Origin of the sequence: Shewanella violacea DSS12 (assembly GCF_000091325.1) — a bacterium.
Classification (GTDB): domain Bacteria; phylum Pseudomonadota; class Gammaproteobacteria; order Enterobacterales; family Shewanellaceae; genus Shewanella; species Shewanella violacea.
Genome location: NC_014012.1, coordinates 2249190 through 2364532, shown reverse-complemented (window position 1 = coordinate 2364532; position 115343 = coordinate 2249190). Strand labels below are relative to the sequence as shown.

General features: G+C 44.6%; 86 protein-coding genes, 1 tRNA gene and 2 pseudogenes (1 of these 89 only partly in view). 30 read left to right on the top strand and 59 right to left on the bottom strand.

Going from position 1 to position 115343, the window contains the following annotated elements:
- Nucleotides 1-403: 403 nt before the first annotated feature.
- The gene (locus SVI_RS09655; RefSeq protein ID WP_013051329.1) at nt 404-2173 is read right to left on the bottom strand and encodes a DUF885 domain-containing protein; all 1770 of its coding nucleotides are present in this window, start codon (nt 2171-2173) and stop codon (nt 404-406) included.
- Nucleotides 2174-2336: 163 nt separating this feature from the next.
- Complete coding sequence (locus SVI_RS09650) at nt 2337-4301, bottom strand: RecQ family ATP-dependent DNA helicase (RefSeq protein WP_013051328.1); 1965 nt, start codon at nt 4299-4301, stop codon at nt 2337-2339.
- 366 nt (nt 4302-4667) lie between these two features.
- Between SVI_RS09650 and SVI_RS09645 the strand changes: the two genes are divergently transcribed.
- Nucleotides 4668-5330, top strand: a complete 663-nt coding sequence (locus SVI_RS09645; protein ID WP_172634434.1) for a substrate-binding periplasmic protein — start codon at nt 4668-4670, stop codon at nt 5328-5330.
- 78 nt (nt 5331-5408) lie between these two features.
- On the opposite strand, the gene SVI_RS09640 is transcribed toward SVI_RS09645, so the two are convergent.
- Nucleotides 5409-6269, bottom strand: coding sequence for an endonuclease/exonuclease/phosphatase family protein (locus SVI_RS09640; RefSeq protein WP_041419846.1), 861 nt, complete (start codon nt 6267-6269; stop codon nt 5409-5411).
- A 221-nt stretch (nt 6270-6490) separates the two neighbouring features.
- On the opposite strand from SVI_RS09640, the gene cls reads away from it, so the two are divergent.
- Complete coding sequence (cls, locus tag SVI_RS09635) at nt 6491-7948, top strand: cardiolipin synthase (RefSeq protein ID WP_013051325.1); 1458 nt, start codon at nt 6491-6493, stop codon at nt 7946-7948.
- Between the two features lie 351 nt (nt 7949-8299).
- Nucleotides 8300-8390: transfer RNA gene (locus SVI_RS09630), tRNA-Ser, on the top strand.
- 295 nt (nt 8391-8685) lie between these two features.
- On the opposite strand, the gene SVI_RS21085 is transcribed toward SVI_RS09630, so the two are convergent.
- From SVI_RS21085 to astE, 8 genes are all read right to left on the bottom strand, one after another.
- Nucleotides 8686-9039 (bottom strand): YkgJ family cysteine cluster protein, encoded by a 354-nt coding sequence (locus tag SVI_RS21085; protein WP_013051324.1) that lies wholly within the window; start codon nt 9037-9039, stop codon nt 8686-8688.
- Nucleotides 9040-9253: 214 nt separating this feature from the next.
- Nucleotides 9254-10063 (bottom strand): RecX family transcriptional regulator, encoded by an 810-nt coding sequence (locus SVI_RS09625; RefSeq protein WP_013051323.1) that lies wholly within the window; start codon nt 10061-10063, stop codon nt 9254-9256.
- A 229-nt stretch (nt 10064-10292) separates the two neighbouring features.
- Entirely contained in the window at nt 10293-12287 is a 1995-nt protein-coding gene (locus tag SVI_RS09620; RefSeq protein WP_013051322.1) for a methyl-accepting chemotaxis protein, read from the bottom strand.
- Between the two features lie 180 nt (nt 12288-12467).
- Nucleotides 12468-13535, bottom strand: coding sequence for a quinolinate synthase NadA (nadA, locus tag SVI_RS09615; RefSeq protein WP_013051321.1), 1068 nt, complete (start codon nt 13533-13535; stop codon nt 12468-12470).
- Nucleotides 13536-13670: 135 nt separating this feature from the next.
- Complete coding sequence (locus SVI_RS09610; RefSeq protein WP_013051320.1) at nt 13671-15278, bottom strand: dihydrolipoyllysine-residue acetyltransferase; 1608 nt, start codon at nt 15276-15278, stop codon at nt 13671-13673.
- Between the two features lie 9 nt (nt 15279-15287).
- Nucleotides 15288-16265: an alpha-ketoacid dehydrogenase subunit beta gene (locus tag SVI_RS09605; RefSeq protein ID WP_013051319.1), complete on the bottom strand. Its 978-nt coding sequence runs from the start codon at nt 16263-16265 to the stop codon at nt 15288-15290.
- A 3-nt stretch (nt 16266-16268) separates the two neighbouring features.
- Entirely contained in the window at nt 16269-17447 is a 1179-nt protein-coding gene (locus SVI_RS09600) for a thiamine pyrophosphate-dependent dehydrogenase E1 component subunit alpha (RefSeq protein WP_041419845.1), read from the bottom strand.
- Between the two features lie 196 nt (nt 17448-17643).
- The gene (gene astE, locus SVI_RS09595) at nt 17644-18678 is read right to left on the bottom strand and encodes a succinylglutamate desuccinylase (RefSeq protein WP_013051317.1); all 1035 of its coding nucleotides are present in this window, start codon (nt 18676-18678) and stop codon (nt 17644-17646) included.
- Between the two features lie 336 nt (nt 18679-19014).
- Here astE and msrA point away from each other — a divergent pair, with 336 nt between their 5' ends.
- On the top strand, nt 19015-19494 hold the full coding sequence (gene msrA, locus SVI_RS09590) for a peptide-methionine (S)-S-oxide reductase MsrA (RefSeq protein WP_013051315.1): 480 nt from the start codon (nt 19015-19017) through the stop codon (nt 19492-19494).
- 65 nt (nt 19495-19559) lie between these two features.
- Here msrA and pgm read toward each other — a convergent pair whose 3' ends face one another.
- The gene (gene pgm / locus SVI_RS09585) at nt 19560-21224 is read right to left on the bottom strand and encodes a phosphoglucomutase (alpha-D-glucose-1,6-bisphosphate-dependent) (protein ID WP_013051314.1); all 1665 of its coding nucleotides are present in this window, start codon (nt 21222-21224) and stop codon (nt 19560-19562) included.
- Between the two features lie 103 nt (nt 21225-21327).
- Nucleotides 21328-21882, bottom strand: coding sequence for a replication initiation negative regulator SeqA (gene seqA / locus SVI_RS09580; protein ID WP_013051313.1), 555 nt, complete (start codon nt 21880-21882; stop codon nt 21328-21330).
- Between the two features lie 288 nt (nt 21883-22170).
- Here seqA and SVI_RS09575 point away from each other — a divergent pair, with 288 nt between their 5' ends.
- From SVI_RS09575 to SVI_RS09535, 9 genes and pseudogenes are all read left to right on the top strand, one after another.
- Nucleotides 22171-22953, top strand: coding sequence for an alpha/beta fold hydrolase (locus SVI_RS09575; RefSeq protein WP_041420297.1), 783 nt, complete (start codon nt 22171-22173; stop codon nt 22951-22953).
- 82 nt (nt 22954-23035) lie between these two features.
- The gene (locus SVI_RS09570) at nt 23036-23251 is read left to right on the top strand and encodes a DUF2788 domain-containing protein (RefSeq protein ID WP_013051311.1); all 216 of its coding nucleotides are present in this window, start codon (nt 23036-23038) and stop codon (nt 23249-23251) included.
- A gap of 10 nt (nt 23252-23261) precedes the next feature.
- The gene (gene ybfE / locus SVI_RS09565) at nt 23262-23534 is read left to right on the top strand and encodes a LexA regulated protein (RefSeq protein WP_013051310.1); all 273 of its coding nucleotides are present in this window, start codon (nt 23262-23264) and stop codon (nt 23532-23534) included.
- Between the two features lie 49 nt (nt 23535-23583).
- Nucleotides 23584-24114, top strand: coding sequence for a flavodoxin FldA (fldA, locus tag SVI_RS09560; protein ID WP_013051309.1), 531 nt, complete (start codon nt 23584-23586; stop codon nt 24112-24114).
- A gap of 323 nt (nt 24115-24437) precedes the next feature.
- Nucleotides 24438-25609: pseudogene (gene earP / locus SVI_RS09555) on the top strand (elongation factor P maturation arginine rhamnosyltransferase EarP).
- Between the two features lie 47 nt (nt 25610-25656).
- A complete protein-coding gene (locus SVI_RS09550) occupies nt 25657-26220 on the top strand; it encodes an elongation factor P (protein ID WP_013051306.1) in 564 nt (187 codons plus the stop codon).
- Between the two features lie 397 nt (nt 26221-26617).
- Entirely contained in the window at nt 26618-27832 is a 1215-nt protein-coding gene (locus tag SVI_RS09545) for a pyridoxal phosphate-dependent aminotransferase (protein WP_013051305.1), read from the top strand.
- 118 nt (nt 27833-27950) lie between these two features.
- Entirely contained in the window at nt 27951-28538 is a 588-nt protein-coding gene (gene yfbR / locus SVI_RS09540; RefSeq protein ID WP_013051304.1) for a 5'-deoxynucleotidase, read from the top strand.
- Nucleotides 28539-28585: 47 nt separating this feature from the next.
- Nucleotides 28586-29920: an anti-phage deoxyguanosine triphosphatase gene (locus tag SVI_RS09535; RefSeq protein WP_013051303.1), complete on the top strand. Its 1335-nt coding sequence runs from the start codon at nt 28586-28588 to the stop codon at nt 29918-29920.
- A gap of 92 nt (nt 29921-30012) precedes the next feature.
- Here SVI_RS09535 and SVI_RS09530 read toward each other — a convergent pair.
- Nucleotides 30013-30642 (bottom strand): annotated as a pseudogene (locus SVI_RS09530) (YchE family NAAT transporter).
- Between the two features lie 339 nt (nt 30643-30981).
- Here SVI_RS09530 and adhE point away from each other — a divergent pair.
- A complete protein-coding gene (gene adhE / locus SVI_RS09525) occupies nt 30982-33582 on the top strand; it encodes a bifunctional acetaldehyde-CoA/alcohol dehydrogenase (protein WP_013051300.1) in 2601 nt (866 codons plus the stop codon).
- A gap of 123 nt (nt 33583-33705) precedes the next feature.
- Here adhE and SVI_RS09520 read toward each other — a convergent pair whose 3' ends face one another.
- Nucleotides 33706-35874, bottom strand: coding sequence for a malate synthase G (locus SVI_RS09520; RefSeq protein WP_013051299.1), 2169 nt, complete (start codon nt 35872-35874; stop codon nt 33706-33708).
- Between the two features lie 187 nt (nt 35875-36061).
- Nucleotides 36062-37006, bottom strand: a complete 945-nt coding sequence (locus tag SVI_RS09515; protein WP_013051298.1) for a LysR family transcriptional regulator — start codon at nt 37004-37006, stop codon at nt 36062-36064.
- Between the two features lie 112 nt (nt 37007-37118).
- On the opposite strand from SVI_RS09515, the gene SVI_RS09510 reads away from it, so the two are divergent.
- Nucleotides 37119-38699 carry an isocitrate lyase gene (locus SVI_RS09510; RefSeq protein WP_013051297.1) on the top strand — a complete coding sequence of 527 codons (1581 nt, stop codon included), beginning with the start codon at nt 37119-37121 and terminating at the stop codon, nt 38697-38699.
- 225 nt (nt 38700-38924) lie between these two features.
- On the opposite strand, the gene SVI_RS09505 is transcribed toward SVI_RS09510, so the two are convergent.
- The 4 genes from SVI_RS09505 to SVI_RS09490 form a co-directional block, all read right to left on the bottom strand.
- On the bottom strand, nt 38925-39473 hold the full coding sequence (locus SVI_RS09505) for a GDYXXLXY domain-containing protein (protein ID WP_013051296.1): 549 nt from the start codon (nt 39471-39473) through the stop codon (nt 38925-38927).
- Nucleotides 39463-40788 (bottom strand): DUF2157 domain-containing protein, encoded by a 1326-nt coding sequence (locus SVI_RS09500; protein WP_013051295.1) that lies wholly within the window; start codon nt 40786-40788, stop codon nt 39463-39465. Before SVI_RS09500 ends, SVI_RS09505 begins: the two co-directional genes overlap by 11 nt.
- A gap of 119 nt (nt 40789-40907) precedes the next feature.
- Nucleotides 40908-42959, bottom strand: a complete 2052-nt coding sequence (locus tag SVI_RS09495) for a dipeptidyl-peptidase 5 (RefSeq protein WP_041419844.1) — start codon at nt 42957-42959, stop codon at nt 40908-40910.
- Between the two features lie 223 nt (nt 42960-43182).
- On the bottom strand, nt 43183-44706 hold the full coding sequence (locus tag SVI_RS09490) for a fumarate hydratase (RefSeq protein ID WP_013051293.1): 1524 nt from the start codon (nt 44704-44706) through the stop codon (nt 43183-43185).
- A gap of 139 nt (nt 44707-44845) precedes the next feature.
- On the opposite strand from SVI_RS09490, the gene pabB reads away from it, so the two are divergent.
- Nucleotides 44846-46240: an aminodeoxychorismate synthase component I gene (pabB, locus tag SVI_RS09485; protein WP_041419843.1), complete on the top strand. Its 1395-nt coding sequence runs from the start codon at nt 44846-44848 to the stop codon at nt 46238-46240.
- Nucleotides 46241-46268: 28 nt separating this feature from the next.
- Nucleotides 46269-46859, top strand: a complete 591-nt coding sequence (locus SVI_RS09480) for a CoA pyrophosphatase (RefSeq protein ID WP_013051291.1) — start codon at nt 46269-46271, stop codon at nt 46857-46859.
- Nucleotides 46860-47234: 375 nt separating this feature from the next.
- Here SVI_RS09480 and SVI_RS09475 read toward each other — a convergent pair whose 3' ends face one another.
- Complete coding sequence (locus tag SVI_RS09475) at nt 47235-47570, bottom strand: hypothetical protein (protein WP_013051290.1); 336 nt, start codon at nt 47568-47570, stop codon at nt 47235-47237.
- A gap of 259 nt (nt 47571-47829) precedes the next feature.
- Between SVI_RS09475 and asnS the strand changes: the two genes are divergently transcribed.
- A complete protein-coding gene (gene asnS, locus SVI_RS09470) occupies nt 47830-49230 on the top strand; it encodes an asparagine--tRNA ligase (RefSeq protein ID WP_013051289.1) in 1401 nt (466 codons plus the stop codon).
- 65 nt (nt 49231-49295) lie between these two features.
- On the opposite strand, the gene SVI_RS09465 is transcribed toward asnS, so the two are convergent.
- From SVI_RS09465 to SVI_RS09390, 16 genes are all read right to left on the bottom strand, one after another.
- A complete protein-coding gene (locus SVI_RS09465; protein ID WP_013051288.1) occupies nt 49296-50327 on the bottom strand; it encodes a tetratricopeptide repeat protein in 1032 nt (343 codons plus the stop codon).
- Between the two features lie 56 nt (nt 50328-50383).
- A complete protein-coding gene (locus SVI_RS09460) occupies nt 50384-51352 on the bottom strand; it encodes a type II secretion system F family protein (RefSeq protein ID WP_013051287.1) in 969 nt (322 codons plus the stop codon).
- Between the two features lie 2 nt (nt 51353-51354).
- Nucleotides 51355-52332: a type II secretion system F family protein gene (locus SVI_RS09455; RefSeq protein ID WP_013051286.1), complete on the bottom strand. Its 978-nt coding sequence runs from the start codon at nt 52330-52332 to the stop codon at nt 51355-51357.
- 8 nt (nt 52333-52340) lie between these two features.
- On the bottom strand, nt 52341-53666 hold the full coding sequence (locus SVI_RS09450; protein WP_041419842.1) for a CpaF family protein: 1326 nt from the start codon (nt 53664-53666) through the stop codon (nt 52341-52343).
- Nucleotides 53663-54949, bottom strand: coding sequence for an AAA family ATPase (locus tag SVI_RS09445; RefSeq protein ID WP_041419841.1), 1287 nt, complete (start codon nt 54947-54949; stop codon nt 53663-53665). The genes SVI_RS09450 and SVI_RS09445 overlap by 4 nt, the downstream gene beginning before the upstream one ends.
- A 67-nt stretch (nt 54950-55016) precedes the next feature.
- The gene (locus SVI_RS09440; protein ID WP_013051283.1) at nt 55017-55475 is read right to left on the bottom strand and encodes a TadE/TadG family type IV pilus assembly protein; all 459 of its coding nucleotides are present in this window, start codon (nt 55473-55475) and stop codon (nt 55017-55019) included.
- Nucleotides 55472-55942 carry a TadE/TadG family type IV pilus assembly protein gene (locus SVI_RS09435; RefSeq protein WP_013051282.1) on the bottom strand — a complete coding sequence of 157 codons (471 nt, stop codon included), beginning with the start codon at nt 55940-55942 and terminating at the stop codon, nt 55472-55474. The genes SVI_RS09440 and SVI_RS09435 overlap by 4 nt, the downstream gene beginning before the upstream one ends.
- Nucleotides 55943-55951: 9 nt before the next feature.
- A complete protein-coding gene (locus SVI_RS09430) occupies nt 55952-57268 on the bottom strand; it encodes a pilus assembly protein TadG-related protein (RefSeq protein ID WP_013051281.1) in 1317 nt (438 codons plus the stop codon).
- A 259-nt stretch (nt 57269-57527) separates the two neighbouring features.
- A complete protein-coding gene (locus tag SVI_RS09425; protein WP_013051280.1) occupies nt 57528-57806 on the bottom strand; it encodes a hypothetical protein in 279 nt (92 codons plus the stop codon).
- Nucleotides 57807-57824: 18 nt separating this feature from the next.
- Nucleotides 57825-59279, bottom strand: coding sequence for a type II and III secretion system protein family protein (locus SVI_RS09420; protein ID WP_013051279.1), 1455 nt, complete (start codon nt 59277-59279; stop codon nt 57825-57827).
- A 39-nt stretch (nt 59280-59318) separates the two neighbouring features.
- Entirely contained in the window at nt 59319-60131 is an 813-nt protein-coding gene (cpaB, locus tag SVI_RS09415) for a Flp pilus assembly protein CpaB (protein WP_013051278.1), read from the bottom strand.
- A gap of 32 nt (nt 60132-60163) precedes the next feature.
- Nucleotides 60164-61489, bottom strand: coding sequence for an ATP-binding protein (locus tag SVI_RS09410; protein ID WP_041419840.1), 1326 nt, complete (start codon nt 61487-61489; stop codon nt 60164-60166).
- Between the two features lie 116 nt (nt 61490-61605).
- Nucleotides 61606-62181 (bottom strand): A24 family peptidase, encoded by a 576-nt coding sequence (locus SVI_RS09405; RefSeq protein WP_041419839.1) that lies wholly within the window; start codon nt 62179-62181, stop codon nt 61606-61608.
- 61 nt (nt 62182-62242) lie between these two features.
- Nucleotides 62243-62437 (bottom strand): Flp family type IVb pilin, encoded by a 195-nt coding sequence (locus SVI_RS09400; protein ID WP_013051275.1) that lies wholly within the window; start codon nt 62435-62437, stop codon nt 62243-62245.
- Between the two features lie 645 nt (nt 62438-63082).
- A complete protein-coding gene (locus SVI_RS09395; protein ID WP_013051274.1) occupies nt 63083-63535 on the bottom strand; it encodes a helix-turn-helix domain-containing protein in 453 nt (150 codons plus the stop codon).
- A gap of 4 nt (nt 63536-63539) precedes the next feature.
- The gene (locus tag SVI_RS09390) at nt 63540-64988 is read right to left on the bottom strand and encodes a L,D-transpeptidase family protein (RefSeq protein ID WP_013051273.1); all 1449 of its coding nucleotides are present in this window, start codon (nt 64986-64988) and stop codon (nt 63540-63542) included.
- A 317-nt stretch (nt 64989-65305) separates the two neighbouring features.
- Between SVI_RS09390 and SVI_RS09385 the strand changes: the two genes are divergently transcribed.
- Together SVI_RS09385 and SVI_RS09380 are read left to right on the top strand one after the other, a co-directional pair.
- Entirely contained in the window at nt 65306-65566 is a 261-nt protein-coding gene (locus SVI_RS09385) for a hypothetical protein (protein WP_013051272.1), read from the top strand.
- Nucleotides 65567-65640: 74 nt separating this feature from the next.
- A complete protein-coding gene (locus SVI_RS09380) occupies nt 65641-67698 on the top strand; it encodes a sulfatase-like hydrolase/transferase (protein ID WP_013051271.1) in 2058 nt (685 codons plus the stop codon).
- 425 nt (nt 67699-68123) lie between these two features.
- Here SVI_RS09380 and SVI_RS09375 read toward each other — a convergent pair whose 3' ends face one another.
- The 5 genes from SVI_RS09375 to SVI_RS09355 form a co-directional block, all read right to left on the bottom strand.
- Nucleotides 68124-68423: a hypothetical protein gene (locus tag SVI_RS09375; protein ID WP_041419838.1), complete on the bottom strand. Its 300-nt coding sequence runs from the start codon at nt 68421-68423 to the stop codon at nt 68124-68126.
- A 126-nt stretch (nt 68424-68549) separates the two neighbouring features.
- The gene (locus SVI_RS09370; protein WP_013051268.1) at nt 68550-69437 is read right to left on the bottom strand and encodes an FAD:protein FMN transferase; all 888 of its coding nucleotides are present in this window, start codon (nt 69435-69437) and stop codon (nt 68550-68552) included.
- Nucleotides 69438-69557: 120 nt separating this feature from the next.
- On the bottom strand, nt 69558-70961 hold the full coding sequence (locus tag SVI_RS09365) for a DUF3570 domain-containing protein (RefSeq protein ID WP_013051267.1): 1404 nt from the start codon (nt 70959-70961) through the stop codon (nt 69558-69560).
- Nucleotides 70948-71187, bottom strand: coding sequence for a DUF4266 domain-containing protein (locus SVI_RS09360; RefSeq protein WP_408005172.1), 240 nt, complete (start codon nt 71185-71187; stop codon nt 70948-70950). The genes SVI_RS09365 and SVI_RS09360 overlap by 14 nt, the downstream gene beginning before the upstream one ends.
- A 50-nt stretch (nt 71188-71237) precedes the next feature.
- Nucleotides 71238-71711 carry a TlpA family protein disulfide reductase gene (locus SVI_RS09355; protein ID WP_013051265.1) on the bottom strand — a complete coding sequence of 158 codons (474 nt, stop codon included), beginning with the start codon at nt 71709-71711 and terminating at the stop codon, nt 71238-71240.
- Nucleotides 71712-72483: 772 nt separating this feature from the next.
- Between SVI_RS09355 and SVI_RS09350 the strand changes: the two genes are divergently transcribed.
- From SVI_RS09350 to SVI_RS09345, 3 genes are all read left to right on the top strand, one after another.
- Nucleotides 72484-72882: a hypothetical protein gene (locus tag SVI_RS09350; RefSeq protein ID WP_013051264.1), complete on the top strand. Its 399-nt coding sequence runs from the start codon at nt 72484-72486 to the stop codon at nt 72880-72882.
- A 528-nt stretch (nt 72883-73410) separates the two neighbouring features.
- Entirely contained in the window at nt 73411-73842 is a 432-nt protein-coding gene (locus SVI_RS21080) for a secondary thiamine-phosphate synthase enzyme YjbQ (protein ID WP_083779896.1), read from the top strand.
- A 152-nt stretch (nt 73843-73994) separates the two neighbouring features.
- Complete coding sequence (locus SVI_RS09345) at nt 73995-74681, top strand: flagellin (RefSeq protein WP_041419837.1); 687 nt, start codon at nt 73995-73997, stop codon at nt 74679-74681.
- A 38-nt stretch (nt 74682-74719) separates the two neighbouring features.
- Here the strand turns inward: SVI_RS09345 and SVI_RS09340 are convergent, their stop codons facing one another.
- Complete coding sequence (locus SVI_RS09340) at nt 74720-77989, bottom strand: DEAD/DEAH box helicase (RefSeq protein WP_231847854.1); 3270 nt, start codon at nt 77987-77989, stop codon at nt 74720-74722.
- Nucleotides 77990-78359: 370 nt separating this feature from the next.
- On the opposite strand from SVI_RS09340, the gene SVI_RS09335 reads away from it, so the two are divergent.
- Entirely contained in the window at nt 78360-79421 is a 1062-nt protein-coding gene (locus SVI_RS09335; protein WP_013051260.1) for a UDP-glucose--hexose-1-phosphate uridylyltransferase, read from the top strand.
- Between the two features lie 127 nt (nt 79422-79548).
- Here the strand turns inward: SVI_RS09335 and SVI_RS09330 are convergent, their stop codons facing one another.
- The 4 genes from SVI_RS09330 to SVI_RS09310 all read right to left on the bottom strand — a co-directional run bounded on the left by SVI_RS09330 (nt 79549) and on the right by SVI_RS09310 (nt 84659).
- A complete protein-coding gene (locus SVI_RS09330; RefSeq protein WP_013051259.1) occupies nt 79549-80289 on the bottom strand; it encodes a cytochrome b/b6 domain-containing protein in 741 nt (246 codons plus the stop codon).
- Nucleotides 80290-80775: 486 nt separating this feature from the next.
- Nucleotides 80776-81990 carry an RsmB/NOP family class I SAM-dependent RNA methyltransferase gene (locus SVI_RS09325; protein ID WP_041419836.1) on the bottom strand — a complete coding sequence of 405 codons (1215 nt, stop codon included), beginning with the start codon at nt 81988-81990 and terminating at the stop codon, nt 80776-80778.
- Between the two features lie 199 nt (nt 81991-82189).
- Entirely contained in the window at nt 82190-83455 is a 1266-nt protein-coding gene (locus tag SVI_RS09320) for a sugar MFS transporter (RefSeq protein ID WP_013051256.1), read from the bottom strand.
- Nucleotides 83456-84272: 817 nt separating this feature from the next.
- Nucleotides 84273-84659 (bottom strand): DUF7694 domain-containing protein, encoded by a 387-nt coding sequence (locus SVI_RS09310; protein ID WP_013051254.1) that lies wholly within the window; start codon nt 84657-84659, stop codon nt 84273-84275.
- 644 nt (nt 84660-85303) lie between these two features.
- Between SVI_RS09310 and SVI_RS09305 the strand changes: the two genes are divergently transcribed.
- The 3 genes from SVI_RS09305 (at nt 85304) to SVI_RS20720 (ending at nt 87519) form a co-directional block, all read left to right on the top strand.
- Nucleotides 85304-85702: a hypothetical protein gene (locus tag SVI_RS09305; protein ID WP_157608674.1), complete on the top strand. Its 399-nt coding sequence runs from the start codon at nt 85304-85306 to the stop codon at nt 85700-85702.
- 64 nt (nt 85703-85766) lie between these two features.
- Entirely contained in the window at nt 85767-87068 is a 1302-nt protein-coding gene (locus SVI_RS09300) for a phosphatase PAP2 family protein (protein ID WP_013051252.1), read from the top strand.
- A 133-nt stretch (nt 87069-87201) separates the two neighbouring features.
- Nucleotides 87202-87519, top strand: a complete 318-nt coding sequence (locus tag SVI_RS20720) for a YecR-like lipofamily protein (RefSeq protein WP_013051251.1) — start codon at nt 87202-87204, stop codon at nt 87517-87519.
- A 102-nt stretch (nt 87520-87621) separates the two neighbouring features.
- Here the strand turns inward: SVI_RS20720 and SVI_RS09290 are convergent, their stop codons facing one another.
- From SVI_RS09290 to SVI_RS09280, 3 genes are all read right to left on the bottom strand, one after another.
- A complete protein-coding gene (locus SVI_RS09290; protein ID WP_013051250.1) occupies nt 87622-88347 on the bottom strand; it encodes a hypothetical protein in 726 nt (241 codons plus the stop codon).
- Between the two features lie 211 nt (nt 88348-88558).
- Nucleotides 88559-89251 (bottom strand): hypothetical protein, encoded by a 693-nt coding sequence (locus tag SVI_RS09285; RefSeq protein WP_013051249.1) that lies wholly within the window; start codon nt 89249-89251, stop codon nt 88559-88561.
- Between the two features lie 699 nt (nt 89252-89950).
- Nucleotides 89951-90439 (bottom strand): hypothetical protein, encoded by a 489-nt coding sequence (locus SVI_RS09280; protein ID WP_041419834.1) that lies wholly within the window; start codon nt 90437-90439, stop codon nt 89951-89953.
- Between the two features lie 333 nt (nt 90440-90772).
- Here SVI_RS09280 and SVI_RS09275 point away from each other — a divergent pair, with 333 nt between their 5' ends.
- Nucleotides 90773-91432 carry a hypothetical protein gene (locus tag SVI_RS09275; protein ID WP_157608673.1) on the top strand — a complete coding sequence of 220 codons (660 nt, stop codon included), beginning with the start codon at nt 90773-90775 and terminating at the stop codon, nt 91430-91432.
- Between the two features lie 264 nt (nt 91433-91696).
- On the opposite strand, the gene SVI_RS09270 is transcribed toward SVI_RS09275, so the two are convergent.
- The 5 genes from SVI_RS09270 to SVI_RS09250 form a co-directional block, all read right to left on the bottom strand.
- A complete protein-coding gene (locus SVI_RS09270) occupies nt 91697-92062 on the bottom strand; it encodes a VOC family protein (protein ID WP_013051244.1) in 366 nt (121 codons plus the stop codon).
- Between the two features lie 190 nt (nt 92063-92252).
- A complete protein-coding gene (locus tag SVI_RS09265; RefSeq protein ID WP_013051243.1) occupies nt 92253-92585 on the bottom strand; it encodes a hypothetical protein in 333 nt (110 codons plus the stop codon).
- Between the two features lie 54 nt (nt 92586-92639).
- On the bottom strand, nt 92640-93386 hold the full coding sequence (locus SVI_RS09260; RefSeq protein ID WP_013051242.1) for a ZIP family metal transporter: 747 nt from the start codon (nt 93384-93386) through the stop codon (nt 92640-92642).
- Nucleotides 93387-94003: 617 nt separating this feature from the next.
- Entirely contained in the window at nt 94004-95209 is a 1206-nt protein-coding gene (locus tag SVI_RS09255) for a C45 family autoproteolytic acyltransferase/hydolase (protein ID WP_013051241.1), read from the bottom strand.
- Between the two features lie 171 nt (nt 95210-95380).
- Nucleotides 95381-96169, bottom strand: coding sequence for a phytochelatin synthase family protein (locus tag SVI_RS09250; RefSeq protein ID WP_013051240.1), 789 nt, complete (start codon nt 96167-96169; stop codon nt 95381-95383).
- A 154-nt stretch (nt 96170-96323) separates the two neighbouring features.
- On the opposite strand from SVI_RS09250, the gene SVI_RS09245 reads away from it, so the two are divergent.
- The gene (locus tag SVI_RS09245; protein WP_041419832.1) at nt 96324-98423 is read left to right on the top strand and encodes a TonB-dependent siderophore receptor; all 2100 of its coding nucleotides are present in this window, start codon (nt 96324-96326) and stop codon (nt 98421-98423) included.
- 78 nt (nt 98424-98501) lie between these two features.
- On the opposite strand, the gene SVI_RS09240 is transcribed toward SVI_RS09245, so the two are convergent.
- Entirely contained in the window at nt 98502-98720 is a 219-nt protein-coding gene (locus tag SVI_RS09240) for a hypothetical protein (RefSeq protein WP_013051238.1), read from the bottom strand.
- Between the two features lie 51 nt (nt 98721-98771).
- Nucleotides 98772-102767 (bottom strand): YadA C-terminal domain-containing protein, encoded by a 3996-nt coding sequence (locus tag SVI_RS09235; protein ID WP_013051237.1) that lies wholly within the window; start codon nt 102765-102767, stop codon nt 98772-98774.
- A gap of 471 nt (nt 102768-103238) precedes the next feature.
- Here SVI_RS09235 and SVI_RS09230 point away from each other — a divergent pair, with 471 nt between their 5' ends.
- Entirely contained in the window at nt 103239-103889 is a 651-nt protein-coding gene (locus SVI_RS09230) for a hypothetical protein (RefSeq protein ID WP_013051236.1), read from the top strand.
- 333 nt (nt 103890-104222) lie between these two features.
- Here SVI_RS09230 and SVI_RS09225 read toward each other — a convergent pair whose 3' ends face one another.
- Together SVI_RS09225 and SVI_RS09220 are read right to left on the bottom strand one after the other, a co-directional pair.
- The gene (locus tag SVI_RS09225) at nt 104223-104873 is read right to left on the bottom strand and encodes a hypothetical protein (protein ID WP_013051235.1); all 651 of its coding nucleotides are present in this window, start codon (nt 104871-104873) and stop codon (nt 104223-104225) included.
- Nucleotides 104874-105353: 480 nt separating this feature from the next.
- Nucleotides 105354-115343: the 3' portion of an Ig-like domain-containing protein gene (locus tag SVI_RS09220; RefSeq protein WP_013051234.1), read on the bottom strand. 2259 nt of this gene lie beyond the right edge of the window; 9990 of the gene's 12249 nt are visible here — the last part of the coding sequence; its start codon lies off the right edge, out of view; its stop codon occupies nt 105354-105356.

Below are 115343 nucleotides of genomic sequence, written 5' to 3'. Positions count from 1 at the left end.
GGAGCTGATCTTTCCTTACAGCCAATAAACCAAATCCATCTAATTTTGGCGTCATGATATCTAGCAGAATAATGTCGGGGAGGTCTATCTCTAATATTGCCAATGCTTTTTTAGCACAGACAATATCGTGTCCTTTGGCCTCTCACACTTCCTAAAGTAATTCCCTAAACACTAGATCATAATCGACCAATAATATTGTACTCATCACACAAACGCCGCCAACGCGAACGATTATCATTAAGGTTACTATAACTATTGGTTTACTTCCAGTTGTTTTTTGTTGAAATGTGAGCTGTGTTAGTTATTTATGCTAAATAATTGTAAACAAGCAGTGACGCAAGGGTGCAAGCCCGATACTTGCCCCATTTATCACCAACATACTTGTTACCCAGATGATTAACGACTATTTCATCATAAGTTCACGTATGTACTTAACTGGAGCGCTGCCGTAACTTAAAAATTGCTCATGGAAACCTTTAAGATCAAACTGCTCGCCCTGTTTTTCTTTTAGCTCTTCACGGAAATCATAGATCTCACGATAACCTGAGTAGTAGCTAGTTAACTGTACTTGACTCAGCGTCGCCCTTCTCCACTTACCTTCGGCTTCGGCTGTTTGCTGAAAAGCTTCTTGGGTCATCAAGTTAAGGGCTTCTTGCTCAGTCATGCCTTTCACCTGAATACTGTAATCTAGGATGGTATTGACTATCACCCGCAGATTCCACTTGTAGTACATCAGCCAGAGCTCAGGCTCGAAGTCACCATAGCCCTCTTCAAGCATCATACGTTCGGTATATACCGCCCAACCTTCGACCATAGCACCATTACTCAATAGGCTCTTTATCATGCTCGGGGATTCATTTGAATAAACTAGCTGAGTGTAGTGTCCAGGAATGGCTTCGTGAATATTGAGCACCTGTAAGATCCAGTGGTTGTATTCACGCAGATAACTTTCCGCCGATTCATCACTCATGCCATCCAGAGGTGTCACGTTATAATAGGTGTTGCTCGACTTCTCATAGGGACCAGGAGCACTGATGGAAGCCCCGGCAAATCCGCGCATATAGGCTGGGGTTTCACGTACAACCAGAGGCTTATTGGCATCTAAGGTCACTAAGTTTTTCTGTTTCACAAATGCGATGAGTTGAGGGATTTGCGCACGAATTTCATCGACAAAATCTTCACGTTTTACATGCTTAGATGACAATTTATCGATCAACTGCTTGGTGGCGGTATTTTTATCTGCTGGCATACCAGTGTTGAAGTACTTAGACCAGAGCTTAGAGGTGATCTTTGCCATCTCCTCCTGTACCCGAGCCTTATCGGCACTGGCCTTCTCATATAAAGCTTTACCACTCATCCCAGCCTGAATATCGAAGGCAAACTTCTGTTCATAGAGAGATTCACCAATTCTGAAGCTGCGCGCACCATCCTGTGTTAATTGTTTTGCTAGCCCGTCGAGCCACTGAATATGCTTATCGATAGCCTTGATTGATGCCGTAAACCGAGTCTCGAACAGAGATTTCTCATCTGCTGTTAAACCTGAGTTTTTCGCCTGAGCCAATAGCTCATCAGTAAAAACTGAGAAAGCGCCCTTATTCTGTAATATTGCTAATTGAGTGTGCTCTAAGGTCGGTGAGTCAATATTATCCCGTGCAGCCTGATAATAAGCTGGCACATTTTCCATTCTGGCCAGAACAGAGCGTAGACGAGTATCTAATGGTGCAAAATCTTCATTTACCAGTTGTGCGAAGCCACCGGCGACATTGTATGAAGAGGGATCCCATTGCCAGGACTTAAACGTATTTATCTCCCAGATATCTCTTTTTAGTAAATTCTCGATCAAGCGATAATCTATCGATTCATTGGTTGATAACTTAGACTGGTCGAAAGACGCTAGCTTACCCAAGGCTTTCTGGTTAAAGGCTAACGAGAGTTCACGATTCTTGGCATTAGGCACCTTGAGCACCCCATCATACTTGTGATAGCCGGTGTAAAGCGCCCAAGTCGGTGATTCTATCCATAAATCGTCGATAAACTGGCTAGAAAATTGTGCAAAGCTCAGTTGTTGGCTGGCGTGAACCTCGGCAGTATCAGAGGTTTCTTCCTGTGTCTGGCATCCGCCTAACCCTGCGAATGATAATGCGATGGCAAGTGGTAATATGGCTTGTTTCATGCTTCTTCCCCGATGTGTTTTAGTTATTGTTTTTTCGTGGGAGGGATCCCACTTTGACGCTAGATGTGCGCAAAACAGTAAAACACGTATGATGGGAAATATCAGCATCGGCGTTGATTTGTAGTTGAAATTTACCATATCAACGCCTGAGACCAGACAAAATTTAGTTCAAATTAGACTCAACCCAGAGTTTGACCTCACCGAAGGGATATTTTTCCAGCGATCCATGACCACTACAGGCTCTCATCTTGAGCCGAGTGAATATGGGCGTGGTTAAACCGCACAAGAAGCGGGACAAGAGTACCGGGCTACACACCTTATCCAGTTTGATGATGGCCGCTGTGGTAAGGGTATTAAAATCTTGCTCACCCAAGGGACGCAGATAGGGTTGCGGCGGTAATACGGCCTGATGGCCCTGACAGACACTACAGGTTCCACAGGGAGCCGTCATATTCTTGTCGGCAAAATACTCGGCAAGCTGCTGGCTGAGACATGAATTAGAGGTAAAAAAGGACACCAGATGGTTAATTCTCTCTATTTCACTGCGCTCTTTTTGGCTAAAGCGATCAAACAGAGAAGACTGCAGCGACTCGGCTGAGAAGCCAGTGTCTAGAATGTCATAAACTTGGGTCATCTGTTTACTCTGTAGCTCGATCATGCCCTTTTCGTCCAGATAATTAATCGCTTTGAGTACGCGCTGACGATCACTGGAATAATCTTGGTGTAGCCTATCGAAATTGATACTAAACCAGATCTTAGCTTTGTCTGAACTGCTAAAAATAGCTTGCACAAAATCACGTCTCTCACCGTTAAATACCGATAAAATCTCCTCTTCGCCTTTCAGTAATTTATATTTATACTCGGCAAAATAACTGTAGGTAGGCTTGATCACATTAAATAGTTCTAGGTATACCAGTAAAGTCTTTAGGGATAATGGTCGAATATTTGATTGCGAAGATAAGCTGTTGAGCACCACTTCCCACTGTCGCCCAGCGTTACCGCTCTGGCTATTTGTTGCCTTAAGGATCTCACCGAGTACGATAGCGATGGCTGAAGCTTCGGGTGTATCGCCGTAAACAAAGTTTTCCAGCGTACTTAAGTTATCGCCATTCGCTAACACCAGACAGTCGGAATCCCCTCCATCACGTCCCGCACGACCTATTTCCTGAGCGTAGTTTTCGATAGACTTGGGCAGATCATAATGCACCACATAGCGAATATCGCTCTTATCTATCCCCATACCAAAGGCTATCGTAGCGACAATGAGCTGCTGCCTGCCGGACATAAAATTTTCTTGGATTTTTGAGCGGACATCTGAATTCATGCCAGCATGATAGGCTGTAGCCGGAATATTTCGACTTCTAAGATGCTCAGCCACCTGCTCGGCAGTCTGTTGCAAGGTCACGTAGATGATGCCAGCCAGCCCTTGTCTAGGCTGTAACCAGTGACACAGGGTATCGAGTTTCACTGAGCTTTTAACGCCTTGTACGGCCAAGTGCAAATTGGCCCGATAGAAACCGGTTAAGCTGACATTATCTTTAGCTATGCCAAACTTATCACCCATATCCTCAATCACCTTAGGGGTCGCCGTGGCAGTTAACAATAAGGTTTGTGGAATATTGAGTTCCTGTCGATAACGGGGCAATTTAAGGTAATCAGGACGGAAATTATGCCCCCACTCAGAGATACAGTGGGCTTCATCGACCACTAATAAAGACAGAGGGATCTCTGAGATAAACTGTCTGAACCTTTCATTGTTGAGCCGCTCGACTGAAATCATCAATATTTTTATCTGGCCACTTCTTATGCCCCGCATGATTTCATTGGCTTGCTCCCGGCTCTGAGTAGAATCTATGCTTGCAGCACTGATCCCTTTCTCCTTAAGAAATGCGAGTTGATCTTGCATCAAGGCCAGTAATGGCGAGACCACCAGAGTCAAGTGTGGCAGTGCGATCGCGGGGAGTTGGTAACAGATAGACTTGCCTGAACCCGTGGGGAAAATAGCCGCGGCGCTCTGCCCGTCCAGAATATTATTAATAACGTCAAGCTGGCCGGGTCTAAACGCTTCAAAGCCAAAATAGGATTGTAACAGACGGTGAGATTCGGAAGTTATAGCATTAGCAGACATGTGATGCGCCTAAATATGGAGAAGAACGGGCTCTTAATGCCCTAGTGTACAAGCTATATCTTGATAAATGTCTGCAATCACGTTTTTTTTGCCGAAAACCAATACAAGGCTTGTTTATTTAGTCTGTGAAACATAGGCAACCCATTTTTTCATCAATTGCGGCGTATCTATTTTGACATCACCTTAGCCTAAACTAGAATTTATACTATGAAGGCACTGAGTGAGAGCATCTTGATACATATACCTCAATCTATACCTGACTCCTATTTATCGCTCTGGTATTGGTTCTGCAAAAAACGGCTGCATATAGGAATGCTCAGGTTTATCACTGGCTCTATGGCTATGCTATTACTCGGGAGTCAGTTTATGACTCAAGCAAACGAGCCAATTACTAAATTATCCATATCAACCAAAGAATGGCCTCCCTACCAGATGGAGTCGAACGGCAAACAGACTGGCTATGCCATAGAGGCATTGGCTTGCGTGATGAACAGGCTTAAACAGGATTATCAGGTCATATTCTTACCCTGGGGAAGAGCACAAAAAGGCGTCGAAATTGGTACCTATGATGGTTTTTTTGCCGCTTCACATAACGACAAGCGAGACGTATATGCAGTCCAATCTAATACTTTTATTGAACAAAACTGGAATTTTTATCTACTAAAAGACAGTAAAATTTCCTCGTCCCTTAGTGAGATTAAAGCCACAGCCGTTTTTGCCAGTCGTCAACATTCAAATACCGCCCATTGGCTCCATGAACACAAGTTTATACTTGCTCATCAAACCGACTCGGTCGATCAACTCATTAAACTACTCGTCCACAAACGTATCGATGCCATCATGGAGAATAGTTTAATCTTCCAGACGGCGGTAGAACGAGCGGGATTGGATATGAACAAATTTAAGAAAATACATAACAAGAGCAAACCTCTGGGTGTGTATTTCGGTAAGGTTTTCTTGGAAAAACACCCAGAATTTATTACCGATTTTAACCAGCAGACCTCAGCATGTTCCTATAACCAGCAATAAACTCAATGATTAACTCAGGTATAAGTTCAGGTATAAATTGGATAAGCAGAGCCAATACCCAGCTTATCCTATGTCTACTCAAGGTAATTCCTTGACCATGAAGTGAGCCGTGATGGGGTTATGATCTGAGCTATCTGTGGCTAATGACTCGGCGCTCTGGAATGTTAATCCACGATAGTAGAGATGATCTAAGGGCAAGCCAAATACACGTCGACGTTTATCGACTCGATAGCTGATTTCGCTCAAGTGATGTTTACTCGCTAAAGCCGCGACAAAATTGAGTCTCTCAGCACGCCAGGTATTCAAATCACCCGCTAAAATGATCGGCCCATGATGCTTATCAAGCTCTAGGGCTATTGCCTCAAATTGCTTAGAAAAATGCGTGAGATCCCACTCAAAATTAATGCCATGTAGATTCACGACCAAGAGGTCCTCGCCGGTAGAAAGTGGGTAATGTGCGACTATCCCAGACTTGGCAAAACGGATAAGGGGCTCAGTCTCGGTAAATGCGCATGCAGATTTTGCCTGGATACGAGCAAGATTCATCACCCCATATGCAGTATTCCACAGCGTGAATGCCTTCGCCATGGAAACCTTAAGTCCAGTATCTCGAATATACTGACTAAGCTCAGGGCTCAGGCCAGCCTCTTGCAGTAGGACCAATTGACTCCCTTGATTTAAGCGTGCCAGCTGTTTATCCCAATTATCCTTTTTCTGTTTATATATATTCCATGTGGATACGCTCAATAACCCCTTGTTATCTAAGTATGCACCTGTATTTTCAACACCTAGGACACATCGAGTATCGAAGGATGGTGTGTCTAAATCAGTCAAAATTCGCGGCTCATTGGTTACCAATAACGCCATAGAGAGCATTATTGAAATAAGAATAAATAATATGAACAAAAAAACTGAACGGGTCAAAGAAGTGAGTTTCATACTTTGAGAACTAAATATAAGAATAAGTCCGCAGTTTATACCATAAGACACCATAGCTAAACATCCGCTATGCAGACAAAATGCCAATACAGTACAAGGATCAAGATCTTAGTCTCAAACACCATTCGCTAAAAAGACTGATCTTTATGCTTATTTAATGCAAAATGTTGGCATTCCCCTTGAAAATATAGAAGGGACGTTATTTAAAGGCAATAAACTCCATGGATCATTTGTACCAGATACTCGCTCTCATCAGCGTGCTCGTTTACTGGATAATTATTGCAGCAGTGACGGCAAGGATCGTAATAAGACGTCGTTCCATCGGCGTATCTTTTGCCTGGATGATGGTCATATATGTCATTCCTGTGGTTGGAATAGTCGCTTACTTACTCATAGGAGAGCAAAATATCGGTCGTACCCGGGCTGTCAGGGCCCAAAAAATGTATAAGCCCTATGGTGAATGGTTTGCTCATCTATTTGAAACTCAACAATATCACACCGGAATTCAGAGTCACCATGCCCAGTCGATTGGTCGCTTATGTAAAAAACGGCTCGGGATCCCGCCACTTGCCGATAATGATTTACAGTTACTGGCATCTCCCGAGCAGATCTTGACCTCTATGATTGAGGATATTGATAAAGCCACACTATCTATACATCTTGAATTCTATATCTGGCACCCTGGAGGCATGGCAGATTCGGTGGCTCAAGCCTTGATACAAGCGGCTCAAAGAGGCATAACAATAAGACTCTTACTCGACGCGGCTGGGAGCCATCAATTTTTTCGAAGTGAGTGGCCCGAAAAAATGCAAGCTTCAGGCATCTCAATCGCCAGAGCACTCAAGGTCAGTCCGCTCAGGATCTTATTTCGCCGAATGGACCTGAGAATGCACAGAAAAATCGTCATCATAGATAACGTCATTGGCTACACAGGCTCAATGAATTTAGTAGACCCCAGTTGTTTTAAAGCTAATTCAGGTGTAGGCGAATGGATAGATGTGATGATCCGCGTCACAGGGACCTGTGTCCCTCTGTTAAACGCCATCCAATCCTGGGACTGGGAAGTAGAAACAGATCAACGTTTCCTACCAGAAAAGCCTATTTGTCAATCTCATCCAGCCCCAGAGCAACTGGACACTGTGCAGGTCATTCCCTCAGGTCCCGGTATGCCCGAAGAGATCATCCATGAAGTCCTGTTACAGAGTCTTTATCAGGCTGAGCGAAAGGTAGTTATTACTACCCCCTACTTTGTACCCAGTGAGAACTTACAGGTGGCACTGATTGCTGCCGCCCACAGAGGCTTATGTGTCAATATTATCATTCCCGACAAGAATGACTCACTCATGGTTGAGTGGGCAAGCCGGTCCTTCTTCGCTGAACTGTTGCAGGCCGGAGTTAATATCCACAGATTTAAGGGTGGTCTCTTGCATACTAAATCTGTAGTAATAGACGAAGCATTCAGTTTAATTGGTAGCGTCAATCTCGATATGCGCAGCCTTTGGTTGAATTTCGAGTTAACCTTGGCCGTCGATGACCTCTCATTTACTCAAGACTTGACCCAATTGCAGCAGGAATATATGGATAACTCCACCTTAGTCGATTACTCGCTCTGGCGGAAAAGACCGGTTCATAAACGCGTGACTGAACAATTTTTCTATCTATTCAGCCCGCTGCTTTAATTACCCTGTACACCAGCATTCATATTCCTAGCACATTTAAAGTGACGCTATTTTAGCGTCACGATTTTGTGTTACTGCGAAACAATCTCCTCATCATAAAATGACACTGGCTCAGCCACCATCTGTAGGCTAAATGGCTCAATGACTCAGTTTTTCTCATAAAACTTGAGCCAATTGCAGTCAAATTGCTTAGCAAACGTGCAAACACTTGAAAGTACACTTTTATCCCTTGACCATTAAACCTGTATTGCGTAAAGTACGGGCTCCGTTAAAGGAGAAAGCAATTAAGCCAGCTTGATGAATCTTTTAACGATATTGGTGGCGTTAAACACTTTAAACATAACGGAATTTGGTGAGTTGGCTGAGTGGCTGAAGGCGCACGCCTGGAAAGTGTGTATGGGTTTATAGCCCATCTAGGGTTCGAACCCCTAACTCACCGCCATATTCTATAACAAAAAAGCAGCCTATTGGCTGCTTTTTTGTTTGGCATCAATTTGGGATCATTACACACTAGATTGACTCCTACATACCGCCATTACTTAAACTAAAAGTAGAAAACCATCCTCAATACATGACTAAACATTCATTTGGTCATGACTATCTTGACCATCCCAGAGTTTGACGCTTCAAAACGAGAAACACTCGGCAAGTGACAACGCCGAGTGTAAAAAATCGTTTTGATAATCTTCTATTAGCTTGGCTTCAATCGACTTGAGTCAAATCAGCTTAGGGCTCAGTTACACTAACACTTGTCGTGTGTTTCTGATGAAGTGATGGATCTGACGTTCCGTTTTCGAGTCAATCATTTCTTTTGGTCGACAACTATTTGGGCAAGGCATATTGGGTGTGGTGCCAAACACTCGGCAGATCAAGGGACGTTCTTCGTACACATTGCAACCATTAGGCCCCAGGTGTACACAGTTATACTCATCTAACGCGGCATCGTGTTCAGCATCTGTTTTTACTGGCAGGCGCGACATCTCTTCCGAGGAAGTGGTTACCGGTCCACAGCAATCGTGACAACCTGGCACACATTCGAAGGTCGGAATACGTTCGCGAAGATACGCGATTATCTCTCTGTTATTGTTCATCAATACCTAACTTTTGTATAGTTCGCGACCATTATAGCCCTATACCTAATCCATTAAAAGTTGACTGTGCCTCAATATTTACACTTACCCTTAGATAAAACATGCCAGCCATTGTTATCAATAACATACAGACTCTGTTTAAATTCAAGAAAGTCCAGTATCTCGAAGCGATAGATAAGGGTGAAGGTAAAAGTTATAAGCCCCTTGCCATCTTCTAGTCATCTTCCGGATTCATTGCCTCTTTTATTTCATCACTGCCAAAGCCTTTACGGGATAAATACGCATAGGCTTTCGATTTTTCTTTATAGTCCGCTAAGTTATAGCGCTTTTTAGCCAGCTGATTTTTACAGCTTTGATAAAAATCCACATCATCTGTTAGGGTTAATTGGTACAAGGTCTCTTCAAAGTCACTCACATCAATCAGTCGCTGTTTTAGCTCCTGCAGGATGAGAGTTTCGCCTTTACCTTTATTAAACAATTTGATTATTTCGGTGGCTAAATCGGCTTTATCTGCTTTGACGGCTAATTTACTGCGCAGTGTTTCACGTTCTGGGTGTTGTGATAACGCGTGATCAATTTCTACGCGAGAAAAACCTTTTGTGGTCATCTGGGCATAGACTTTTTCTTTGTTGGTGCCATAGAAGTTAACAAATCTGCTTAGCAGTCTAGATGTGGCCATCTTAAAGGCATCGACATCTTTGTCGTCCATGACTTGCTCTATGGCAGTATCTATCTCTGTAACCGGTACGCCGCGCCTTTGTAACTTACGTCTTATAGCGCCGGCACCCAGTTCATTACTAAAGGCCACCTCGCAATAGCGCACCGCAAAGTCATAGTCATTTTTTAAATAACCATTTTCTATGAGTTTGGCCAGTACGGTCTCAATCCACTCTTGGTTTTCTGTTTTACGCTCAAGCTTGGTGCGAATTTCATTAATGGTAAAATCTTGCTGACCAAGGTGCCAATAAGCACTATTAAAAACGTTATCTATGGTTTTGGCTTGACGTAGTGGTGGGCGCTGCATAACAAATTGATCTTAAATTGAAAAGTAACCTACAGCAGTGTAGCAGATCCCTGGATTATTGAGTACGCCCTAGGTCCTCAGTGTCAGGAGCGAGGATGCGAGGATGCGCCATATTCTGCAAACAAGCCTACTTGAATAGTAGGCTTGTTTCGTTTCAGATGAGTCACGAATAACGATATCTAGTGGCTAATATCTAGTGGATTAGCTGCTTGACTCTATGTCACTGAGTTTAGCTTAATTTGAATTTGCTAACTTCCTGGGCCATCTTGTTAGCACCTTGGAGTAACGCTTGGTTAAGCTGACTCAGCTCATCGGCAACGGCTTGGGTATTTCGATAAGTTTCGCTTATCTTAAGCGCATTACGATTAACCTCTTCAGACACAGTTGACTGCTCGTGAGTCGCCGCCGCTATCTGCTCATTCATGCTGTCGATAATCTCGACCTCAGTGACTATGCGGTCTAGCTCTTCTCCGGCCTTTCGAGACTCCATAACACTTAGCTCGGCTTGCGCCTTGCCCTTCTCCATCGCAGTGACCGCAAGTTTAGCGCCAGACTCAAGGCGTTCCGTCATGGTGCGGATATCTTCGGTGGAAGCTTGTGCACGTTGTGCCAGGCTTCTCACCTCATCGGCTACTACTGCAAAACCGCGGCCCATCTCTCCGGCTCTGGCGGCTTCAATGGCGGCATTCAATGCGAGTAAGTTAGTTTGATCTGCAATGCCACTAATTACGCTCAATACACTCACGATAGATTCAATGTCATTATCCAGTTTATGAATAGCATTGGAAGCATCACCGATTTCTACCGCGAGTAACTTGATACTGGCCCCGCTCTTGCTGACCTCTAGTCGCCCTTCTTTGGCATCTAAATTAGCGGCAGTGGATGCTTCCGATGCACTGACGGCATTCTGGGCTATCTCCTGTACCGTGGCACTCATTTCGGTCATCGCAGAGGCCACCTGCTCAGACTCGCAATGGCCTATGGCAACGTCACGTTGCATTGAGGTCGCACAGGTATCCATCTTCTGGGATGCTGATAATAAACTCGCGGTATTGTCTCTGACTCTTAAAATAACATGCTCAAAATCCATCATCATCTGGTTGAATGCCTTACCCAGTTGACCCAATTCATCATTAGTGTCGGCTTTAACTCGTAGGCTAAGGTCGAAACTGGTTTGTGCTTGAGTAACCACTGAATGCATCTTGGTCAAATTATGATGCAGATACCTGCCCAGTAAGATAGACATGCCGAACACTAAAGTGCCAGATAATAACATCAGAGTTATGATGCTATACATCAAGGTATTTGATGCCGATAACAGCTTTTCAGTCTGAGCCGTTAAGCCAAAGGCCAGTGATTGCTCGAACTGACTGAGGAGTTCGATACGCCCAGTGGCTAAAGTAAACCATTGCTCTGGACCTTGTGCTGCAATGGCCGCTACATTTTGGCTTAACACGACTTGCCTGAGTGTATTAACATCATCAAAGGCGCTAGAGCTTTGCAAAAGGTGATAATTTTGTTTCGTTTGGGCATCTGCTAATGCCAAGAATCGTCCTTGATTGCTGTTTTGTTTTGCCATTAAGGTGACAAAATTAATAAAGCTCTGGGCCTCGATTTCATCTTGTCCAAACATAGAGCTAAGCACGGCACGTTCGAGTCCAGCAGCTTCCTTCATCTGCAAATAAGCACTAAAAGACGCGGCTTTGATGGCAATTTCCTGGCTCGCCCCCTCATGGGCAGTTTGATCGACGATGTTGAGTAATGTCATATTGAGCTCGGTATAAAACTCTACTTCATCAGAGACTGGAACCGATAAGCTGTCGACGCGATTTCTCAGCCCATGAAGACTTGCTAAGGCCTTATTGACACTGCTGAGTTGATGGTCAAAGGCATTAGGTAAAGGGTTTTGGGCAATAAAAGATTGAAATGTGGTGATCTGTCTGTCGGTCAGCTTTCTCTGTTTGGGCAGTGTAGCCGCAAACGCTTGACCTTTGGCACTCAGAAATCCGGCACTCATGCCGCGCTCTTTTTGTAATTCATGTACTAGTGAACTATTTACACCCGCCAGCTCGCTGAGCAACTGCACCTTAGATAGACTTTGGCTTAACTGGAATTGGCTATAGACAATTGATGAGCCAAAAACAATGCACCCCATGATGGGGGGCATGATAACCATAAGCAGTTTATTTTTTATCGTAAGGTTTTCGATCCATCGAATATTCATAAATGCTCTCCTTGAGCAACAGACTGAAGCGATATGGCCAGAGTCTAGTGCAAATCGTCAGAAAGACTTAGAAAATCCCCACAAAAAAGCCCTCTAATTGAGGGCTTATTAATACAGATCAAACTTATACGTTACTTGGGGGGAACTTATTCATCACCCAAAGCCAACCAAAAGCTTACATCAGGCATTTCCTTTTACCTTCATGTTTAATTCCGCAGCGAAATTAAGCATTCTATCTAAGGGGATTAATGCAGCTTGGCGTAACTCATCATCGACAAAGATCTCATGCTTGCTGGTGTCAATGGCCAACAATGACGCTTCTATCGCCTGCAGACCATTCATGGCCATCCAAGGGCAGTGGGCGCAGCTCCTACAAGTTGCACCATTTCCGCCAGTCGGCGCTTCGATAAGAATTTTGTCAGGTGCTGCCTGTTGCATCTTATAGAAGATGCCTTTATCGGTTGCGACGATGAATTTGTCGTTATCCATCTGCTGGGCAGCTTTAATAAGCTGACTGGTCGAGCCAACGGCATCGGCAAGCTCAACGACACTTGCTGGTGATTCAGGGTGAACCAGTATTGCAGCGGTAGGATGCAGCAGCTTAAGCTCCCGCAGCGCCTTAGCCTTAAACTCATCGTGGACTATACAGTCACCTTGCCACATCAACATCTCAGCGCCAGTCTGTTTAGCGATGTAACCACCTAGATGACGATCGGGCCCCCAAATTATTTTCTTATCTTGGCTATCTAGATGCTCAACAATTTCAAGGGCAATGCTTGAGGTAACAACCCAATCTGCACGGGCTTTAACGGCGGCTGATGTGTTGGCATAAACCACAACGGTATGATCAGGGTGAGCATCACAGAATTCACTGAAGGCCTCAATAGGACAGCCTATATCCAGCGAGCAGGTCGCATCCAAAGTCGGCATGAGTACCGTTTTTTCCGGACTCAAAATCTTCGAGGTCTCCCCCATAAACTTAACCCCAGCGACAATCAGAGTCTTAGCCGGGTGATCGCGACCAAATCTGGCCATCTCCAATGAGTCTGAGACACAGCCACCAGTTTCTTCTGCCAGAGCCTGGATCTCGGGATCGGTATAATAATGAGCCACGAGTACCGCATCTTTCTCAATCAATAACTGCTTGATACGCGACTTATGACTCGCTTTGTCGAGATCGCTTAGTGGAAGTGGTTTAGGCGGAAAAATATATTGAATATCTTCAATTTGTGGGGCTGACTGACTCATCTTAAAACCAAGGAGGATTTATTATTCGCGGGATTATACGTAAATATGATTGAAAAATTAACTAAAAAAGCGCAATAGCCATAAAAAAGAGCGCTTATGCGCCCTTCTCTTCGTACCAGATGCCTATGTGGTGAGCTACTTCATGGCTAATAGCATCTCTTGGGGCTGCTCTAGATAAAGCTTCCACAGATTACAGAATCTGGCTATGGTGCCACCATCTATGACTCTATGATCACCTGACCAACTGATCTGCATTATTTTGCGCGCTTCCACTTCACCATCGGCGTTAAATCTAGGTAAAACCTGCATCCTGCCCAAGGCCACAATCGCCACTTCAGGTTTATTGATGATAGGTGTCGCTACAGTGCCGCCAAGTGCGCCTATATTGGAAATAGACACTGTGCCCTCTTTAAGATCGCTTGGGCTCACACGACCACTACGAGCCGCAATTGTCAGACGAGTGATCTCGGTGGCTATGTCTAAAATCGACTTATCCTGCACATCTTTAACATTGGGCACCAATAGACCCACTTTAGAGTCCACTGCCATGCCTATGTTGTGACGCGAGAGATAGGTCAACTCGGTGCAATCGGCATTTACCCGACTATTGATAATAGGAAATGCGGTGAGTGCCAATGACAGTGACTTCATGAAAAATGGCATCATGGTGAGCTTTAGCTCATCATTTGAATACTTCTTCTTCATACTCTCACGTAGCTTGACCAACTCGGTTAAGTCAATCTCTTCACAATAAGTAAAATGAGGAATGGTCGATACTGACTCAGTCATCATCTTAGCCATCACAGCCTGAACGCCGCGAATAGCCTCTACCCTGTTCTCACTATGAGCCGGTACCTGAGCCGATTTGGCCACTGTGGAGCAAATGTCGACAGATGAAGAGCCAGACTCCATTGTATTTGAAGAGATGCTTACGCCTGACCGATGACGCTGGATATCTTCTTTATAGACCCGGCCATTTTTGCCTGAACCACTGACGGTTGAAATATCAATATCTAAGCTTCTCGCCATGCGCCGAACCGCAGGGCTCGCCAGCGCCTTGCCCTGAGGGACAGGCTCACTCATTTCTTGATTGGGCTGTTCGCCAGACTCTTCGACTGTCGCAGTAACAGCAAGATCAATAATCTCTTCAGACTCAACTTCAACGGCAAACAGAGGTTCATGGACTCGTGCCAATTGGCCTTTACGATAATATAGCTTAACGATTTTACCCGCTTTAATTGCCGGTATTTGTACCAGGGCCTTGTCAGTCATGACATCGGCAATGGGCTGGTCTTCCGCCACGATATCGCCTTCATTGACGAGCCATTCAACTAGCTCACACTCAACAATGCCTTCGCCTATGTCTGGCAGAAGAAATTCTTCTATGTGCACTTTGCTGGCAAGCTTAACGGCATCTGGCAGTGAAATTTCTTCATCGATGTGATGGGAGTTTGGCTCATCTGATGATTTTCCCGCCTCATCACTCACATCATCTTGCTCTGTGCCACTGATATCGACTGAATAAAGTGGTGCATGTACGATTGCTATATCCCCTTTAGCATAGTGAAGTTTTTTGATGACACCACCATGGGGTGCGGGGATCTGCACGAGAGCCTTATCTGTCATCACATCAGCAATCGGTTGATCTTCGATGACAAGATCACCTTCATTCACCAACCATTCGACCAATTCACACTCAACAATCCCTTCTCCAATATCGGGAAGAATAAATTCTTTAATCATGCCAGACTCCTAAAAATTGACCGTTGCTTTAATCGCTTCGAATGTCTTAAGCGCGTCTGGCATATATTCTTTCTCATGGATCAATGGATAAGGCGTATCCAGACCACAGACTCGGGCGATAGGCGATTCTAAGTGCAAAAAACACTCCTCTTGAATCGTCGCAGAGATCTCTCCGGCGAATCCGCCAGTCAGTGGCGCTTCATGGTTAATAAGCAAGCGTCCTGTTTTTTTGACTGAAGCCGCAAGGGTATCAACATCCCAGGGAGACAAGGTTCTTAGATCAACAATCTCACATGAGATCCCTTTCTTAGCCGCCATATCTGCTGCTTTTTCGATGATCTCCACCTGAGCTCCCCAGGCAACTAAGGTAATGTCACTACCTTGTCTGACGACTTCGGCTTTACCCAGCTCTATCTCATAATCTCCATCGGGTACTTCGGCAATATTGGCGCGATAAAGACGCTTAGGCTCGAAGAATATCACCGGGTTAGGATCGCGAATAGACGCCAACAACAGGCCCTTGGCCTGATAGGCGTTACGAGGAACCACTACCTTGAGACCCGCAGTATGGGTAAAATAAGCTTCTGGTGATTGAGAATGGTAATGTCCGCCAGCGATGCCACCGCCATAAGGCGTCCTGAAAGTCACACCACCGACATTAAACTCATTACCACTTCGATATCTGAACTTAGCAGTTTCATTCACTATCTGATCGAAGGCGGGAAAGATATAATCGGCAAACTGAATTTCGGCAATGGCTACCATGCCGTTGGAGGCTAAACCATTGGCAAAACCGGCTATGCCTTGCTCGGTTAAAGGTGTATTGAAGCAACGATCGCGGCCAAATTTATCTTGCAGGCCCGATGTCGCTCTAAATACACCACCAAAATGTCCTACATCTTCACCAAACAGAATCGAGTTTTCATCAGACTCCAGCGCAATGGATAGCGCATCATTGATGGCTTGTAACATGTTAATCTCAGCCACGACTTAGAGTCTCCCTTTACTGTTTGGATAGGAATCTGGGTATTTTTTAAGATGTTTCTTAAGATCTTTTAACTGCTGCTTAAGACGAGGTGGCGGTGTGTCATAGACATCTTCAATGATGGTATCTAGCATAGACATAGGTAGCTTCTCTGCTACTTTTAACTCTGCGAGGATCTCTTTACGATATCTTTCGTACATTTCAGCATCTTGACTCTCAGTCAACCAGCCCTTATTGATCATCCATAACTTAAAGCGCTTAACCGGATCATGCTGTTGCCACTTAGCTTCTTCGTCTTTTGAACGGTATCCCGATGGGTCGTCAGATGATGAGTGAGCGCCCAAGCGATATGTCATGGCTTCGATTAACACGGGAGAATGATTCTCTACCGCATAAGCGCGAGCCTGCTGTGTCGCAGCGAGTACCGCCAACATATCATTACCATCGACCCGAATCGTGTGAATGCCGTAACCTGGCCCGCGGCTGGCTATGCCATTACCACAGTACTGCTCACTTGTCGGCGTCGAAATGGCATAACCATTATTTCGACAGAAGAAAATAGTCGGTGATTTAAGCACTGCTGCCATGTTTAAACCGGCATGGAAGTCACCTTCAGACGCGGCGCCTTCACCAAAGTAACAGATGGCGATGTTACGCTTACCTTGCATCTTAAAGCTGTAGCCTACGCCTGTTGCCTGCGGGATCTGTGTGGCTAAGGGAGAAGAGATGGTTTGATAATTGAGTTCGGCACTGCCGTAATGGATCGGCATCTGCCTGCCCTTACCGAGATCTTTTTCATTACTGAACAATTGGTTCATAAATTGCTCAGTGGTGAATCCACGATAACGGATTGCCGCATGCTCACGGTATTGAGCCAAGATAACATCACCATCATCTAAGGAAGCCGTGCTGCCTATGATAGAGGCTTCTTCACCGGTACATGTCATATAGAAGCTGATACGCCCCTGTCTTTGTGCACCCAACATACGCTCATCTAACACGCGAGTGAAGACACAAGTATCATAGATTCTATGGGCCAATGCTTCATCAATTACAGGCATAACGGCGTTATCATAAACGGTACCGTCGGCTTGTAATATTTTAAGAATAGGGATGTTAACCGACTCCCTGTCGAGAAAACTGACTCTATGGACAGTCTCATTATCGCTTGTTGCGTTGCTCATACTATATCTCTTATCAGCTGAGTGCTTTGTTATGAGTTGAGCCGCTCTTATGGAGCGGATCAGCAATTCTTGTAATACGCGGGAAAGACATTACGTTAACGTAAACTTGCGATCAACCGTTCTAAAGGCTTGAATAAAAACTAACGATCCTCGCGGCGTATGTTTAGCTTTACATGTCATTGAGATGGCACCAGCACTAAGCAATATTCTCTGTACTGGCAGGCTTTAGGCATAACACAGTTCTCTGTCCGACTGGCACCTTAGCATTCGGGAAAACGATGGCCTCGACTTCATGCTCAACCTTGATATCCATGCCCCCCTCTTTGGCTAAGATGTAGCCTTTAGGGAATGCAGTAAAGTTTTCGACATCGTTAGCAAAGGTAAATTCAAAGTCATCGCAGCTTTTATTGATCGCGCGGCAGACCTGATACAGATTCACCTTATCGGCATCAAATTCATCCAGCTCTAGATCTTGATTGGTGATCAAGCGATTCAACATCTCTCTTAATGCGATAAAACGTGTCATATCATTCTGGCCAAAGGGCAAGACCTTACCTAACTCTATGGTAAACGCATCGGCTTCATAGTGCTTAGATGAAAAATAGCTGAAGGTGGTAGTCGGTTCATGATGGAACAAGACAGTATCGATACCGCAGGCTTCGAGATACATGATCTGCTGGGCGCTATACTGGCGACCGGGACGGTATGGATAGATGGCGAACTTTTCATGTTTTGAGCCACGAATAGCCGTATGCAAATCATAATGAATTCTTTGCTCTGTTGCACTCGAGGCCGAGAAGAACTTATCGACATAGAATTCGAGTTTTTTCGCACGGATCCGCTCAGGATTACTCAGACCTTCGCCCACAGAGTGTGCACCATTGAATAAACGATTTAGGTTTTCTTCGATGAAGCGAGTGCCATTGATGATTGCCGGCGGATTGCCAAATAGGAATAAGACCCTGTGCTTGGTGATTATCTTTTGCTGGAGCAGGTCTTTTATCAAGTCATTGCAGAGCTCGATGGGGGCAGTTTCGTTACCATGTACCGCACAAGAGAGGACAATATCTTTCCCCTCACCTTGTTTAGGCTCAAATACGATAACCCCGGTATCCCACACTTCTACTTGTGTGTGTTCGCCTAAAGAAAATGTACCGCTTTCATCTATGTGATGTGGGTTGTCTAACGTAAATTTTAAAAAGTCTTGTGACTCTATTAGCGCCTGTAGCACAAAATTCCCCTTAATTGTTCTTACAAGTAAATCGCAATTGGAAACGGCGTGATTTCATGGAAGAAGCTTTAATTTTATTTCGAAAAATCTATTGCTTAGAATAATAACACTTAACCCATACCTCAGCTATTTATCGAGGCATCAAATAATATCTTTACCAAAATGTTTTTTATCTTGTTGCAAAAGATAGCGATAAAGCACAAGATGTAGACGTCTAGCCATCCAGACGTTCATTTCGAATGAACTCAGTCTACAGGTCTGAATGTATTGCTGGTATCTAATGGCTCTGCAAACGTAAACAGGGTTAATCTACATCGACTTAATTAGAGGTATTGTATGGCAGTAGCGACATTTGGAGCTGGGTGTTTTTGGGGCGTTGAGTTCTTCTTTAATCAGTTGGCAGGCGTTAAGCAGACGACTTGTGGCTATATGGGTGGCGATAACGCGGCTAACAGCTACACCCAAGTTAAAAGTGGCAAAACCGGTCACGCCGAAGTCGTTCAGGTGGAATACGATGACGCTTTAGTCTCTTTTCAGGACTTACTCCAGGTGTTTTGGCAAAACCACAACCCAACCACACTCAACAGACAAGGGGCAGACATAGGCTCTCAATATCGCAGCGCCATTTTTTTCCACGACAATCTGCAAAAAACACTAGCAGAGCAGTCTAAACAAGCTCTGGCCCTTAGTGGCAAGTGGGGAAAAAAACAGATAGTGACAGAAATAGCCCCTGTACTCGAATTTAATCGCGCCGAAGAGTATCACCAGCACTATCTGGAGAAGAATAATCTCCCTAGCTGTCATATCTCTTTCTAATAGGAGTCTCCAGAAACTCGAGCTTAAAGCTTAGGTTCTGGTGACTCGTCTATTAAACCCATATTTTACGCTAAGAGAGTATCGATCATGGCTTGTGCCTCATCGATGACCTGTTGCAGATGAGCTGGGCTAATAAAGCTTTCGCCATAGATCTTAAATAAGGCTTCGGTACCCGATGGACGAGCCGCGAACCAGGCATTCTCGGTGATGACCTTGATGCCACCTATGTCTGCCTGATTTCCGGGGGCCTTGGTCAGCACAGCCAATATCGACTCACCGGCCAGAACCTCAGTGCCTAAGGTCTGGGTATTAACCTCACTCTTCAACACCTGAGCAAACTTGACCTTCTTGTCTGCTTGCACCGGACTGTCGACTCTCTTATAAAACCCCTCTCCGTGTAGCGTCACAAGTTCTTGATATCGTTGGGCCGGTGTCAGCCCTGTTACCGCTAGAATTTCAGCCGCCAATAGTGCGAGAATAAAGCCATCTTTATCGGTACACCAGGTAGTGCCATCGCGTCTCAAGAATGCAGCACCGGCACTCTCCTCTCCCCCGAAGGCAAAACTTGCATCGGCGAGACCATCGACGAACCATTTAAATCCAACAGGCACCTCACACAGCGTCTTACCATGCTGGGCGCAGACTTTATCTATCATGGCACTAGAGACTAAGGTTTTACCTATGATTAAGCTATCAGACCAATCGGGTCTGTGGGTCACCAGATAATCGATAGCCACGGCTAAGAAGTGATTCGGGTTCATCAAACCTGAACCGGGACAAACGATGCCGTGCCTGTCATAGTCTGGGTCATTGCCGACACAGAGATCGAAATTATCTTGCTGCTTTAACAAGCCAGCCATGGCATAGGGTGAAGAACAATCCATGCGGATCTTGCCGTCTTTATCCAGCGGCATGAAACTGAAACTGGGATCGATACGGGTATTAACCAGACTTATGTCTAAGTCGTAACGCTTGGCAATCTTAGCCCAATAGTGAATGCCTGAGCCGCCCAGTGGATCAACGCCTATGCGTATGCCCGCCTTAGAGATGGCCTTCATATCGATAACAGAATCTAAATCATCTACATAGGGTGCGATCAAATCAGCTTCTTTCACTAACGGCGACGTGATGGCCACTGCATAATCGAGACGTTTAACTCCCACCAACTTTTGGGCAAGATACTGATTCGCCTTTTGCTCGATCCACTTAGTGATCTCGCCTTCTGCCGGGCCACCATGTGGCGGGTTATACTTGATGCCACCATCCTGTGGTGGATTGTGTGAAGGCGTAATGATAAGACCGTCGGCTAATGCAGGCTGATGTGCGTCTAGCAGTTTATTGGCTTGAAGGATCGAGTGAGACACCACAGGCGTCGGGGTAAAACCATCATCTTTATGTATGATGACATCGACCAAATTCGCCACCAAAACCTCGATAGCAGTGACAAATGCGGCTTGTGACAAGGCATGAGTATCGATACCCAGATATAAGGGGCCACTTATTTCGGCTCCATTGCGATAATCGACAACAGCTTGGGTGATGGCCAATATATGAGCTTGATTGAAACTGCCTTTCAGTGAGCTACCACGGTGACCGGATGTGCCGAAACTGACTTTCTGCTCATCCAGTTGAATGTCTGGCTGGATGCAGAAATAATGGCTCATCAACTTGGGAATATTCACTAAGTCTTGTTGCTGTGCAACTTGCCCTGCTCGCTCATGAATGCTCAATCTCATATCCTTATTATATTGATTAATAATGAGTAAAAAAAAGCTGAATTCATACTCAGATGATTTCAGCTTACTAACAGCCTATTACATTTATGCTATTAGGCTACAGATTATTGGTAATCGTCTCAATTTGTGCTTCCACCGTGCCGTACTGCTGCAAGACTTCGGTTAGAATGTTACGCTTCTTAGCAGTATTGTTATTGGTGGTCACCCAAAAACCACTCTGGCCAATCTCTTTGGGATTGGCAGACTTACTGGCCTTAAGCAGTGATGCTTTTGAAGTCGCAAAATAGAGCCTATCGCGGCCTTGTATCTTTAACACCTGGGAGAACTGCTCTGGCGCGGCGCGATATACAGCCTCTAATATAAACAGGAACCGACCCACGGCCCCTTTCTGAGCCGCCAGTTCCTCTGTGTCTATGCACTGAGAAAAATCTTTATTCGCTTTCGTCTTAAGACTCGTTTTAGCTTTGACTTGAGGCTTAACTGGAACCGATTCCATTGAGGGATGGCTGATGGTTTCGGGTGTGTCATGATTAACTGACTCTACATCTAACCCAAGCAAGCGGCGCAGGATATCTGAAGCACTCTCACCAATACGCTCTGTCTTACCGGCAATATGGCGATATAGATCTTCATCGACCTCGATATATTTCATGACCTTAATCTTCCTTAAGTGAAATTAGTTAATTTTGCGCCCGCATTGAACATTTTATATTTCTTGTTTGAATCAAGGTTCAAATGTCAGTTGCAAGTGTATGCCAACTCGAGGCTTATAATAAAGTGCCAAAAGACTAAAAATGCCAGAGATCTTCATTAGATCCTAAAAAGATGACGAGTTTGCTCAAAAAGACGGCAAGCACGGGTGAGATATCCGAGTATGATGGTCAAAATATTCCGTTTGCAGCCACAATCTGCACTCATCAACTCATCTATAGGTTCAAGCATGCATCATATCTCTTCAGGCCAAGGTTCAGCTGTGATCTTAATTCATGGCCTTTTTGGTAATCTTGATAATTTAAAAGGCCTCTCCAAGAGCCTGGAAGAGACGCATCAGGTAGTGCGTATCGATGTGCCCAATCACGGACTCAGTCCCCATTGGCAAAAAATGGATTACCCCCTGCTGGCACAAGCCGTTATCGAACTTATGGACAATCTGCAATTAGAACGCGCCCATATCCTTGGCCACTCCATGGGCGGCAAGATAGCCATGGCGACGGCGCTCGCTAATCCAGACCGTGTGACTAGCCTGATTGCTGCGGATATTGCCCCTGTGAGTTATCAGCAGCGACATGATAATGTTTTTGCAGGTCTTGAGAATATCAATCTTGCCAGCTTAAACAGCCGCTCAGATGCCCTAAAACAACTTTTAGCGGCAGGTTTAGATGAAGGCACTGCTCAGTTTTTATTAAAAAATCTCTCCCGCACCGATCAAGGATTTAGCTGGAAAATGAATCTTGCAGGACTAAAATCTTGCTATAAGGACTTGATCGCTTGGCATAATGACATCGAGACCCAAGGTTTTTTGCAATATAAAAAGCCGACCCTATTTATACGTGGCGGCGACTCAGACTATGTCACAGCAGAACATAGACAAGCCATCATAAGTCAGTTCCCTCGGGTTCAGGCTAAAACCATCGAGGGTACAGGTCATTGGCTGCATGCTCAAAAACCCGCCATGTTCAACCGAATAGTGGCTGATTTCCTGAATAAACACGACAGTAAATAATGCGTTTAAGGCACTATCCATATGGCAGGTGCTGCTCAACTATGGTATATTCGCGCCTCTTTTTGGCCTGAAGAATTGATTTATGTTGTCTCAATACATGGTACAGATTGAAGCAATAGGGTTAGACCTATTTTTTGCAGCGATTTTTTTCTTTATCGGCATGGCCATTCATGATGTGCTGAAACAAGGTAAAGTTCCCAAATTTGGCCGCTATATTGTGTGGTCAGTGTTATTTCTCGGCTGTGCCGGATTTATTGCAAAAGGAATGATACAGGTGTTTTGGGAAGGTGTAGGGTAAGATTGAATCAATGGCAAAAGAAACATCAGATAGAACCACTATCGATCTGTTCGCCACAGAAAAACGACGCGGTCGTCCACGTAGTAATCCACTGCCTAGAGATCAGCAGCTTAAAATCAATAAGCGTAATCAGATCCAACGTGACCGAGCGAACGGTTTAAAACGAATAGAGTTAAAGGTGTCACAAGATTTATACGACGCCTTGAATGAGAAAGCTATGGCCAGTAATATCAGCCGCAGCCAATTAATCGAATTAATATTGCAAAAGCAAGTCAACCTCTGACTGCTCTTGTTAACGATCAACATACAGCGAAATAGATAAAGGATAGACAATGGCAACTGTAGGTCTTTTTTTCGGTAGCGATACAGGTAACACTGAAGCCATCGCCAAGATGATCCAGAAAAAACTGGGTAAAAAAATGGTCGATGTCAAAGACATCGCCAAGAGTACCAAGGAGCAGATTCAAGAATTTGATCTTCTGATGTTTGGTATTCCTACCTGGTATTACGGTGAAGCTCAGTGTGATTGGGATGATTTTTTCCCAGATTTAGAACAAGTCAACTTCGAAGATAAACTCGTTGCAATCTTTGGTTGTGGCGATCAGGAAGATTACGCCGAGTACTTCCTCGATGCTATGGGCATGGTCAATGAGATTGTCGAAGGCCGTGGCGGTATCGTCATAGGTCACTGGCCAATCAAAGGTTATGATTTCGAAGCGTCTAAAGGTTTAACAGAAGACGAGAAGCATTTCGTCGGTCTGGGGATCGATGAAGATAGACAACCAGAACTGACCGAAGAGCGAGTCGATGCTTGGGTCAAGCAGATCTACGAAGAGATGTGTCTGGCTGAATTAGAAGATTAATTCTCCATCGTTCTAAAAAAAGCGGCGACTAGAAATAGCGCCGCTTTTTTGTGTCAGGAACACTTATGTCCTTCTTTTATAAAGAGTACAAGGACGGTCGTTAATGTTCCTGACATTATTACGACATTTCCTCCATCCATGGAGGTCATTAAAAACTGACTTTGTGTCAGGAACACTTATGTCAGTTTTACAGGGACGTGTAAAAACTGACCTTGTGTCTAGTGATAGATAAACATTAAAACTGACTATCTCACCGACTATGATCCTGCTTTCATGTAACACTACTCATAGCCACCCATATCAGCCAAGTAAATGAGTACATAATGACTAAGCCGCTCTCCTCTTCCGGCCCTTCCGGGCACTGGGACATCTTCTGTACCGTCATAGATAACTATGGTGACATAGGAGTAACCTGGCGCTTAGCCAAACAACTGGTACATGATTTCGGTATCGACGTCAGACTCTGGGTCGACGATCTTAAGAGTTTCGCCCATATTCTGCCAGGACTCGATGTCAGCCTTCCCCGGCAAGAAGTCATGGGCGTCAGGATATATCATTGGCGCCAGCCTTTACCCGAGCAGTGGCAAGCGGGTGACGTACTCATCGAAGCCTTTGCCTGCACTTGCCAGTATCTGTACTGGAACAGTTAGCCGATATCCACAAGCCACCAAGATGGCTTAATCTGGAATACTTGAGCGCCGAGGACTGGATAGAAAGCTGCCATGGCTTGCCCTCTTTGCAATCCAACGGGATCAGTAAGCATTTTTATTTTCCAGGCTTCACACCAAACAGTGGTGGTCTGCTTTGTGAGCAAGGTTTATTCCAAGATAGAGACCAGTGGCAACGGGACCCTGCTAACCGGGCTCGCTTGCTTAAAGACTTAAATATTGAAGGTGTAAGCAGTGAAGACACACTCGTCAGCATCTTTAGCTATGAGAGTGCTGCACTGCTAGGTCTTTGCCAATCCTGGCGACAAGGTAAAAGTCGAGTTCATGCTCTTATCCCAATGGGTCGTAGCCTAAATAGCATCAGGAGCCTGTTTCCTGATGATCTCAGCCTAGTGCCAGGAGATTCACTGACGTTAGATTCCCTAAGCATACATATCTTACCCATGACAGATCAGCGCGCTTACGATCGCTTACTCTGGAGCTGTGACTTTAATATTGTCCGCGGTGAAGACTCTTTTATTCGAGCCCAATGGGCCGCGAAGCCATTCATTTGGCACATATATGGTCAAGAAGACGATGCACATTTAGATAAATTATCGGCATTTACTTCCCTGTATATTGACTCACTGGACTCTGACACAGGGCAAGTATGGTCAAAGCTCAATCTAGCCTTCAACCAGGAAGACGGCGAGACCACAGTGCAAATGTGGAAAAAGTTACAGCAAGGCCACACTTTGATGGATAAACACGCCGTTAAATGGCCAATGTTGGCATTAAATTACGCAGATTTAGCAACTCGACTAGTGCAATTTGTCAAAAAAGGCTAATATTCTGCGCTGAAACAAATTGTCTGTGAATATTAGGAATTAAATAAATGAAAACAGCTCATGAAATGCGAGTCGGTAATGTGATCATGGTAGGCAAAGACCCTATGGTCATTCTCAAGTCTGAAACTCACAACTCTGGCCGTTCAGCTGCTGTTGTGAAGATGAAGCTTAGAAATCTACTGACGGGTTCAGCCACTGAAACCGCATTTAAAGCCGAAGACAAGTTAGAAGACATCATCCTTGAGCGTTTAAGTTGTACCTATTCTTATTACGCCGACCCTATGTATGTATTTATGGATGAAGATTTTAATCCATACGATGTAGAAACCGAAAATGTAGGCGATGCACTTAACTATATTGTCGATGGCATGGAAGATATCGTTCAAGTGACTTTCTACGAAGGTAAGGCCATCTCGGTTGAACTTCCTACTACAGTGGCCCGTGAAGTCGGTTACACAGAGCCTTCGGCTCGCGGCGATACTTCTGGCAAGGTCATGAAGCCAGCGACATTGGTTGGCACTGAATTCACCTTGACCGTTGCCGACTTCGTCAAAACTGGCGATATGATTGAAATTGATACTCGTACTCATGAGTTCAAGAAGCGCGTATAAGCGTTACTTGCGGCGCCCTCTGTCCTTATATACAGAGGATATATGAGCGCCTATAACCATTAGTGTGACATTATTAAAGCCAGTGAATTATTCACTGGCTTTTTTGTAACCTAAATATGGCTTCTTAATTCCCCACTTGAGTAAGCTCAAACCCCAAACCACCAAAAAGTTACAAACACCAACATATGACTCATTAACAGGATATAACTCCGACAGGGTTCGTGGTGATGTTAACATTTAGTTATTATGACTAAAGGTTTTTTATTGGTTATTTTCCAAGATGAGATTTAAATCACTTCTCAAGGCTCTAGTAATTCGTTATTGTCCAATGACTTTATGCATTATTCGCATACACGGAACACCAAGAAGTGTTTTTGGGAAATTTAGGGGTTAGAGAGTGCGACCAATAATCAAATCGAACAAGCTAGATACAGTCTGTTATGACATCAGAGGCCCGGTACACAAGGAAGCCAGGCGACTCGAAGATGAAGGACACAGAATTTTAAAGCTTAATATTGGTAATCCGGCACCGTTTGGTTTCGAAGCCCCGGAAGAGATAGTTCGCGATGTCATTTTAAATCTGCCTAGTGCCCAAGGCTATTGTGAGTCTAAAGGTCTTTTCTCTGCCAGAAAGGCTATTGTGCAGCATTATCAGTCGCAGGGGATCTTCGGTGTCGACATCGAAGATATCTATATTGGTAATGGCGTATCTGAATTGATTGTCATGGCCATGCAAGGCCTGTTAAATTCCGGCGATGAAGTATTGATCCCCTCTCCGGATTACCCACTTTGGACGGCGGCTGTTCATCTATCTGGCGGTACTGCACGGCACTACCGCTGTGATGAAGAGGCTGACTGGTTTCCCGATCTGCAAGATATCAAGTCTAAGATCACCCCAAGGACCCGGGCCCTGGTATTGATCAACCCCAATAACCCCACAGGTGCAGTGTATTCCAGAGCCTTACTGTTAGAGGCTGTCGAGATCTGTAGACAACACGATCTCATCCTGTTTGCCGATGAAATCTATGACAAGATCCTCTACGATGAGGCTCAGCATATCCCAGCCGCAAGCCTATCTGATGATATCTTGACCGTCACCTTTAATGGTCTGTCAAAATCATACCGAGCGGCTGGTTTTCGCGTCGGTTGGATGATGCTTTCGGGTAATCTTAAGGCGGCTAAGAGTTATATCGAAGGCCTTGAAATGCTGGCTTCCATGCGTCTTTGTTCCAATGTGCCTAACCAGCATGCCATTCAAACGGCACTTGGAGGCTATCAGAGCATTAACGAACTGCTTGTGGGTGATGGCCGCCTCAAGGTGCAGCGTGATCTCTGCGTCGACCTGCTCAATCAAATCCCCGGCATCAGCGTTAAATGTCCCAAGGGTGCCATGTATGCTTTTCCTAAACTTGACGCCAAGAAGTTCAATATTCGCGATGATGAACGTCTGGTGCTGGATCTATTGAAAGAGAAGAAAATATTACTGGTCCATGGCACCGCATTCAACTGGCCCGAGCCCGATCACTTACGTGTCGTCTTCTTACCCCATAAGGAAGATCTCGAAAAGGCGCTAATGGATTTTGGCGAGTTTATGGACGGCTATCGTCAATAAGCAAGTATCTCATCTCTCAACAATGAAACAGCAAGCTTAGGCTTGCTTTTTCTGGTCTAAATGTCTGCTTGTGCTAATGTAAGCGTATGTAGTAATAGCATAAGTTGTAATACACCCTATGAGTCATCTCTTTGCTCACCTTGCTCGCATGAAATTAATTCAACGCTGGCCCTTGATGTATAACATTAGAAGTGAAAACGTACAGGAGCATTCTCTTCAAGTAGCCATGGTCGCGCACAGCCTGGCCATCATAGGCAATAAAAAATTTGGTAAGTCACTCTCCCCTGACAGAGCGACAACGGTTGCCATTTTTCATGATGCCAGTGAGATCATCACAGGGGATCTGCCCACGCCGGTTAAATACTTCAATAAAGAGATAGAGGCTGAATACAAAAAAATTGAAGCCATTGCCGAAAACAGGTTACTGGAGATGGTTCCAGAAGAATTTAAATCAGAGTATGCCAGCTTACTCACCAGCGAGCATGCCGATATTGAATATAAGACCTTGGTCAAATCCGCCGATACGATTTGTGCTTATCTTAAATGCTTAGAAGAGCATAGAGCCGGCAATCATGAGTTTAATACTGCTAAAAAACGGATCGAGAAATCCCTAAAAGATAACCCTGATCCCGCCGTACAATACTTTATCGATTGTTTCATCCCGAGTTTCAAATTAAATTTAGACGATATCAACCAGTTACTCTAATTACTCAGGCTAATAACTTCAAAGATTAACTCAGATTAAGGATCCCTATGACAGAGTCAGTATGGCATGCCAGACGTTTAACAGAAGATAAGAAACGTAGAAATGATCACCGCAGTCCCTATCAGAGAGACAGAGCAAGGATCTTACATTCGGCAGCATTTAGACGCCTGCAAGCTAAGACCCAAGTCTTGGGTGTTGGCATGAATGATTTCTATCGCACTCGACTGACTCATTCTTTGGAAGTGTCACAGATTGGCACAGGCATACGTGCTCAACTCAAACAGAAGCAGCCCCAATTAGACCACTTGTTTGACTCCATGAGTTTAATTGAATCCTTGTGCTTGGCCCATGATATAGGCCATCCGCCCTATGGCCATGGTGGAGAGGTTGCGCTTAATTACATGATGCGAGATCACGGGGGATTCGAGGGAAATGGCCAAACATTCAGGATCCTATCGAGACTAGAGCCTTACACAGAATTTTATGGCATGAACCTGTGCCGCAGAAGCTTATTGGGGATCTTAAAGTACCCAGCCCCATACTCGAGTCTTCATCAAACTTCATCTAGCCAGCCAGTCAACAACATTCGCCAACTCAAACCCTCTGAGTGGCCGCCAGTCAAAGGTATATTCGACGATGATATCGAAATATTAGATTGGGTTTTGTCTCCTCTATCTGACAATGACAGGCAGAAGTTTCTCTCACACCAAGATATCCATGGTCAACAACACAAGCGTACGCGCTATAAATCATTAGACTGCTCTGTCATGGAGCTAGCCGATGATATCGCCTATGCGGTGCACGATCTCGAAGATGCAATTGTCATGGGAATAGTCAACCAGGAGCAATGGCAAGAGGATGTGGGCAGTAAACTCGCTTGCAGTGAAGACACTTGGATTCGAGCTGAATTTGGTTCGATTGGCAATAAACTATTTTCCAGTAAGCATCACCTGAGAAAAGATGCCATAGGGACCTTAGTCAATGGTTTCGTCACTGCCATCGATATTAGACTCAATACCGATTTTGAAGAAAACTTACTGCGTTATAATGCTGGCTTAGATGAGAGCTTCTCGGAAGCATTGGAAATATTGAAGCAGTTTGTGTTTAAATATGTGATCAGAAAACCCGAAATACAGATGCTTGAATACAAGGGACAACAGATTGTGATGGAGTTATTCGAGGCCTTCGAATCTGATCCTGAGCGGTTATTGCCAATCAATACTCAGGAAAGATGGCGTGATAGCCGCGACGAGGGATTGAACAGTCACAGAGTCATAGCTGATTATATCTCTGGCATGACAGATGAATTTGCAGCTAGATTGCACCAACAACTGTTTAGCCCCAATGCTGGCTCCATGATAGAGTTTAATCGGGAACTCTAGATTTAATATCCTCAACATCTCCTCTATTATTTGCAATGGGCTAAAGTCAGCCCATTGCGCTCAGTAAATGAATATTCAAGTTCAATGCCAGGCTAATTCAGTACATTGGGAAAAAGGCCTTTAAGCCCAGCAGCTATCACTTCGATACCAATAGAGAGCATCAAGAGACCCATCAACGGGGTAATCACATTAATGCCTGTCTTCCCAAGACTTAATAGATCACAGGCGCGCCCCTAAACAGCATAAAACTGGTAAAGCCGAATATTATGACAGTGATAGACATACCGACATGATTATAAAGGTGTGTTTTCAGCCGCCGAGACAATCACAGAGCTGATGGCACCTGGACCTGCCATCAAGGGTAATGCCAGAGGTACTACGGCAACAGATTCCATGCCAGAGGATTCCCGGTCCTCCTCCTTGTTACGTTTAACTTCACCCAATTTACCCTGGAGCATTGACATGGCAATGATAGAAATCAATGAACCACCGGCGATCCTAAATGCCGAAAGCGAAATACTGAACATATTCAGAATATGCTGACCGGCAAATATAGTAACCAGTAAAATAACCACAACGGCAAAGTTGGCCACCTTTCCAGTATGATTACGTTCAATGTCATTTTGGTGACTCGTTAAAGTCACAAACACAGGTAATAGACCCACAGGGTTGATGATGGCCACCAAACCTAAAAAAAACTTAACATAAAGAGTTAAATCCAATGACGTATCCTCGAGTGAAATGCTAACTGAAAATAGATGGCGCTAACGAACTGGTTATCGCCTTGGTGCTCTGCCCATAAGTTTAACCTAAGCTTTCATCTGGAAAAAATGAGTTTTTGATTATTAGGCCCTAGTTCACATAAGATTTTATGATCCCGTTTAAAAACATAACAGCTCACCAAACAAGCAAACAAGTCGTTAACAATGTTATTTAATTACAACATGAGTGGAAATTGTGGTTAAGATCACGGTTATCGCTAGGGTTTCACTGTAATTTTTATACATCGAGAAGATTTAGCCAAAACCGATTTTGGCTAAATTTTTTCAAGGAAATACGAAATGACAGTGACCAATGAGCAAGAACTCGATCTTCTTGTACAGCGAGTTGCAGATGCACAAGCCCAGTTCGCTAACTTCAGTCAGGAACGAGTCGATATCATCTTCAGAGCGGCGGCCCTCGCGGCGGCCGATGCAAGAATATTTCTGGCTAAGATGGCTGCATCAGAAACCGGCATGGGCGTGATTGAAGATAAGGTTATTAAGAATCACTTCGCCTCCGAATACATCTATAACAAGTATAAGGACTCTAAGACCTGCGGCATTGTGGATGAAGACCCTACCTTCGGTACCATAACCATAGCCGAACCTGTCGGTATCATCTGTGGCATAGTGCCCACCACCAACCCAACATCCACCGCAATTTTCAAGGCTCTTATTAGCCTAAAAACCCGTAATGGCATCATCTTTTCTCCTCATCCTAGGGCGAAGGAATCAACCACAACCGCAGCACGCATCGTACTGGACGCCGCCGTCAAAGCCGGTGCCCCGAAAGATATTATCGGTTGGATCGATGAGCCCAGTGTCGCACTATCAAATAAATTGATGACCCATGACAAGATAAACCTCATCTTAGCGACAGGTGGACCCGGCATGGTCAAAGCGGCTTACTCTTCAGGCAAGCCCGCCATCGGAGTAGGCGCGGGTAATACCCCAATCGTGATCGATGAAACCGCCGATATCAAACGTGCTGTTAGCTCAATATTGATGTCTAAAACCTTCGATAACGGCGTCGTGTGTGCATCAGAGCAAGCTGTGATTGTCGTCGATGAAATTTATGACATAGTTAAAGAGCGCTTCGCCACTCACGGCGGTTATATTCTCAGTGCTAACGAGTCAGAGGCCATGCAAGGGGTCATAATCAAGAATGGTGGACTCAACGCCGACATCGTTGGACAGAGCGCCTTAGATATCGCTGCCATGGCAGGTATAGACGTGCCCCATTGGACTAAGGTCTTGATTGGCGAGGCCACAGATATCAATGACGCCGAAGCCTTTGCCCATGAAAAACTATCACCTTTACTGGGTATGTATCGCGCCAAAGATTTTCATGATGCCATGGATAAGGCGGAGGCCCTAGTCACCTTAGGTGGCATTGGACACACCTCAGGTCTCTATACTAACCAAGATACCCAAGAGGATCGCGTCAAGGCCTTCGGTTTTCGCATGAAGACAGCCCGCATTTTGATCAACACCCCAGCCTCACAAGGCGGCATCGGCGATCTGTACAACTTCAAACTCGCACCTTCACTCACCTTAGGTTGCGGCTCATGGGGCGGCAACTCTATTTCAGAAAACGTGGGGCCCAGTCACCTGATTAATAAGAAAATGGTCGCCAAGAGGGCTGAGAATATGTTGTGGCACAAGCTTCCTTCATCTATCTATTTCCGCCGTGGCAGCTTGCCTATCGCACTCGAGGAGCTAAGTGACAAGAAACGTGCCCTGATAGTGACAGACAAGTATTTGTTTAATAATGGATATTGTAATGAAACCATCAAGATCCTTAAGGCGCAGGGATTAGAAACCGAGATATTTTATGAAGTAGAAGCCGATCCCACCTTAGCCATAGTCAAACAAGGCGCCAAGATGGCCCAAAGCTTTCAACCCGATGTGATCATCGCGCTCGGTGGCGGCTCCCCTATGGATGCGGCTAAGATTATCTGGGTCATGTATGAGCATCCCGATGTGGACTTTGCCGATCTCGCCCTTAGATTTATGGATATTCGCAAACGTATCTACAAATTCCCAAAACTAGGTGTCAAGGCACAGATGGTCGCTATCCCGACCACCTCGGGCACAGGTTCTGAAGTCACCCCATTCGCGGTGGTAACCGATGAAACCACAGGAATGAAGTACCCTATTGCCGATTATCAGTTGACACCGAACATGGCTATAATCGATCCTAATTTAGTTATGGACATGCCTAAATCTCTCACCGCCTTCGGTGGAATAGATGCCATCACCCATGCACTGGAAGCCTATGTCAGTGTGATGGCCAACGAATACAGTGATGGTCAGGCTCTGCAGGCTTTAGACTTGTTATTTAAGCATCTTCCCGATGCCTATAACCTAGGCGCTAGCGCCCCGGTAGCACGCGAAAAGGTACATAATGGCTCAACCATAGCCGGTATAGCTTTTGCCAATGCCTTCCTGGGAGTCTGCCACTCTATGGCCCATAAGTTGGGCGCCGAGTTCCACCTGGCACATGGTTTGGCCAACGCCCTACTCATCAGTAATGTGATACGTTTCAATGCCACTGACATGCCCACTAAACAGGCGGCATTTAGCCAATACGATCGACCTAAGGCCCTTTGTCGCTATGCAAAGATTGCCGATCACCTAAACCTAAGTGGTAATACAGATGAACAAAAAGTTGAGGCACTACTTGAAAAAATCGATAAACTCAAGAAGACGATTGGCATTCCGGCTTCAATCCGAGAAGCCGGCGTCAACGAAGCCGACTTCCTAGCTAAACTGGATACATTAGCCGAAGACGCATTCGATGATCAATGCACAGGCGCCAACCCAAGGTATCCTTTGATAGCAGAGCTAAAGCAGGTACTGCTGGACAGTTTTTATGGTAACGCCTATAGCGATAAGTGATTGCCCATGCTTGACTCTACACGCTAGATAAAATCTATAGAGTCTAAAAAGCCGGTTAACATCATGGTGTTAACCGGCTTTTATTTACCTGGATCGCAATAAGTTCAGTTAATGCATATCTCTTTATTGAGTTTGCTCTGCCTTCTTTTTAATACGATAAGCATGGAGCAAGGGTTCAGTGTAACCCGATGGCTGATCCTTTCCTTTAAACACCAGATCAAGCGCCGCGTTAAAGGCGATGCCACTGAAATCTGGTGCCATCTTGTGATAGAGGCCATCACCGGCATTTTGTTTATCAACAACCGCAGCCATTCTCTTCATGGAAGCGATAACTTGCGCCTGGGTACAGATCTTATGCTCAAGCCAATTGGCGATATATTGTGATGATATTCTCAAGGTCGCTCTATCTTCCATTAGTCCCACGTTGTTGATATCAGGCACTTTGGAACAGCCAACCCCACTATCTATCCAACGTACCACGTAACCTAAGATCCCCTGGGCATTGTTGTCCAGTTCACGTTGGATCTCTTCATCGGTTAAGCTTTGTGACAACAAGGGGATCGTCAAGATGTCATCTAATTTTGCATGGGGTCTGTTAGACAATTCTTGTTGTTTCTCGGCGACATTAATTTGATGATAATGTGTTGAATGCAGTATGGCGCCATTGGGAGATGGTACCCAGGCCGTATTAGCCCCTGCATTGGGATGAGCCGTTTTTTGCGCAAGCATGGCCGCCATCTCATCAGGCATGGCCCACATGCCCTTACCTATCTGAGCACGGCCGGGTAAGCCACATGCCAGTCCTACATCGACATTCCAATCCTCATAGGCCTTAATCCAGGCTTGTTGCTTCATCAGTGTTTTAGGTACAAAGGGGCCGGCTAACATAGAAGTGTGGATCTCATCGCCGGTTCTATCGAGAAATCCTGTGTTAATAAACACCACTCTCTCCTTAGCCACGCGAATACATTCTTTCAAGTTCACCGTTGTCCTGCGCTCTTCATCCATGATCCCAAGTTTGATGGTATTTCTGGAGAGACTGAGTGCATCTTCGATACGGCTAAACAGCTCACAGGTAAATGCCACCTCATCGGGTCCATGCATTTTAGGTTTAACAATATTAATCGAACCCGCTCGGCTATTAGTGCGTTGCTTATTATTGCCCTTAAGATCGTGCAAGGCCGCCAATACCGATACCATACCATCTAAGATCCCCTCAGGGATCTCGTCACCCGCCTTGTCTAAAATGGCATCATTAGTCATCAGGTGGCCAACATTACGAATAAACAACAGACTTCGACCTGGCAGCGTAAACTCCCGCCCCTGAACAGACAAATAACGACGATCTAGATTGAGTTCTCGGGTTATTGTCTTACCGCCTTTGATTAACTGGGCGGTGAGATCACCTTTCATCAAGCCTAACCAGTTTTGATAGACCTCACACTTGTCTTCTGCATCGACAGCAGCCACCGAGTCTTCACAATCCATGATGGTGGTTACAGCAGCTTCTACCAGTAGGTCTTTCATGCCCGCCAGATCTGTCTTGCCTATGGAGTGATTTCTGTCTATCTGAATCTCAACATGCAAACCATTATTCTTCAGTAAAATGGCATGTGGCGCCACCAGATTTCCCAGATATCCCACCAATTTTCCAGGCTGTTTAAGTTGAGTATCTGTGCCATCGCTTAGGGTGATTACTAGCTGGTCTCGATCAATTTGATAATGGCTTACCTCGCTATGGCTGCCAATTGCTAAAGGAGCCAGTTGGTCTAAATGCTGCTTGGCAAACGCTATGACCTTACTGCCACGTACTGGATTAAAACCACTACCAATCTCGGCGCCCCCAGCTTCACTGATGGCATCGGTACCATAAAGTGCATCATATAAGCTCCCCCAACGCGCGTTAGCAGCATTAAGGGCAAAACGGGCATTTTTAACCGGGACAACAAGCTGAGGTCCAGCCTGCAGAGCAATTTCAATATCAACATTTTCTGTGGTGATGGTGAAATCCTCACCTTCGGTAACCAGATAACCTATCTGTTGCAAAAATGCCTTATAGGCCAGAGGGTCATGGACCTTATGTTCTGTATGCCACTTGTCTATCTGAGCTTGTAACTCATCACGACGGGCTAATAAGTCTCTGTTCTTTGGGGTTAGATCATCAATAATGGATTCAAGTGAGATCCAAAAGCGTTCCGATGAAATGTCGGTTCCGGGGATCATCTGCTGATTGACTAACTCGAACAGTGAGGTAGCGACCTGTAAATTGCCAACTTGAATACGTGATGTCATATTTTTCCCTTCCAATAGGTTACATTGACACTATGAGTGCCGTCTCTACTTGGTGACTCATATAGAGCAAGATGTTAATAGAGCTTGTATTCAGTCTATCCAGACTGAATATATATCACTAATTTATCGTAGTTATAGTTAGCATTCACAAAACTTATAATGCTTGAATCACGCTGCAGCCTAACCACTAGAATCTATCTATTATCCTAGCCGTTTCTGTGATGAGCTCTCTCATCCATCGATGAGCCGGATTATGTTGCAGTAAAGGACTCCAGGCCATGGTCAACTCTATGGGTGGGATGTCAAATGGCGGTGTCACTATGCTCACCCTAGGGTTATCTTGCTGTAATCTGGCCATCTTACTTGGCACAGTGGCAATCAAGTCCTGCCTTTCTGCCAATGAACTGGCCGCCTGATAATTGCGGGTAAACACTGTGATACGGCGCTTAGCATCGATTCTAGCTAGGGCTTCATCCACCCATCCCAGACGCTGGACATCATCGGGATCCATGCCGACTCCGACTCCCATGCCGGTTTTACTCACCCATACATGGTGTGATTTTAGATAATTTTTAAGATTAAAGTCCTTAAGCACAGGGTTATTACGGTTAATAAGGCAACTGAATGTATCTTTCCAGAGTACTTTTTGATGAAAGGATTGAGGGATTTCATCGAAACGGTTAATCGCCATGTCCACTCTACCTTGCTCTACATCGGCAAAGTTAACGTCACTTGGTGTCATGATATCCAAAATGACTTTCGGCGCTTCATTGCGCAGGCGAGCGATTAATAAGGGAATGAGCGTTGACTCGGCATAGTCCGAAGCCATCATGCGAAACACTTGCTCACTCTCGCGCGCGTTGAATTCGGCCTTAGGTTGTACCGCTTTCTCCAAGCCGATTAACAACTCACGGATCACAGGTTTTAGCTCACTTGCCCTCTCCGTCGGCGTCATCCCCTTACTGGTTCTGATAAGCAGAGGATCATCGAACAAAATTCTTAACCTTTTAAGCCCATTACTCATGGCAGGTTGGCTGATACCTAGTTGATCTGCGGCGCGTGTCACATTCAACTCTCTGAGCAAAACATCAAAATAAACCAATAGATTCAGGTCAATACGAGACATATTCATAAAACAAATACCGAAGATAATTACTATAAATTAGACTAATTTAGCTCAATATTACTATTATTTTAGACGGAAGCAATCGTTGATAATAATTTTTTGTAGGAAGGGACTTACCATGTCAAATTACACAACCGATATTGATACTGCAGCAAGCTTGATAAAGAAAGAAGGTAATGCCTGGAATGCAATTAACCCTGAGTCAGTCGCTCGTATGCGTGCTCAGAATCAATTTAAGACAGGGTTAGACATTGCTAAGTACACAGCTAAGATAATGCGTGAAGACATGGCTAATTACGATACTGACAGCTCTAAATACACTCAGTCGTTAGGTTGCTGGCACGGTTTCATCGGCCAACAGAAGATGATAGCCATTAAGAAGCACCTACTGACCACTAAGCGATGTTATCTTTATCTGTCTGGTTGGATGGTTGCAGCCCTGCGCAGTGAGTTTGGTCCTCTGCCCGATCAATCCATGCATGAGAAAACCTCAGTCGCTAGCCTAATTGCCGAACTTTATACCTTCCTTCGCCAAGCTGATGCTCGTGAGCTAGGTGGCCTGTTCCGTGAACTCGATAAAGCTGAGGCTGCCGATAAAGCCGCTATCCAAGATAAAATAGATAATTTCGAAACTCATGTTGTGCCTATTATCGCCGACATTGATGCGGGTTTTGGTAACGAAGAAGCCACTTACTTGATGGCTAAGCAGATGATTGAAGCCGGTGCCTGTTGTATACAGCTTGAAAATCAGGTTTCTGATGTGAAGCAATGTGGTCATCAAGATGGCAAGGTAACGGTTCCCCATATTGAGTTTTTGGCCAAGATCAATGCCGTTCGTTATGCCTTCCTGGAACTGGGTATAGATGATGGCGTTATCGTGGCACGTACCGATTCTCTCGGTGCGGGTCTGACCCAGAAAATTGCGGTGACTTCTGAGCCCGGTGACTTAGGTGATAAGTACAACTCTTTCATCGAAGCAGAGGAAGTCACTAGCAACAATTTGGAAAATGGCGACGTGGTCTTTAAGCGTGGCGATAAGCTGGTTAAGCCTTCACGTCTGCCTAACGGCCTATTCAAGTTCCGCGCCGGTACTGGTGAAGAACGCTGTGTACTCGACTGTATCACTAGTCTTCAAAATGGTGCTGACTTACTGTGGATTGAGACAGAAAAGCCCCATGTGGCTCAAATAGGTGCCATGGTGAATGCCATTCGTGAAGTCGTGCCAAATGCTAAGCTGGTTTACAACAACTCGCCGTCATTTAACTGGACACTCAACTTCCGTCAACAGATCTTCGATGGCATGAAGCTCGAAGGGCAAGACGTCTCTGCATATATCCGTGCCGATTTGATGAGCATAGATTACGATGGCACCGAGCTTGCTATTCAGGCCGATGAGAAAATCCGTACATTCCAGGCTGATTCAGCCCGTGAAGCGGGTATCTTCCATCACCTAATCACCTTGCCTACGTATCATACGGCTGCCTTGTCTACCGACAACTTGGCCAAAGAGTACTTCGGAGATCAAGGCATGTTAGGTTATGTGGCGAATGTTCAGCGCAAGGAGATCCGTCAAGGTATCGCCTGTGTTAAGCACCAGAACATGGCAGGTTCCGATATGGGTGATGATCACAAGCAGTACTTCTCTGGTGATCAGGCGCTAAAGGCGTCGGGTAAAGACAACACCATGAACCAATTCTAATCATATCCAGTTCGACTAATCCCCTACTGAATCCCACATTCGGGAGAGGGTAAATAAAAAACCGAAGTCACCCGACTTCGGTTTTTCTATTTCAGCTATATGGATTCATCTTAGATCAAGGACTGCAAAATATAATCCGTCTATTGGCTAAACGCCTGTTCGATGGCCACACTGGTACCAAGATGATCCGAATACAGAGTCTGGTTCAGTATTTAGCAACTTATCTCAACAAGCATCACCTAGGCAGACAAATTCCAGCACCCGGGCTTTACCGCTTCTTGACACAAAGATACGCATCAATGCGCCCTCCCTCAGAGTTTCTTGTGCTAAAAGCGCTTTTTCTTTGGGCATGAAAAATGCCTCTATGCCATATTCGATAGATAAGCTGTTAGCGTAATTAGCCCTGACCCTTCCACGTATAAACAGCCCAGTTAGCGGTTTTAACTTAGAGAGACTTTGAAAGCGCCAATGTCTCTGCCCTTCTTTTACACTGACATAGACGACACTGCCTAGTTTATAATCACTAGCATTATCAGTCTCTACTTGACTGATATCATAACTAAGACGCACAAAGTTACCTCGAAACAAGCTTCTGGGATCATAAGGCTGGGTTTTGAGTATGATTGGGGTGCCGGTCCAAATTGGCCAAACTGAGCCCAAATACTCTACCACTAGCACCGAAAGCTGAAGAGTGATCGCAAGGATGAGCCCTATCTTAAAGGTACGACTCTGATACCAGTTCGTGTCTTGTACTAACCCTGAATTAAGCTTCATCCGCTCGCCCTCCTGGCTTTGTTTGCCCGCGTAATCGCCAATATCTGGCAGCCAGCATCATGATAGACGCAGCAATAAGAAACAGCAGCGCGCCGCCGAGATAATCACCGATAAGATCGAAATATCGCACAAAGGCCGTCGCTAACAACACCCCGACTCCGGTATAAAAGTATTGGGTTTCATCTTGCTCTATGCCTCGGCGAATCAAACTTATGCCCAGCACTAGCAATAAAAAATTGATAGTGACAGCGGCAATCATATCCCCGCTGCTTAAGTAGGCTTGAGCAATGAAACAAATACTGAAACAAATACTATAAAGTACCGCGGGCATCGAGGCGTATCGGCCATTCTTAGCAGACAGTCGCCAAGAAACCACGCCGCACATAATCAATGCAGCGATACTTAATACCAGAGTCATGTCACTTTCAGATGAGTACTCGTGCCAAACACCTTCAAAACTGAGTATGAGCAGAGTCACCACTGAAACTCTTAAGAGCCAAAGATGCAACACGAGTCCATACTCTCGCCATGTAGGATTCGATGTACGCATCAATGCCCAAGCCAGCCCATTAAACACCAGCCCAAGCGCAAGAGAGAATGGCAGCAAGTCACCAAAGGGCTCATAATTCATGCCGCTGCCCATCAGCCAAGCCAAGGCTAAGTTAAGCCAAACCAGCAGAGCAAACAGACTAAAGACAAATATTATGGGTGTTGAGCGACAATACAGAGCAAGGAACAGGGCAGATAAGACAAAGACAGGATAGCTCGCGGGGAAAAATGCTTCACCTACCTCTACGCACAGCCAGATTGTCCCAAGCGCGAGCATCAGTAATGACAGCAAACGACTTCGGGTTAATAGCACTAAAGGTAAAACACCTAACGCCCACCAATATATACCATCTGGATAATGCTCACCTAGGTGGTAAATTTGCGCAATCAGCATAATACTGGTGCCATAGGATATGGCCCCAAAAAATACCCAAATATTTGCGGCTTGATGCCGGTTAGTCAGATATAAACGTAAGCCTATTAGGTTCGTGGTGAGCGTGAGTAAGATTAAGGCGCCGGTTTTGACCAAGCTTGGGATCTCATCCCAGTTATGTGAAATGATTAATATGAGGGCCAGTCCGATAAATAGACTGCCTAATGCCATCAAGAGATAATAACCAAAGCTGGTTTTATTGGCGTCATTATCCAATGACTCACCATACTTAGCCAAAATAGCTTGGCCTTGCTCATGGGTGATGAGTGATTCATCTACCCAGCCCCTGGCTTCTTTTGCCAACTCTTTCTTTAATAACTGTATAAGCCGCATGCTTCACTCCTTTGAGACCTTAAAACGATATTATTCAGTTTATACAAAAATCATCGACAAAAAAGGCCAGATAAATATCTGACCTCTTCATCTAACTATATTAAGCGGTAAATTACAGGTTACTTTTCAGTCCAGCGGTCCATCCAACCCAAAACATTGGCGTACCATAGTTCCAGATTATCTGGGTTGAGGATCCAATGATTCTCTTCCGGATAAATCAGTAACTCAGATGGAATGCCTTTTCTCTGCATAAAGGTAAATGCCGCCAATCCTTGCCCATAAGGAACACGGAAATCTTTCTCACCGTGGATCACTAACATGGGTGTTTTCCAGTTCTCTACGTAATTGACCGGGTTAAACTTCTCATACAATTCCTTGTTCTCATCATATGTGCCACCGAACTCATATTCTGGGAACCAGAGCTCTTCGGTCACATAATACATGGAGCGCATATCGAATAGTCCGGCATGATTCACCAAACATTTAAAGCCGTCGCTCCAGTTACCCTGGATCCAGTTCATCATATAGCCACCATATGACCCACCCAGTGCACAGGCACGACTTGAATCTAACCATTTCTGTTGCTTGGTCACCGCGGCTAGGCCTTTTTGAAGATCTTCAAGTGGCTTACCGCCCCAATCTTTAGAGATAGAATCAGTAAATGCCTGCCCATAACCGGTAGAGCCATGGAAATCGATCATCACCACACCATAACCAGCGCCGGCCCAAAGTTGAGCATTCCAGCGGCTGCTAAAAGTATTGCCGAATGAACCCTGAGGCCCGCCATGAACTAGGAATGCGATAGGATATTGAGTGCCAACCTTGAAGTTCGATGGCTTGATCCAGTAACCGTGGACCTCTTCATTATTCCAGCCCTTGAAACTAAACTGCTCAAATTCACCGAATTTAATCTTGGCGAGTTTTTCATGATTGATATCGGTCAGTTTCTGTAAGTCTTGACCATCAAAATTAATAGAGTGGAGATCCCCTGGCTGTACCAGACTCTTATTATTGAAGATAATCTTATCAGCCGTTACACCGACTATGCTGTTACTGCCTTCGGTGTAAATGGTTTTTACGTCACCAAATTGCGTGTTCACTTCAAAAATACTGACTTGTCCCACATCTTGGGCTGTAACGTATAAGGTTCTATTATCCTTACCGAAAATCATTGAACTCGCACTTCTATCCCATAGAGGCGCCACTTCTTTTTCCTGACCCGTTACGGTATCACGCAACATGATGCGATATCTGTCGGCTTCGAAACCCGGCTTTTTCATCGCCAAATAAGCTAAATAACGGCCATCGGCAGAGTATGTCGGATGTGCATCCCAGGCCTTATTTGACTCAGTTAAATTAACTCCATCACCGCCTGTTACCGGCACCTGCCAGAGGTCATAGTTAGTTGTCCAAGCCTGCTCTTTACTCGGCGCCTTGGCACTGTAGACCACATACTTTCCGTCTGGAGTAAAGGTGACCTCTTCCATGCCAGAGAATGGCTTGGGAGGCGTTTCCGTATCCAAGCCGGCGGTGACATCCACGGCTGTGGTGATATTTTCGCCGTTTAATTGTGCCACAAACAGATGGCTACGGGAGTGGTCGCTCCAGGTATCCCAATGACGGATCATCAACTGCTTATATTCACGGCCCGTGGATTTACGTGCGGCTTCTGCGGTGAATTTATCTTTAGAGCATTTAAGATCTTTGCATTCAGGGAAGACACGCATGTTTAACACGACTTGCTTGCCATCTTGAGAAAGTTTAAACCCTTCTACATCCAGTGGTAAGTCAGATACTTGTAGAGCTTCTCCCCCTGTCAGAGGTAATTGATATACTTGGGTAGAACCATTACGAGAGGCCAAAAAATAGACTGACTGGTCATCGGCCGAAAATACGGCGTTATGCTCGGTACCGGCAGCGGATGTGATTTGCTTCGGCTTCGAGTCCTTTTTCGTCAAGTCTTTGATATAAAGGTCTGAACTGGCTTTTCCTTCAGCATCAAATTTTTTGATGCCAAATACGATGCTATTGCCATCATTAGATAAAGTTGTTGAATAAAGTTTGTTGATTTTAACCAGGTCTTGAACCTTGAAAGGCTGTGGCGATGTGGCTTGAGCCGACATTGCGACTCCGGCACCAGCCATGGCGAGTATGATTGCAGTTTTTTTCATTATTATTATCATCTTCTGTGATTTATTAAGTCTAATCAATTGGCATATCAGCCAGATGATTAGCGAATTAAGCTGTCCGGCATTCACCCAAGACTCGAGTTAGTTTTGTTTTAGGTGTCCCGCTGACATAATGTTTCGGCATATAAGCCGATGGGGTAAACACTATCCAAAATACTTGGCTTAAGCAATATGCCTAAGCCAAGTTTACTCTAGTAAGACTGAGTTATTTCGCGGGTTCCAGGCTCACTTTCCATTGTGCAGGACCGGTCTCGTGAACATTCACGCCCTCTGAGTCTACCGCCACAGTGACTGGCATATCTTTAACATCAAACTCATAGATAGCTTCCATGCCTAAGTCGGCAAAGGCTACCACTCGTGACTTCTTGATGGCTTTAGACACTAAGTAAGCCGCGCCGCCAACTGCCATAAGGTAAACCGCCTTGTGCTTCTTGATTGAAGCAACGGTTGCAGGCCCACGCTCGGCTTTACCTATCATGCCCATCAAGCCTGTTTTCTCGAGCATTAGATCGGTAAACTTATCCATACGGGTCGCCGTTGTAGGACCTGCTGGCCCGACAACTTCACTGCCTACAGGATCCACCGGACCCACGTAATAGATAAATTTACCGGTAAAGTCGACGCCTTCTGGCAGCCCTTCACCAGATTCGATAAGTGTCTGAATGCGTTTATGCGCCGCATCACGGCCGGTTAGCATCTTGCCGTTTAGGAGTAAGGTGTCGCCACTCTTCCATGTTTCGATTTCGGCTTGAGTCACGGTATCGAGATTGACTCTGTGTGTGTTCTCCCCGACTTCTCGGGTGATCACCGGCCAATCTTCCAGAGAAGGCGGCGTTAATTCAGCAGGCCCAGTGCCATCAAGATGGAAATGTACATGGCGCGTAGCGGCGCAATTAGGGATCATCACCACGGGCTTAGATGCCGCATGAGTGGGCATGGATTTTATCTTAACGTCTAAGACAGTTGTCAAACCACCGAGTCCCTGGGCACCTATGCCCAGATTGTTTGCACGCTCAAAGATGTCGAGACGTAATTTTTCTTCCGCCGTCTGCGCGCCTCTTTGCTGCAGCTCATGAATATCGACCGGATCCATTAAGGACTCTTTGGCTAAAACAGCCGCTTTTTCGGCGGTGCCACCTATACCTATGCCTAACATACCCGGTGGACACCAGCCCGCGCCCATGGTTGGTAAGGTTCTCTCAACCCAGGCAGCAATGTCATCGGATGGATTGAGCATGGCCATCTTAGATTTATTTTCAGATCCGCCACCTTTAGCAGCGATAGCTACTTCGATGTGATTGCCTGGGATCATGTCGATATGGACCACAGATGGTGTGTTGTCTTTGGTATTTATGCGTGCCCCGGCAGGATCTGCGACGATAGATGCACGCAGTGGATTGTCAGGATTGAGATAGGCTTGTCTTACGCCCTCATCGACCATCTGCTGAATGGTCATGTCTGTTTTATCCCACTTCACAGCCATACCGACTTTAACGAAACAAGTCACAATACCCGTGTCTTGACACAGAGGTCGCTTACCTTCAGCTGACATACGTGAATTTATCAAGATTTGAGCAATGGCATCTTTTGCTGCAGCGCTCTCTTCACGCTCATAGGCTTGGGTCATTGCATCGACGAAATCCTTAGGATGATAGTAAGAGATATATTGTAGGGCATCGGCGACGCTCTCGATGAGATCTGCTTGTTTAATGACAACTTCTTTACTCACAATCACTTCCTTATACACACAATGGGAACACTTTGAGCCATTTTTGGCATCTATATCTGTTTTTATTAATGCTAGCTGAGAGATATGATACTCTTTCGTGACTTTTAGGGGAATATCACATTTTAGATAAGGTTAAACAATGAATTTATCGGCGCTGCAGTGTGTGTCTATACTGCGTCTTGATTGGAAATATACCACCACAGAATTATTTTCATCCTTGTCCGATATTCCCTGGGCTGTGTTACTCGATTCGGCCAGTGCCGATCATTGTGATAGCCGCTTCGACATCATTTGCCTTGACCCCATTGTGACACTTGTCACAGAAGGGTCTCATACCGAAATAAGCCGATATCGAGACCACTCACTGACAAGCTCTAGCCTTAGCCAGATAAATCCATTCGATCTGGTTAAACAGGAGTTAAGCCATAACTTCCCGGTACAAAAATCCAGTACATTGCCTTTTTCCGGCGGTGCAATGGGCAGCTTCAACTATGATCTTGGAAGAAAAATCGAGAAAATCCCCGCAATAGCCGCCGACGACATTTCCCTGCCAGCCATGAACATTGGCTTATATCTATGGGCACTGGTATTCGATCATCAAGCACAAGCCTGGAGCTTAGTGCATTACGGCAATGAAATAGATGCACAAACCAGCCTGACATGGCTGCAAGGCAAACTTGAACACCAATCCAACAAAGCACAATTTTCCCTTATAGGTGACTGGCGGCCCCAACTAACAAAGGCAGATTACGAAGAGAAATTCGACGTTATTCAAGCATATATTCAAAGCGGCGACTGCTATCAAATAAACCTGACCCAAAGATTCTCGGCTAAATATCAGGGTGATGAATGGCAGGCTTACCTCAAACTCAGGGAATCCAATAAGGCGCCTTTCTCCGCCTTCATTCGACTCCCCCAAGGCGCCTTACTGTCAATTTCTCCCGAGCGATTTATTCAGCTCAGAGGTGAAGATATTCAGACTAAACCCATTAAAGGCACGAGTCCTAGGTACCCCACACAGGAGCAAGATCAAGAGTCGGCATTACAGCTAGCCCATTCCGCCAAAGACAGGGCTGAAAACTTGATGATTGTCGATCTGCTACGTAACGATCTGGGCAAGGTTGCCAAAGCAGGCTCGGTATCTGTGCCTCACCTGTTTAAGATTGAAAGCTTTCCTGCCGTACATCATCTCGTCAGCACAGTAACGGCAAAACTTTCCCCACAATATCAGGCTACAGATTTATTGCAGGCCTGCTTCCCGGGGGGGTCAATCACAGGAGCCCCTAAAATTCGGGCCATGGAGATAATAGAAGAACTTGAACCCTCAAGGAGAAGTCTTTACTGTGGTTCTATCGGTTACATCAGTCAAGATGGGCAGATGGACACCAGTATCACCATACGAACCTTAGTGGCTATAGATGGCATCATTCATTGTTGGGCTGGCGGCGGAATCGTTGTCGACTCGACGGCAGAGAGTGAATATAAAGAAACCTATGATAAAGTCAGTAAGATTTTGCCTGTATTACAGGCTTGATATTTGAGCGTAAATAAGTAGAGGTTATATGCCAAAAATGATTAAGCCTATTGCATTAACTGATTTCAAACTCAGATATAACCTCCTACAAGCTCCCGAAGAATCGAACCCGGATATTAAGGATACTCTGCGACAAGCTGCGGTCCTCATTGCCTTAATACATGAAGAGGGTGAGTTCCATGTGCTACTCACCAGGCGCCCCACTCATCTTAGATCTCATCCGGGACAAATCAGTTTTCCAGGCGGAAAAGTTGAACTGGGTGATGCTTCACTTATCGAAACTGCATTGAGAGAGGCTGCCGAGGAGATTGCACTTTACCCTGATAATGTAGAAGTGATTGGTCAATATCCTGCGATGAAAACGTTTAGCGGTTTTGAGATAACCCCTGTCATAGGACTGGTAAAGGAAGCCTTTACCCCTAAATTGGATCCGGGTGAAGTCGATGAACTGTTTACTGTGCCTTTATCCTATTTATTACAGGCGGAAAATCGGCAAAAACAGATTTACCAACGCCATGGGATCCATCACCCGGTTTATTTTATCCGCTATCGAGAGCACCTAATCTGGGGAGCAACCGCAGCCATGATAAACACACTCTGCAAACACCTAATTATCTAAACACTCTCAATAAGATTTATTACAGGATTACAGGATTACAGGCTTCAAAAACAGATTGACCAAGGCCATGTGAACCATGACATGCAGCCAATTTTATCCGTTATCGAGAGCACCTTATCTGGGGAGCAACCGCTGCCATGATAAACACACTCTGCAAACACCTGATTCTTTAGACACTCCCAGTAATATTTATTACAGCACCACAGTCGTCGGTCTGTCGAAAGTAGATAGACCAAGACCATGGGGTACATCACATGCAGCCAATTTTATCCGTTATCGAAAACACCTAATCTGGGGCGCAACCGCTGCCATGATAAACACACTCTGCAAACACCTCATTCTCTAGGAATTTAGAAATCTAGGAACTAGGGTTAGTTAAATCATAAAGGTAATATACAAGCCTGCAGCCACTGAACTTAACAGTAGCAAAGGAATATTAAACCAATACCCCATCCTACTGTGATGAGCGAAATAGTAATTAAATGCCAAGCTGACAAAACTGATCGTCGCACACGCCCATATGATATGTTCTAACTGAACCGTTTGGATGGGATCCCAGCCAAGACGAACCGACGACCCCTTACTTAAATAATAACCTATGGCACGATCTGGCCTGGCCTTATCGAAAATCAACAAGGCATATATCGCAAGAGACCAGCCAGTGATAGAAAGAATTGCCAGTAATCTCTGAAATATTTTAATTTTTTTCATGGCAAACTCCTCAAATAAATAAAACTATTTCGTCTTATATTTAATCATAACAAGTAAGCCTTATGGCCGCCAATTTCAAGCAGTTAGTAAACCAAGACCGCTATCTAGCTTTAGGTTAAAGTTCAAAAGCAGGATTAATCATCAAAATTGACCTCTATTGGGCCGTTTATCTGATTTTGCTACTTGAGAAAAACAGCCAGCAAGGTAATATAAACGTCCAAATTTTATATATAACGTTTCGTTGGAGAACTAAGCAACAATGAGCATTACATCTGTCGCTTCTGTATTTAAAGGTGAGTTTGCGGTTGGTTCGCAGATCACCGTTCGCGGTTGGGTAAGATCGCGCCGAGATTCCAAGGCCGGTATCTCTTTTCTTGCCGTCTATGATGGCTCCTGTTTTGATCCTATCCAAGGTGTAGTGCCTAATAGCTTAGAAAATTACAATAACGAAATCTTAAAGTTGACTGCAGGTTGTTCAGTCATCATGACAGGTGAAGTGGTTGAGTCTCCGGGTAAAGGTCAGGCATTTGAACTGCAAGTCACCAGTATTGAAGTCGCTGGTTGGGTAGAAGATCCTGACACTTATCCTATGGCGGCTAAGCGTCACTCTATCGAGCATTTGAGAGAGCTAGCACACCTTCGCCCGCGCACAAACATTATCGGTGCGGTTGCACGTGTACGTAACTGTTTGTCACAAGCGATACACAGGTTCTACCACGAAGAAGGCTTTATTTGGGTATCGACCCCCCTCATCACAGCATCGGATTGTGAAGGTGCAGGTGAGATGTTCCAAGTCTCGACTTTAGACATGGAAAACTTACCTCGTACCGACGAAGGTAAAGTCGACTACAGTGAAGACTTCTTCGGCAAAGAGGCCTTCCTCACAGTATCCGGTCAGCTGAATGCCGAGACTTATGCCTGTGCATTGTCAAAAGTCTATACTTTTGGCCCAACATTCCGTGCTGAAAACTCAAACACCAGTCGCCATCTTGCCGAATTCTGGATGGTTGAGCCTGAAGTTGCTTTCGCCGATCTCGATGATGTAGCTGCCCTCGCCGAACAGATGCTAAAATTCTGTTTCAAAGCCGTACTGGAAGAACGTCGTGACGACCTTGAGTTTTTCGCCCAACGTGTCGATAAAACAGTCATTGAACGTCTTGAATCTTTCGTTACTAGCGACTTTGCTCAAGTTGATTACACTGAAGCGGTAGAAATCCTGAAAAACTGCGGTAAGAAATTTGAGTATGCCGTCGAGTGGGGAATCGATCTGCAATCTGAGCACGAGAGATACCTGGCGGAAGAGCATTTCAAGGCTCCTGTGGTCGTGAAAAACTACCCGAAAGACATCAAGGCCTTCTACATGCGTCTCAACGATGATGGCAAGACCGTCGCCGCGATGGACGTACTCGCACCTGGGATCGGTGAGATAATCGGTGGCGCTCAACGTGAAGAACGTTTGGACGTACTCGATGCTCGTCTCGAAGAGATGAACCTGAGTAAGGAAGATTACTGGTGGTATCGTGACATGCGCCGCTACGGTACAGTGCCTCACGCAGGTTTCGGTCTTGGCTTCGAGCGTTTAGTCTCTTACGTCACTGGCGTATCCAACATACGCGATGTTATCCCATTCCCTCGCGCACCTAAGTCGGCAAGCTTCTAAGTTTGGCTTACGAATAAAAAAAACGCCCATCAGGGCGTTTTTTTATATCGATTCTATTTGATATATTAATGTCTACTGTTTAGCTCCATAGAAGCACGTTTCAGGTTTTTCTGTGCTTGTTCAAAATAGCTGGGCGAATTATCTATTGCCCTTTTAAATAGCACTATAGCTTGTTTATATTGCCCCTCTAACATCAAGAAATAACCTAAATCATTCAATGCGTCGGCTGGCTCCATAGTATGTTCAAAAGTCGCCAATGCCCTAGTGTATAAACCTTTCCTAACATAGACTAAACCTAGATTTGTCCAACCTCGATCGAAATTAGGATCTTCTCTGATTGCTTGTCTTAGATAATTCTCCGCCGACGTATAATTACCAGTAAGGTAATGGGAATAACCTAAGTTCGTAATGATTAATGCCGAATGTGGCTCCTTCTGTAAAGCCAGTTTATACAAGAGTCTGGCGCTATCATGCTCATTATCCAGATCATCTAGAATGGCCAAAGCATTATAGATTCTAACCGGTGAAACCTCGTCCAGAGCATAAAAACTGTCAACACCTGTGCTTTGAATAAGCGGTTTCAACCTAGCCTGATCCAAACTCACTGCTTTTTCCAGGTGTATTCTGGCTTGTCTGTGCTGACGCTTATCCATATTGATCAGACCCAGACCCGCGTGGGACATCATCATATCGGCATCTAACATTAATGCTTCATTGTATGTCAGGTATGCCAGTTGAATATTGCCTTTAATACTATGAATTCTAGCAATTTGATATAAGGTATCGGCGTTGTCTGATTTGAAATCCAGTGCTTGAACATAGAGATACAAAGCAGAGTCTAAATTCCCTAGGGATTCTTCACGGCTAGCCCGCGCCAAAGCATCGGCTTCATCCTTGGGAGGATTGGCTGTCGCCACAGTGATCATAGCCTTGGCGTCATAAAGATCTTGGCGCTGGGGAACGCTGGCCTCTAATGCCAGTATCTCTTCCGGGGATTTAGATGTCATACATGCTGGCAGCAATAGCATAAAAACGAGCACCAACACAGAATATGGGGCATTACCCACCATCAAACTATACCTAAATGAACCAGCCATAGCCGCTCCTTATACTTATAAAATTTAACGAATAGAATTTAACGAATAAAATTAGACTAGAAAGCTTGTCCCCATACTTTCATCACCTTAAGTACAGCTGGTCCTACCGCAACGATGAAAAATGAGGGCCAAATACCCAGCATCATGGGGAATATCATCTTCACCGCAAGCTTTGCCGCTTGCTCTTCTGCTTCTTGCAGGCGCTTATCACGATATTCATCGGAAAATACTCTTAAGGTTGCTGCTATACCCGTGCCTAAACGAATACTCTGTGAGATTGCCGAGTTGAGACCCTTTATGTCATCTAACCCAGTTCTGTCGGTGAACTCCTGTAGAGCCACCTTAATGGTCAATCCAGCCCTAACCTTACTGCAAACCAGATCTAATTCACTGGCTAGGCTAACATGACTGATCGCCAGTTCATTCGCCACCCGTTGAAGCGCAGCTAACAGACCAAGCCCAGCTTCACAGCAAACGACTAACAAGTCTAAGGCGTCGGGAAAACCGGCCCTGAGCTCCTTCATGCGTCTGGATGCCAAGTTCTGTAATACCATAGAAGGTAGCAAATAGGCCCCACCCACTAAGAGTGCCACCACATACACACTCATCATGCCCGATATTTCAGGAAACATACTCAAGATAAGTACAGATAAACTTGCCGAGATAAGCAGTAAGATCAACCTGACAGAACTAAAGACTGCCAATGCATTCTCAGAATGTAAACCCGCATGTATCAATAGCCGACGGGTTTCATCATTTGACAAGTTTAGTGGTGTCTTTCTTGCTGCACGACCAATGCCATGCTCTATGGTGGTATTGACATCAGTATGAGAAATATGATGTTCTGCATCAGTTTTATTGATGCTTTTCAATCGTTTTCTAAGTGGTGAGTATATTCCTGTGATGAGAAAAGAGAGTGAAATGGCCAAGGTTATACCTGCCACCGCTGCCATTGCATAGACGGCCCACTTAACATGGCTAGGGTCATCAAGCAGGCTACCCAATAAAGCTATGAGATAATCCATAATTAGACGTCTATCTTAATGATTCTACTGATCCACCAGCCACCGATTGTCATTCCGACGGCCCCCCACATAAGTAATTTGTGTCCCGCTTCGGTGCCGGTTAACTCACCAACATATGAAGGTGTCTGAAGATAAATCACCGCAAAAAGTACGAAGGGCAATAAGATTAATATCCAGGCAGACAGGCGCCCTTCTGCGGATAAGGTCTTAACTCGACGTCTAAATTTAAACCTCTGCCTTATGACCCTAGTTAAATTCTCAATATTCTCCGCCAGATTGCCTCCGGTTTCTCTCTGCACCATGACCGCACTGGCGAAAGCCAATGCAGAAACACTGGGAACCCGCTGAATAAACCCCAACAAGGCACGCTTAATATCTTTGGTGTAGTTGATATTAACAAACATCAGCTTGAACTCTTTCGCCAATGGCCCCTCCAGCTCTTCGGTAGCCAATTTTATTGCATCGGTGAAGGAATATCCCGCCTGCAGGGCCCTGCGGATCACATCCAAACCATCGGGGAAATCGGCCTCTATGGTATCCATTCTCTTATTGGTGTCACGATTTAGCTTCATATTGAACAGAAAAGCCGTGATGACAAAAACAATAATGGTCATAAAAGGATCACTAATATAAAACCAAGTTATCATCGCCGTAATGATAGATGTGAGCACACCTAAGATAAGAAAATGGTGTCCCATCATCTTATAATCGGCCAACTCTAATCGATAACTTAGATTCTCAATAAACTCAATACGTTCTAATTTTCTACCGAAATTGCTTAATTTTTCCAATTTGCTCTTATGCAATAGCGACACTTCTATACTCGTATCCCCTGCATTAGCCGAAAGTTTCTTCAAGCGTTTACGGATCAATGCTGTATTGGCTCTCTGTGGGCTATATACAGGTAAAAAAAGTGCCTGAGAGAGCAAGATCACCGCCAGAAATATTAGCCCAAGAAAGATCACTTCATTTGAAAACATACTATCCCCTAAAAATCGGCAAAAGGATCGCCGCAGTCAAATAGATCCAGTGAAAGATCGATACCGTGCTGTTTTAACTTGTTATGAAAACCAGGTATCACACCGGTAGCTGAAAACTTGCCGATAATGTCACCATTTTCCTCTCTGCCTTCACGCTGGAAATGAAATAACTCAGACATAGTGATGATCTCGCCCTCCATGCCATTTATCTCTTGGATACTAGTCACTCGCCGTCCTCCATCCTCTAATCGTTCCAGCTGCACCACTAAATCGATAGCCGACGCTATCTGGGTCCTGATATTAGCCACTGGCATATCGAAACCTGCCATACACACCATATATTCTAGCCGCCCCAAGGCATCTCTGGCGCTATTGGCATGGAGTGTGGTGAGTGAACCTTCATGACCTGTATTCATCGCAGTCAACATGTCTAGGGCCTCTCCTCCCCTAACTTCACCGATGACGATTCTATCTGGTCGCATCCTCAAGCAATTCTTAACCAGATCCCTTTGACTTATTTCACCTTTCCCTTCGATATTCGCAGGCCTAGTTTCAAGTCGAACCGTATGAGGTTGGCGTAGTTGTAATTCCGCAGAATCTTCTATGGTCACTATTCTTTCATCGACGGGTATATAGCCCGAGAGCAGGTTGAGTAATGTGGTCTTACCGCTACCCGTACCTCCGGAAACCAAGATGTTCAGTTTCCCGGCTACAGCTGCGCTGAGTAGCTCGTTCATTTGACTGGTCATGGAGCCAATCTTGATCAGGTCCTCGGCGCACATTTTATCCACGGCAAACCGGCGAATGGATAACGCGGGGCCGTCTAAGGCAAGTGGTGGAATTATCGCATTAACCCGAGAACCATCCGCCAAACGAGCATCGACCATAGGGGAAGATTCATCGATTCTTCTACCCACACTGGAGACTATCCGGTCGATAATATTGAGTAGATGGGCGTTGTTGTGAAATTCAATCGGCACACGCTCCAACTTACCTCTGCGCTCTATATACACACGATTATAGGAGTTAACCAAAATATCTGAGATGCTGGGATCCGCCAATAAGATCTCTAACGGCCCCAAGCCTAAGACTTCATCTATTATCAGTTTAATCAGGCGTTGCCGAGCCGACAGATTGATAGGTAAATGTAAGTCTGTGATCAACTTGTCACAAATCTCATTAATCTGTTGTTGAGCCTGTTCTTTCGAAATAGTTTCAATCAGGGAGAGATCCATGACACTCAAGAGTTTGTTATAGAGTTGCTCCTTTAAACTCAGCTCTTCCGACGTGAGTTGCTTAAATTCTACTTGCTGTTGATTCGGCATATTGCTCATAACCAATTCCCTAATATTCGATTCCAAAATCCCTTAGCTGGATTAACTGCTGCCTTTGAGCCGGGAAAGAAATATTCAGTCACTTGAGAAAGGTCTTTAAGCATCTGTTCACGCTTAGCGACATCTGTGATCGGTGCGCCCATATCAATACACTGACTTGCAAGGGAAAAATCATTGGCCACCACGAATTGAGACTTGATGCCTGTCGTCACCATGATGTCTTTCAAATTTATCCCTGAGCTGGTCTTTTGATACCGATTAACCAACAAATGAATACGGTCAATATCTATCCCCATAAAGCCAACCAGCTGATTAACCACGGCCTTAGCTTCACGGATACTCATCACATTTTGCTGTACTACCAGTAAAATATTGGCATTGGTTAACATATCGGCATTCCAGATTTCGGGGCCACGGGAGAGATCAATAATGACCTGTTGGTAATACTGTCGACATTTAAGTAACAGCTCATTGGTATTACGCAGCTCAATAGGTTCGGTGGCATTAAGCACAGCAAATGGCTCGGCAGCCAGTAGATGCAAATGACCCAGATTCGTCATAGCGCCTTTTAGCGCCATTTCATCTAGAGTCTCCAGCTCCACTATCGCTTCGGTAATAAAATAGTGAGGCTCCAACCCCAGCATATGGGCTAAGGTCCCTTGCAGCAGATCAGTATCGAGTAAAGAGACTTCTCCTTCATCTCTTATCGATGCGATCATGGCGATACTGGCCGCAATAAAGCTGGCACCAGAGCCACCCTTAGCATTAACCACAGCCAGAACTGGAGCCAAGTCGGCCTCATCAGCTAATTTAAATGCGATTTTTTCCAATGACTGTAAAAGTTCAACTGCTGGGTCCTGTAAGGACACGAAATCACTGACCCCCTGTTGAAAAGCTAACCTTAAAACGCCTTGAGGGGTATCCTGACCAAGAATGATGATATCAACATCATAGGCCGCCGCAGATTGAAGTGCCTGAACCGCACTCACTTTATCATTGGGCAATATAAGTAAAACGAGGTTATAAGGCCTAGCATTAGCCGAAGTTCCGGCAAATGGGTTGAGTGTTTCTATCCCCTCCCAAGAGAGGTTTAGGCAAGCATCTAGGATCAGTTCTATCTCAGAGATGCTCTCATGACAGCTATTAATCAAGAGTGCGTGCACCGGATAAGGCAATATCTTATTAACTGAGGTTTTCGCCGCCGGATGGGAGTCTACATTGGTGTTTTTGCTAGTCTCTCTTTCTTTATCATTAGACACTAGTAACTCCAGCGGATTATCCATTGACTTGTCTTTCCCTGATAAAAATTGCTTACATTTACTATAGTAAGGATTTGGTTTCGAAGACGATTTAATTGCAATCGATAAAACCGCTACCGGGATCGTCCTCCTCAACATGATAAACACCTAAGCTCTCTCTTGGCAGATATGTAGAGAATGTTGGCGAATTTATGACTCTGGATAACCCAGGTACAAGGAACTGATGTTGGTAGTTGGCAATATCAGCCCTCACCAAGACGATATTGATACCCGTTGCATCATTCCCTAACTCATCGATATAACTGATGCTCAAGTTGGCCGTCGTCAGGTTAGGGATCAGATTTGCGCCATTAAAGAGCGCCATAGTTTTAACATCAGCATCATCTATCTGACACACCACGGCTATTCTGGCCGCTCTCCTCGAGGCCTCATGGAGCACATTGTAGGTGTACATCAACCGACCCACTTCGATAATGGCAAACAAAAGCAAAAGAAAGATGCTACCAACTATGGCAAATTCAACCGCATACACTCCACGTTGATATCTCACAGTCCTGCTCTCATCGCATAACTCACATGAAAATTAAAACTCAGATTGCTGTCATTTCCTAAGCCGAAACCAGATATCTGCTCACCAAGCAGAGGCATCCAATCATAATCCACAGTGATAATGACCCTGTCGGTAACCGAATCGCCTGTGATGGTGACATCACTAGTATCGAGTCCATATAACAGGGGAATACTGCCCCCCAACTTACCGTACACCAGCAGATCTTTAGTGTTAGAGATACAGTTACCACAGTTGGCATCATTAAACGGGTTCGGCAGGATTTCTGTGGTATCAACAATAGCCGTGGTAGACAGGTATCGTCCCGCATCTCTCACCATGCGCGTGAGATGACTATATTGGTACAGGGCTCTACCCAGCTCGGCAGTGGCAAAAACCAGCAATAACAAGAAGGGTAACAAAATCGTAAACTCGATGACCGCGACACCAGCTTGTTGTCTATGACCCATAATTCCTCCTTATGAATCCGGGCTGTCCGGATCCCGGTATAGCACTATGGTAGAGGTATTACTCACAAAGCTAGGATCCAGTGACGCACTTCCTGCACTGGAGCATACACGGACAAACTCTCCGACCACATGAGCCTCATTACCTTTCTGACTGATTTGCTGGGTCAGGAAGAAACAGCCGGTCCCCAATGAAGTAATGGTATTGGCACCATTGGTCATCCCATCACAAAGACCTACGACTACTGGCAGCTCACGGCGACCACCTATAGAAGTTGTCGCATCAGTTGAGATGTCACCTATATCGCAGTGAAGATCTTCATCGTCATCTAAGTAGTCCTGATGACTGTACTCGGCCTCCCCTCCAGTAAAAGGAATAATGACGCCATCGTTATCCACCTCGATTCTGTCCCCCTGACAAATATTCCTGTCTCTTTTGTGGGTGTCAGAACTCAGCCCACCGCCTTGCCACATACCGAAACGGGTATTTAGCCCTTGAACCACAGGGCCAACACTATTACCCGGCTCTGTTTCGACATCATCACCTGGACTGACACAAGATCCAGGAGTGAACTCCCCAGCTAATGCGCGGCGAATATCGGCGCCACCTGAGGCACCGTCTAACCTGAGTAATTGGAAGTTACCCGGGCCTATGGCGGTCCCTTGGTTCGACCCCGTTTTCATCACATAGAGTGTATCGAGTGGCAATCCAAATGGCTCAACAAGACCCGTATCAGGATTGATATAATCAGCTTCGTCATTAAGGCCACAAACCATCATAGGCACGACCTTATTCAGGCATTCGATATCGGTACTCTTACCGGCAACGGCAGATGCTCTCACTGTCTTATTAAAATTAAATATTTGAGCAAAAAAATTATCTAAGCCGACATTTTCGATGCGAACACGTACATACTTGCTGGTCTCATCGAACACGGGAATGAAAGGGTCGGGCCATTCGGAAAACTCGATATAGATATTTGAAGTTACCAAGGTAGAGTTATAATCCGGTGACGACAGGTCAATACTGGTATCGAGTTCGCTGTTTTCCTCAAAACCTAAGTTTTGTATCAAGATGAGGGTCGCCGCTTCTCTGGCCTGAAAAAGGCTACCGTCATTTTGTAGTATTTTAGCCGCGTATAAGACTGAAGAATCTACCGCATTTTGCAAACGGCCCTTATTCAACAAAAGATGCCCGCCATCTAATGCAAGGGCGGCGACCGCCAGCAATGAGAATAAGCCTATGGTAAACATCACGAGTATTGCCCCGCCTTGTTTACCCTGCTTAATTGAAGATAATGACTTCGAGCTCATGTGTGAGGGAAACATCTTGCCTCCAACCACTAAAATTAGGTAGAGCGATACTTATGTTGGGCAAAACTGGCTGCCAATAAGTATCACTGTGCAGTACTGTTCATCATTAGGATGCTTCCTCCGATACACCAAGGCGGCTCTCACGTAATTCCAGAGTTCCTATTACTTAATTAAGTATAGACAGACTCACGGACACTCACCCCAGTCAAATCAATTTAAGATGCGGTGCTATAGTGAAACTTGACCAAACATGAGCAAACTTAGTCAAATTTTACTAGTTAGTTATTTTGACTGAAATATTGTTTCTGGCCTCTTTGGGCAAAACATTACTCTCACGGTAGGCCTTCATAACCCTTTCACCATAATTACCCTCCAAGACACCAACTATGCCTTCATTACGCTCTGGCGCACTAGGATCTAAGATCTGGATCTGTTTCACCTTCAGATAACTGGCGTCCATAGGAAAGTCGTTGAGTTCGGCGCAGCCCACTTGTGTGAGTGCGGCCAATAGGCAAACATGTTTTAAGCCTAAGTTAACATTGAACTTATTCATACACCCATTCTCCCTTATCTAAAGTGAGTGTCCGTATTTCTGTTGAGTCCCAGTGTCATCGACTCTTGCATCATCTAGAATCGCCTCATAGGGAGTTTCGCTACGCTCTGAATCCTGTTTTTTATGTGACATTTTACCTAATAGGTAAAACTCCATATCTGATGGCAACACAAAATCATCGGTGGGCAGCGAGATATGTTTCCGATTAAAAGGCCTCACCAATCTTGGTGTCACCAGGATGATGAGTTCACTCTGACCACTCTTGAAACTTTTACTGGTAAAAAGTTGACCTAAGATAGGGATATCCCCGAGACCGGGTAACTTATCTATGTTTTCACGTAAGGTATCGTTGATGAGACCACTGATGGCAATAGTCTGACCATCGGCAAGCTCTACCGTAGTCGATGTGGTTCTCTTGACTATTGAAGGAACAATCAGAGTAGCATTCGAGCCTCCACCAGATAATGACACCGAATTGGCATTACTGACCTCACTCACGATAACGTTAAGGTTTAAATTTATCTGACCAGAGTCTAACACCGTAGGTACAAACCTGACTCCAACACCAAAATCACGATATTGAATGGTCGTAGATCCATTGGTTCCTGGAACTGGAATAGGAAATTCACCACCAGAAAGAAACTCAGCAGATTGACCACTCAATGCAGTCACATTAGGCTCGGCCAACACCTTAGCTAAACCATTTTGTTTGGCCACATCTAAGGCAAAGTTCATCAACAAGTTATCATTAATATATCGAGCAAAAAAACCTCTGTTGCTAATTGCTGCCGCCGGATCTAGGTCGAAGGTTGCACCTCCCCCCGCCGTGCCCCCTGACAATTTAGAGCCTTGACCGAAGATAAAAAACTTAGAATCAAATTGACGGGCTACCTCTCGCTGAACTTCGGCTATCACCACCTCCAACATCACCTGATGATCCCCACCGACCGTCATCATGTTCAATACTGTGCTATTCACTTTAGACACGGATGCCGCATCTGCATAGGCCTTAGCCAACTCGACAGCTGTATTCATCTTTTGTAGATTTGATGCCTGGCCGCTGATCAATAGGTGACCCTGGGATGTTTGTACCCCCAGTTTTTCACCGGGTAAAAACTCATGTAATCGTAATTTGAGTCCGTTAAGATCATGAGTGATTTCGATATCTATAACATCAACCAATCGTTCATTTTCATCCCAGATCATGATATTCGTGCTGCCCAGTTTCTTACCTAAGACATAGAGTTCATTGTTAGGCAGTAACTTGATATCACCAATATTGGGATTACCCACTGATACCCGGTGGACGGTTTGCTTAAGGTTTAAGATCCTTGATTTGAAGATAGGGATCAACATGATGTCTCTGCTCGCCCCCGTGGGACCACCAGCTTTGACTGAAAAGTTTATAAAAACAAAACATAAAGCTAAACAACACGCTAATACCTTAGTCAATTTTGATATTGAATGTGGCATAGTGCACTCCTTTATCAATACATGGATAACCATCTACACCTAATTACTCACCTTAACAACCTGCTCCTTCATCCCCTTGAGCAGATAGACCTTTGACTTACTTTCTGATGAAACACGAACTATTTTCTTAGGAGCCATCACCATATTACTCACAGGTCGCTTCTCCCTCTTTTCTGTCTCATTGATTAAGGCTAGTTCAACTTCCGCCGAGTCATTGGGATTTCTTAATGCCAATTGCAACTTTCCACGCCCCTTGGCGATCAGTAAGATCTCCGCCTGCTCTAGACTCAGCTCGAGAGTCACAGCCCTGACCAATTTGGGCTTATTCTCATCATTGGATGATCTTTGATCTATGGCAAGAATTTTAACATTGGCTAATACTATATCCGTGTGTAACGCGCCGTCTTTCTTAAATAAGTTAAGCACGTCCACACGATTGCCCGGTAATAGAAATCCTGCGACCCCGACGACATCATTCACCCTGATGGTTACAGCTCGCATATTAGGGCTAATTAGACTCGCTAATGTACTGCCCTCTCCCTTCTTGATAATCCGCTCACTGCGCAGAATTTCTCCGGTATAAAGATTGTGTTTAACCACCATGCCCTCAGCCTCTTCGAAGGTTTTAATGGCCGTTTCAGGGATCACTGATTTTGGCATAGGGGTCAATTTTAGATGCTTTCGCTCCAGTATCGCCCCCAAAGGAACTAAGGTTGCCATAGTGATCACAGTGGATGTATTCTCTGGTCCGCCAGTCTCACTGTTAGACTCGAGCCAACTTTGAGCTAAAAAAACCGCCACCACACCGAAGGCGAGTGATAGCAAGACGAATAACATGGTTTTATTGTTCATCGAAAGCTCCTTTGCACGTATTAAGCTGAACGTTAAGCCTGAACAAAATAGATAGACCAAGCTTCAGCAATCAAGGCCTTGGTCACCACAGGTTTCAGCTCCATAAAACTGATTTGATCTCCCATGATCCCTAACAAATCACGTGGATAACAAGGGATCAAGGGCTTCTCTAGTAAGTGATGATAATCATTTACTAAGTGTTGAAACATCTCCTCACTGCAGCTGAGTCCCTGTTCTTCACATACCTGAAACCAGATTTTTCGATACAAGGGCTCATCAAGGGCATCGAAGTGGATCTTATATCCGAGCCGTCTCAAAAAAGCATCATCGACCAGTTCGTTAGGATTAAGGTTAGTAGAGAATAGTAGAATTAACTCGAAAGGGATCTCAAAATGCTCACCTGACTGCATGGACAGAAAATCACGCCTCTCTTCCATGGGAATAATCCAACGATTGAAAAGTTGTTTCGCACTGATACGCTGGCGGCCTAAATCATCCAATAACAGGATGCCATTGTTGGCCTTAAGCTGAATAGGAGCCATATAAGTGCGACTGTGACTATCAAATTGCACTTCCAGCATCTCAGCCGTGAGTTCTCCACCTGTGATCCTCAAGGGACGTTTACATTCAATCCAACGAGGATCATGCCCCTGAACAAGATCCAGCTGAGCCGACTCATTATTATTATCTACTGCGTGGTGAAGTTGAGGGTCATACACCTGAATAACTTCGGTCCCAATAGCAATCGCATAGGGAATTAATACTGAGTCACCTAAGGTCGCATTAAGGTTTCGACATAAATAACTCTTCCCCGTGCCCGGCGGACCATAGATGAGTACCGGCCTGCTTGAATTGAGCGCCGGACCTATTTTATGCAGCAGATCATTGGGCAGAACCAAGGCCTTAAGCCCGTTTTGTAGCATCTCGAAGGTGATAGGGTTTCTTCTACTAGACTGCAGACGACAAATTTTTGAATATTGAGCCAGTGGCACAGGAACCAAACCACGATAGCCACTCTTCATAGAAGCTTGCTTGGCATACCGATCCCCCGCTTCGCTTAGGGCAAAACGCATGTGTCCCTCGGCCGATGACTGTCGATTTTCAACCCAGGCCAAGCCCTTAGCCTTGTCGAATAACTCCTGGATAATGCCCCCAGTTATCCCCATTTTATTGACGAGTTGCGCCTTAGTCAGTACCCCACCACTCAGAAGGTGCTTAAGCATGAGTTCAAGTAATACTGATTCTTGAATTCCTGTATCTTTAATTGAAGTTGGACGGGGAGCCAGTTCATTAGCATTATGTTTATTACTGGACTTACTGTCATTTATGGAAGGGCTATCTGTACTTAGTCGCAACATAATATCGGCCTCCCGGATCGATTAATATTGATGCCAGTTAATCTTCATAGGTGAGCAGTTATCACTAGATTGATAATCTGTTTTGAAAGACTTTATGTACTTAAACACTCTAATATCTATGTGACTCCCAAACCTAAATAGATATGCCAGTTGAAGTATAACTCAGAGATGTCACTGTCTAATGAGCAAGCCCATAACCAGCCAAGGGCAAGAGCGGGAGCATAAGGTACGCGTAGCCCAGCCGCTTCTCCTGGTTCGGGTTTAAAATAACTGCGTAGATAGAAACAATCCCAATATCGTTTCAAGGTCTTAGCTAGACCTGAGAATCCTGTCTTCCATATGATCAAGAGTAAGCTGGTGCCTGCGCCGGCAACGATACCATAAGCCAGACTAGCGACGAGTAAATCTGGCCCCATCAAGGCACCTATCCCCATCATTAGCTTAATGTCTCCGGCACCTAAGATGCGAAATAAAAACGTAGGAAACAGTATGATAAAAGCCAAGGCAAAGCCGAAAAATGCCATTAACACCCCCTCTAATTGTGCATAATAGGCATTGATCGCAAAACCAGAAAATATCGCCAATAAGCAGAGTTTATTGGGGATCTTCTCTTTATAGAGATCCATCACAATTGCAGCGATAAAAAATGCTCCGGCAAGCATCAGCTGTAGCGATAGCTGTGAAACAGTCATAAGCGACACCATAGGTCGTAATGCCTTAAAAGAAAACCCACGTCCCTATGGGTTCTAACAGTTAAGAACCACAGTCGGTACTCGCACCATTCACAGCAGACGCAAGACAACTAATTTTTGATGTTGCATTGGTGCCTAACTGATTAAATGCCGCAATCATGCCACCGACAACTAATCCACCAGCGATGGCGTATTCGACAGCTGTAAGTCCACTCTCATCTTCAATAAAATCTGAAAAAATCTGTTTAATGTTCATACTCTGTTTCTCCTAGTCATCCAAATATCGGCACATCTTAATTAATACTCATGCTGATAAGCTTTTTTCATATATAAGCACGCCATCTCAGAGACACGAAATCTTAAAAATAGCAGCCTGTATACTAACTTCTAGTGATACGAGATATAAACACTAGAGCTAACTTAAAAGTAGCAAAGGACCCTTATATACTCCACGCTGAATAAATAACTGATCCAGTGAAATACTCCTATATTTTTCATAGTTTACATCTACAGTTATTTTTGAGTCTGCTAGTTAGTCCAAGATTAAATTTTGTAAACACTCACTTTGATTTGATTGATAAATACACACATTTCATGGACCTATAATTAATATTAAAGAGGGTGATACTAAAATAGACAGAGATAAAATAATGTCGTAGGCAGAGAAATCAGATCACTTAATTATTCAACGAATCTAGGTTTTCCCTACTAATAGCAAGAAAAAAAGACGTCAAGACCTTTAATCTGTTGGGATTTAAACCCTATGCAGCAAATAATTGGCAAACATCACTGAATATTATAATGACACAATCGGATAGAGAAATATTCAAATATAGAATATTCAAAGACTTAAGCTTTATCTTGTATCCAGCCTTATTTAATATACTGATATTAAATAATATTAGATGCCATCGAAAAAAATGTGATGTGATGAATGTGTCACCCAGGCATAACCTAATTTCTCTAAGATTCTATAAATATTAGAGATTTCATAGGTCACGCCAAAGTGTTCAATAATATAAGCTTGAATGTCACTGCCATGGAGATGTTCATTTTTCTTGGTCGTGGTTTTAAACTTGATGTAGCGTGATAATTGTTGCATTTGAGCCGCCGTCAAGGCTGCCGGTCTACCACTGTGTTTCTTCTCTTTGAGGCCACCTAATCCATGTGTCAAATAACTCGTCACCCATTTATTGACGCTGGTGCGGCTCACCTTGAGATAATCAGCTATCTGATACCTTGATTTACCTTCATGAAAATGGAGTAAAGCCAAAAGCTTTAATTTCATCCTGGCATTTTTTTCCTGACGAATAAGCTTCATAAAGTCAGGTGTTTCAGGAATACGCTCAGCCATCTCCTTATCTCTCTCTATCTAAGTGATAAATATCGGGTCTCAATTGTAACTTACCGCGGTTATCCACCCAGGCTGTCTGATAGGTAATGAATATAGGCATGGGATCAGGCAGAGAGACATATCGGGTCTTAGACCCACTCAGCGCCACTTGTATCTCTTTAGAGTCTTCATGTATCGAGATTAAATATTCAGAGAGTGCTAGTGCTTTTTCCAGGCGGATGCAACCATGACTCAGAGCCAGATGTTCTCCATCAAATAAATTCTTAGCAGGGGTATCATGAAGGTAAATAGATTGAGTGTTTGGTATGGTAAACCTCACCTGCCCTAAGGCATTATCTTTTCCTGGAGCTTGTACCAAGCGATATTCTGTAAGCAGGCCTTTGAGTTGCTTGGGCTCCATATTGGTCAGTTTAACCACAGAGATCTCATTTTTACCCACTGCATGTAATTCAAATCCTTTATGGTTCAAGTAACCAGGCTCTGTGCTATTTAGGGGAAGTAATTCTGAGCGAATAATACTCGAAGGTGGAGTCCAATATGGATTTATCGTCATTCTCGTTACTCGAGTCATCATGACTGGAGTGGGCGAGCTGGGTTTACCAACTATTACTTTCATTGATAAATCGAGTTCACCTAGGACAAATAATTGTAGAGAGTAATCAGGGATATTGATCTTAATATATTTTTTAGGAGGACTCGGTGGCATCATAAGCCATCGCCACAAATTTTGTTGCATCTGAATGACTCTTCGCTGAGGAGATATATTCAATACCAGAGCTGTAGACTCATCTAATTCGCCGCTAACCCTTATGCCATGCCGGCGTTGAAAGGCTTTAATTCCATGGATAACCATAGGGTCATAGATTGATTCCCGATAGCGTGTCAGCTCGCTATTTTCTAGATCACCTAAGGCCGTTAGCATCCAACGCAGACGTTGAACTTGCTTAGAGCTCTGACCGAGTTTGAAGTTAACCTGAGTGATTGTCGGCCAATTAACATCTAACTGAGATTTGTACACTCGGATCATGCGTCGAATTTTTGAGACTTCATCATAGGAGGGTAAAATACTAGCTATAAACTCCGCTAATTCATCATTATTAATCGCTTCCAGTAACCGTACTTCATCATCGGCCTCGCCTCCCCCCTTCACACTTCTTATATGTGCTAAGAGATCGAGTAAGGCATGTGAATACAAGCTATCAGTTATCTTAATCTCGTTTATTTGCTGTTCATGAGCAGCGCTTGTATCTATACCAAGATCATCGAAGAGCCCTAATAATGCCATTCCACTAAGGGTTATCCCTTTATCATCAAACCAGATTAAATCTCCCTCGACGCCTTCATAGAGCCAAGCAGACTTCTGCATATCAGGTGATTTATTGTTTGCTTCTATATCGGTGACAAGCCCTAGGTAAAACACAATTGAGACCAATAATAACAGCCATGACCTCATAGGTACTCCCCAGGCAAATAGAGTTAAATGCGTAAAAAAGAATGATCACAGCTGATGCATAGACATAGATATGCTACGTCTGCTAGGCACAAGCCCAGCCAATCATAGGTTTAAGCATAATTGAGCCGCTACCTTAACTTTTAGTTCAAAATCCAGATAGAAACAAATTATATGGCCTCATAATCCAGTGAACTCACCGCTCTATTAGACAGTTAAGAATAGTCTGGTAAGAAAAAAGCCAACTATACTTTTAAACAAGAAGCCTTAGTTATGCTGACTAAGACTCATATAAACGCTAACAAGGGATTATTATAGCGGTGAAGAGTTTCTCAACAGTCACAATAAAAATAGGGCTTAGCTGCATCATTATTCTGTTACTGGCAGTCAATATTGTGCCAGCTTGGCAGGTCTATCAATCTAGAATGTCGATAAAAACCGATAGCCCATCTGGCTCGAGTCTTGCTGAGCGATATCTGATACTGGGAGATTGGCCCGCCGCCACAGAATTAAACAGTGTCATCGAAGAAAATGATAAATATACCGTCACTCCGTCTAAAAAAAATAAACTTAACCAGTGAAGGAAGATGAGACACTGGACACTCAATAGACTAGTTACAGATGAAGGAATAAGTGCTGACTAATAGGGAAAAATATGACCCAGCAACACAAAAATATATCCGATGACCTATCCATGGTACGAACATTTTGGCGCACTAACGCCATGATGCTGTTATCTTTGGTCGCTCTATATAATTTTAAGCAGCTGCTGCAGTACTACTCATCATTTTCTATTGCCCAAGCCATGACTCATCTGGGTGATGATAATCTACACAGTCTATGGCTCATTCTAGATTTATTACAATTTGTCTTCTTGGTGTTAGTTTTACATGTGCTCTGGTCGATCATTATTACAGTCTCCTGTAGGCCTTGGTTCACTATATTCAGAGACGCTGGGATCAGAACTCAGATATGGTTAATTATCATCTTGAGCCATATTACCTTGGTATTAGGCATCAATGCTTACTGGTATCCAACATCATTACTCGGGTTTTTCAGAGATACCCTCTTAGTAAATCCATGGATTTTGATTCCCTTGATATTAGTCCTGTGTAGTTTTTTTATATGGGGACTCGTCACCCTGATAGGAAAACGCCTTAGCTACTCTCTTCTCGCTATAGGCCTATTCATGGTTGGCATCTCCACCAGCGGCAGCTCCGAACATTATGCGCCAACAGATAAAACCAGCCCCAATGTTTTCATTATCGGTATAGATGCCCTGCGACCTGATCATCTTAACTTTCGCGATCCCGACAAGCATTTTACCCCAGGTATAAATCAATTTATTCAACAAGCCCATCTCTATGATAAGACCTATACACCTCTAGGTCGGACCTATGTTGCCTGGATGAGTATACTCACCGGCCAGTACCCAGTTACTCATGGGGCAAGGTTTAACCTGGCTCCACCTGAGCTGATCAAAAAACCGTTACCACTTATCAGAGAGCTCAAAGCTCTAGGCTATCAAACCACCTATGGAATAGACGAAAGACGTTTCAATCAAATAGATATGGAGTATGGATTCGATAAGGTAATAGGTCCGAAGATCGGCGCCGCCGATGCCATCATAGCCAATATAGGTGACATCCCTTTGATCAACCTGTTTCTAAAGCTTAGTGTTTCCGAATCACTTTTTCCTTATCTATATATGAATCGGGCCTATGGAAAAGCCTATGACCCCTTATTATTTAACCGTAAAATCACGGATTCCCTCTCAACGAAGCGCCCCAATTTCTTAGCCGTTCACTTTTGTCAGTTACATTGGCCCTTCACTTCTAAAAACTTTATCGATGTGAACGATGCCACCTGGAAGGGCAATTATAATCACTTCATGTATCAAACCATGCTTCCAAAAGTTGATGCTCAGTTTCAGCAATTTATGGACACACTAGAAGACAGAGGTTTCTTAGATAACGCCTTGGTATACCTGATCTCAGATCACGGTGAAGGTTTCATGTTAGAAAAAGACACCTTACAAGGGGACCAAGCTAAGGATGAGGCTAAACTCAATGTTAATGCTTGGGGTCACGGCACCAATGTACTGAGTCAGGAACAAGTAAATGTCTTGATGGCTTATCGACGATTTGGCCCACAGGAAGAGAAACAAACAGCCAAGAAGATTCAAGGAATTTACTCTTTAACTGACATAGCACCAAGCCTATTTGAAGAGCTGGATCTATCATTAGAGACGAAGGATAAAGCATTCGATGGCCATATTTTACCCAAAGATATGAGCCAGGTTATCCCACTAAGTGTGTTTGTTGAATCCTCCATCCCGGTCAAATCGCTCAATGCCAGCTTTATCGATGAGGCTAAGGTACTCTCTGAAACCATGTCTAAGTATGAGATCAGAGATAATGGGCGAGCAGTGTTGGTTCCCTCCATTTATCAAGAGATGATTGCTAAGAAGCAACGTTCGGTATATTTTCAGCACTGGCAGTTAGCCATGCTACCTGATTATGAAGACCTAATCTTGGTCGATACCCGTCAAAACAGATGGTACAGCCTGGAAAAATACCAGGGCGATGCTCCCTGGAGTGAGATGTTAAAGGATTTATGTGCCCATTACCGTGATGATAATGGTTTTGATCCTCAGAATAGATGCCAACAGACACAAGAAAATAGCAGACGGATGGCCACAAATACAGATTAAAACTGACTCGATACTTGTGTTCTTCTGGCTTCAGGGGGATGGAGTTTAATCTCTTTTTTAAGAGACACTCAAATCAATATTGAACCTATCTCAATGAGGGAATAAATAAAATAGTTAACTAGGCACTGGTGATTTAAAGCTAGCGTGAAAGACCCATTCTAGATAAACATGCCATAAAATATGGCTAACATTCTGAAGTCGATAAAACCATAAACCTCATTGTCAGCATAGGTGTTGCTGTCAGTATCAATGAAAGGCAAACAACAAAATATCAGCACTGATGAAAGATTCAAAGCTTCAGAAAATGCCCTTTATCACGCCGAAAATAACGCAAGGAATAGAGTATAAAACTTAAGGTCTAGCTGTTCGCCTTGTGCCTTGTGCCTTGTGCCTTGTGCCTTGTGCCTTCCACTCTACAATAGCACCTAAGAGTTTGTCGACTTTGTTGCTAACACATTATGCCCATCGATATCTGGGTGACCGATAAGCTTGCCATCAAATTCGATTAACCCATATTTCCGTCGGATTGTTTCCGCCAAGATAGCGCCTATCAGGGCACCTAAGCTCATCAAGATAAAGATAAGTTTCATATCCATCACATCACGGATATCAGAGATAATCAGCCCCACCATTCCCAATGCCAATGTTGGCGCTAGCACTATAGCTAACCATTTTAAAATAACCACAAACCCAGCAATGGTGTAGATAAATATTTTTTCCAGCATTCCTTGCTCCTGTATATACCGATTGGTATGAGTCACTTGTACGCCATAAGCTAACAGACGACATATTATGTCGTCAATTAAACTAACAAAAGCAATAAGCTATTACAAGTCACTAACCAAGATATGCTAACTGCAGATATAAAAATCGACATTCTGACTTGCCATAAAGGCCTGAGCATTGGCCCCTTTTAACATTGCGATACTGGATAACATACCTGCCACCAAACAGTTGGCGGCCATAACGGTCACAGACAAGGGTGCACGTTCCACCGGATAGCCTGTTGTAAGGTTTAAAATATGTCCGTATCGTTTGCCCTTATCCACGAGATAACGTCGTGTATGGCCGCTGGTGGCCAGCCCTCCACCCGTTAAGCTTATCGTTCGAGTAGCATTATCCAGCTTGCTAGGATCTTCTATTCCCACCCGCCATGGTTTCTCAACAATCGAAGCACAGGCTATATCACCGCCTAAATTCACCAAGGCGGGTATATGAGGATAGTGAAGCGTTAACAGACTTGCAGCCTTGTCACTGGCATATTCCTTAGCGATGCCGCCAAAATCCAGACTCATGTTTAGGGGTAGGTATAAACGTGTTGCTTCTATGGTCAGCTTGTCTAAGCCCACATGTTTAAGTGCCCTCTCGATTGAAGATGACGTCGGCAAGTTTGCATCTGCGCCAAAGGTCCAAAGTGTTAATAAAGGGCCCGCAGTGATATCGAACATGCCAGCACTTAAGTCGAAGCATTGCTTGGAAAATGACAACAGCGCCGAAGTTTCGGCGTCTATATTCTGCCAATTACCGGCATTGGCATTGAGTCTGCTCAGTAGACTAGAGGGATTAAAACGACTGTACTTCTGCTCTATACGCCGTGTTTCCTCTAGGGCCCGATAGGCCATGGTATAGGCCAACTCTCTGTCCGTTGAGCGAATAAGCACTTCACACCGACTGGCCATGGCATTGAAGCTTGCATGATGTCCCCTGGAAGTAGGCACCAATATTAAGTCTCCGCTCATAGACGAGTATCCTCTTGGTGGGGTATTTCGTCACTCATTATATACAAGCTAATCATCATAGACTTGCCATCCCATCAGCACAGATGAATATAGCATTGGCAGGAAGATGAGCTGGCCCCATTAGAATGACAATCCCAACTGAAAAATAATTGCCTTAACGCTGGGATATAACTCATGTTGAGCCAACTGACCTAGGGCTTGGTCTCCGTTTGAATAGGGATCTTGTTGATAATATTCAAGACGATAGCTGGCCTTAGTGCCATCGGCTAAGGTATGACCTATTTTTATCCCAAACGTATAGGTATTCATGTTTCCGATACGATAATCTGCCGATGCAAATTCAGGCAGCACTTCCTCTGATTTCAGGAACACCCGATAAAAGTGAGCCGCTTCTTGTCGGTAATATCTTAGGTGCAACTGACCAAAAAAGGACGAGGTGAAATTGTAACGATAGTGACTCTCGAACGTATGTGAGGCCACGCCCCAATCATCATAGCTATAACGGTAAGCCAGATCTGTGACCCCAGTGGCTAAGGCGTGCTTGCTAAACAGATACAGGCTCTGCTTGAGACGCTCATCGGGTCGGCTCTCATAAAAATATGCCTCACGGGTTCCCGACGCATCCACCAGACTGAGTACCTTGTAGGGATCTGTCATATAGCCTTGCAAAGAAGACAGGTTGTAGCTGAGCTGCACCAGCATATGTCGATTGATGATCTGGGTTAAGCCGACGCTGAGATCCACAGTCTGTTTATCGGTACTCGCTATCTGGCGAGTCTTATCAAATTCAGTACGAAACTCGGCGTGGGAGTCAAAGTCATCCCGAAATACCATATTACTCATGGCTAGGGGCCGTCCTCCCACTGGGTCGACTAAATCATAGTAATAAGCCATGCCTAAAGACAGCTGAGTATTATTCTTATTAAACGAGCGCGCCAGTGCCGAGTTAATTCCCATGGAGGTATAATCATATTCCCTCGACAGATAAACACCATGATTACTGCTCCAGTCAAGGGACCATATTTCGGCCCAGTTACCGCTGAGCTGCACCCGGGTGTCTTTGAAGGTGTCATCTAACGGAGTGTTACCTGAATTTATAGTGTATTCGCCATTACCGGATGGGCGGGTAAAAGTCTGGCGTTGATCCTGAGGCACAGCGCCATTGGCTGAGGAACCCGTTAAGGTATCTAGCACCAACTTGGCTTCATAAATGCGCTTATCCCCTAGGGGCAATTTGAGGTTAAATATTCCCTCGGCCACCGTCACCCTGTCCTGCTCCAGATAATAGAGTAAAGCGGCATCTATTTTAGGTGAGTCTATCTCAACAGCATCTAAGCTGGCTGTCTCCGTAGCACTGGCCACCGAGCTTGTCATGCTTAGTAGCGCAAAGCTTGCCATCGACAGCGCATCGGCAATCGAAGTTCCCCCGTCACCGGCACCCGTTTTTAGCCTACTTTGTGTGTATGCTTGTGACTCAGTTAGAGTCTGATTTGCAGTATTTCCTGGTGTTTTAGTTGCAACCACAACCGCCCCCTGCGAGCGAGCGCCCCCCACTGGTGCCCTCTTTACTGAAATAGATATGATCGTCCAAGGTTAGATCCAACTTTTCACTATCCAAGGCCATATCTTCACGAGCAAACTGATCCCGCTGCCATGGCTCTACGCCTAAACTCGAACAGGCCGTCAAAGATAAACACACCAGTAACGACAAGCTTCTGGCTGATTTAATCAGTTCAGTCTCGAACGTCATCATCTCTACCTCTAATTTATGGGCTGCCTCACACGTGCTCATTCGACTCACTACTTGTATTTACGCTGTAAAGGCTGTGCTTGTTTAAGATAGTGGACAATTTCGGATTCATAGTCCGCCTTATGCTCCGAAAAGAAACCCACATGTGTAGCGACCAATTGACCTTTCCTATCGAACAGGTAGCTAGTTGGCATACCCAAGATATCAAATTCTCCTGCCACCTGAGTATTGGGATCATAGGCGATCGTAAAATCGGCGGAGATCTGGCTGAGAAACTGGCGGGCATGTGATAAGTCATTGTCTAAGTTGATAGCAATGATCTTGAGCCCCTGGGCTGCATACTTATGATGCATCTGATTCATCCAGGGAAATGACTTTCGACAAGGACCGCACCAGGATGCCCAAAAATCCACATAGATCACTTGGCCAGAATATTGTGACAATGAATAGCTTTCGCCCTCTCGGGTCTGCACCTCATAATCCAAACTCGGCTGGGCGATACCCTGGACCGAGGTCAATAGCACTATAGTCAATAACCCTAAGGTGAAAAGCGCTATGGTAAAAAACTGATAGCAGACACGACTCAAGTTGATGTGGCAAAACGATAGATTAAACATTAACGGTCGACCTGATATCTGGAGGCTGTACTTCATTTATACACAAACTAAGACGCAAGTGACAGCAAACTCATTTAACTTAGCAATTATTTAACATGACGACACTGATCCCGTCCTAATGGCAGTAAGAATTCACAGTCCCTTTGTGCTTAATTTTCGATGTCTGCTTGAATTTACAATCTTCAACATACCTAATCAGGTCTAGAAAAAACTCAGGATACTAGTGTGTCTAGATAGGATTATGGAAAATTCTGTATAAGTATAAATAAAGAGATAAATGCTCACATGGGCAAGAGTACTAGCACCTTGGGTGTTCAATACAACGCCCTGATAGTCACATCAATGACACCAAATAAGACTCAAGTAATAGCAATCTCATTTAGGTAGCAGCTTGAGTTTACAATCTTCAGCGAACCTAATTTTCACTAGCAAGAACCTCAGGATACTAGTGTGTCTAGATAAGAAATAAATGCTCACATGGGCAACAGTGCAGGCACCTAGTGTGATCAGTATATTTCCCTGATAATCACATCAATAACACCAAATTAGCAGTATCAATACCAAGGCGACACATGGGTGTTTTTTATTTGTATTATTGCTCTACTAGGAGCAAGATCCCCGCTTATCACAATTGAGAAGCCGCACCAGATTTGGTTTCTCGTAATCAGGGAAATTTAGCATGTTAAAAACAAACTACGCTTTAGCCTTAAAAGTGCAACTCACTCATCTATTTTTATGTATTTTGTGGAATGCTATCGGGCTCTGGCAGCTTCATAACGGCGAACAATCTATCGGTCCTACCGCCTCAATGATGGCAATCGTGGTGGTGTTAATTGCGGGAAGTTTGTTAGTTTTCAGTTTAAACAAAGCGTGGAAACCCCTTTATTTTTCAATCTCTCTTTTAGCTTTTTTACTCGCCGCTATGACCATTTACGGTGGGTTAACTAAAGATCACAGTCTATGGCCTTCAGAATTTTGGCGATTTGCTGGAATAGCGGTCAATGCCATTGGCGCATTAGGTTTTATCTTAGCAATAACCTCTTTCTTTAAACCGAGTAAGAACCAATCCCTTGCTTAGACATTTTGGTTAGAAATCCAATTAGATAATCAACTAATTTAGCCCTGTTGCTTAACAGGGCTATTTATTATTCAGGGCTATATTATAGACTTGGTCATCCAGAATTAAGCCCCTCGGCTCATCATCCCACACTCTCCAAGCATCTATTACTCATAAATATTCCAGGCTGACCTATGTTTTATACCTGCAGCAGGTGTATTAATACTCCTGAGTTTATCGAAAAATCCAACCCCATCAGAAGTATCGGCTTTCTCGCGGCTTCAATCGCTTAAACACAGCCCTAGGTTCGACTCTTTCCCGTCAATTGAGGATACTTATGCCCTAGGTATCCAGCAGTGTTCCAATTATACTTAGCCTTGTGGTAACTGAGCCATGCTCCCAAGCCCTGGTAGAATAGGTAGGAGTTCATCCCAGCAGTATCTAGTCTGCTGGCAGACTAGCGGTTACTCACGAAACTGAAAATGAGTTAACTTAAATATATATTCCTGTCAGTCTAATTTAAAGAATAAAGAGTGAGGAGAGAAAGTCATCTGGTATCAAAAAGAATTTAATTTACCTGCTAAACCTCGGGGATTTCATCTGATCACAGACGAAATCTATGAGCAGATCCCTGAGATTAAAAAATTCAGCATAGGCTTAGCCCATATCCATCTGCAACATACCTCCGCCGCGTTAACCATTAATGAAAATGCCGATCCCAGTGTACGGGTCGACTTCGAACGCTATTTCAATCGTCTCGCGCCTGAAAATGAACCTTATTATACCCATACCTATGAAGGCCCGGATGACATGCCGGCTCACCTTAAATCCAGTCTATTGGGCGTATCATTGACGCTTCCTATCACTAATGGCCATTTTAACCTGGGTATATGGCAAGGGATCTATCTGTGTGAGCCAAGAGATTCAGCGGGTGAGCGTAAGCTAGTTGTCACCCTGCAGGGAGAGTCACGACCGCTTTAACAATCCGTATAACGCCTCTTTATAAGTTGTAGGTATAAGCTGGGTTTTATTACTTCGATTTGCTCTAAACACTCGGCTTAAACGTTTGTTTTTTGACCTGCCTAGTTAGATAATTAGCCTAGAGTGCTAATGACACAAATATGGGGCTAGAGATGAAACTACCAAGCGCACAGTCCTCGCATTTAAGTAACTTCGAGAAACTGCAAGAGAAGCGCCAAGAACTGATAGAGAAGCTCAGTAGCGGACGTAAGATAAATAAGGCAGCAGACGACCCTGCAGGCCTACAGATCGCCAATAGACTCACATCCAGTATCAATGAGGCAGAGATACGCGCCAGAAATGCACGAGATGAGCAAGGTATGCTCAATATTAAAGCCAGTCAATACGCCTCTATTACCGACAACCTTGTCAGAGCCAGGGAGCTCACCATACTGGCGGGAAACCCAATTTATGATAAACAGGCTATACAAGCCGAGCTAAATCAGCTAACTGATGAGATCAATGTCATCGCGGCAGAAGTGCTGGGACAGGATAATTTTGTGTCAGGACTCGATAGCAGCGATCCCAATGCTGCACTGACAGCCATCGATGCTGCAAGTGCGAGTATCGATGACAGTGCTGGCACAGATGGCGCTCAGTACAATGGCCTAGATAGTCGCATCGATAGCTACCAAATTAGCAGTATCAATAACAGCGCGGCACGCTCGCGAATTCAAGATACCGATTATGCCCAAAGCTCGGCTGATTTACTCAAGACCGAGCTGCAACTCAAAATTGCCGTGATTTTGAAAAAGGATGAAGAAGAGCGCAAAGGCCTGCTCTTGAATCAGTTTATTTAGCCCTGTACCCAACAAGAGACAGGACGATTAATCGACAGCTAGTCATCTAAGTTTATAGGCTTAAGTAACTCGAGCCAGTCATCCCCTGTCATATCAGAAACAGCCAGACTCTCTTGCTGATAAATACTCTGAGCTAAGTTATTTTTAGATTCCTGCAGCAGCTGTATCCTCTCTTCAACGGTTTCCTTACAGATGAGTTTATAGACAAACACCGACTTGTCCTGACCAATTCTATGAGCCCTATCACTGGCCTGCTGCTCGGCAGCAGGATTCCACCAAGGATCGGTATGAATAACCACGTCTGCAGCGGTTAAATTCAAACCCGCGCCTCCCGCCTTCAAGCTGATTAAAAATACCGGTACTTCTCGCTGCTGAAAACGCTTAACCAATGCCCCACGGTCTCGACTCTTACCTGTTAGCTCAACAAAACTAATGCCTAGGTTTTCCAAAAGTTCACCTATCAAGGTCAGCATGCTGGTGAAGGAGGAAAATATTAACACCCGCCTGCCCTCTTCGAGCATGCCAGGCAGCTTATCGGCAAGCCAATTTAGTTTTCCGGAGCGAGTATCTAGCTTGCTGACATCTTCGGCTAGTTGTAGCCCATTAACCGAGCCCAGCTTATGGGATACATCAATATTTGATGTATCCCAGCCAGTATCAAGATAGACATTGTCTTGGCTAGATTGCTGTAAGTGATCGAGTTTGAGTAATTTGGGATGGCAGCAGACCTGCCTGAGTTTGAGTAAGGCATTACTGATGGCTAATCGGTTACGCTTTACTCCTGAGACTGAAACCGCTTTCCTGACCTCTTCAGACATGGTTAAACGGATAGTTTCATAGAGATCTCTCTGAGTTTCAGTGAGGCTAATAAACTCATTAATAACCGTCTTGTCGGGCAGCTCTTTGGCAACTTCAGATTTAAGCCGACGTAACATAAACGGAGCGATCCTTTGCACTAATGCACAACGACGCTCATCATCTTGCTCTTTTTCAATGGGTACTTGATAGTGCCGCTGAAACTGAGCATAAGTACCGAGGAAACCCGGCATCAAGAAATTAAACAATGACCATAATTCACCCAGGTGATTTTCTAAAGGTGTACCGGTCAAGCAGAGCCTATGTGTCGATGACAAGCTGCCCACCACGCGATTTATTCGGCTACGCACATTCTTGATGGTCTGGGCTTCATCTAAGATCACCAGATGAAAATGTTGCTTGGCCCACAACTCAACATCTTGTTGCAAGGTGCCATAGCTAGTGATCAGGAGATCACAGTCCTTAATCTTATCTTGTAAACGATGACGTTTTGGTCCGGACCAGAGCAGCAGCCTAAGCTCGGGGGCAAAGGTCTCGGCTTCGTGAAGCCAGTTGGCTAACAGACTCGTTGGTGCGACCACTAAACAGGGGCTGGACAAGTTTCCGGCCTCTTTATCGAGTAATATACTACTCAGAGTCTGAATGGTTTTCCCCAGACCCATGTCATCGGCGAGCATGCCTGAAAATTCATTTTTCTTTAAAAATTGCAGCCAATTTAATCCCAACTGCTGATATTCTCTGAGCTCAGCATTGAGTCCGACTGGGGGTAGAACCGTGAAACCGGGTCTTTTACCATGAGAGTTTTTACTCACAGCGCCTTTATCATTTCCATCGACTTCCAAATAAGAGTACAGCTGCTGAGCTTTATTTTGTAACCATTGACTTCCGAGCCATTGCCACTCTTTCTTGTTGATTTTATCTCGGTCAGCCAGTTCAGCAATTCGGGTCAACTGATTCATGGACATGGTTAAGGTGTCATCCACCGACAGCGGCTTTGTTTCGTAAAGCTCAACGAGTACAGATAAGATCTGCTTTATCCTATCGGCAGGCAGCGACAAGCGCTGTCCAGAGTCGAGCTCCATGAGTACCGTTTCTGTATCACTGAGGTTTTGCAACAATCCCTGTCTTATGGCTTTGACCAGATAAGGCAGTAAATTAATCTTCTTGCCATCAACTTCGACTCCTAGCTCAAGGTCAAACCATTGTTTATCTGGGGCTTGATGACTAAGCTCTCCATACCATGTATGAGCTTGTACTAAGGAATAACGATTGATTAATTGAAAATCTATGGACCAGCCTGCCAACATCAGGCGTCGTATTGCAACCATTTGTTGACTCAATATCTGAGGTAATTCACGATCCCCAAGTAAAAACTGATGCCAGACTATAGGTTCAAATCCAGATGAAAGAAGTTGAAAATCTGACAACTGAATACTCAGTTCAGAGGCGAGTTTTAATAGATGGGGAGACTCACTGGCGAGAGCAAAAATGTCGGCTAAACTGCATTCCAAATTTTCGCTGCAAAGGGAAAAGCTCGCGACTTCTATATCCAGATGATTTTGTTCATCCCAAGGGAAGTCGACCCTTGCACGATGTATCTTAAGCTTAGGTGCCCATTCCCTGTCATCATCCGCTAATTGCCGTAAATATTCGGCCAGAGGCTTGTCGCTTAATTCACCCCAAAAAGGCCCTAGATCGGTCAATACTAGGCTCATACTGGCAAGGTCCAGGAATTGCCCTGAATCTATTTTAATTAAGGCCTTGGGGTCGACAAAATCATCCAGATTATGTTGCTCGATTTTAAGAGGAACTTGATCGCAATGGAGCCAAAAACAGCGTTGAGTTGCAATTAAATGGTAAAGAAACTCACCAGCGCAAGTGTCTCCTAATCCTATTGAAAGCCTCTCTTGCAGAGCATCTCTCGCCCCTGTATCTAAAGCTTGGGCTAGCTCTCTTAGCCTATGGAGTAAATAAACATCGGTTTGAGTCACAAATTTTGGCAGATTGCCTCGGTCTAACACCTCGAAGCCTAAATCTGTCTTGATTGAGTATTTACCTAATTTGCTGACATAACCTTTATGGACGCTCAGGTGTAGCTCACCATCAGTGACTGATAATAAATATACGACTCTATGTCTGGCCATATTAGGATAAGGATCGTAGCGTTTATTGAGCTCAGTCCTTAAAAGCCTTGATGCTGTATCTGCCCGTTTCGTCTCACTGGGATAGGGAGTAATAGGCACTTGTTTGGCTAAATAATCGATGGCGATGGCAGCAATATGGATGCAAGGTAACTGGGAATCACTACACACACTGCAAGTCGTGTTGCCTGAAGCAATCACAGGACCCGCTGACCAATCTAATGTGGCAGTGACAATCGAATCAATAATGCCATCACTAACACCACAGCCCTCAACTGTTCCTAGAGTCGGAACCGAGTCAAATTGACCAGACAAGATAGGCCCGCTGTGATCGAATCTCAGCAGTGGCATGTCCAATAAAACCTGTATTCCGTCAAATAACACTGACTGGCTAAAAAACGCTTCTAGTTGGATCAATATCGCCTTCCAATCATGATTATCCGTTCATACTAAAAACAAACCAAGGTGACGGAAAACAGAACACCTAGTATAAGTTTTTAAACAATATAAATTTAAATGAAAGGGAGAATTATATCATCAAGAGTGTTAAATCCAATATATTATTGCTTGATAGACGTCATTTATTCTCCCCTAGTCAAGCTATCGGTTAATGAATAAGCTGGCCAGATTGAAACATACAATAAATGTACGATTCTCTTATCGCTTTTTGGATTCATTCTTATATAATCCCGTGGTATACAATATCCTTCTGTAGAATGCTATGACTCGCTTCGATCCTATTGAACATCCACACCGTAGATTTAACCCACTCACAGGTGATTGGGTACTCGTCTCTCCCCATAGAGCTAAGCGTCCCTGGCAAGGCCAGGACGAGGCGGTGTCCGATGAGCAAGGTCAGAGTTACGATAAAGACTGCTTCTTGTGTGCCGGCAATAAACGCATAAGTGGTGAGATTAATCCTGATTATCAGTCAACATTTGTATTTGGTAATGATTTTGCAGCATTGTCCCCCGACACGCCTAAAGCCCCCTTTAATGACGATCCCCTTATGCGCAGTGAAAGCGTCCAAGGCTTGAGTCGTGTGATCTGTTTCTCACCGGATCACAGCAAGACATTACCTCAACTCACCACGGAGCAGCTACGTCGAGTCATAGATACCTGGGAGAGTGAAATAACTGAGTTAGGCAAGGAATATGTCTGGGTGCAAGCCTTTGAGAATAAAGGTGCTGTTATGGGCTGCTCTCAGCCCCACCCCCACGGACAGGTATGGGCCAATAGTTATCTGCCCAACGAACTCAGAAAAAAAGACCATAATTTAAGAGCTTATCAACAAGAGCATGGCACTAACTTACTCTTGGATTATGTAAAGCGCGAGCAAGAAGATGGTAGCCGTACTGTGGTCGAAACCGAGCACTGGTTAGCTGTCGTGCCTTATTGGGCAGCCTGGCCTTTCGAAACCATCTTAATGCCAAAAACACACATTCGCCGTTTTGATGAACTAAGCGATGAAGTTAGAGACTCACTTGCACTAGCCATCAAGAAGCTGACCACTCGCTATGACAACCTGTTCAATTGTTCTTTTCCTTATTCTATGGGCTGGCACTTCGCCCCCTTTGCACGGGATCAAGATGGCGACTTGACCAATAGCGACCATTGGCAGCTACACGGCGTGTTTTACCCGCCATTACTGCGCTCTGCCACGGTGAAGAAGTTTATGGTGGGTTATGAGATGCTGGCTGAGGCTCAACGAGATCTAACCCCAGAGCAAGCCGCGGCTAGACTCAGAGATGCCACAGATATCCATTATTTAGATAAAGATTGATGATCAGATAATTTAGATAATAACAGAAGTTAATATTCCAGCCAGATTAGTGGGGTAACCCGCTAATCTGGCTGAAAAAAAGATAGCAGTAGAAGCTAACGCCTAGATCAAAAAACCAATACCAGAGTTACTTATCTAACGGCGATCCCACTATATGCTTATTCCCCGAAAACATGGCGGATATTATCCCAGGCTGATGACGCAGCTCAGCGATAATCACCCCAGTCACATGGAGCACAATCAATAGCATAAGAAAATAGACGCTATATAAGTGCACTGTTCCCGCTAGGCTCTTGTAGGGCTTGATAACGGCCAGCTTAGCCTTGTCTACGCCAGTTTCATCATAAGGCTTAATGCTAGAGGCATCGACACCCTCGGCGGCAATATATTGAGTCAATGACGCTCCTAGTGGCGGATAATAAATATCTGTACCGGCGCGGATCAATCCCGTTACCATGATCAGTGTCAAGGTGAGCATAATGACCAGCACAGCCAGCTTACCCATGGGGTTATGACCTATATATTGAGGGTTTCCCCCTTCACGCAATACCGCTTTATAGTCCTTAATTTCCGCTATTCTAGGTACGTTTCTAGCAAACCTGGCAAAACGATTACCCATGAAGCCCCACGCCAGTCTTATCATCAGGTTTATTGCGAACAAATAGCCGATAATCGTGTGTAACTCTTTTAGGCCTATTTTAGCCTCTAAACCAGTAATACCAATTTCACTCTTAAACATCATGATTAAGCCGACAAACATCAAGCTGAGTACCAATAACAGATTAAGCCAATGAAACACTCGAGTTGGCCTGTCCCACACACGGTAGGTTTTGCTCTGAATGGTGTTCTCGGTTGTCGATAACGACATAGTGATCCCCCTAGATCTTTACAGTTGGTCTGATTCAATGCTGGCTAATGAAATCTAGCAAGCCATATAATTATTTAGGCCTATCTAATATGAGTATTTTACGGCTAACTAATAGAATTATTTTACGCCTTTCCAATATGATTAACGTGACTATTCATTAATTATAACAAGATGATATGTAGAATAAGTGTGTCTTGTCGCAGGTTTTGAGAATGGGTTATCTTTGAGTCATGATTGTAGCTAGGAATAATAGCCATAATTAGGTATCAGAGAAAGAATGAAAATAGACAATAGACGCTTAGATTAAAAAACAGTCATTGAGGAATGAGCATTATTATTAAGAAGCAAACAGAGGCGGTAGCCCGCCTCTGTTTCAAGCTATATCACTAGGAGTATGAATTACTCCGAGATACCTTCTAGCTTAGTCAAATACTTATCCAGGTAAATCATATCTAAGCCAAACGAGCAAACTATAGGCTAGATGGTTTACTCAGAGATACGTTCTAACTTAGCCAAATAGAAACCATCGAATCCTGAATCAGCAACGCTGATGTTCTCATCTTCGATTAATTTGAAATGATCATTTTCAGCCAGGAATGCATCAATCTGATCACGGTTCTCTTCGGGCATAATAGAGCAAGTGGCGTAGATTAAGATGCCACCCACTTTCACCATACGGCTATAGCTCTGCAGGATATGTTTCTGCAGCGCGACCAAGACAGGTAAACGTTCTGGCGTATCGCGCCACTTAGCATCTGGATTACGTTTAAGTACCCCAAGACCTGAACATGGCACATCCAGCAGCACACGGTCGGCGCTGAGTTTAAGACGCTTGATGGTCTTAGAGCTGGCAATGATACGAGTCTCTACATTGTGTGCGTTGGCGCGGCGAGCACGCTGTTTCAAACTGTCTAATTTCCACTGCTCAACATCCATGGCCAGTAAACGTCCCTTGCCCTGCATCTGAGCCGCGATGGACAAAGTCTTACCACCAGCACCGGCACAGGCATCAACAACCCGCATACCCGGCTTAGCATCTACTGCCGCTGCCACCAGTTGTGAGCCGGCATCTTGTTGCTCGAACCAACCCTTCTTGAAACTCTCGGTACGAAATAGTGCCGAATCCGAAGTGACTTCCAGTGCTGTATCGACACCTTCGACTTCTTTTGTTTGAACTTGCTCATTTCTCAGCTTCTTGCCTAAGTCTTCACGAGTACACTTAAGAAGATTTACTCGTAAATAACGCTTAGGTTGCGTACTTAATGCCGCTCTTTCTTTCGCCCAAGCATCACCGAGCTGAGCCTGACCCATGGTATCTAACCATTCAGGACAACCGTCCCATAACGCTGGCTGAACCTTGGCCTTCTCCAAACGGTCAAAATATTCTCTCTCATCCATCTGTAATGCATATTGCATCTTAGGCAGTTCAAGTTCATGGAACATGTGCCATACGTTGAGTAAGCGAGTACCCATACGTGACATCTCTTCAGATTTCACATCGGAAAGATAACAGTAAAGGTTTAATTTACGTAGGATATCTCCGGCGACCACAGTGATACGAGCCTGCTCAGACGGTGCTAATTGTAAACCAGAGAAATGATGAGAGTAAGCTCTGTCTAAAGGTTTACCTTCAGATAAGACCATATCTAAAACATTGATGACTAATTCGGTCGAGCTGGGAGAAAGTGGTGAGTTAAGCATGAAATCGCCTGCGGTGGATGCCTGAAAATAAGGACTGGAATGAAAACGTGGGGGATCATAGGAGTTAAGCCATCAATACGCAAGTAAAGTCTGGCCCTGTGCTCAGTATTTTTACCCATCTCGCCCAAGTCAATAAATCATTACAAAAATGGCGACCCTTAGGTCGCCATTTTAAGTCAGTATGTCTGTTAAAACATCTCTACATTTTTGAGCCTTTCGCCCCGTAGAAGAAAATATAGCCGTAACAGATAATAGGAAGGAAGAAAGCCTGCTGAATACTAAAAGCATCGGCTGTTATCCCTTGCAGTAAAGGCAAGATAGCGCCGCCAACGATTGCCAGACAAAGCATGCCAGATCCCTGTGACGTATGGGGACCAAGATCACGCAGAGCCAAACTAAAAATGGTTGGGAACATGATGGAATTAAACAAGCCTACCGCTAATATAGCCCACATAGCCATACTGCCAGAGCTTGTCATGGCCACAGCAACTAACAGAGCGGCCATTAGTGCATTAAAGGCTAGCATCTTACCCGCCGCAATTTTTTGCATCACAACCGAGCCAATAAAGCGTCCTATCATGGCGCCGCCCCAGTAATAGGCGATATAGTGCGCGGCATCGGCTTCTTTTAATCCGGCAATATGGCTCTCACCGAGGAAACTGACCAGAAAGCTACCAATGGACACTTCGGCGCCAACATAGACAAAAAGACACACAGCGCCCAATACTAAATGGGTAGACTGCAGAGCGCTTGTCTTGCCCTTATAGCTTATCTGGCTAGTATCATCTGCCATATGTGCTTCTATTTTTGGCAGTTTAAGTTTCGAGAAAATGAGTGCTAAGCTTGCCAATATACCCGAAAGCAGGAGATAAGGTAGCTTAACCACCTCAGCTTCGGCCTGAGTGTTAACCAGATCAGAGGCTGCCGATGAGGCCACAGACAATATTAATACTGCACCAAAGAAAGGCGCCACAGTAGTACCTAAAGCATTGAAAGCTTGAGTCAAATTTAAACGACTCGATGCGGTCTCGCTGCTTCCCATGGAATTCACATAGGGGTTTGCCGCGACCTGTAATAGGGTGATCCCTGAAGCAAGCACAAATAATGCACCTAAAAAGAGCCCGTAGGTGGCAAATTCGGCGGCAGGGTAAAACAAGGCACAGCCCAGACTCGCAACCACCAAGCCTGTGACTATCCCTTTCTGGTAGCCTAGGCGTTTAACCAACTTACCCGCAGGAAGGGACACCAAAAAATAGGCGCCAAAGAAGCAGAACTGGATCAGCATGGCCTGAGTGTAGTTCAGTGAAAATACCGCTTTCAGATGTGGGATCAGAATGTCATTCAGACAAGTAATGAATCCCCACATGAAAAAAAGTGAGGTCAGTGATATCAGAGCGAAGCGGTAGTTTTCCTGAGGTTTTTCACCTAGGCCAGTCGCTATCTCTGGGTTGTATGATGAAGCCATTTTTTGTTCTCTCTAGTTATTGACTAAATGTAGGCTAGTGCTTATTAGGCTAAATGATTCAACCCCCATACCCTGATGTAAATACATGGAAATGGAAACGTCTAACTTAAGCTTATCTAGAATAAAGCCTTAAGTGAAAAGTTTTCACTTAAGGCTTTATTGTGAGCGTGAATATACAGCGAGGAGAGCAAGTTGTCGATAACTCGCCCCTGAATAAATGGCTGTTAACCAATGTTTACTCACAAGAAAAAATACTGGTAATCATTTGATTTTTATCATAATTAAAATTAACAAATTGAAACTGAAAGCCACTTTCATGGTTTGTTTGAAAATTACAATCCATAAATGCAACCTAGCACCAGATGGCATCAATTATTTTGATGCGATATTGTTGCAAGCCCGAAAGGAACGGAATAATACTCTGCAATATTCATAACGTTAAACACCTGAATTTCATGTAACCCCAACATTTAACTAGCCTAACAATATAGGATTTAGGAAAAGTCAGGGATATATCCTCGCTGGCAGCGCTCTCGGTACTATGTCTATGTCTATGTCCATTTTCATCGGCAAGATAAGCTAAATTATATTTGCTCAGTAATGCTAGCTCATCGATATCTCTCCCTGGGCTGAGTACTAAGTAGAGATAAGATACAGCTACCCTGTGCTTCTCTGGCCCTACGGTCTTCTACTTCGCGGAACTTCCGGCCTGATATGCGCAAATAGAAGCTCACAAGACTTAAGATCATCAAACTCGAGAGCACTATTACCAGAAAGCTGAATATCCATGGAGGCATGGAAAAAATGATATTCATAATTACACCTTAACCCCAAGCAAGATGCTTTCATGCTGTGGGAACTCTGATGTTTGGCAACGCCAAAGGTGCAAGCAGAACTCATGATTATGCTGGTATTCATCATTTTTCGAATGACATTGAACAACACAGGAAGAATCAGACCAGAAAAGTTTTTTGATCAGACACATCTCCTCCCGCCTTGGTACTCTTCTGAGCAAGGAGACTGAAACATGATCCCACCCGCCCCCATCACTGCATTGAATCCTCAAAATACCTTGGCCATACTTTGAGCCTATGGCGAGATTAACGGGCACACTAAACACGCCATTATTGCCAAAAGTAGCGTCCGAATAGAGGTATTGGCCTTTTGGTACCTTTAATCTATATCGCTCTGGTACGTTAAACATGCTCATCCTAACAAGTTTGTCATCTGCTTAAACTGAACTCAGACATTGACTAAATCCAGCTGTTATACCGATCAGTTTATTGCTTAGTTTATATCTAAGCCCTATTAAGGCTATTAGTAGTTAGTAGTTAGTAGTTAGTAGTTAGTAGTTGACTATGAACGCCCCCCGCTACTGAGACACACATACCTCACATTATGTGTACATTAACTAAAGGCCCCTTTTATCACGCTAGTGACTGTAAGAGAGCATTAACTGAAATAGCAAAGAGTTAAAAATCTATTCGGCGCAAAGCAAAGTTTATGAAAACCTGGAACTGGGGATCTACAAAAGGCCGCTATGAGTTAATAGCGGCCTTTTCATGTCTTTTTCATGTCTGAGATTCTCTTAAACCTTATCTCTTAGCTTAGCTATCTTCTTACTTAGAGGCCTAAATAACACTGGTCTATCACTAAGAGTCTTAGAGAAGCAATATGAACAATTGCCCTCTAATATCGCCACTCTTAAAACCAAACGGCCCCCAGACTCTGCTTAAGCCCTGGGAGCCCATGATACAAACAGGATTGAATAATACAAAAAGGATGATTAACCAGTACACGACATAAACGAATTCATATACCTATAAAAAAATAATTAACATCGGAGATATGAACATGAGAAACCAAGATAAACGTAAAGCACTAAGTAACGCGAAAGCCAAAGTAATACGTACTGGCAAGGCGAAACAAACCCAAGCCAACACAGAAGTGTTCAGCATGCTGCCCGGGATCACAGAGGACTATTCCTATGCAACAAGCTTAAGCAAATTAGTCGTCGGGTCTCGAAAAATTAAAAGCCATCTTATGACGCCGGAAGAAGACAAATTCCACATCAACTTAATAGCCGCCAGGGTTTGGTACTGGTCGATGAACAAAGAAGCAATGCAACAGGCTACCCCTCTCGTTATGGGTGCCTTAGATACGATTATCGGCACTAAGGAGTTTGATACAAGATTCATAGCCTATGCGAAAGAAGCACCATCACTGGCCATTCGAGGGCCATCCTAACACTAGCTAAAGCTTACGTTGTTTAGCGGCAACTTTAGCTGATAAGCGTAACAGAGAGTTCACCATGTTTTTTAGAGTTAAAACCCCACTCGCTATCGCAATTGCGACAAGTATTTTCAGTACCACAGCCATGGCAAAAAGTGAGATATTACAAACCAACAAAGGCACCATCTCAGATATAGGGGATTGGATGCAGATCGTAATTCCAGCCAGTGCCATGGCTGGCAGTTTAGCCATAGGAGATACAGAAGGAGCGTGGCAGTTAGTTCAAGTATTAGGCACTTCAGCAACCATCACTCATAGCCTTAAGTTTGTCTATGCCAAGGCAAGACCCGATGGCCCCAAAAGAAACTCATTCCCTTCCGGCCACACTTCCGCCGCGTTCGCGGGTGCTGCATACCTTCATCATAGATACGGTGACGCATGGGCCATACCAGCATACGGTGCGGCTGCTTTCGTTGGTTTCAGTCGTGTGTATGCTAATCGTCACTTTATGGACGATGTGATGGCGGGTGGCGCTATTTCAGTATTAACCAGCCTCTATTTTACCGACCCATACAAGCAAAGCGATTTAATGCTTGCACCATCAATGACAAAAGACGGTTTTGCCCTCAATGCTGACTACGTGTATGGCAGAGGCAAAAAGAAGCGAGCCGGATACAGTAACGTGAGAGACACCAAAGAGTATAACAACAGCTACTCTCTGTTTATCGGTAGCTCTTTCACTAATAAGAATGTTCTCGATGATGGCTATCATCCTTCCTTTGACCTGTACGACTTCGAGCGCGAAAACGTACTAAACACCTACGCGGCATCTCAGTTCACATTCGATATGGGTGACAATCAGTACATGAATCTCTCATTCACTCCATACGAGTCGAGAACAATCACTAACCACAATCAAGATGTGGATTTCTCCGGCCATCATTATCAAGCTGGCCAAGAGACAGTTACAGCCTACAGTGTCTGGAACTCTACAGCAGATTATATGTTCGAGCTGCTACCAGACAGCAACTGGAAGGCAGACATAGGCTTAGGAGTTAGCCTGAGCTGGGTCACAATGAGAATGGACTATACAGAGGGCAATAACCTCAGTGAAGAAAGCCATTTCTCTTTTGCACCAGCCATGGCCACTGAGTTTGGTTATCAATTTAATGATAACCTTTCAGCAAATATGGGTTATAGATATTCAGCCTCCTCAAGTGTGAGCAGTCAGGATCTGTGGTCGAGCATTGACTACAAGTTTAGTAATCGCTGGTCTGCGTCGATAGTGGCTGGCAGGTTCGATCAACAAGTCGAGTCTAAGCACTTCAATAACGACCTATCCCTCTATTACACAGGATTCAATGTTAAATATGCATTTTAATGAGCCTGTAATAGTTAGCCTGCATTACCACTCTTAATGGCGTCTAGTTAACAGATTGCCTATATATTCCAGACCACCAGCAAAGGCACCTTCCCTTTGCTGGTAAGAAATATCATTCATTAACGAGATAATTATGAAAAAACTAATAGCTTTGGCAATTGTTTTGGCCACAAGTGGATGTGTTGGAAAGAAAGATTGGCAAGCAGCGGGTGGCAGCAAGGCTGAGGGAATAATTAAGCTGTCTTACACTTTCAGTGGTAATAGAAACCCACAAGCAGACGACGAACAGGCTTTAAAGGTTGCAGAGGAGAGATGTCAACTTTGGGGCTTCACTGGGGCACGTCCTTTTCAGTTTGTAGACGTTCGATGCCAGAGAACCCACGGGGCGAGTTGCGGAACTCATATCGTAACCAAAGCCTTTCAGTGTATTCCAGAACAAGCCAAGATCTAAAAAGGCCACTTTTAGATCTGCACAAGCCGTGTAGATCTAAAATATGACCCTAATTCCGTGTTTTCCTGCTAACAATTAGACTAAAAATTAGACTATCGTTAGCTATTTTTCTGTATAAAGTCCCGAGCCGTTCCCCCGCATCCTATTGTTAAAGGTGGTCAAGATCAGCTTGAGCTTCCCAGAATCTGGATCTGTCCACACACCATAAAGGGTGACTTCTCTGCCTTGGTGCTTAACCATACGCAGTGAACCATGTTTCATCTCATTCAGCTTTGCATATTCCACCCTCTGTGAACTCGGAAAAACTTCATATATGGTGTTGCCATCAACTTCAAGCGTCTTCCTTATGCTGCCGGATGTATATTGGAATATGGTTGGCTGCTGCGGCCATGCTGAATCCATTTTTTCAAACGTGCTCTTGTATCTTGATTTAATAATAAGATGCTTGTTATCTGTGCTTACCACGTAGGTAGCCTTGACGGGCTGCACCTTCCCCTCTCCCTCTGGCGTGACGAATGCAGTGCTGTAATATCGCTTATTCTGTGACGCTGTGCTGTTTATAGGGAATCTATTATTGATTGAGACTTTATCGGTTTTATGTTTCTCGACGTAATCGAACCAGAAGCCATCAGCAAGGATGTGCGCACGGTCTAGCTTCTTTGTAATGGAACCATCATCAACATAAACGCCATCAACATAAACTTTAGGTTCGGGGGATGGGCTAGGGTTGATCTCAAAGTCACAGGCACTGAGCCCTGTGATCATGGTGAGTGTTACTAGGGACAGTGCCAACTTGTTAAATCTGGCAGCTAGGAAATTTAAGGTCATCTCTTTATCTCGGATCAGTCAATTAGCCTGCTAGGCTATAGAAGCTAGATTTACCATTCATCATTAAGATAAATAGTAAAAATGTGCTAATCGACTATCTCTGGCATTGAGCACATTTTTCGCCATTATTTACATCTCTCTTCATGAATTTAGCCGAAAAAAAAAGACGCCTGCAAGGCGTCTAAATTTGAATCTAGCTCAACACAAGTTATTACTTCTCAGTGAATACTTGGTAGATATCAGCCTTCTCTTTATCTTTGTAGTTCGACATTACAAGCTTATTGGCTTTAACATTTTCGTCGTACCAAACACCAATGATGAAATCTAAACCTTCTTGTTTGTGAATGCGAAATTCGTTGTTTGCAAGTTTAGTCAGTTCTAAAGTTATGTTCACTTGCGGATCTGTAAGCTTGTTACCATCGACCACCACCTCCATCGGTCCATCTGGGGTTTCCATAACGAACGTCATTTCGTGGTCAGGCCATACCGACTTCATTTTATTAAACTGAGTGGAAATTATGCTGCTCTTGATCGTTAGCTGCTTATTGTCATTGCTAACCGTGTACTCCACTTTTTCAATTTTAGTCTGGCCATTCTTAGTGATTTCAATATCACTTTCAAACGGTTCATTTTCAGTCAATTTGTTACCCATGCTGATCTTGTTTCTGATTATTTGATCGTTTACCTTCTCAGTAAATTCGAACATGTAGCCACCAATAAGAAGCTGAGCTTCTTCAGTGATAGTACCTTGCAGGTTAGTATCGACATAGATACCGTCAACATAAACGGTTGGAGCTGGTGGCACAGGCGGCTTAGGGCTCGGGCTAGGATTCTTGTCGCTGTTACATGCGCTAAGGGCTGTAACCATTGATAGGATAAGAATTGGAGCTGCTAATTTTTTCATAAAGTCCTCTAAATTGGATAGTCTTGTGTTTCAATTAGGGCCATATTAGCGATCTAATAATTACAAAGATTCTATTAAGCTGATAGTGATTCTTGGTGATGAGTAACAGCGAAGGAGCAAGGAAGATATTGAACAAGCAGCCAGAGGTAAGTTGCTATGTTAATTCTGGTCTTATGTTGCCTCAGCGGCTATGACTAACCTTTTTTGAGGGCAATATGTCATCAGTTAATATGATAATCCCGTGCCTTAATTTAAATTCACAGTGGATCTTTCGCTGCCCAGCACCTTGCCATCTATCTGAGTCGTGGCACTTGTCACCTCTTCCCCTGCGTCGAAAGCGCTTAACTGCACGAATTCTCTTTCAGTGTGAATAGCCATTGCTTGCGCCACAGCAGGGACACACTGTCTAGTCAGAGTTATCCCTTGAATGCAGTCTAAGCTTATGGAGTTAAAGTCGATCACTAGCAATAGATTTGGCTTCGAAATCTGGTGTTGATGGAGTGAGCGATGTATCCACCGGATTTCTCAGAGATATGCTCCTTTGAAGCGTATGCCATGCCATTCATAAAATGAACATCCAGCGTAGAAAGCGCTTGGTATCTTGCAACTGAACAAGCTATGCATCTACAGGCAGTAACGTCCTTTAGCTATCCCATCCAGGTTTGAGAGTGGGATGATGATCTAGATACTTCAGCACTTTTAGTGCTCCAATTCAACAGGCATAAAAATCTCATGCACTTTCGGGTTAGCTAAAAATGTGTCTTTAATAGCAAATCGATGGCCTTTACCTAAGCAGCCTTGCAGACCATAAGCTTTCCAGTTGCACTTAGGCTTTGCTTCTGATGAGCAGAAAAAGGGTTCATGGGAGATCTCGTTGCAAGACGGGCATCTAAACCTATGGCTCGAGCAGACTAGCTTAAACTCATCCAATGACTCATACACAACCACACCTGCAGCATCTGGAAGTGGTAAGCGATCTTCGCTATACCAGATCCCAGGAGCCGAGTTTCTTAGCTTTTCCATGGCCTCGAGCAAATCGTCCTGCTTGACGCCAACACATCGAGCCCAGAGTGGTACCTGAGCACGGATAAGTTGAACGAATGGTGCATCTTTAAGATCTTCATCACCTGCTGCTCTATCGATAATTTTAGCTAAAATCGATTCGAACTTGGTTATTGACTTGTTCATCTTTTCCTTCCTTTGGCTTTACTTTTATTTTTATTTTTACGTTTTTAATATTTTTAAAATAAGCGATTAAGATATGCATATTGGTTTACTCCTATCCGCAAAACAGATCATTAACGGCCAAACATATCAAATTTATGGATGTGATTTTTAGGCAAAAAAAACCACCAGTCAACACTATGTCTGGTGGTAATAGTGGTTAAAAATATAAGCCTAATATTAGCTCTTCCTTCCAAGAGCAAAATTCACAATGAATCACTAATACCTCTAAAGAGGTTTGATATCGCCGCAAATGAGATCCTCACCCTATCAAACAGACAAATAAAAAGAGTACATATGGGTTTGCGCCTTCAGAAGAAAATCAAAAGATTTAAGGGGATCAACATCAAGCTGAACAAGTCCACTTTTGGTATTGATATTAGTAGTGCTGACGGCCCTAGTCTGACTATTGGTAGAAAATACTTTGGGGTTAACCTTAATAAAAAAGGTGCCCTAGGATTCGGAGGATTGACCGGAAGTGGTTTTAGCTACCGGACTAAGCGCAATGGCCTAGATGAAGTTATAGCTGCACGCAATGAACACGTGATGAGTGATATCAAGTTTGGTAAGACGTTCAAGAGCACCACAGGCTTAGCTTGGCCATTCATTAGAGTGACTTTTATCGCTTATATTTCCATTGCAGCGATACTGACCATTACATTCCCCCATAGTCTTGACAGTGCCATACTCTGGGGCGCTATAGTTGCAGCCCTGCCAATTGGGGCCTGGCATGCTAAGTCAGTCTACAAGGACGTCATGCGTTGTGGGAAGTGTGGAGAGACCAGATTCTATTTAGATCAAGGTGTGCTTGTTAATCAAAGGTATTTATATCCGACCAAGGTTGGCAATCCGGACAAGCGTTACAGGTACAATCCCATGGTATCCATCTCTGAAATTAATTGCCATTGCAGAGGCTGCAATGAAATCGCTGAGACAAGAATTGCGACTCACGTCTAACACCTAACGCCTAGTCAAATATCATGGGCCCCGACCTTGTGCGGGGATTATTCATTTTGAGGATGTGAATAACAACTTGGAACAAGCCCAGTAGTTCACTCCCCCTACTCACTTAATCACTTAATCACTTAATCACTTAAAGAACCATAGATATGATCCAGGTAAAGTGAACATGGGTCCATATTTTATGGGATAAAGGGCCACCAGAATCGGTGGCCCTTTTATTGGCTGTACATTGGTTGTTACATAAGAAGAAAGTAACTATCAAACTCTAGGAGTGTACTCGATTAGGTTTATTTCTTGCCCAGCTGAGTCTTTCAATACAGACACTAGACCTATGTAAGGGATCTCAAAAGACATCATCTCCACAGCACCATTGGCCAGTGCACGCTCAACCGTTGTGCTTAGCTTCTCGACAGTGACATACCCCAACCAACCAGACATTTCTTCATCTGATCCCGTCTCAAAGATACCAGCCACTGGCTTTGCTGAGTCTTTAGGAATGATTAAGCCGTAACGCTTACCATTTCTGCCAGGAACCTCTCGGATAGTGCAACCGAAAGTTTCAGCGTAAAATGCTACGGAGGCGGTGAAAGATGGAGTGTGTAGCTCTTGCCAATTAAAATTCATATTAGTCTCTGACTTGGGTAAATAGCCAATGAGTATTGAACAATACCCATTACCAAGCATTACCAATACTTTTAGTAAACAAATAATAGTAAGCCAATAAAAAAATCTGCTGCAAGGATTTAATCCTCTAGCGCTTCTAGTCTATCTAAGACAAGTAGAGCTTAATGCTAAAATATCCATTTATGCCCTTTTACTGCTTTTGCGCACAAGACTGCATCTTCAGCCAAAAAGTTTCTTGGCAGGTGTTAATAAATGTTTTCCGTGATGGCCTTATACTTTGCTGACCAGAATTAATCACTTCATAACTTATCCAACACTCTTCGCACACTCCCTCAGAAGGTGAATTATCTCGTTCAATCTTGCACTGAATAACAACCCCATTATCATAGTGATACCTTGTTTCCTTTTCACTTACTTCTATATCACCATCTGTATAGCGACTTGTTTTTGCATGCTTAATAACAATCGAAACCTTAGCCTTTTGATCCTTGATAGCCTTAATGTAAGTAAACAGAGAATTCATTCTTTCCCCCTTAGTAAACAAGGTATTTATGTGACATGATATTTATTTGTGACCTTAATGAACCTGCGGATGCGACACGTCTAAAACAACAGGCTTGTGTTCATGGTGATGATGGTCATGCCCAACCCCAGAAACAAGCAAGTAGATCACGCCAAAACCTATCAGACCACCTAGACGTGCCGGCAGCTCCTTATCACTGCATTCCTTCTCGTGATGCTCATGCAGCAAGACATGCATGATTGCGCCTGCAACAAACGCTTGGATGTAGACTGTACTAGCCAAGTCAAGATGCAGCATGACTTCACCACCTGCAAAATAACCAATACAAGTCATCACAAGCATCAAAGCAAGAGCAAGACAGGCCCACAAAGTTCCAACCCTCGGCTGCACCATCCACCAGATAGCAAGCCCTTCTGGTATTCGATGAAGAATAACACCAACCGCCAGCATGATCGAGGCATCAGCCTGTTGAGCCAGCATCACTGAACAGCCATCAGTGATATTGTGGAGCATGAGGCCAAAGATACTTAAGCTAACGGCAAAGGCGTGAGTCGTCCCGGTCCTATTTTTGAAGAGCTTTTCTGATAATGTCGGAGTGATAATACCTAAGATCACCACGGCTAGTGACAGTGCACCGCCGACAGCGATAATGTCCGGCAATATATGCAAGATCACTAACCCGGACAGCGTGATAAATATGAACCCGTCGAGGCCCTTTAGAAGGCCATGACTGGCGGATAAATAGCGATAAAATAATGGACATATCAGCAAGGATAAACAACTGACAGCAAGGTAAATCATGAATAAAAATTCCCATTAGATATGGTTGATTCGAGTATTAGACGATAACGATATGTTTCATGGGCCGTCGATAGATTCCTATTCCCATTGCTCGCCTTACATATGGCTGTACTAGGCCAACATTCATATTTGCATGCCTAGAAAAATCGAATACCAGTTTGTTGTGAAAAACTTTGATAACAAAGGGCATAGGTAAAATTCTCTATTAAATCAATACGAAACATTCTAACAATTCATTTTAAAGAGCTCTGGTATGTACATCTACACCGGACAATTGAAAAGAACATTCATGCTGAGCCATCTGACACCTTCTTCGACTTCATCAGCCCAAAAATCCAGCATACTGAAAGTCATTAGAATCATGAGTGCTACCCTGTAGTGATGCTAAGGTGCGGATTTTTAATGAAGTGGAAAAACCTTTAATGTTATTGTTCAAAGCATATCTCTTTGGCTACGGAATTATGGCCATTCTCCATATTAGAGATCACTAAGCATCACCATGAGTGCTGATGAATATAGCCTTTTCTTATTTAGGAATTAGTAGGCATTAAATTAGTAAATGAATCAAAAAAATGCTTCATGCCAGCAGACATTAACAGCCAATATGTTTCGGCCAATTATTCAGCCTGAACAGGGCTATTGTCGAAGGACAGATAGCGATGACCGCTACCTACTTCATCGGTTTGAATCATCATTGTTGTCTTCTCAGGTGTGACACTGAATACAGTAGCTGTCACAGTGCCAACCATAGGGCCACGGCCTTTCCAAACGTTGTCAGAGCCTAAAAAATCCTGGGCTTGCTCAAGTGTAAACTTGCTGTTGTGCCCGAGGAACGAATCAGCCGCCCTCTGACGCTTTAAAGAACCTGATGCAAATGCCGCATCTAGGAAGTCATAATCCTTGTATAAAGAGTGATTGGCGTGCGCTCTTTCACTTCCATATGAATAGTTAACTGTATCTGGATAACCGTTCTCAACGTTGAGCACTTCACCTTGGCCATTGGTGACGGTGTGAGAGAAAAAGGCTGAATATTTATTGTGAGCCTTAAACACATCAATCATGTCTGAGCTTTTCTCTATATTGAAGGCTTCCCACGAAAGATAGAATGAAGGCGTAACACCCTCACCCATTATTTCCCCACCTGCTTTTTGTCGTGCCGTTCCTTCGGTCGCATTAGTATTCACTAACATCATTTGACCGCCCTTGGTGATGCCGCCAAATGGGATGAGTCCAGCCCAGGTTTGGATAACACGAGTTTTACCGTCTAAGCCAGTGTGTTTGAGAATGATTAGGCCTTTGTAATTCGCTGCCATATAGTCAAAATTTGCGCCGCCCATGGCATACCCCTTACCTTGGTTCTGTGCAAACACAGTGCATTTAGCGGGCGCAGCTGGGTTATATCCACTCTTCTGTGACTGCAAGAAACCAATACCGCCATTAGCTTGACTGACTAGAATGGCTTCATCAGACATAGCCACTGATAATAGAAGTTCAGGCGTGCGATTTAAGCTATCCGCAAGACCACTGATGTAAGCAGCCCCATCCGGTGTGGCGGCTTGTATGCGTTGAAATATTTTATTCGACTCTAAGTACTTTGATATTGCGATAACATTCAAGCCCTCAAGCATGAGGCCAAGCGTTGCATCATAGCGATCTATTGAATCCAGAATCTGCTCCTTTGCCACAACACCAACATATTTACCCAGTTCGTATGACGAACCCTTGAACTGCACTTCAGTGATGTTATCTGTGTGCTGGATCATGCTTGCGTTTGAAGCGAAGGCAGTGGCTAATAGAGCTGCACATAAGGTAATTTTTTTCATATTGAGCCTCTAAATAAATGGTGTTGTTTAATATGTGTTCATTAAACATCACCCCCACTAGCCATGCATCATTAAGAAATTTAGTGGGTAATAGTGTTGAAGCTCTATACCTTTGTGACACACAAAAAAGCCGCTATTATTAGCGGCATTAGTTATTGCTCGAGTGTAGATTTAGCTTTCTGATACAAGGAGCAAACCGCGAGGCACTTCACCGTCCATGAGTGCCATGGATTTCATAAGAGTAGGACTGTCGACCCATACCCAGTTTTGAAAGGTGTTAGATACATCCATGATTAAAAACGAGTCAGAAGCTTTGTGGTACGCCACAACAGGTGAGAAATGACCGCTCCCCGCCTGCTCCATGACTTCGCGAGAATAGTTAACGATAAGGTATTTATCTTCTGTCTTAAGAGCATCCAACATGGCCGCTTTGACAGATGGCAACACGTCCGTGTCCGTGATGTAGAAAGCGACTGTCTCCAAACCGTGATTCTTAGCCAGTTGTTCCATCTGATTAAGCTGCAAACCATAGTCAGCTTCTTGCTTTATCCCTGTGGGCTTGCCCATGATCTCAAGCATCGGCTTGAGGCTCAGCGCTACAACCGTATTTTGGGTGTAGCGATGGAATAGAGGATGCCAGTTGCCCTTAGGAAAATATGTTCTGTCCTCTTTGGCAATGATCGACTCATCGATAGGAATGATACTGGCCAGCCTTTCAACCCTAAGCGCATTCAATACAATCGACATGGACGCAACACCACAATAGACCTTATTCTCTTGTCCCTGGAACTGTGTGGCCAGTGCAAAAAAGTCATCCTTGAATTTGGACTGTTCGAGACGCTGGATCCCTTCTTTACTGTCCCAGCCAACGACTTCAACAGCAAATGCAGGCAAAGCCGTTAGGTAACTGACGCAGCCGACTAGCGCAGCCACAAGAGTCGTTCTGAATTTGTTTTGCATGATTTTCTCTTACCTTAAGTTAAAAACATCCAAACCTAACAAGGCTAAATACACTATTCATTAGTAATAGAACTAGTGACGAATAGTAAAATGCAGACATCTAAAATGCGATTCCTTCTCACTTGCACCTAAGGTGCAAAAACTCGGAGTTGTAATGTTTAAAACCAACAAAATATCCCTCTCAATTCTGGCCTCTTTGGTCTCTATCTCAGTACAAGCTCACGACCATGGCCATGATGATATCGAAGTCATTAGCGTCATGGGCGTAACTCATCCAGCGCCAAACAACAGCTCAGTAATGAAGATGGATGTGAGCCAGCTAGACACCGCCGGAACCGTTGCAGTTTACAATTCAGAGCTAATGGAAGCCCAAAGCTCACAGTCTTTAGGTGATGTATTAAAAAATGATGCCAGCATCTCAGCAGGCAACACCCGACGTGGCCGCGAACGCTTTTATATGCGCGGCTTCGTATTAGAACCAGATCAAAGCTACCTGCGTGACGGTCAGTTCCATCTATCTCGTTATTCACAGCCCATAGAACTCTACGACCGTATTGAAGTGCTCAAAGGCACTGGTGCCCTACTCTATGGGAAATCAACGCCTGCAGGCCTGATTAACCTAGTGACTAAGAAAGCAGACACAGAAGAGTTCGAGTTTAGCATTCAGCAGGAATTTGGCTCCTTCGGACATGCCAAATCGACACTAGATATTAGCGGCGCATTGAATGAGAGTGGCACACTAAGGGCCAGAAGCATCTTGTCTAAATCTTCTAAGGAAGGATGGCGCAAGTACAAAGACGGATCTAAGGCTGAGTCTGATCGCTTTGTCGGCGCATTAATGCTTGAGGCAGACCTAAGCGATGACACCAGTGTCACGTTTAACTATGACCGGACAGACGATGACAGCCAGTTAGACATGGGCGCTCTTCATCTCAAGAATAAAGACACTAAAAAATATGAGCTCGTTGGCAAACGTGGCTACATCTGGGATATGCCATGGTCTAAGCGTGAATCAAACGTTGAAAACATCGGATTCACACTAAACTCAGATCTCAATGATGATTGGTCCATCAATACAGGCATCAATCAACAAACTCACGAGCGCACTACCCTAGAAAGTATGTATGGCAGAGTGCAAGGCACAGATTTAGTCAAAAACGAATACTCGCTACGCGGTAGAGAGACTTTCGAGCAGTTCGATGTAACAACCGGTTTCTTCGATCTTAAGGGTGAATTTGAGACCGGAAGCATCAACCACAGACTAGTGATTGGCACTAACATGGTGGACTACTCACGAACAGGCAAACAGATGACAGTTGATTTCGCCGACAAGGTTAGCTGGGATGACCGCACCATCATCGACAGGCCTGATAGCTTGGATTACCGCAATGGCAAAGACATGCTTGAAGTTAAGCGCAAATCATATGGCGTTTATCTACAAGACCAGATCGAGATCAACGACCAGTGGCATATCATAGCTGGTGTTCGATTCGATAGAGAGGAAACGGACGCATCAACGCAAAACAACATATTGCCTAAGCTGGGCCTCATCTATCACCCCACAGCTAACACCTCTGTCTATGCCACCTATAGCGAGAGCTTTGAACCTAAAGATCCTGTCATGAACTCAGATGATATCAACTACGGCAAGAAGCTCGACGCCGAACGTGGTGAATCATACGAGATTGGTGCCAAAGGTGAATTCCTAGACGGCGCTTTGTATCTATCGACCGCACTATTTAGCATTGAACAAAACAACAAGGTGATTACAGCCACAAGCTCGCATAACCCACCTGTCACGACTCAAGCGGGGGCTGTTCGTCACAGAGGTATAGAGTTCACGGCAGAAGGCCAATTAACTGATGATCTATCTCTGCTGACTTCTATGATGTATCTCGACGCCAAGGTGATTCAAGACCCTCGCTTTGCCGGAAAGCGATCAAAAGATGTACCTAAGTTCTCAGCAAGCACATGGTTGAACTACAGCATCACAGATAACACTCAGGTATCAGCTGGTGCCGTATACGTAGGTGAGCGCTATGGTGAATCAGCTAACGAGTTCCTGAAAGACGCATACGTAAAAGTTGATTTAGGTTTCAGCCATACAATGAGCTTTGCCAAGGATCATGATGCTGTCGTAAGACTGACAGTAGACAACCTATTTGATGTTGATTACCTCAGGGGTGGATGCACCAACAACGCCAACTTTGGCGATGGCCGTGCCATTAAGGCATCTATTCAATATAGATTCTAATTCATCCCAGAAATGAAAAAGGCCGCTATAACTAGCGGCCTTTTGTGTAGGCTAGCCATCCTTGGCTGGGTAGAAAACTTAAAGGGCTTGGCCTAACTGCTCATTGCAGTCCTTTAGTAATTGACGTGACACCTCGATGGCATGGGGCATGCCATAGTGAGCACTGTTATAATTAAAGTCCTTCTTAGAATGCTGCTTGCAGCACTTGTCACACATAGGCTTTTCGGGTGTCGGGGCTTCTTTTTGTGCAAATGTAGAAGCTGAGAACAGGGTAAGCAGGAGTAAAACTTTTTTCATTTGATATCTCGAATTGGGATGCCATCCTTGGCTGGGTAAAATTAAAGAGGTTTATAATTCAAAACCGACCGCTATGTTGCCTTGGACATCGCCACGGTCGCCAGCTGACTTAGATATACCGCCACGAATAACAACCTTTTCAGTTGCACGGTAGCCGAAACCAACCGCTACCGCTTTCTTATCGCTAGCGAAGCCAAGACCAACACCCATTTGTAAACGACCTACATTGTATGGCTGTGGAAGACCAGACAAGGCATTGGTCATAGCAGCGTTCTCATTCATGTAGTCCTGGAAGCCGTCAATGCGGTTCTCTATGGCATCAATTCTGCGGCCATTCTGCTCAATAGCTTTGGTGTTTTCGTCAATACGACCTTCTAAACGAGCCACCTGAGCAGCACCATCGCGACGAATATTTTTGTCGAAGTTATTCATCTTGTCGATAAAGTCTTTAACATCACCACCATGTTTTGCTATGGCTTTTTCAATCGCTTTATCAGCAATCTTCTCGACTGCCTTTTCAGCGGCATCACTGTTGTTAGCGACAGCGTCTTCAATTGCCTTAGCTGCGGCTTTCTCTGCGATAACCTTAGCTTCTTTACGTGCTATTTCGATATCAGCCTTAGAGATAGAACCGCCCTTGTTTTTAACATCAGCGATAGCCTTGCGGTTATCCTTGATGTCTGTGGTGTTTGTATCCGTCTGTTTCTGAACAAGGATTAACGTCTGCTTAGCTTGCTTGAAATCACTATCAATTTGCTGGAACTTATTATCGACGTAATCTTTACCGTCTTTGGCTAAGGTGTCGTTAGCCTTCTTACCTTTGGCAAGAACATCATCATAAGCAGCTTTACCGTCTTCACGGATCTTCGTATCGTCATAACCATTTTCGTTAATCTCATCAATACGTTTTTCTAGACGCTTGGCTTCTGCTGTCCCATCCTTATTGATTTGATTTACAGCCTCCTCACCAGCTTGAGTAAGATGCTCTATTTCACCGTCAACATGCTTACCCATAGTGTTATAAGCCACTAGAGCATCTGCACGAATAGTGCTGTCGTCATAACCTTTAGCCGCTACATCATCAATGCGTAGGTCAAGACGGGCAGCTTCATCAACACCTGCCTGAGCGAGCAGATTAACCTGAGCATCAACATGCTTACCCATAGTGTTATAGGCCACCTGAGCTTCAGCACGTAATGGTCTATCATCGAACTTAGCATCTTCTATACGTTGATCTAGGCGAACTGACTCATCAACACCTGCCTGAGTGAGCAGATTAATTTGAGAGTCTACGTGCTTACCCATGGTGTTATAGGCCAACAGAGCATCTTTACGGATCTCGGTATCGCTGAACTTGGCCACAGCATCAATGCGCTGGTCAAGACGTGAAGCCTCTTCGATACCTGCATCTGTCAAACGATTAACCTGAGCATCAACATGCTTACCCATGGTGTTATAGGCCACCTGAGCTTCAGCTCGTAATTGTCTATCATCGAACTTAGCATCTTCTATACGTTGATCTAGGCGAACTGACTCATCAACACCTGCCTGAGCGAGCAGATTAATTTGAGAGTCTACGTGCTTACCCATGGTGTTATAGGCCAACAGAGCATCTTTACGGATCTCGGTATCGCTGAACTTGGCCACGGCATCAATGCGCTGGTCAAGACGTGAAGCCTCTTCAATACCTGCATCTGTCAAACGATTAACCTGAGCATCAACATGCTTACCCATAGTGTTATAGGCCACCTGAGCTTCAGCTCGTAATTGTCTATCATCGAACTTAGCATCTTCTATACGTTGATCTAGGCGAACTGACTCATCAACACCTGCCTGCGCGAGCAGATTAATTTGAGAGTCTACGTGCTTACCCATGGTGTTATAGGCCACCTGAGCTTCAGCACGAATTGCATTATCGTCATAACCGTTAGCTTTGACATCATCAATGCGTAGGTTAAGACGAGCAGCTTCATCAACACCTGATTGAGTCATACGTTCCATTTGAGTATCAATATGCTTACCCATGGTGTTATAGGCTACCTGAGCTTCAGCACGTAATTGTCTATCATCGAACTTAGCATCTTCTATACGTTGATCTAGGCGAACTGACTCATCAACACCTGCCTGAGCGAGCAGATTAATTTGAGAGTCTACGTGCTTACCCATGGTGTTATAGGCCAACAGAGCATCTTTACGGATCTCGGTATCGCTGAACTTGGCCACGGCATCAATGCGCTGGTCAAGACGTGAAGCCTCTTCAATACCTGCATCTGTCAAACGATTAACCTGAGCATCAACATGCTTACCCATGGTGTTATAGGCCACCTGAGCTTCAGCTCGTAATTGTCTATCATCGAACTTAGCATCTTCTATACGTTGATCTAGGCGAACTGACTCATCAACACCTGCCTGCGCGAGCAGATTAATTTGAGAGTCTACGTGCTTACCCATGGTGTTATAGGCCACCTGAGCTTCGGCACGAATTGCATTATCGTCATAACCGTTAGCTTTGACATCATCAATGCGCTGGTCAAGACGTGAAGCCTCTTCAATACCTGCATCTGTCAAACGATTAACCTGAGCATCAACACGCTTACCCATGGTGTTATAGGCCAACAGAGCATCTTTACGAATCGCCGCATCGTCATAACCGTTAGCCTGTACATCATCAATGCGCTGATCTAGGCGCAACGCCTCCTCACGTCCGGCAGTTGAAGCCAATGCGATACGTTCTGTCACTGATTCATTGACGCTGTTAGCGACTTTATTAACGTAATCACGACCTTCATCACGAATCGCCCCATCGTCATAACTGTTAGCTTTGACGTCATCAATACGCTTATCTAAGCGCAGCGCCTCATCACGTCCGGCATCTGAAGCGGAAGCAATGCGCTTATTCACATCGCCACTGAGATCTGAAATTCCTTCAGCGTTAAAGTCAATACGCGCCTTGTTTTGTACAGAGCTAGCGGCTATCTGCTTCATGGAATCGCGATCTACATTAGCCTGCGCATTCAATGAATCGTAAGCCAGCTTACCTTTGTTGTTGAGACCTTTCATTGACGAATCAAGCTTGACTACTTCATCAGAGCCAGCTTTGAGCAAGTTTTCATATGCGAAAGTACCTTTCTGGTCTAAGGCATTTAAAGCTTCTTGGCCTTCATGGGCCAGCACACCTTGTTCAAGTTTCAGTTCTGTAACGGCGTGGAAGTTCTGGCTAACGCCAGCATAAAGGTTATCAACACCTTTAGCGTTATCAGTAGACAGTTGCTCTAAGCGGGCTGACTCAGTGCGTCCGGCAGTGTAGACATCTTCAGCATAATTTTGCGCTTCGATACGAATAGCGGCATCGTCATAACTATTTGCTTTCACATCATCAATACGCTGTTCAAGACGAGCCGATTCTTCACGACTAGCTGAATACACATCTTCGACGGCATTCCGACCATCTATTTTAAGGTCGATTAGCGCTTGTTGACCCTCTTTCTGCATTTTCCCAATGGCGGTTTGGGTTTCGGTGCGCAATGTACCAGTGCTAGCTTTAAGCTCGTCATATGCTTCCTTCCCTTCTCTTCGGATAGGTCTATCGTCATACTTAGAATCTTTAATAGCCGTCTCTAAGCGCGCAGATTCGTTTTCACCATCTTCGCGTAAAATGGCTATGTCACCATGATTGTCACTAATACGGCCATCATGGCCTTTTAGATCAGTTTCAAACCTTTGTGCATCAGCTCGAAGCGTGACATTGTCAGACTTAATCTTTGCCTGCTCTTTTTTCATAGTTGAATTTGATTTTTCAATCTCAACTACACGGTCAGTATTCTTAGTTATTTTTGAATCTCTAAAAAATGCATCAGCAGCAAGCTTCATAGAGAGCTTATCCGCATTATGTTGCCTAATAGCTATGTTGTTTATGTCTTTAGAGTGGATTGCTAAATGCTCTTCATTTACTTTCACGCGGCGTTTTAGTTGGTCATCATCATCAGCGTGCACAAAACTAGCAGACAGAACTGCTAGTACAGATACCGCTATTATTGTTTTCTTCATTTTCTACCCAGTAGGTTGGTGTGATTATTGATTTTATAGCGTGATTATTCATCAATACTGAATACTCAGCATCACTAAGAAAATTAGTAGTTATTGGTAATAGAATAGAATTCTAAAAAAGTAGTAATACAGTGTGAATAAAGGTTTTTTGACAAATAAAGACCATTGATAAGTGGCCATTCCGTTAGATTAACGTCTATTAGAACCAGCCCTTGATTCATTTGTAAGCTGAATAACAAACACCCTACTCATGTTCATGATTATTAAGCTGTAAATTCAAACTGAATGTGGCAAATACATATATGGTGACTCAAATGATGTGCTTTACAGCGGATTAGGCGAGGTATCCCAAAATCTCTGTGCTATATTCCGGCTACGGGATAGTTGAGGAGGTCGAAACCTCGACGAAATAACGGGAACCTTGCCGCTTTTCCCCACTTATTTTCAAGGCAGCTTTAAGGTAAGCAATGAATGGCTTCATTATCGGCAAAGGCAAAAATAGAACTTGGTAGTTTACTGGTTAATCAAGATGAACTTGCAGGTCTTCTGGCTCTGCTTCCAAAAGAGCACTTAAGCAATTATCCATTGCTGCAAAAAGAGCTGTTCATCAAGAACCCGAATACAAAAAATTACAACAAGGCGCTTAAAGACGGTAATTTCAGTAAAAATGAATACCGTGATCGTATCTTCGCAAGATTGGACATCTTCGCTTATGAGATTGCATGCTCTATGAATACTGACCACTTGGTGGAAAGAGTCATTCTTATGGCTGGCGATGATATGAGTATCATTGACGAATTGCAGATTGAGGACATTGGAGCCGAGGTTATTCAGCGTGTTCTAATGGATTTGAGTGCTAATGTCAGAAAGCAAGTTCAGCCTAAGGGTGATCATCCTTTTTTAGCTGAACGTGGCAGAATTGACCATAAGTTTTGGCGTCACGCAGACAAGGCCCATGCTGCTTTCGTCGAAGGTTACTCTACACAAGCAGCACTTGATGCATGGTGTCAGTTAAACCTTAACACTCGCTGCCCACAAAGCTTCATTCGTTGGACTAAAAGCCATGAAGATCCGCGTTCTGTGATGGAATGGGTTGAATACGCCGCGCGAGAGCAAGCTTAGGTTCTGCGATCATAATCTAAAAATTCATTCATAAGGCCGCTCAATTCTGGCCTTATGAGTTTAAGTCGCTTTACCTAGAGCCATCATTTAACCCATAAGATGGGATGACATGATGGCCAGCATGCGCTAAAAATTACGCGACACTGGCTAATTGCCTTGCCAGAAATTAAGCTTGGTGACGTGTGTACAAGAATCAAACAAGTGTGATTAAGAGTTCCGAACCAGTGTTAACGGGTATAAAGTTAATTATTTGCTATTAGTTTATTTGTGGCAAAAAAAAGCCACCGACTAGGTGACCTTTAGCTGCTTTAAGTTTGGAGGAACCTAAATGTTTTAGAAGCGGTAGCCGACGGTGAACATGAAAGCACTGAAATCTTTGTTAGAAACGTCTTTAGACTTACCAACAAACTTAGAATCTGCTGAGTACTTCATTTCACGTTCACCTTTCTGCCATGTGTAATGAAGGTTGAAGTTTAAACCGTTATCCAAGTAGTAACCTACACCGACCATAGGTGCGTACTTGTATGAGCTTTTACCAGAAACACTTGTGTCATCTTGGTCGATAAAATTGCCGTTTATTTCATAGTGCTTCTGACCAACGCCTGCGCCTAAGCTGTACTTTGACATTTCAACACCAGCTTTAAATGCCAGTTGTGCACTACCAAGATCGAACTGATAACCAGTATACAAGCTGTGTGCCTTGTATTTGTCTTTGGCATATACGGTGGTGTGAACTACTGTACCTAGGGCTTCACCATTTTCAACATCTGTGAATGATGTTTTGTTGTCATCGCCAGTGTAAGTGTAACCAAGAAGGAAGTTGTTGTAGCCGCCTTCTAAGCCAACGGCGGCGTTAGTGCCACCGTGTTTGCTGTTAGATGCGCCAACCAATGGGTTAATAGTGAAGCCGTTATCGGCAGCAACTGCTGCACCTGAAAGACCCAACATAGAAGTTGCTACGCACGCTAGTAAAATTCTTTTCATGTTCATGTTCTCGTTTATTTTCTCTGATTTGTGATAGTTGAGATTCTTAGCAAGCGAGTGTACTCGTTAAGATATGAGCATGATATTTGCTATGTTATTACTAGGCATCATTAAGAAAACTTATTAAGGCTAGTATTAAGTGGAGTTGGGAGAGGATTTAAGTCCTTGTTAGTCAGACAAGTCCAGTATTAGTGCTTATCTAAAATCTAACTACCGGATCACGGCATAGATAAGGTATTCATTAAATACACTGAAAGAAGTAATATTGGTGAGTAACGAGCAAGATATCAGCCCCAACTATGACCTTAACTCATACGCCTACATAAACTGTCCAGCGCTAGTCCGTTCACCTTTGTCGCTTGGGCTAGTGAATTGTACTGTCGGTCTTTAAGCTATATTGGAGTCTTAGATGAATTTCCTGAAACCAATCAGTTACTTTCATTATGTGTCCATAAAGAAGTAACCTTGTCACCTCAAACGCTACCACAGATCTAAGCTATACCTGACTCCCAATGACACTATGCCGACTTCATCCCTATCCAGTGGTATATGTTGGTAGCCGATGTAGACCTGGGTCTTTTGGTCGACTTGATAACTGAGCTCTGCCCCCAGCCATATACTGTGTCCTGAACGGCTATCATGCCCTCGCCAAATTTCTAGATCAGGCTGTTGAACAGATATCTGGTTAGCAAGATTATCGGCTAAACCGCCGGACAGCTCAAATGTGACGGCGTCCATTTGCCAGACAAAATAACCTAATTTAGCTGTGATACTAAACTGCTCATTAATCGGATAAGTCGTCAGTACACTCAATGATAAACCGGAAGCTGTTTCGGGATACACATGCTCGGCTAAATCGTAATAAGCCTCTATGTCTGTTGTTTTGCCAGAAAACCATACACTTCTCTCTCCAAGATCCATATAGCCGGCTTCAAGACTAAAATATGAGTTCAATTGATAACCAACAAACACGCTAAAACTGGCTCCTGAGTCATCGACTTGAGTACTGGAGGCGTCGACTCCAGCCAAGTCATAAAGCGCATCCAATCCACTGGATGAAACCTGGGTTGTGGCTATGCCAAATTGCCCACCGATATACCAAGTCTCTGGCTCAATGGGCTCTATTGAGTGACCTGCTTCAGGTCTATCTAGCTGAGGTTTATCTATCTGGGGTCTATCTATCTGAGGTTTATCTATTGCGAGCTCCCTAAGCTCAGCTATCCCTAATTGCCTACTTGTATACCAAGCCTCTGTTTCAATAGGCTCTATCGAGTGACTTGCTTCAGGTCTATCTATCTGGGGTCTATCTAGCTGAGGTTTATCTATTGCGAGCTCACTAAGCTCAGCTATCCCTAATTGCCTACTTGTATACCAAGCCTCTGTTTCAATGGGCTCTATCGAGTGACTTGCTTCAGGTCTATCTAGCTGAGGTCTATCTAGCTGAGGTTTATCTATTGCGAGATCCCTAAGCTCAGCTATCCCTAATTGCCCACTTGTATACCAAGCCTCTGTTTCAATAGGCTCTATCGAGTGACTTGGCTCAGGTCTATCTATTTCTAATTTATCTATTCCTAATCCATCTATTTCTAGTTCACTAAGCTGAGTGATAGCAAGGTGGCCAGACAGCTCAAAACGCGCCATCTGATCGTGACTCGAACTCTCCTGCCCCCTCTGAAGCAATGCATCTGTGCCTGAGAGATGAACAAAATGGGTGGAGTCCGTGAGCTTAATTCCATAAGGGCCTATCTTAGGTTCGATCACTGAGGCGTTTACTGAAAATGAGGTGAATAAACAGATGAATACCACACTCATTAGCGGACAAGATGCCTGTCTGTGTAAGCGATGGCGCCGACCATTGAGGTAGGCAAACAAGAACAGATAGAGCAGCACGCTAAGTGCCAGGCTGCCACCCGATGAGTCTGTTCTCGATGCTAACTCAACCGCTGCAATAACAGTGATGTACACTTTAGCCTCAGATATACCGCCGAAAGTATCTTGGATCTGATAGGTTATTTCTTCAAAACCTGCAAAATCGGCATTGGAGACATAGGTTATGACACCAATATTATTGATCGTGACACTGCCATACAGAGCGCTGGCAGATGTCACATGAATAGCATCACCATCAAGGTCATAATCATTAAGAAGTACATTGATATCGACATTATCCCCCTGAATAACTTGGATATTATCATCTAGAGCAACCGGAGCACGATTGGCTGTGATGGTGATCTTAACCATGGCAAAGTCTGCCCCTCCCTTACCGTCAGAAATACCGTAATGGATAATGTCCTGACCTATGATATTTAACGCCCCTCGATAAAAAACACCATTATTCTCAATTGTAACTGTGCCGAAATTGACGTTAGCTGAGATAATCGTTAACTCATCACCATCAGGATCTGTGTCATTGACTAATATCTCAATAAAGACTTCCTCGTTGACACCTATGATCACACTATCATCGACGGCATTCGGTGCCAGATTGTCGGTCAACTTGGTGCCGACGAAGCCGGGGTCTATAATGGTACCGTTGGTCACCATGTCATCATCATTTGGCCCACCATCTTCTATGATCAACTGCACGCACCAGTCACCTAAGGTTAATCCAGGTTGCCAAAGCACGCTGCCCGTAGGAGGACAATAACCAGGCTCACCTTGTGTAGACCAGAGGCTGTTTTTGTCATCTTCAACAAAATCCCCCCAAGCTGTCTCTGAGCGGTATTTACGATAAACCGCATCGAAGGGGATCGGACTGCGGATTGGCGTCACGATCCGATATTCTTGGCTGTTATCCGGTAATCCATAGGCGATGAAATCCATGATCCCGCCCACATTCAAGGTCAGCGTATCCACCGGAATAACATCACCATAGTCATCGCCTTTATCGGCGAGTAACGCACCACCTGTACTTGTATTAAACGTAAACTGACCTCTTCGTAGACAGATACCGGGATCGCCCTCGACTAAATATTGATTCTGAATGGCACTGTGTTCGAATAAGACGTTACACTCTGAAATACTGTCTAAATAATCCGGTGTACCATCGCCATCACTGTCCTGATACCCTTCTATATTGTCAGGGATCAAATCCCCATCAGAATCGGCATCGGTCAATACCTCCAAGCTATCCACCAGATGGATATAGAGGCTGGCCTTGTCATCGAGGGCCGGAATGCCATTATCGGTAACCGTCACATCTATGCGATATACACCTAAGGTCAGCGACTCAGGTTGAAAAACAAACGACTCTGTAGACGGACTGATATTGTTAAGCTCTGACTCCCAACTATATATCCATGTGTCTGTGATGTTGGCATCATAGACATTGGAGTCGATCGTCACCGCTCCCCCGCTACGGGTGACGGTTAATCGCTGCTCGTTATTTTGACTGGCCGTTAAACTGACTTTGGGGGCTATGTTGCCCTCAGTGATCCTTAAGGAGTGCGTGAATTGACTGGCCCGGTTTAACTCTGGATCTAGAGTGAATGTTAAGGTTTCATCCTCTTCAGATAGGTCATCCTGCACAATAGTCACCATTATCTGTGTGTCAGTACCAGACTCGATAACCAATTCCCCCGTCGCCACCAGGTAGTCACTTGCCTGTGCTGAGCCTGACAACTGATAGCTTATGACTAAAGGATAGGTTTCAGATTGCCCGTTGAGGTACACACCCACCACGACCCGCTCACCTTCCGACACGGTTTGATCCTTGTTAAAGGACACCAGAGGACGAACACAAATATTTTGCGCCGCGACACTGGTCCTGCCTTCGCTGTCCACCGCTTGCCAGTAAGCTTTATTGTTCCCCGGTGGAAATAACAAGTTGTTATTGATGATTGAGACGGGCAGAAGATTACCAAATCTATCTGTCGCGGTGGCGGTACCTATGTCGATTCTGGTGTAGAGTGCATCTGCACTTACGACTAATTGATCACACAGATCATCGGGTAATGAAATAATTGGAAATAGCGAATTCTCATCTATATCAAAAAAGATTCGAATGAGTCCAGTATCCATTAAGCCATGAGGGTCTGTGACCAGATACTCTATGATGACTTCGCCGTTAAAACCTTGCACCGGCGTATAGATAATCACATTCCCCAGCAGCTCGACAGCGCCTATATCGACATTGGCTGACACTAGACTGATCACATCGTTATCGGGATCACTATCGTTATTGAGCGGCTGTATATTGATGGGTAGCCAATCGTTGACCTGATAAACATCATCCACGGCTATGGGAGACAAGTTTAGCCCTTGTACTGTGACGTTCACTTGTGCCTGCGCCATACTGCCTGCACCATCTGAAATGGTATAAGTGAAGATTATTTCTCCAATAAATCCCTGTGGGGGCGTGAAGCTAATGGAGCTGTCGCTATTGATGACAATATTCGCCGACGAAGCACTGATAGCCGACACCGATAAGGGGTCACCATCGATATCGAAATCATTATTGAGCACTGAGATGTTTATGGTCTCATCAGCAAATATAATTACACCATCATCGACTGCCACAGGCAGGTCATTAACCGGTGACACATTAATTGTCACCAGTGCAGTGCTTTGTCCACCAGCATTATCTGTAATTGTATAACTAAGGGTATCCACACCGAAGAAATCGGCCTTAGGCATGTAGAATATGTGTCCCTCTGTGACCGTGGCCACAGCGCCGCTCATGGTTTCCCCCAAAGATAGCAGACTCACCACATGACCCGTATCCTGATCAAAGTCATTCAGCAATACATCGAATAACTCACCGGCTGAGTCCTCAATAATGTCGCTATAAGTATCATTCATGGCAACGGGGAATCGATTTAACAAGCGAAGAGTCAATTCAACCGAACTTGTGGTCATCTTGATATTGTCCACATAAGTGACGCTAGCCTGTACCGGGAAATCTTCAGCTGCCGATAACGGAACTAAGCCAGTATCAGTCAATTCGAATCTGAGCAGATATTGCTCATTATTACTGTCAGCGTCTGAGTTAATCACCGAGCCAAGTACCATGGAATAGGCTTGGCCGTTCTGGATAAGTGCTGCGCCAACATCCACAAACACATTGGCGGCCACAGAGTTGATCCCAGCAGGCGACCCAGAGGCCGTCATTCCTGTATCAAACACCCGCATCAGTTCGCCGCTATTGGCCGTGAGCGCTAAGCCATCGGGTATCACCAGATCTAGGGTCAAGTCTTGGGTTCGTCCCGTAGGAATAATCAAGTTTACGTCTAAGGTCAGGCGTTCTCCTTGAATAAAATCATTAGCCGAGGTGCTGGGAAAGCTTGAACTCGCCAAACTCATGGTTAATTGCGGCTGGCCCGATGAACTGGTCAGATTGACAAGCAATAAGGTGGGATTCCTACCGTCGCTGGCATCGGCGTTATCATCGCTGAGAACATGGCTAAAATTGGTGCCAGATAACAGGCCCTGGTTTGCAATTATCGTCCCATCAGGGGTCGATGCATCGACCGTAACTATCACCCCTACATTCACCAGAGCACCAGGTGGAATATCGCCAATATTAACGCTTAAGGGAGCATCAGCAACCACTATGCCCTGGCTGGTGTATCCGCTCCCACCAAGCACGCCAGTATTAACCGGAATAACATCATGGAGCTGACTGGCTTCACCACTGGCCGAGCCGATATTGATAATAACGAACTCATAGAGAATTTGATCGTTTGGATCGACCCAGCCATCACCATCAAGATCGTTCACCAAACTCCAGCTGAGATAGATGTCCATCGCCGGAGCACTGGTGCCACCATCGACTGCGCTATAACGCACCAACTGAGCACCATCAGAGGGATCACCATTACTGTCGGCAGTGACGGCTGCTGTTTGATCGCTATCACCGAGTGCAAGATGACTAAACATTTCACTATCCGGCGCCCCGTCGGTATCGAACAGGGGCGCATCTATGGTGACGCTATATTCACCGACTATGATTTGGCCAGGCTGCAAGGAGCCTATGGCCACCGCCACGGCATTGCCAGTGACGTCTATGGTATTGGATCCCGTTACCACCGCTGTGCCAGGCACATAAGTTATGCCCCCGGGTAAGGTTTCAGATACGCTGACATTGGTCAGGGCATCTGGGGAGAGATTTTGAATAAAGTAACTGAGTTTCATGGTATCTAAGGGTGAAATATCACCACTGGTATCGAGATCGGTAACCCATAACGCAGTCTGTTGAATATAGAGGGCATCGAGTCGCCCTACTGTGCCCTGTACATAGATGATAGTCGCCTGATCGCCGTTGCTGTCATTGCCATCCGAGTCAGACAACTCCTCCACGGTAAGCTCTGAATCCACCACCCCCTGAGCCCTAATTTGAGTGCCGGCGCTGACCCCAGAGTTGATGATCACTCGGTAGTGTAATACCACCACATCATTGGTATTCATGGCACCGATATCGAACGTTAATAGCGGTAGGTTAGCGTCATCGACACTGCCCTGACTGGTATTGGCGACTGTGCTGACATCATAAAATGTATGGTTAGGAATATTTTCTTGGTAGATGACGCTGTTGACGGCAGGCCCTGTGTTGGTGATCACTAAGGTATATTCAAGCACATCTCCGGGTTCAAGCACGCCAGACTCACCGTTATCTATGACGATATCCACGGTATGGCCGACATCGATAAAGGAGAGGCTTCTGCTGGTAATGCTGGTTGAACCACTGAGGTTATAGCTTCTCTCGACAGTCGGAGTCCCGGCTAGAGAGGAGTAATGGCCGTTATCTATCTCTATGGTTAACAGTTTATCAATCTGGGCGTCATTATCGACGCTCAGTTCTACAGTGAATGATTTATTGTCTTCGGCTAAGGTGATTGAGCCCAGATTAACGCCTATGAGCCCAGGGACGCCGACATCCAAGCTACCATCGCCACTATGGCTCGAGGGAACATAGGTTAGCCCTGGCGCAATATTAATATCGAAGCTCACTTCGAAAGCGTCGCTAGTGCTTAAATCATGATCTAACACTAAGGTCAGGAGCAGAGTATCACCTAAGGAGACCTCGCTTATTGGCGTCGAAATAGACAAGACTAGATTAGGTTCCACTAAGCTTATCTGTTCGGTATCTGGGCCGGCGGCGCCAGAAAGGCTGGTGACTGAAGCAATATTATCTAAGGTGACCCCAGCGCTATTGGCTAAGTCATCGTTTACACGAGTAAGCAGTCGCAGGATAAAGTGATCGTTGCTCAAGTCGGCATCGGCTGTATTGCTCACATCACCGAAATCGAAGCTAAACGTTCCAACAGGTGACTCTATTTCTGTGCCCGTGCCGCTATAGCTTATCTGTGCAGAGGCTATGATGCTGGCCGACATAAAACTCAGGCCTGAGGGTAACAGGTTGGTTAATACTAAGGACTCAGTGATCCCCTCTATGATATCCACTTGTATATCGTAGGAGACTGTTTCGCCTATGGTAAATGTGCTATCTCCCTGGCCTGGACTCAATACTTGCTGCAACGCGATATTGGAGTCAATCGTCAGGGCCTGTGTCACCGACTCACCGTAATTATTTAAATTGCCATCATCGTCATCACTGGAGTCACTGCTATCACGACCGCTACCCAGCAATAAACTGTTGTAATTAGCGCTAACACTGCTCAATGCCAGATCGCCGGCATTGGCCGTATTATCGATAACCACATCATAATCTATGGTGATCGATGCCGTAGCTGGCAGATCGAATTCCGGCCAGGACAAGGTATCATCCGAATCGTTAGTGGTGATAATACTGGCATGAAGGCTCGCGAGTATCGTCGCCGTATTCGTTAAGACCGCGAGGTTGCCTGGATTCGTCAAGAGGATATTATCGAAGGTACTGCCACTGCCAGAACCATCGGGACTGCCTAACAACTCAGTCGGCATGATATCGGTTAAATTTACCCTATATGCCGTCGCATCGATTGAGGTATTCGTCAACGTGACCCTATATGACAGGCTATCACCGGCATCACTGCCAGACGCACCGGATACGATAGAATCTGTCAGAAGCAGATTGGCCTCAACCAGATCAAAAATGATGGTTTTAACCGGCGGTGATGACGCATTATCATAACTCACCGAACCTGTGACCGATAACGAGACTCCCCCTTGATTGGCCAAGATATTATCGGCTTCGACTTCTATGGCTATGGATAGGTTCTGCGCCCCGGTATGGTTGTTGGACAAGGTACCAAAATCGAACACGAGTGGGTCGTCTCCCCGGCTCAGGTTAGTCGCTGGAGCATTGGATGCGGTAAAATTACTCCCGGGTTCTATGATAACCACAGGGGTGCCGGTATAGGTCATTCCAGGTGGCAGGTCATAGGTAAACACAAAATTCCCCGTGATACCGACCGGTATCCCTATGATTGCGGTGATCACCCTGGTATCCAAGATAGTCAGGTTACTCGCGCCGGATGTGAGGCTGATATCTGGCTTATTAGAAATGACGGTGACTGAATCATTGGCGGTTAAATCATTAACCATCTGACCCGAATCGTTATTATTACCGCTACCGGTTCTTTCGCCGGTATCACTATCGCTGATACCCGGTGTAGCCGAAGCTGTACCTTGCGCCCCAGGCAGTGAGGTTATTTGGGCAACCAAGCTATTGATTAATTGCACTTCAAAGCCAATGCCGACATCGACCGTTGCGGTATAAACAAGCGTAACCGTCTCCCCGGTATCTAAATAACGCTCACCGGCAGACAGACATGTCTGATCCGATATCAGTGAATTACCGGAAAATGAGAAGCAAGCAGATACATCGGTCGCTCCCCGGGATAACGTGGCACTGACAAGCACTGGGCTCTGCAAGCCAACAGGCAAGGTATCATCTATCTGCCACTCCCAGCCTCTGGATGCATTGGCTGAAGCGTTATTGGTCACCACTGAGGTAAATGTGATCACATCCCCGCCATTCACGGTCAATGGGGAGGCACTTTTAACCACCGACAGATCGGCTTCCACCACAGTAAAACCTGCGTTGGTATTCAATGTCTGAGGACTGCCAGCAAGATTATTGTAATTAATGTTCGCCGTGAGTGTCTTGATATTGGTCCGGGCATTCACTGTGATGTTTTTCACCAACACATCGAAGCTTAATAGGAGCTGTTCTGTGTCTGCGTCATCATCCGAGTTGGTAATATCACCGAGATCAAATTCCAGCACAGCCCCATTAACCACAGGCGTAATACTGGTGTCACTCGTTGGAATTGGGGCTAAGGCGCCTGACAAATTACTGCCTTGCAGTGAATTCGAATTGAATGCACTAATGAGCGCCGATCCGGATAAATATTCCACCCCGGCAGGCAAGTCAATATCGATAATAGGGTTTATGGTGTCTTCAAGGCTTATGCCTTCAGGCACGGATACCCTGAAGCCATAGGTCAGGACTTCACCTATGGCTGCCTCAACAATAGAAACATCACTACTCCAGGATTCCGATGAAGCCAGTAAACTGAAATCATCGATAGTCAATGCACTGATGGACCCCATGGCAGAGCCATTATCATTGCTGACTCTTTCAGGATCAGCCGCCGCCCCATCTTGACTGTCGCCGGTCACGACCACATTACTGGCATAGGTCGAGCCCGTCACCACAGAATTTTTAACCACAGCTGTATAGGTGAAGGCAATATTCGCCCCAACAGCCAAAGCAACCGAGCCTGTATATGTCACCGTTGGACTGACAAAACCATAGCTAAAACCTGCAGGAGTGGTACCGACTACCACACTGGTGATATCGAACAGATCGCCATTGAGGGTATCTGTGATTAAGATGTCGTAAGCGGGCGCGGTACCTGTGTTCGTTAAGTCAATCGTCACGGTAACCAGATCCCCTGCCATCAGACCAGTCGCGGGAGAAAAGCTCGAGGTGACCGCCAGAACATGTTCGGAAAAATTGGTCTGGACGCTATCTTGAATAGCCGAGCCGGTTTGGGCTGTATAGGTTAAGTTCGCCGATAAGCTTCTGCTCTGCACCATAGTCAGGGCCGTTAATGCCGCATCATCGGCGACCAGGGCATCGAAGGTAAAATCAAATGCATTATTAGCGGTATTATTATCATTGGTCACAGACGTTGATACCGGACTGTCAAAGGCGATATTGATCGTTTGACCGCTGCCCACAGAGCCAGTTACCCCCACAGTCGGCCCCGCGTCGACCGTGCCGGAAAAACCGCTGGTGTCGACGCTCAGACTGGCATTAACATATTGAAACCCTGCCGGCAAAGCGACAATAAGCACCAGATCCTCAGTTTCACCTTCGGGTAATGTCACTCGGGTTCGGTAAGTCACAGTATCACCCACCACCACACTGCCTGGATTACCCTGGGGCGTCACACTGTCTAAGCTTGTCACCACAGCTGGGTATTCCATGGTGATCATCACATCACTCATACTGCCAGGAAAGCTGGTCGCCGCCGTAGATGACGCATCCCACACCACACTCGATGCTGGAGTCAAAATTTC

Coding starts and splice junctions, on each gene's coding strand:
- SVI_RS09350 (WP_013051264.1), top strand. CDS start 72,484: ATGTTAAAAACAAACTACGCTTTAGCCTTAAAAGTGCAACTCACTCAT.
- asnS (WP_013051289.1), top strand. CDS start 47,830: ATGAGCATTACATCTGTCGCTTCTGTATTTAAAGGTGAGTTTGCGGTT.
- SVI_RS09285 (WP_013051249.1), bottom strand. CDS start 89,251: ATGAAAAAATTAGCAGCTCCAATTCTTATCCTATCAATGGTTACAGCC.
- SVI_RS09310 (WP_013051254.1), bottom strand. CDS start 84,659: ATGTTTAACGTACCAGAGCGATATAGATTAAAGGTACCAAAAGGCCAA.
- adhE (WP_013051300.1), top strand. CDS start 30,982: ATGACAGTGACCAATGAGCAAGAACTCGATCTTCTTGTACAGCGAGTT.
- SVI_RS09370 (WP_013051268.1), bottom strand. CDS start 69,437: ATGAGCGGAGACTTAATATTGGTGCCTACTTCCAGGGGACATCATGCA.
- SVI_RS09265 (WP_013051243.1), bottom strand. CDS start 92,585: ATGAATTCTCTGTTTACTTACATTAAGGCTATCAAGGATCAAAAGGCT.
- SVI_RS21085 (WP_013051324.1), bottom strand. CDS start 9,039: ATGAACAATAACAGAGAGATAATCGCGTATCTTCGCGAACGTATTCCG.
- SVI_RS09465 (WP_013051288.1), bottom strand. CDS start 50,327: ATGGCTGGTTCATTTAGGTATAGTTTGATGGTGGGTAATGCCCCATAT.
- SVI_RS09330 (WP_013051259.1), bottom strand. CDS start 80,289: ATGTCGTTATCGACAACCGAGAACACCATTCAGAGCAAAACCTACCGT.
- SVI_RS09625 (WP_013051323.1), bottom strand. CDS start 10,063: ATGCAGCGCCCACCACTACGTCAAGCCAAAACCATAGATAACGTTTTT.
- SVI_RS09510 (WP_013051297.1), top strand. CDS start 37,119: ATGTCAAATTACACAACCGATATTGATACTGCAGCAAGCTTGATAAAG.
- SVI_RS09445 (WP_041419841.1), bottom strand. CDS start 54,949: ATGGATAATCCGCTGGAGTTACTAGTGTCTAATGATAAAGAAAGAGAG.
- SVI_RS09405 (WP_041419839.1), bottom strand. CDS start 62,181: ATGACTGTTTCACAGCTATCGCTACAGCTGATGCTTGCCGGAGCATTT.
- SVI_RS09495 (WP_041419844.1), bottom strand. CDS start 42,959: ATGAAAAAAACTGCAATCATACTCGCCATGGCTGGTGCCGGAGTCGCA.
- SVI_RS09520 (WP_013051299.1), bottom strand. CDS start 35,874: ATGACATCACGTATTCAAGTTGGCAATTTACAGGTCGCTACCTCACTG.
- SVI_RS09360 (WP_408005172.1), bottom strand. CDS start 71,187: ATGACGTTCGAGACTGAACTGATTAAATCAGCCAGAAGCTTGTCGTTA.
- SVI_RS09345 (WP_041419837.1), top strand. CDS start 73,995: ATGAAACTACCAAGCGCACAGTCCTCGCATTTAAGTAACTTCGAGAAA.
- ybfE (WP_013051310.1), top strand. CDS start 23,262: ATGGCAAAAGAAACATCAGATAGAACCACTATCGATCTGTTCGCCACA.
- SVI_RS09320 (WP_013051256.1), bottom strand. CDS start 83,455: ATGGCTTCATCATACAACCCAGAGATAGCGACTGGCCTAGGTGAAAAA.
- SVI_RS09235 (WP_013051237.1), bottom strand. CDS start 102,767: ATGAAGAAAACAATAATAGCGGTATCTGTACTAGCAGTTCTGTCTGCT.
- SVI_RS09430 (WP_013051281.1), bottom strand. CDS start 57,268: ATGTTTCCCTCACACATGAGCTCGAAGTCATTATCTTCAATTAAGCAG.
- SVI_RS09610 (WP_013051320.1), bottom strand. CDS start 15,278: ATGATTAAAGAATTTATTCTTCCCGATATTGGAGAAGGGATTGTTGAG.
- SVI_RS09640 (WP_041419846.1), bottom strand. CDS start 6,269: ATGAAACTCACTTCTTTGACCCGTTCAGTTTTTTTGTTCATATTATTT.
- SVI_RS09225 (WP_013051235.1), bottom strand. CDS start 104,873: ATGAAAAGAATTTTACTAGCGTGCGTAGCAACTTCTATGTTGGGTCTT.
- cls (WP_013051325.1), top strand. CDS start 6,491: ATGGATCATTTGTACCAGATACTCGCTCTCATCAGCGTGCTCGTTTAC.
- SVI_RS09420 (WP_013051279.1), bottom strand. CDS start 59,279: ATGCCACATTCAATATCAAAATTGACTAAGGTATTAGCGTGTTGTTTA.
- SVI_RS09575 (WP_041420297.1), top strand. CDS start 22,171: ATGCATCATATCTCTTCAGGCCAAGGTTCAGCTGTGATCTTAATTCAT.
- SVI_RS09375 (WP_041419838.1), bottom strand. CDS start 68,423: ATGCTGGAAAAAATATTTATCTACACCATTGCTGGGTTTGTGGTTATT.
- SVI_RS09435 (WP_013051282.1), bottom strand. CDS start 55,942: ATGGGTCATAGACAACAAGCTGGTGTCGCGGTCATCGAGTTTACGATT.
- SVI_RS09275 (WP_157608673.1), top strand. CDS start 90,773: ATGGGTTTGCGCCTTCAGAAGAAAATCAAAAGATTTAAGGGGATCAAC.
- SVI_RS09280 (WP_041419834.1), bottom strand. CDS start 90,439: ATGAACAAGTCAATAACCAAGTTCGAATCGATTTTAGCTAAAATTATC.
- SVI_RS09455 (WP_013051286.1), bottom strand. CDS start 52,332: ATGTTTTCAAATGAAGTGATCTTTCTTGGGCTAATATTTCTGGCGGTG.
- SVI_RS09550 (WP_013051306.1), top strand. CDS start 25,657: ATGAAAACAGCTCATGAAATGCGAGTCGGTAATGTGATCATGGTAGGC.
- SVI_RS09645 (WP_172634434.1), top strand. CDS start 4,668: ATGACTCAAGCAAACGAGCCAATTACTAAATTATCCATATCAACCAAA.
- yfbR (WP_013051304.1), top strand. CDS start 27,951: ATGAGTCATCTCTTTGCTCACCTTGCTCGCATGAAATTAATTCAACGC.
- fldA (WP_013051309.1), top strand. CDS start 23,584: ATGGCAACTGTAGGTCTTTTTTTCGGTAGCGATACAGGTAACACTGAA.
- SVI_RS09340 (WP_231847854.1), bottom strand. CDS start 77,989: ATGCCACTGCTGAGATTCGATCACAGCGGGCCTATCTTGTCTGGTCAA.
- SVI_RS09255 (WP_013051241.1), bottom strand. CDS start 95,209: ATGAAAAAAATTACCTTATGTGCAGCTCTATTAGCCACTGCCTTCGCT.
- seqA (WP_013051313.1), bottom strand. CDS start 21,882: ATGAAATATATCGAGGTCGATGAAGATCTATATCGCCATATTGCCGGT.
- SVI_RS09400 (WP_013051275.1), bottom strand. CDS start 62,437: ATGAACATTAAACAGATTTTTTCAGATTTTATTGAAGATGAGAGTGGA.
- cpaB (WP_013051278.1), bottom strand. CDS start 60,131: ATGAACAATAAAACCATGTTATTCGTCTTGCTATCACTCGCCTTCGGT.
- SVI_RS09260 (WP_013051242.1), bottom strand. CDS start 93,386: ATGATTTACCTTGCTGTCAGTTGTTTATCCTTGCTGATATGTCCATTA.
- SVI_RS09290 (WP_013051250.1), bottom strand. CDS start 88,347: ATGACCTTAAATTTCCTAGCTGCCAGATTTAACAAGTTGGCACTGTCC.
- SVI_RS09300 (WP_013051252.1), top strand. CDS start 85,767: ATGTTTTTTAGAGTTAAAACCCCACTCGCTATCGCAATTGCGACAAGT.
- SVI_RS09480 (WP_013051291.1), top strand. CDS start 46,269: ATGCCAAAAATGATTAAGCCTATTGCATTAACTGATTTCAAACTCAGA.
- SVI_RS09600 (WP_041419845.1), bottom strand. CDS start 17,447: ATGAGCAACGCAACAAGCGATAATGAGACTGTCCATAGAGTCAGTTTT.
- SVI_RS09410 (WP_041419840.1), bottom strand. CDS start 61,489: ATGTTGCGACTAAGTACAGATAGCCCTTCCATAAATGACAGTAAGTCC.
- SVI_RS09425 (WP_013051280.1), bottom strand. CDS start 57,806: ATGAATAAGTTCAATGTTAACTTAGGCTTAAAACATGTTTGCCTATTG.
- SVI_RS09305 (WP_157608674.1), top strand. CDS start 85,304: ATGAACATGAGAAACCAAGATAAACGTAAAGCACTAAGTAACGCGAAA.
- SVI_RS09460 (WP_013051287.1), bottom strand. CDS start 51,352: ATGGATTATCTCATAGCTTTATTGGGTAGCCTGCTTGATGACCCTAGC.
- SVI_RS09245 (WP_041419832.1), top strand. CDS start 96,324: ATGTTTAAAACCAACAAAATATCCCTCTCAATTCTGGCCTCTTTGGTC.
- SVI_RS09335 (WP_013051260.1), top strand. CDS start 78,360: ATGACTCGCTTCGATCCTATTGAACATCCACACCGTAGATTTAACCCA.
- SVI_RS09270 (WP_013051244.1), bottom strand. CDS start 92,062: ATGAATTTTAATTGGCAAGAGCTACACACTCCATCTTTCACCGCCTCC.
- SVI_RS09650 (WP_013051328.1), bottom strand. CDS start 4,301: ATGTCTGCTAATGCTATAACTTCCGAATCTCACCGTCTGTTACAATCC.
- SVI_RS09500 (WP_013051295.1), bottom strand. CDS start 40,788: ATGCGGCTTATACAGTTATTAAAGAAAGAGTTGGCAAAAGAAGCCAGG.
- SVI_RS09325 (WP_041419836.1), bottom strand. CDS start 81,990: ATGCTTAACTCACCACTTTCTCCCAGCTCGACCGAATTAGTCATCAAT.
- pabB (WP_041419843.1), top strand. CDS start 44,846: ATGAATTTATCGGCGCTGCAGTGTGTGTCTATACTGCGTCTTGATTGG.
- SVI_RS09240 (WP_013051238.1), bottom strand. CDS start 98,720: ATGAAAAAAGTTTTACTCCTGCTTACCCTGTTCTCAGCTTCTACATTT.
- SVI_RS09450 (WP_041419842.1), bottom strand. CDS start 53,666: ATGAGCAATATGCCGAATCAACAGCAAGTAGAATTTAAGCAACTCACG.
- SVI_RS09505 (WP_013051296.1), bottom strand. CDS start 39,473: ATGAAGCTTAATTCAGGGTTAGTACAAGACACGAACTGGTATCAGAGT.
- SVI_RS09380 (WP_013051271.1), top strand. CDS start 65,641: ATGACCCAGCAACACAAAAATATATCCGATGACCTATCCATGGTACGA.
- SVI_RS09230 (WP_013051236.1), top strand. CDS start 103,239: ATGGCTTCATTATCGGCAAAGGCAAAAATAGAACTTGGTAGTTTACTG.
- SVI_RS09395 (WP_013051274.1), bottom strand. CDS start 63,535: ATGGCTGAGCGTATTCCTGAAACACCTGACTTTATGAAGCTTATTCGT.
- SVI_RS09655 (WP_013051329.1), bottom strand. CDS start 2,173: ATGAAACAAGCCATATTACCACTTGCCATCGCATTATCATTCGCAGGG.
- SVI_RS09620 (WP_013051322.1), bottom strand. CDS start 12,287: ATGAATATTCGATGGATCGAAAACCTTACGATAAAAAATAAACTGCTT.
- SVI_RS09535 (WP_013051303.1), top strand. CDS start 28,586: ATGACAGAGTCAGTATGGCATGCCAGACGTTTAACAGAAGATAAGAAA.
- msrA (WP_013051315.1), top strand. CDS start 19,015: ATGGCAGTAGCGACATTTGGAGCTGGGTGTTTTTGGGGCGTTGAGTTC.
- SVI_RS09475 (WP_013051290.1), bottom strand. CDS start 47,570: ATGAAAAAAATTAAAATATTTCAGAGATTACTGGCAATTCTTTCTATC.
- SVI_RS09250 (WP_013051240.1), bottom strand. CDS start 96,169: ATGCAAAACAAATTCAGAACGACTCTTGTGGCTGCGCTAGTCGGCTGC.
- SVI_RS09570 (WP_013051311.1), top strand. CDS start 23,036: ATGTTGTCTCAATACATGGTACAGATTGAAGCAATAGGGTTAGACCTA.
- SVI_RS09390 (WP_013051273.1), bottom strand. CDS start 64,988: ATGAGGTCATGGCTGTTATTATTGGTCTCAATTGTGTTTTACCTAGGG.
- SVI_RS20720 (WP_013051251.1), top strand. CDS start 87,202: ATGAAAAAACTAATAGCTTTGGCAATTGTTTTGGCCACAAGTGGATGT.
- SVI_RS09515 (WP_013051298.1), bottom strand. CDS start 37,006: ATGAATATGTCTCGTATTGACCTGAATCTATTGGTTTATTTTGATGTT.
- nadA (WP_013051321.1), bottom strand. CDS start 13,535: ATGAGTCAGTCAGCCCCACAAATTGAAGATATTCAATATATTTTTCCG.